At 68.4% G+C, this 113,427-nt stretch carries 99 protein-coding genes and 1 tRNA gene (2 of these 100 running past the window's edge); 41 read left to right on the top strand and 59 right to left on the bottom strand.

The genetic code is table 11. The annotated features are described in order from the left end of the window. Both AC1RLW_RS02180 and AC1RLW_RS02175 read right to left on the bottom strand, forming a co-directional pair. Window positions 1–589, bottom strand: the 5' portion of a protein-coding gene (locus AC1RLW_RS02180) for a patatin-like phospholipase family protein (protein ID WP_493192091.1). The gene continues 638 nt to the left of window position 1, outside the view; 589 of the gene's 1,227 nt are visible here — the first part of the coding sequence; its start codon is at window positions 587–589; its stop codon lies beyond the left edge, outside the window. A gap of 73 nt (window positions 590–662) precedes the next feature. Beyond that, window positions 663–1,112 (bottom strand): CHRD domain-containing protein, encoded by a 450-nt coding sequence (locus AC1RLW_RS02175; protein ID WP_070060984.1) that lies wholly within the window; start codon window positions 1,110–1,112, stop codon window positions 663–665. Between the two features lie 105 nt (window positions 1,113–1,217). Here AC1RLW_RS02175 and AC1RLW_RS02170 point away from each other — a divergent pair, with 105 nt between their 5' ends. Next, window positions 1,218–1,772, top strand: coding sequence for a DUF924 family protein (locus tag AC1RLW_RS02170; protein ID WP_493192090.1), 555 nt, complete (start codon window positions 1,218–1,220; stop codon window positions 1,770–1,772). Here the strand turns inward: AC1RLW_RS02170 and AC1RLW_RS02165 are convergent. Continuing rightward, complete coding sequence (locus AC1RLW_RS02165; protein ID WP_159276544.1) at window positions 1,769–2,698, bottom strand: YihY/virulence factor BrkB family protein; 930 nt, start codon at window positions 2,696–2,698, stop codon at window positions 1,769–1,771. The two genes, AC1RLW_RS02170 and AC1RLW_RS02165, sit on opposite strands and share 4 nt — an antisense overlap. Window positions 2,699–2,744: 46 nt before the next feature. Between AC1RLW_RS02165 and AC1RLW_RS02160 the strand changes: the two genes are divergently transcribed. Genes AC1RLW_RS02160 through AC1RLW_RS02150 form a run of 3 tightly spaced genes read left to right on the top strand, consistent with a single transcriptional unit; the run spans window position 2,745 to window position 4,942 of the window. Then, on the top strand, window positions 2,745–3,335 hold the full coding sequence (locus tag AC1RLW_RS02160; RefSeq protein WP_062481071.1) for a chromate transporter: 591 nt from the start codon (window positions 2,745–2,747) through the stop codon (window positions 3,333–3,335). Continuing rightward, window positions 3,332–3,931: a chromate transporter gene (locus AC1RLW_RS02155; RefSeq protein ID WP_062481069.1), complete on the top strand. Its 600-nt coding sequence runs from the start codon at window positions 3,332–3,334 to the stop codon at window positions 3,929–3,931. Before AC1RLW_RS02160 ends, AC1RLW_RS02155 begins: the two co-directional genes overlap by 4 nt. 45 nt (window positions 3,932–3,976) lie before the next feature. Next, window positions 3,977–4,942, top strand: a complete 966-nt coding sequence (locus AC1RLW_RS02150) for an aldo/keto reductase (RefSeq protein WP_493192089.1) — start codon at window positions 3,977–3,979, stop codon at window positions 4,940–4,942. 7 nt (window positions 4,943–4,949) lie between these two features. On the opposite strand, the gene AC1RLW_RS02145 is transcribed toward AC1RLW_RS02150, so the two are convergent. Further along, the gene (locus tag AC1RLW_RS02145) at window positions 4,950–5,471 is read right to left on the bottom strand and encodes a GNAT family N-acetyltransferase (protein ID WP_062481065.1); all 522 of its coding nucleotides are present in this window, start codon (window positions 5,469–5,471) and stop codon (window positions 4,950–4,952) included. A 42-nt stretch (window positions 5,472–5,513) separates the two neighbouring features. On the opposite strand from AC1RLW_RS02145, the gene AC1RLW_RS02140 reads away from it, so the two are divergent. The 3 genes from AC1RLW_RS02140 to AC1RLW_RS02130 all read left to right on the top strand — a co-directional run bounded on the left by AC1RLW_RS02140 (window position 5,514) and on the right by AC1RLW_RS02130 (window position 7,725). Further along, complete coding sequence (locus tag AC1RLW_RS02140) at window positions 5,514–6,113, top strand: helix-turn-helix domain-containing protein (RefSeq protein WP_492696910.1); 600 nt, start codon at window positions 5,514–5,516, stop codon at window positions 6,111–6,113. 120 nt (window positions 6,114–6,233) lie between these two features. Continuing rightward, on the top strand, window positions 6,234–6,404 hold the full coding sequence (locus AC1RLW_RS02135) for a hypothetical protein (RefSeq protein WP_167395039.1): 171 nt from the start codon (window positions 6,234–6,236) through the stop codon (window positions 6,402–6,404). 115 nt (window positions 6,405–6,519) lie between these two features. Then, a complete protein-coding gene (locus AC1RLW_RS02130) occupies window positions 6,520–7,725 on the top strand; it encodes an NAD(P)/FAD-dependent oxidoreductase (RefSeq protein ID WP_493192088.1) in 1,206 nt (401 codons plus the stop codon). 15 nt (window positions 7,726–7,740) lie between these two features. Here the strand turns inward: AC1RLW_RS02130 and rlmB are convergent, their stop codons facing one another. From rlmB to AC1RLW_RS02110, 4 genes are all read right to left on the bottom strand, one after another. Beyond that, a complete protein-coding gene (gene rlmB, locus AC1RLW_RS02125; protein ID WP_493192087.1) occupies window positions 7,741–8,487 on the bottom strand; it encodes a 23S rRNA (guanosine(2251)-2'-O)-methyltransferase RlmB in 747 nt (248 codons plus the stop codon). Window positions 8,488–8,520: 33 nt separating this feature from the next. Continuing rightward, window positions 8,521–9,510: a hypothetical protein gene (locus tag AC1RLW_RS02120; RefSeq protein WP_493192086.1), complete on the bottom strand. Its 990-nt coding sequence runs from the start codon at window positions 9,508–9,510 to the stop codon at window positions 8,521–8,523. Between the two features lie 4 nt (window positions 9,511–9,514). Further along, window positions 9,515–10,036, bottom strand: coding sequence for a ribosomal protein L7/L12 (locus AC1RLW_RS02115; protein WP_095947227.1), 522 nt, complete (start codon window positions 10,034–10,036; stop codon window positions 9,515–9,517). A 62-nt stretch (window positions 10,037–10,098) separates the two neighbouring features. Next, a complete protein-coding gene (locus AC1RLW_RS02110; protein WP_390343429.1) occupies window positions 10,099–10,821 on the bottom strand; it encodes an ABC transporter ATP-binding protein in 723 nt (240 codons plus the stop codon). 36 nt (window positions 10,822–10,857) lie between these two features. On the opposite strand from AC1RLW_RS02110, the gene AC1RLW_RS02105 reads away from it, so the two are divergent. Beyond that, on the top strand, window positions 10,858–11,493 hold the full coding sequence (locus AC1RLW_RS02105; protein WP_172438263.1) for an arylesterase: 636 nt from the start codon (window positions 10,858–10,860) through the stop codon (window positions 11,491–11,493). Window positions 11,494–11,586: 93 nt separating this feature from the next. On the opposite strand, the gene AC1RLW_RS02100 is transcribed toward AC1RLW_RS02105, so the two are convergent. From AC1RLW_RS02100 to AC1RLW_RS02090, 3 genes are all read right to left on the bottom strand, one after another. Next, window positions 11,587–11,790, bottom strand: a complete 204-nt coding sequence (locus AC1RLW_RS02100) for a hypothetical protein (protein WP_062480739.1) — start codon at window positions 11,788–11,790, stop codon at window positions 11,587–11,589. 70 nt (window positions 11,791–11,860) lie between these two features. After that, window positions 11,861–12,826, bottom strand: coding sequence for a hypothetical protein (locus AC1RLW_RS02095; protein WP_493192085.1), 966 nt, complete (start codon window positions 12,824–12,826; stop codon window positions 11,861–11,863). Window positions 12,827–12,832: 6 nt separating this feature from the next. Continuing rightward, window positions 12,833–14,026, bottom strand: a complete 1,194-nt coding sequence (locus AC1RLW_RS02090) for a PLP-dependent transferase (protein ID WP_070060997.1) — start codon at window positions 14,024–14,026, stop codon at window positions 12,833–12,835. Window positions 14,027–14,160: 134 nt separating this feature from the next. Here AC1RLW_RS02090 and AC1RLW_RS02085 point away from each other — a divergent pair, with 134 nt between their 5' ends. The 3 genes from AC1RLW_RS02085 (at window position 14,161) to AC1RLW_RS02075 (ending at window position 16,423) form a co-directional block, all read left to right on the top strand. Next, entirely contained in the window at window positions 14,161–14,916 is a 756-nt protein-coding gene (locus tag AC1RLW_RS02085; RefSeq protein ID WP_062480745.1) for a M48 family metallopeptidase, read from the top strand. 79 nt (window positions 14,917–14,995) lie between these two features. After that, window positions 14,996–15,877 carry a helix-turn-helix domain-containing protein gene (locus AC1RLW_RS02080; protein ID WP_493192084.1) on the top strand — a complete coding sequence of 294 codons (882 nt, stop codon included), beginning with the start codon at window positions 14,996–14,998 and terminating at the stop codon, window positions 15,875–15,877. A gap of 75 nt (window positions 15,878–15,952) precedes the next feature. After that, window positions 15,953–16,423, top strand: a complete 471-nt coding sequence (locus AC1RLW_RS02075) for a VOC family protein (RefSeq protein WP_062480749.1) — start codon at window positions 15,953–15,955, stop codon at window positions 16,421–16,423. A gap of 31 nt (window positions 16,424–16,454) precedes the next feature. Here AC1RLW_RS02075 and AC1RLW_RS02070 read toward each other — a convergent pair whose 3' ends face one another. The 20 genes from AC1RLW_RS02070 to AC1RLW_RS01975 form a co-directional block, all read right to left on the bottom strand. Further along, window positions 16,455–16,979, bottom strand: coding sequence for a phosphoribosyltransferase (locus AC1RLW_RS02070; protein ID WP_062480750.1), 525 nt, complete (start codon window positions 16,977–16,979; stop codon window positions 16,455–16,457). Between the two features lie 18 nt (window positions 16,980–16,997). Further along, window positions 16,998–18,329, bottom strand: a complete 1,332-nt coding sequence (locus tag AC1RLW_RS02065) for an adenylosuccinate synthase (protein ID WP_062480752.1) — start codon at window positions 18,327–18,329, stop codon at window positions 16,998–17,000. Between the two features lie 22 nt (window positions 18,330–18,351). Further along, window positions 18,352–19,512 carry an ATP phosphoribosyltransferase regulatory subunit gene (locus AC1RLW_RS02060; protein ID WP_493192083.1) on the bottom strand — a complete coding sequence of 387 codons (1,161 nt, stop codon included), beginning with the start codon at window positions 19,510–19,512 and terminating at the stop codon, window positions 18,352–18,354. A 44-nt stretch (window positions 19,513–19,556) separates the two neighbouring features. After that, on the bottom strand, window positions 19,557–19,745 hold the full coding sequence (locus AC1RLW_RS02055) for a DUF2065 domain-containing protein (protein ID WP_062480756.1): 189 nt from the start codon (window positions 19,743–19,745) through the stop codon (window positions 19,557–19,559). Window positions 19,746–19,786: 41 nt separating this feature from the next. After that, window positions 19,787–20,674 (bottom strand): protease modulator HflC, encoded by an 888-nt coding sequence (gene hflC, locus AC1RLW_RS02050; protein ID WP_062480758.1) that lies wholly within the window; start codon window positions 20,672–20,674, stop codon window positions 19,787–19,789. 17 nt (window positions 20,675–20,691) lie between these two features. Next, window positions 20,692–22,068 carry an FtsH protease activity modulator HflK gene (gene hflK, locus AC1RLW_RS02045; RefSeq protein WP_070061003.1) on the bottom strand — a complete coding sequence of 459 codons (1,377 nt, stop codon included), beginning with the start codon at window positions 22,066–22,068 and terminating at the stop codon, window positions 20,692–20,694. Between the two features lie 74 nt (window positions 22,069–22,142). Continuing rightward, a complete protein-coding gene (hflX, locus tag AC1RLW_RS02040) occupies window positions 22,143–23,312 on the bottom strand; it encodes a GTPase HflX (RefSeq protein WP_095947220.1) in 1,170 nt (389 codons plus the stop codon). 53 nt (window positions 23,313–23,365) lie between these two features. Continuing rightward, a complete protein-coding gene (gene hfq / locus AC1RLW_RS02035) occupies window positions 23,366–23,611 on the bottom strand; it encodes an RNA chaperone Hfq (protein ID WP_056582504.1) in 246 nt (81 codons plus the stop codon). Window positions 23,612–23,775: 164 nt separating this feature from the next. After that, window positions 23,776–25,119: a ribosome biogenesis GTPase Der gene (gene der / locus AC1RLW_RS02030; RefSeq protein WP_062480763.1), complete on the bottom strand. Its 1,344-nt coding sequence runs from the start codon at window positions 25,117–25,119 to the stop codon at window positions 23,776–23,778. A gap of 66 nt (window positions 25,120–25,185) precedes the next feature. Continuing rightward, on the bottom strand, window positions 25,186–26,328 hold the full coding sequence (gene bamB / locus AC1RLW_RS02025) for an outer membrane protein assembly factor BamB (protein ID WP_062480765.1): 1,143 nt from the start codon (window positions 26,326–26,328) through the stop codon (window positions 25,186–25,188). Window positions 26,329–26,340: 12 nt separating this feature from the next. Then, window positions 26,341–27,033 (bottom strand): YfgM family protein, encoded by a 693-nt coding sequence (locus AC1RLW_RS02020; protein WP_062480767.1) that lies wholly within the window; start codon window positions 27,031–27,033, stop codon window positions 26,341–26,343. Between the two features lie 6 nt (window positions 27,034–27,039). After that, window positions 27,040–28,350: a histidine--tRNA ligase gene (gene hisS / locus AC1RLW_RS02015; protein WP_159271538.1), complete on the bottom strand. Its 1,311-nt coding sequence runs from the start codon at window positions 28,348–28,350 to the stop codon at window positions 27,040–27,042. 15 nt (window positions 28,351–28,365) lie between these two features. Then, the gene (gene ispG, locus AC1RLW_RS02010; protein WP_070061008.1) at window positions 28,366–29,646 is read right to left on the bottom strand and encodes a flavodoxin-dependent (E)-4-hydroxy-3-methylbut-2-enyl-diphosphate synthase; all 1,281 of its coding nucleotides are present in this window, start codon (window positions 29,644–29,646) and stop codon (window positions 28,366–28,368) included. Continuing rightward, window positions 29,643–30,569 (bottom strand): RodZ domain-containing protein, encoded by a 927-nt coding sequence (locus tag AC1RLW_RS02005; protein ID WP_493192082.1) that lies wholly within the window; start codon window positions 30,567–30,569, stop codon window positions 29,643–29,645. Before AC1RLW_RS02005 ends, ispG begins: the two co-directional genes overlap by 4 nt. Next, window positions 30,562–31,413, bottom strand: a complete 852-nt coding sequence (gene pilW / locus AC1RLW_RS02000) for a type IV pilus biogenesis/stability protein PilW (protein ID WP_095745652.1) — start codon at window positions 31,411–31,413, stop codon at window positions 30,562–30,564. Before pilW ends, AC1RLW_RS02005 begins: the two co-directional genes overlap by 8 nt. A gap of 4 nt (window positions 31,414–31,417) precedes the next feature. After that, window positions 31,418–32,587 carry a dual-specificity RNA methyltransferase RlmN gene (gene rlmN / locus AC1RLW_RS01995; protein ID WP_492727346.1) on the bottom strand — a complete coding sequence of 390 codons (1,170 nt, stop codon included), beginning with the start codon at window positions 32,585–32,587 and terminating at the stop codon, window positions 31,418–31,420. A 21-nt stretch (window positions 32,588–32,608) separates the two neighbouring features. Continuing rightward, the gene (ndk, locus tag AC1RLW_RS01990; protein WP_013542117.1) at window positions 32,609–33,034 is read right to left on the bottom strand and encodes a nucleoside-diphosphate kinase; all 426 of its coding nucleotides are present in this window, start codon (window positions 33,032–33,034) and stop codon (window positions 32,609–32,611) included. Between the two features lie 152 nt (window positions 33,035–33,186). After that, window positions 33,187–35,037, bottom strand: a complete 1,851-nt coding sequence (locus AC1RLW_RS01985) for a pseudouridine synthase (protein ID WP_493192081.1) — start codon at window positions 35,035–35,037, stop codon at window positions 33,187–33,189. Further along, window positions 35,034–35,969, bottom strand: a complete 936-nt coding sequence (gene scpB, locus AC1RLW_RS01980; protein ID WP_493192080.1) for an SMC-Scp complex subunit ScpB — start codon at window positions 35,967–35,969, stop codon at window positions 35,034–35,036. The genes AC1RLW_RS01985 and scpB overlap by 4 nt, the downstream gene beginning before the upstream one ends. A 128-nt stretch (window positions 35,970–36,097) precedes the next feature. Beyond that, the gene (locus tag AC1RLW_RS01975) at window positions 36,098–37,123 is read right to left on the bottom strand and encodes an RluA family pseudouridine synthase (protein WP_493192079.1); all 1,026 of its coding nucleotides are present in this window, start codon (window positions 37,121–37,123) and stop codon (window positions 36,098–36,100) included. A 14-nt stretch (window positions 37,124–37,137) separates the two neighbouring features. On the opposite strand from AC1RLW_RS01975, the gene AC1RLW_RS01970 reads away from it, so the two are divergent. Beyond that, window positions 37,138–37,947: an outer membrane protein assembly factor BamD gene (locus AC1RLW_RS01970; RefSeq protein ID WP_070061014.1), complete on the top strand. Its 810-nt coding sequence runs from the start codon at window positions 37,138–37,140 to the stop codon at window positions 37,945–37,947. Between the two features lie 23 nt (window positions 37,948–37,970). Here AC1RLW_RS01970 and yoaA read toward each other — a convergent pair whose 3' ends face one another. Together yoaA and AC1RLW_RS01960 are read right to left on the bottom strand one after the other, a co-directional pair. Beyond that, window positions 37,971–40,052 (bottom strand): DNA repair helicase YoaA, encoded by a 2,082-nt coding sequence (gene yoaA / locus AC1RLW_RS01965; protein ID WP_493192078.1) that lies wholly within the window; start codon window positions 40,050–40,052, stop codon window positions 37,971–37,973. After that, a complete protein-coding gene (locus tag AC1RLW_RS01960; RefSeq protein ID WP_062481953.1) occupies window positions 40,049–40,255 on the bottom strand; it encodes an HP1242/YdcH family protein in 207 nt (68 codons plus the stop codon). Before AC1RLW_RS01960 ends, yoaA begins: the two co-directional genes overlap by 4 nt. A gap of 107 nt (window positions 40,256–40,362) precedes the next feature. Here AC1RLW_RS01960 and AC1RLW_RS01955 point away from each other — a divergent pair, with 107 nt between their 5' ends. Then, entirely contained in the window at window positions 40,363–41,133 is a 771-nt protein-coding gene (locus tag AC1RLW_RS01955; RefSeq protein WP_062481950.1) for a PP2C family protein-serine/threonine phosphatase, read from the top strand. Between the two features lie 15 nt (window positions 41,134–41,148). On the opposite strand, the gene AC1RLW_RS01950 is transcribed toward AC1RLW_RS01955, so the two are convergent. The 8 genes from AC1RLW_RS01950 to AC1RLW_RS01915 form a co-directional block, all read right to left on the bottom strand. Further along, the gene (locus AC1RLW_RS01950; RefSeq protein ID WP_095947211.1) at window positions 41,149–41,799 is read right to left on the bottom strand and encodes a hypothetical protein; all 651 of its coding nucleotides are present in this window, start codon (window positions 41,797–41,799) and stop codon (window positions 41,149–41,151) included. After that, window positions 41,796–42,893: a cell division protein ZapE gene (zapE, locus tag AC1RLW_RS01945; protein WP_062480826.1), complete on the bottom strand. Its 1,098-nt coding sequence runs from the start codon at window positions 42,891–42,893 to the stop codon at window positions 41,796–41,798. The genes AC1RLW_RS01950 and zapE overlap by 4 nt, the downstream gene beginning before the upstream one ends. Window positions 42,894–42,975: 82 nt before the next feature. Next, window positions 42,976–44,406, bottom strand: a complete 1,431-nt coding sequence (lpdA, locus tag AC1RLW_RS01940) for a dihydrolipoyl dehydrogenase (protein ID WP_493192077.1) — start codon at window positions 44,404–44,406, stop codon at window positions 42,976–42,978. A 19-nt stretch (window positions 44,407–44,425) separates the two neighbouring features. Next, window positions 44,426–45,682: a 2-oxoglutarate dehydrogenase complex dihydrolipoyllysine-residue succinyltransferase gene (gene odhB, locus AC1RLW_RS01935; RefSeq protein ID WP_070061019.1), complete on the bottom strand. Its 1,257-nt coding sequence runs from the start codon at window positions 45,680–45,682 to the stop codon at window positions 44,426–44,428. A 54-nt stretch (window positions 45,683–45,736) separates the two neighbouring features. After that, entirely contained in the window at window positions 45,737–48,613 is a 2,877-nt protein-coding gene (locus AC1RLW_RS01930) for a 2-oxoglutarate dehydrogenase E1 component (RefSeq protein ID WP_062480820.1), read from the bottom strand. A 195-nt stretch (window positions 48,614–48,808) separates the two neighbouring features. Next, window positions 48,809–50,722: a propionate--CoA ligase gene (locus AC1RLW_RS01925; RefSeq protein WP_493192076.1), complete on the bottom strand. Its 1,914-nt coding sequence runs from the start codon at window positions 50,720–50,722 to the stop codon at window positions 48,809–48,811. A 158-nt stretch (window positions 50,723–50,880) separates the two neighbouring features. Continuing rightward, the gene (locus tag AC1RLW_RS01920) at window positions 50,881–51,486 is read right to left on the bottom strand and encodes an isochorismatase family protein (protein ID WP_062480816.1); all 606 of its coding nucleotides are present in this window, start codon (window positions 51,484–51,486) and stop codon (window positions 50,881–50,883) included. A gap of 12 nt (window positions 51,487–51,498) precedes the next feature. Next, window positions 51,499–52,185, bottom strand: coding sequence for a TetR/AcrR family transcriptional regulator (locus AC1RLW_RS01915; RefSeq protein WP_493192075.1), 687 nt, complete (start codon window positions 52,183–52,185; stop codon window positions 51,499–51,501). Between the two features lie 127 nt (window positions 52,186–52,312). On the opposite strand from AC1RLW_RS01915, the gene AC1RLW_RS01910 reads away from it, so the two are divergent. Together AC1RLW_RS01910 and AC1RLW_RS01905 are read left to right on the top strand one after the other, a co-directional pair. After that, window positions 52,313–53,938, top strand: a complete 1,626-nt coding sequence (locus AC1RLW_RS01910; RefSeq protein ID WP_493192074.1) for a 4-hydroxyphenylacetate 3-hydroxylase family protein — start codon at window positions 52,313–52,315, stop codon at window positions 53,936–53,938. A 10-nt stretch (window positions 53,939–53,948) separates the two neighbouring features. Next, a complete protein-coding gene (locus AC1RLW_RS01905) occupies window positions 53,949–54,749 on the top strand; it encodes an alpha/beta hydrolase (protein ID WP_493192073.1) in 801 nt (266 codons plus the stop codon). A gap of 8 nt (window positions 54,750–54,757) precedes the next feature. Here the strand turns inward: AC1RLW_RS01905 and AC1RLW_RS01900 are convergent, their stop codons facing one another. Further along, a complete protein-coding gene (locus AC1RLW_RS01900; protein ID WP_493193047.1) occupies window positions 54,758–55,810 on the bottom strand; it encodes a PQQ-dependent sugar dehydrogenase in 1,053 nt (350 codons plus the stop codon). Between the two features lie 322 nt (window positions 55,811–56,132). Here AC1RLW_RS01900 and AC1RLW_RS01895 point away from each other — a divergent pair, with 322 nt between their 5' ends. Then, entirely contained in the window at window positions 56,133–56,708 is a 576-nt protein-coding gene (locus tag AC1RLW_RS01895; protein WP_062480809.1) for a C40 family peptidase, read from the top strand. 97 nt (window positions 56,709–56,805) lie between these two features. Here the strand turns inward: AC1RLW_RS01895 and lpdA (AC1RLW_RS01890) are convergent, their stop codons facing one another. Genes lpdA (AC1RLW_RS01890) through aceE form a run of 4 tightly spaced genes read right to left on the bottom strand, consistent with a single transcriptional unit; the run spans window position 56,806 to window position 63,659 of the window. Then, complete coding sequence (gene lpdA / locus AC1RLW_RS01890; RefSeq protein ID WP_307635574.1) at window positions 56,806–58,635, bottom strand: dihydrolipoyl dehydrogenase; 1,830 nt, start codon at window positions 58,633–58,635, stop codon at window positions 56,806–56,808. Continuing rightward, the gene (locus tag AC1RLW_RS01885) at window positions 58,632–59,225 is read right to left on the bottom strand and encodes an Ntn hydrolase family protein (protein WP_095745669.1); all 594 of its coding nucleotides are present in this window, start codon (window positions 59,223–59,225) and stop codon (window positions 58,632–58,634) included. The genes lpdA (AC1RLW_RS01890) and AC1RLW_RS01885 overlap by 4 nt, the downstream gene beginning before the upstream one ends. Further along, window positions 59,222–60,880, bottom strand: a complete 1,659-nt coding sequence (gene aceF, locus AC1RLW_RS01880; protein WP_493192072.1) for a dihydrolipoyllysine-residue acetyltransferase — start codon at window positions 60,878–60,880, stop codon at window positions 59,222–59,224. The genes AC1RLW_RS01885 and aceF overlap by 4 nt, the downstream gene beginning before the upstream one ends. A gap of 49 nt (window positions 60,881–60,929) precedes the next feature. Next, window positions 60,930–63,659, bottom strand: coding sequence for a pyruvate dehydrogenase (acetyl-transferring), homodimeric type (aceE, locus tag AC1RLW_RS01875; RefSeq protein ID WP_062479935.1), 2,730 nt, complete (start codon window positions 63,657–63,659; stop codon window positions 60,930–60,932). A gap of 183 nt (window positions 63,660–63,842) precedes the next feature. Here aceE and AC1RLW_RS01870 point away from each other — a divergent pair, with 183 nt between their 5' ends. From AC1RLW_RS01870 to AC1RLW_RS01850, 5 genes are all read left to right on the top strand, one after another. Continuing rightward, on the top strand, window positions 63,843–66,383 hold the full coding sequence (locus tag AC1RLW_RS01870; RefSeq protein WP_062479933.1) for a PAS domain-containing sensor histidine kinase: 2,541 nt from the start codon (window positions 63,843–63,845) through the stop codon (window positions 66,381–66,383). Further along, window positions 66,380–67,015, top strand: coding sequence for a response regulator transcription factor (locus AC1RLW_RS01865; protein WP_056580071.1), 636 nt, complete (start codon window positions 66,380–66,382; stop codon window positions 67,013–67,015). Before AC1RLW_RS01870 ends, AC1RLW_RS01865 begins: the two co-directional genes overlap by 4 nt. Window positions 67,016–67,095: 80 nt before the next feature. Beyond that, the gene (folD, locus tag AC1RLW_RS01860) at window positions 67,096–67,947 is read left to right on the top strand and encodes a bifunctional methylenetetrahydrofolate dehydrogenase/methenyltetrahydrofolate cyclohydrolase FolD (RefSeq protein ID WP_493192071.1); all 852 of its coding nucleotides are present in this window, start codon (window positions 67,096–67,098) and stop codon (window positions 67,945–67,947) included. A 128-nt stretch (window positions 67,948–68,075) separates the two neighbouring features. Continuing rightward, a complete protein-coding gene (locus tag AC1RLW_RS01855; protein ID WP_493192070.1) occupies window positions 68,076–70,124 on the top strand; it encodes a M3 family metallopeptidase in 2,049 nt (682 codons plus the stop codon). 59 nt (window positions 70,125–70,183) lie between these two features. Continuing rightward, entirely contained in the window at window positions 70,184–70,813 is a 630-nt protein-coding gene (locus tag AC1RLW_RS01850) for a glutaredoxin family protein (protein WP_493192069.1), read from the top strand. A 40-nt stretch (window positions 70,814–70,853) separates the two neighbouring features. On the opposite strand, the gene rpiA is transcribed toward AC1RLW_RS01850, so the two are convergent. Then, the gene (gene rpiA, locus AC1RLW_RS01845) at window positions 70,854–71,558 is read right to left on the bottom strand and encodes a ribose-5-phosphate isomerase RpiA (RefSeq protein WP_095745673.1); all 705 of its coding nucleotides are present in this window, start codon (window positions 71,556–71,558) and stop codon (window positions 70,854–70,856) included. Window positions 71,559–71,598: 40 nt separating this feature from the next. Between rpiA and AC1RLW_RS01840 the strand changes: the two genes are divergently transcribed. Continuing rightward, window positions 71,599–72,678 (top strand): quinone-dependent dihydroorotate dehydrogenase, encoded by a 1,080-nt coding sequence (locus tag AC1RLW_RS01840; RefSeq protein WP_139704919.1) that lies wholly within the window; start codon window positions 71,599–71,601, stop codon window positions 72,676–72,678. 28 nt (window positions 72,679–72,706) lie between these two features. Here AC1RLW_RS01840 and AC1RLW_RS01835 read toward each other — a convergent pair whose 3' ends face one another. From AC1RLW_RS01835 to AC1RLW_RS01820, 4 genes are all read right to left on the bottom strand, one after another. Beyond that, window positions 72,707–73,408 carry a phage holin family protein gene (locus AC1RLW_RS01835; RefSeq protein ID WP_493192068.1) on the bottom strand — a complete coding sequence of 234 codons (702 nt, stop codon included), beginning with the start codon at window positions 73,406–73,408 and terminating at the stop codon, window positions 72,707–72,709. Between the two features lie 84 nt (window positions 73,409–73,492). Further along, a complete protein-coding gene (locus AC1RLW_RS01830; RefSeq protein ID WP_056580064.1) occupies window positions 73,493–73,789 on the bottom strand; it encodes a glycine zipper domain-containing protein in 297 nt (98 codons plus the stop codon). A gap of 133 nt (window positions 73,790–73,922) precedes the next feature. Continuing rightward, entirely contained in the window at window positions 73,923–75,026 is a 1,104-nt protein-coding gene (locus AC1RLW_RS01825; RefSeq protein WP_493192067.1) for an NAD(P)/FAD-dependent oxidoreductase, read from the bottom strand. Between the two features lie 35 nt (window positions 75,027–75,061). Then, a complete protein-coding gene (locus tag AC1RLW_RS01820; RefSeq protein WP_062479916.1) occupies window positions 75,062–75,184 on the bottom strand; it encodes a hypothetical protein in 123 nt (40 codons plus the stop codon). A 1,247-nt stretch (window positions 75,185–76,431) separates the two neighbouring features. Between AC1RLW_RS01820 and AC1RLW_RS01815 the strand changes: the two genes are divergently transcribed. Genes AC1RLW_RS01815 through gmd form a run of 19 tightly spaced genes read left to right on the top strand, consistent with a single transcriptional unit; the run spans window position 76,432 to window position 107,803 of the window. Next, complete coding sequence (locus AC1RLW_RS01815; RefSeq protein ID WP_493192066.1) at window positions 76,432–83,646, top strand: amino acid adenylation domain-containing protein; 7,215 nt, start codon at window positions 76,432–76,434, stop codon at window positions 83,644–83,646. Continuing rightward, complete coding sequence (locus AC1RLW_RS01810; RefSeq protein ID WP_493192065.1) at window positions 83,643–88,640, top strand: amino acid adenylation domain-containing protein; 4,998 nt, start codon at window positions 83,643–83,645, stop codon at window positions 88,638–88,640. The genes AC1RLW_RS01815 and AC1RLW_RS01810 overlap by 4 nt, the downstream gene beginning before the upstream one ends. A gap of 2 nt (window positions 88,641–88,642) precedes the next feature. Then, a complete protein-coding gene (locus tag AC1RLW_RS01805) occupies window positions 88,643–89,416 on the top strand; it encodes a 4'-phosphopantetheinyl transferase family protein (RefSeq protein ID WP_493192064.1) in 774 nt (257 codons plus the stop codon). Continuing rightward, window positions 89,413–90,234, top strand: coding sequence for a serine aminopeptidase domain-containing protein (locus tag AC1RLW_RS01800; protein WP_062473265.1), 822 nt, complete (start codon window positions 89,413–89,415; stop codon window positions 90,232–90,234). Before AC1RLW_RS01805 ends, AC1RLW_RS01800 begins: the two co-directional genes overlap by 4 nt. Next, window positions 90,227–91,150: an alpha/beta hydrolase family protein gene (locus AC1RLW_RS01795; protein WP_062473263.1), complete on the top strand. Its 924-nt coding sequence runs from the start codon at window positions 90,227–90,229 to the stop codon at window positions 91,148–91,150. Before AC1RLW_RS01800 ends, AC1RLW_RS01795 begins: the two co-directional genes overlap by 8 nt. 28 nt (window positions 91,151–91,178) lie before the next feature. Further along, a complete protein-coding gene (locus AC1RLW_RS01790; protein ID WP_062473261.1) occupies window positions 91,179–92,357 on the top strand; it encodes a polysaccharide biosynthesis/export family protein in 1,179 nt (392 codons plus the stop codon). Window positions 92,358–92,400: 43 nt separating this feature from the next. Then, window positions 92,401–94,680, top strand: coding sequence for a polysaccharide biosynthesis tyrosine autokinase (locus tag AC1RLW_RS01785; protein WP_493192063.1), 2,280 nt, complete (start codon window positions 92,401–92,403; stop codon window positions 94,678–94,680). Then, window positions 94,677–95,360 (top strand): sugar transferase, encoded by a 684-nt coding sequence (locus AC1RLW_RS01780; RefSeq protein ID WP_493192062.1) that lies wholly within the window; start codon window positions 94,677–94,679, stop codon window positions 95,358–95,360. The genes AC1RLW_RS01785 and AC1RLW_RS01780 overlap by 4 nt, the downstream gene beginning before the upstream one ends. 37 nt (window positions 95,361–95,397) lie before the next feature. Then, entirely contained in the window at window positions 95,398–96,375 is a 978-nt protein-coding gene (locus tag AC1RLW_RS01775; RefSeq protein WP_493192061.1) for a GDP-L-fucose synthase family protein, read from the top strand. Window positions 96,376–96,394: 19 nt separating this feature from the next. Further along, complete coding sequence (locus AC1RLW_RS01770; RefSeq protein WP_493192060.1) at window positions 96,395–97,708, top strand: hypothetical protein; 1,314 nt, start codon at window positions 96,395–96,397, stop codon at window positions 97,706–97,708. Window positions 97,709–97,732: 24 nt separating this feature from the next. Further along, a complete protein-coding gene (locus tag AC1RLW_RS01765) occupies window positions 97,733–98,824 on the top strand; it encodes a glycosyltransferase (RefSeq protein WP_493192059.1) in 1,092 nt (363 codons plus the stop codon). Beyond that, on the top strand, window positions 98,821–99,774 hold the full coding sequence (locus tag AC1RLW_RS01760) for a hypothetical protein (RefSeq protein WP_493192058.1): 954 nt from the start codon (window positions 98,821–98,823) through the stop codon (window positions 99,772–99,774). The genes AC1RLW_RS01765 and AC1RLW_RS01760 overlap by 4 nt, the downstream gene beginning before the upstream one ends. Before the next feature lie 25 nt (window positions 99,775–99,799). After that, window positions 99,800–100,756 carry a hypothetical protein gene (locus AC1RLW_RS01755; RefSeq protein ID WP_493192057.1) on the top strand — a complete coding sequence of 319 codons (957 nt, stop codon included), beginning with the start codon at window positions 99,800–99,802 and terminating at the stop codon, window positions 100,754–100,756. Next, window positions 100,753–102,021 (top strand): polysaccharide biosynthesis protein, encoded by a 1,269-nt coding sequence (locus tag AC1RLW_RS01750; RefSeq protein WP_493192056.1) that lies wholly within the window; start codon window positions 100,753–100,755, stop codon window positions 102,019–102,021. Before AC1RLW_RS01755 ends, AC1RLW_RS01750 begins: the two co-directional genes overlap by 4 nt. After that, window positions 102,018–103,289, top strand: coding sequence for a glycosyltransferase WbuB (locus AC1RLW_RS01745; protein WP_493192055.1), 1,272 nt, complete (start codon window positions 102,018–102,020; stop codon window positions 103,287–103,289). Before AC1RLW_RS01750 ends, AC1RLW_RS01745 begins: the two co-directional genes overlap by 4 nt. Next, complete coding sequence (gene galE, locus AC1RLW_RS01740; protein ID WP_139704945.1) at window positions 103,286–104,395, top strand: UDP-glucose 4-epimerase GalE; 1,110 nt, start codon at window positions 103,286–103,288, stop codon at window positions 104,393–104,395. The genes AC1RLW_RS01745 and galE overlap by 4 nt, the downstream gene beginning before the upstream one ends. A 40-nt stretch (window positions 104,396–104,435) precedes the next feature. Then, entirely contained in the window at window positions 104,436–105,182 is a 747-nt protein-coding gene (locus AC1RLW_RS01735; RefSeq protein ID WP_070061303.1) for a LuxR C-terminal-related transcriptional regulator, read from the top strand. A gap of 60 nt (window positions 105,183–105,242) precedes the next feature. Next, entirely contained in the window at window positions 105,243–106,730 is a 1,488-nt protein-coding gene (locus AC1RLW_RS01730) for a mannose-1-phosphate guanylyltransferase/mannose-6-phosphate isomerase (protein WP_139704947.1), read from the top strand. 35 nt (window positions 106,731–106,765) lie between these two features. After that, complete coding sequence (gmd, locus tag AC1RLW_RS01725; RefSeq protein WP_493192054.1) at window positions 106,766–107,803, top strand: GDP-mannose 4,6-dehydratase; 1,038 nt, start codon at window positions 106,766–106,768, stop codon at window positions 107,801–107,803. A 120-nt stretch (window positions 107,804–107,923) separates the two neighbouring features. On the opposite strand, the gene AC1RLW_RS01720 is transcribed toward gmd, so the two are convergent. From AC1RLW_RS01720 to AC1RLW_RS01685, 8 genes are all read right to left on the bottom strand, one after another. Next, window positions 107,924–107,998, bottom strand: a tRNA-Val gene (locus AC1RLW_RS01720). Window positions 107,999–108,073: 75 nt separating this feature from the next. Further along, entirely contained in the window at window positions 108,074–108,781 is a 708-nt protein-coding gene (dnaQ, locus tag AC1RLW_RS01715; RefSeq protein ID WP_070061050.1) for a DNA polymerase III subunit epsilon, read from the bottom strand. Continuing rightward, complete coding sequence (fdx, locus tag AC1RLW_RS01710) at window positions 108,781–109,119, bottom strand: ISC system 2Fe-2S type ferredoxin (protein WP_062473234.1); 339 nt, start codon at window positions 109,117–109,119, stop codon at window positions 108,781–108,783. Before fdx ends, dnaQ begins: the two co-directional genes overlap by 1 nt. Before the next feature lie 13 nt (window positions 109,120–109,132). Continuing rightward, window positions 109,133–110,995 (bottom strand): Fe-S protein assembly chaperone HscA, encoded by a 1,863-nt coding sequence (hscA, locus tag AC1RLW_RS01705; RefSeq protein WP_493192053.1) that lies wholly within the window; start codon window positions 110,993–110,995, stop codon window positions 109,133–109,135. 6 nt (window positions 110,996–111,001) lie between these two features. After that, on the bottom strand, window positions 111,002–111,520 hold the full coding sequence (gene hscB, locus AC1RLW_RS01700) for a Fe-S protein assembly co-chaperone HscB (protein WP_493192052.1): 519 nt from the start codon (window positions 111,518–111,520) through the stop codon (window positions 111,002–111,004). A 63-nt stretch (window positions 111,521–111,583) separates the two neighbouring features. Further along, window positions 111,584–111,907 (bottom strand): iron-sulfur cluster assembly protein IscA, encoded by a 324-nt coding sequence (gene iscA / locus AC1RLW_RS01695; RefSeq protein ID WP_007828190.1) that lies wholly within the window; start codon window positions 111,905–111,907, stop codon window positions 111,584–111,586. A 1-nt stretch (window position 111,908) separates the two neighbouring features. Continuing rightward, the gene (iscU, locus tag AC1RLW_RS01690; RefSeq protein ID WP_070061054.1) at window positions 111,909–112,331 is read right to left on the bottom strand and encodes a Fe-S cluster assembly scaffold IscU; all 423 of its coding nucleotides are present in this window, start codon (window positions 112,329–112,331) and stop codon (window positions 111,909–111,911) included. 50 nt (window positions 112,332–112,381) lie between these two features. After that, window positions 112,382–113,427, bottom strand: partial view of an IscS subfamily cysteine desulfurase gene (locus tag AC1RLW_RS01685; RefSeq protein ID WP_062473230.1) — the 3' portion only. It continues 175 nt past the right edge of the window; 1,046 of the gene's 1,221 nt are visible here — the last part of the coding sequence; the start codon falls outside the window, past its right edge; its stop codon occupies window positions 112,382–112,384.

Raw genomic sequence — 113,427 nt, 5'->3', positions numbered from 1 at the left:
CGAAGTACACCGAGTTGCCGGTGCGCACATTGACGGCGCCCACGCTGAAGCGCGCCTCGCAGGCGTTGATGCGGTCGAAGTCGATGAGCCGCTCCAGCGTGGCCTTCAACGGCGAGGTGTCGTAGTAGCTCAAGAGCGGCGCGGCACCGCCCAGCAGCAGGGCCGGCGAATAGCGCGGCTCGAAGAAACCGGGGATGCCGACCAGCGAGGCCATGGTGGCGCTCCACTGGTTCTGCGTGGCGCGGTCGCCGAGCCACGACGGCAGGCGCTGCGCCGGACCCGAAGACACCAGGTGCCAGAACTCGCGCAGCCGGTCGACCCGCTGCGCGGGCGCGTTGCCGGCGATGAGCGCGGCGTTGATGGCGCCGATCGACACGCCCGCGATCCAGTGCGGCTGCAGGTCGGTCTCGCTGAGCGCGGCGTACACGCCCGCCTGGTAGGCGCCGAGCGCACCGCCGCCCTGCAGCACGAGCGCCTTGCGGGCGGCGCGCATGCCTTCGCGGCGGGCGATGAAGGGATGGGGTGGTGCGTGCGAAGAAGAGGAAACAGCGGTGGCGGCGCGAGGCTTTTTCTTGGGTGTCGTCGTCATGCGGTCATTGGACACCAGCCCCGCGACAGCCACCTGACCAGGGGCCTTTTCGCGGCTTCGGCCCGGACGAATCTCACATCTTCGGCAGCATCTGCCCGCGGATCTCGCCGCCCGGGTTGGCGGCTGTGTGGATGTTGGCGTACCACTTGCCGGCCACGAGGTCGGCCGCCTGCGCCGGCGTGAGCGTGGCCTGGCCCTCGATCGGGCTGGCCGGACTCGCGAAGGGCAGCACCACGCCGGCATTCGCGCCCGCGGCGGCGGGCCCGTGGAAGTGGGCCGCCGTGGCCGGGCCGCTCAGGCCTTCGTAGGTGATCTTGTACTTGAGCACGTTGGTGTCACGGTTGAGCCAGGCCTCGGCCATGCCGCTGCCGCGCGTCATGTTGGGCGGCACCTGGCTGGCCGCGTTCATCGCGCCGCTGAAGCTCGCGACGTTCGACTTCGACATCATTCCGCAGCCGGCCAGTGCGACGGCGGCCAGGCCCGCGACGAGGGTGCTGCGCCAGAGTGTGCGAGTGTTGTTCATGGTCGGGGTCTCCTGTGGATGAAAGCATTCAGCATAGGCAGACGCCGCCTGCGGCCTTGTCGGCCAGCGCCCCTTCTTCGCACGCCTGTGCAAGAGAATGCAACGATGATTTCCGACGACACCCTTCCCTCCGCATACGACGTGGTCGCCTTCTGGCGCGATGCCGGCCCCGAGCGCTGGTTCGCGAAAAGCGATGCCTTCGATGCCGCATGCATCGACCAGTTGGCCGCCGCCCACCAGGCCGCGGCCAGTGGCCGGCTCGACCACTGGGCCGACACCGCCGAAGGCGCGCTGGCGCTGCTGGTGCTGCTCGACCAGTTCCCGCGCAACGCCTGGCGCCAGAACCCGCACATGCTCGCCACCGACGGCCTCGCGCTGGCCGTGGCGCGCCGCGCCGTCGAGGCCGGCTTCGACCGGCAGGCCGAGGCGCTGATGCAGCGCTTTTTCTACCTGCCCTTCATGCACTCGGAAGTACTGGCCGAGCAGGAGCGTTCGGTCGAACTCAACGCCACGCAGGACGCCAGCACGCAGCACTTTGCCGTGCTGCACCGCGACATCGTGGCGCGCTTCGGGCGCTTTCCGCACCGCAACCGGATGCTCGGGCGCACCACCACGCCGGAAGAGCAGGCGTTTCTCGACGAAGGCGGCTTCGCCGGCTAGGCCGTGTCGACGTGCGCGGGCAGCGGCACGTCGCGTGTCGGTGAGGCGTGACCTGCCGGCTCAGCCAGGGTGTCTTTCATCGAGCCGTAGGTGCGCGCATAGACCCAGGTGAACTCGGCGCCCAGCAGAAAGATCTGCGCCGAGTAGTACACCCACACCAGCACCACCACCAGCGAGCCGGCCGCGCCGTAGCCCGAGGCCACGCTGCTCTTGCCGATGTACAGGCCGATGAGGTGCTTGCCCACCGTGAACAGCAGCGCCGTCACCGCCGCGCCCACCCACACGTCGCGCCACTGCACCTTGGCGCGCGGCATGATCTTGTAGATCATCGCGAAGATCACCGTGACCATCGCGAAGCTGAAGACGAAGTTCACCACCTGCGCCAGCGTGGCCCAGGCACCGAACATCGGCGACCACCACTTGCCCAGCGCGGCCAGCGCCGCGCTCGCCACCAGCGACACCATGAGCAGGAAGCCGATGCCCATGATCATGCTGAACGACAGCAGCCGCACGCGCAGCATGTTGAAGACGCCCTTGTTGCGGGTGCGCGCGGGAGCACGCCAGATGCGGTCGAGCGCGTCCTGCAGCTCGCCGAAGACGGTGGTCGCGCCCACGATCAGCAGCGCGATACCGACCACCGTGGCCACGATGCCCTCGGTCGGCTTGTTGACCGCCTGCAGCATGCCCTGCACCGCCGCCGCGCCCTGCTCGCCCATCAGGCCCGAGAGCTGCGCAAAGATTTCGCCGCGCGCGGCCTCCTGCCCGAAGACCAGGCCCGCCACCGCGATCACGATCAGCAGCAGCGGCGCGATCGAGAACACCGTGTAGTAGGCCAGCGCCGCGCCCATGCTCGGGGCGTAGTCGTTGGACCAGGAAGCGAAGGCGCGCCGGCAGAGATCGAAGAGTGCGCGAAGTCGAATGAGCATGGCGTCGGGTCCCGGTGAAGCAGTGCGCCTACGATAATCGTTCCACATGCATCCGTCCGCCCCTGCCGCGGCATCGCCGCCCGACCACCCGCAGCCCGCGTCGCCACGCGACCTTTTCGTTTCATTCACCTGGCTCGCGCTGCAGGGCTTCGGCGGCGTCCTCGCCATCGTCCAGCGCGAGATGGTCGAGAAGAAGAAATGGCTCACGCCCGACCAGTTCCTCGAGGACTGGGCCGTGGCGCAGGTGATGCCGGGGCCGAACGTGATCAACCTCGCGCTGATGATCGGCGACCGCTACTTCGGCCTGCGCGGCGCCGTGGCCGCGGTGGCGGGCATGCTCACCGTGCCGCTGTTCGTGATCCTCGCGCTGGCCGTGCTCTATGCGCACTACGCTGCCAACCCGCAGGTGGCCGCCGCATTGCGCGGCATGGGCGCGGTGTCGGGCGGGCTCATTGCCGCCACGGGCATCAAGCTGATCCCGCAACTGCGCAAGCACCCGCTGGGCTTTGCGACCTGCCTGGCGTTCGTGGCGCTGGTGTTCGCGGCCATCGCGCTGCTGAAGATTCCGCTGGGGTGGGTGCTGCTCGCTGTGGGCGGCGTGGCCTGCGTGTGGACCTGGAAGAAGATCGCGCCATGAACATCGTCATGCAATGGCACGACTGGCTGGCCCTCTTCGGCCAGTACCTGCTGCTGTCGCTGCTGTCGATCAGCGGCGCGATCACCACGGTGCCCGACATGCACCGCTACCTCGTGGCGCAGCACGGCTGGCTCACCGAGGCGCAGTTCACCTCCTCGGTCGCCATCGCCCAGGCCGCGCCCGGGCCCAACGTGTTGTTCGTCGCGCTGATGGGCTGGAACGTCGGGCTCAACGCGGGCGGCGGCATCGGCGCCGGGCCCATGGCCTGGCTGCTCGGCTTCTTCGGCCTGATGGTCACCATGGTCGGCATCATGCTGCCGAGCACCACCCTCACCTACGTCGCCACGCGCTGGGGCCACCGCAACCGCACGCGCCGCGAAGTGCGCGCCTTCAAGCAGGGCATGGCGCCGGTGGTGGTCGGGCTGCTCATCGCCACCGGCTGGGTGCTGGCCGGCGGCAACCAGTCGACCGGCGTGCCGGCCTGGCACCTGTGGCTGCTCAGCGGCGTGGCCGCGCTGGTGGTCTGGCGCACGCGCATCCACCTGCTGTGGCTGCTGGGCTGCGGCGCGGCGCTGGGCGCGGTAGGCTTCGTTTGAGCCTTTTTCCTTTCTGCATACTTTTTCTTTCAGGAGCCCTCTGCCATGTCGCAACTTCGTCCGCTCGGCCGTTCCAGCCTTCGGGTGTCTCCCCTCGCCTTCGGTGGCAACGTGTTCGGCTGGACCGTCGACGAGGCGGCCTCGTTCAAGCTGCTCGACGCCTGGCTCGACGCCGGCTTCAACTTCGTCGACACCGCTGACGTCTACTCGGCCTGGGTGCCGGGCCATGTGGGCGGCGAGTCGGAAACGATCATCGGCAAGTGGCTCAAGCACAGCGGCAAGCGCAACCGCGTGGTGCTGGCCACCAAGGTCGGCAAGCCGATGGGCGAAGGCAAGGTGGGCCTGTCGCCCAAGTACATCCGCGAGGCCGTCGAGGCGTCGCTCAAGCGCCTGCAGACCGACTACATCGACCTGTACCAGTCGCACGACGACGATGCCAACACGCCGCTCGAAGACACGCTGGGCACCTTCGACGCGCTCATCAAGGAGGGCAAGGTGCGCGCCATCGGCGCCTCGAACTACACGGCGCCGCGGCTGGCCGAGGCGCTCGACGTGTCGGAGCGCCTGGGCATCGCGCGCTACGAGAGCCTGCAGCCGCTGTACAACCTGTACGACCGCGCAGTGTTCGAGGACGCCCTGGAGCCGCTGTGCCTCAAGCGCGAAGTGGGCGTGATCAACTTCTACGCGCTGGCGGCGGGTTTTCTCACCGGCAAGTACCGCACCGAGGCCGATGCGGCCAAGAGCGCGCGCGGCGCCAACACCACGAAGAAGTACCTCAACCCGCGCGGCCTGCGCATCCTCGATGCGCTGGACAAGGTGGTCCAGCAGTACAACGCCAAGCCCGGCCAGGTCGCCATCGCCTGGCAGATCGCACGGCCCGGCGTGACGGCGCCGATCGCCAGCGCCACCTCGCTGGCGCAGCTCGAAGAGCTGGTGGTGGCCACGCAGCTCAAGCTGGACGCGGGCACCATCGACATGCTCGACCGGGCCAGCGCCGAGACGCCGGCCTGAGCCCCCGCTAGCCGTCGACCGGGTTCAGCGGCGTCGCCAGGATGCGCTGGTAGAACGCCACGTCGAGCCAGCGCCCGAACTTGAAGCCGGCCTGCCGCACGGTGCCTGAATGCGTGAAGCCCAGGCGCTCGTGCAGCGCGATGCTGCCGGCGTTCGACGCGTCGATGGCGCCGACCATCACATGCACCTCGCGCGCGATCGCCTCGGCCACGATCGCCTCCATCAGCGTGCGACCCAGGCCCTCGCCGCGGTGCGCGGCGTCGACGTACACCGAGTGCTCGACCGTGTACTTGTAGGCCGGAAAGGCGCGGAACGTGCCGTAGCTTGCGAAGCCCAGCAGCTTGCCGTTGTCGTCCACCGCACCGATCACGGGAAAGCCGCCGGCGCGCTTGGCGGCGAACCACGTCACCATGTTCTCGGGCGTGCGCGGCTTGTAGTCGTACAGCGCGGTGGAGTTGACGATGGCCTCGTTCAGGATCGCCAGGATGGCGCCTGAATGGGCTTCTTCGGTGCAGGCGATGAGACGCATGGTGTTTCTCTGTCGTTCAATATAAGAGAATAATAATCTCATATGGGAAACACTTCACCTTCCACCTCCTCGCCGGCGCCGGCCGATGGCCACATCGACGCGCTCATCGCCACGCGGCTGCTGGCGCTGCGGCAAGCGCAGGGGCTCAGCCTCGCGGACCTGGCCGGGTTGTCGGGCGTGAGCAAGGCGATGATCTCCAAGGTCGAGCGCGCGCAGAGCAGCCCCACCGCCGTGCTGCTGGGCAAGCTGGCCGCCGGCCTCGGGGTCTCGCTGGCGCAGCTTCTCACCGAGGACAAGGCGCAGCCGCAACGGCTGCGCAAACGGGCTGCGCAGGAGGTCTGGCGCGACCCCGAGGCAGGCTACCTGCGCCGCCAGGTCGCCGAGCGCGGCGCGGGCAGCGGCGTGGAGCTGGTCGAGGTCGAACTGCCGCGCGCCGCGCAGGTCGGCTATCCGCGATGGAGCGGCACGCCGTACCGGCAGAGCCTGTGGATGCTCGAGGGCGCACTGCAGGTCGACTACGGCGACGAGCGCTTCGAGCTCACCCCGGGCGACTGCCTCGACTTCGGCGTCGACCGGCCGCTGGTCTTCAAGGCGCTGGGGGCCACCGCCTGCCGCTACCTGCTGGTCGCCGTTCCCGATTGATTGAACGATTGCCTGACCGATGCGGTAGGCAAGCTCCCACACGCAGAGACGACTCAGGCCGGTCCGGGCCACGGGGTGCGTCGGGATACTGCAAGGCATCTCAGCTACCGGAGCCGCACGATGTCCTTTGCGCTTTACATGATCGGCTTTCTGATCTTCCTGGCCGGGGTCGCCTGGGGCGCCTCGGTGGCCGGCGTGCCCACGCTCTACATCGGCATCGGCGCGCTGATCCTGCTGGGCATCGGCGTCTTCAGCGCCGTGGCCCGCACGCGCAGCAAAGACCCGTCCTGAACGAGCCTGATCGCTTCACAGATCAGTTCACACAGGCTTCACGCCCGGCGCACATGGCGTCGCTAACTTCGCAGGCGCACCACACCCCGTGGTGCACTTTGCAAGTCAGCCTCCCATGCACGCCTCTTCTTCCTGTCTCTTTTCTCCCCACGCACCGTCCTCGTCGGCCGCGCCCTGCCCCGCGCCGGCCTTCGTGACCGACCCGGGAACGGCCTGCACCCAGGTCGACCTGCTCGTCATCGGCGCGAGCTTTGCCGGGCTGGCCTGCGCCCGCGCCGCCGCCAAGGCCGGCCTGCGCGTGATGGTGCTCGAGAAGAAGGCCGCCGCCGGCGCCAAGCTGCACACCACCGGGATCATCGTCAAGGACGCGGTCGACAGCGTGCCGTGGCTGGCCGAAGTGCCGCCCGCGCTGGTGCGCCGCATCGAAGGCGTGCGGCTGTACGCGCCCGACATGCACCACGTCGACCTGCACGCGCCCGGCTACTGGTTCTGGGCCACCGACGCGCCCGCGCTGCTCGACTGGATGGTGGAGTCCACCCGCGCCTGCGGCGTCGAGGTGCGCCTGGGCACGCTGTTCGAGCAGGCGCTGTGGGCGAATGGCCGCTGGGAGGTGCCGGTGGCGCAGGGCCCGTGCATCCGCGCGACCTACCTCGTGGGCGCCGACGGCCCGCATTCGCGCGTGGCAAAGGCGCTGGGCCTGTCGCGCAACACACGCTTTCTCTACGGCGTGGAGCACGAGTACCAGGGCGCGCGCATGGCGCCCGACTTGCTGCATTGCTTCATCGACCGCCGGCTCGCGCCGGGCTACATCGGCTGGGCGCTCGATGGCGTGGGCGTGAGCCAGATCGGCCTGGCGCGCCGCATGGGCCGCCACGACACGGGCGCGCTGCGGCTCGATCCGCTCTTGCGCAAGATCGCCTCCGTGGTGTCGCCCGGCGACGCGCCGCCGGTCGCCGTGCGCGCCGGGATGATCCCCTGCGGCGGCGTGTTGCCGGTGGTGGCCCGCGAACGGGCGCTGCTGGTGGGCGATGCGGCGGGCATGGTGTCGCCCGTGACGGCCGGCGGCATCCACACGGCGCTGCAGCACGGCGAGCGCGCCGGCGAGGCCGTGGCGCGCTTCGTGCGCGGCGAGGCGGACGACCCCGCGACGTGGTTCGTGCGCGGCTACCCGCGCTTTCTGATGAAGCGCACGCTGCGCTGGGCCTTCGACCACTTCCAGAGCGACTGGATGTTCAACCGCCTGCTCGGCACGGCGCCGATGCGGCGTGCGGCGGAGCTGGTGTACTTCCACCGCAAGGGCAGCGGGCCCATGGCCCGCTAGCCCGCTAGCCTGAGGTCAACCGCCGCGCTGGCGCATGGCCTCGTAGAGGCACACGCCGCTGGCCACCGACACGTTCAGGCTCTCGACCGCGCCGGCCATGGGGATGCTCACCAGCTCGTCGCAGGTCTTGCGCGTGAGCTGGCGCATGCCCTCGCCCTCGGCGCCCAGCACCAGCGCCAGCGGACGCTTGAAGTCGCTCTGGTAGATCGTGCCCGGCGCGTCGTCGCTGGTGCCCACGCACCAGATGCTGCGCTCCTTGAGCTCGTTGAGCGCGCGTGCGAGGTTGGTCACCATGAAGTACGGCACGGTCTCGGCCGCGCCGCTCGCCACCTTGGCGACGGTGGCGTTGATGCCGGCCGCATGGTCCTTGGGCGCGATCACCGCATGGGCGCCGGCGCCGTCGGCCACGCGCAGGCAGGCGCCGAGGTTGTGCGGGTCGGTCACGCCGTCGAGCACCAGCAGCAGCGGCACGGTGCCGGCCTCCTCGAGGCCTTCGAGCAGCTCGTCGAGCGAGCGGACCTGGGCCACGGGCTCGACCCGCGCGACCACGCCCTGGTGGCCGTGGCTGCCGCTGAGCTTGGACAGCCGCAGGCCGTCGGCCTCGACCAGCCGCACGCCGGCTTCTTGCGCACGCGCAATGAACTGTTTCATGCGCGCATCGCGCCGGCTGGCATCGAACATCACTTCGAGCACCGATTTCGGCGCGGTCTTGATGCGCACGCCCACGGCATGGAAGCCGAAGATCACTTTAGGGGAAGACATCCCCTGATTATCGAGGGCGCGGCGCCCTCGCCCTCAGGCCAGCGGCAAACCGCTGTTCGCGCGGGTGCGTTCGTCGTGCAGTTCCTGCACCACCAGGGCGTTCATGTGCACCTTCAGCGTGTTGCCCACGCTGCCCAGGTACTGGCAGGCGGCATACCCTTCGGCGGCCTTTTCGTAACGTGCCACCCAGGCGTCGCGCGCGGGCAGCCGGTCGGGCGACACGGGCCAGACGCCCGGGCGCGGCCGCAGGTGTTCGGCGATGCCCACGCGCCAGGGCTTGGCGCTCAGGCGGGCGCGAAAGCAGTTCTGGTTGCGGCACATCCGCGCGTAGACCTTGTCGGCGCCCAGCGTCTGGAACACGTCGGTCACGGCGGCGTCGGACGGCGCGAAGACATCGTGCATGGCCAGCACGCGCAGCCCGGCCGGCGTGCGGTACAGCCGCAGGTGCCAGTCGGGATGCTGGTGAATGAAGCGCTCGACACGCGCCCGTGCGCCCTCCAGCGGATCGCTCTTGTCCTCGGTGAGGCGCAGCCCCTCGTAGCGGGCGCGCCAGAAGCCGAAGGCTGCCACCAGCATGAAGGCAGCCACGCCCGCCATCGCCGAACGCGTGCCGTAACCCGCAACCAGCGCCCCAATGAACGCCATGCCGATCACCGTCAATCCGCGCGTACTGTCGCGCAAATCCTGGACCTCGAAGTCGACATCGACGAACAGCACGTCGGGCGTGTTGAGGCAGCGCGCGCCGTAGCCGTTGCGGGTGACGACGCTGTCGCCCTGGCGTTCGACGATCTCCTCGCGGATCGGCACGCCATTGGCGCCGTTGTAGGCCAGCTTGCGTTCGCGGCGCTCCAGCTTTTCGCCGTCGACCACGATGCGGTCATAGGCCTCGCGCGTGCGCTGGTCGGCATGGGCCTGCGCGGCCAGCGGGCTGTCGTCGGACCAGCCGAAACGGCGCACCGTGACCTGCCGGCCGGCCACCCGCTCCTGGATGCGGCCTTCGGCCCAGAACTGGGGAACGATCACGGCCTCAGGCGCCCTTGAAATACGACCACGCCGCGGCCGCAATCAGCAGCACGACGATCACCGGCAGCCACTTGAAGCCGCCGCCCGTCACGCGGCCCGGCTCGGCCATCGGGTTCACCGCCGGGCTCGACGGCAGGTGGCCGAAGTCGCCGGCGGCCGGGTTCTGGTGCGCCTCGACCAGCTGCTTGGCCTCGGCCAGGCCCAGGCCGGTGGCCTCGCGCGTGAGGCGCACGGCCTCGACCTTCTGGCCCCGCGCCAGGGCCGCGAGCGCGGCGGCCGGCACCGCGGCGGGGCCGTTGCCTTGCATGCCGCTGCCCGTCTCGGCCCCAGCCTCGCCCCGGCCCCAGTCGCCTTCCTGCCAGTCCGCAGGCGCGCCTGCGGCGACCGCGCCGCTGTTGGCATAGCGCTCGACGGCCTCCTTGGACGACTTGAGGTCCATGCCAGTGCGGTCGCGCACGATCTTGATGGCCTCGATCAGGTTGCCGCGCTCGAGGGCGGCGATGGCCTCGGGGGGAAGCTGGGTCATGAACTCTCCTCTGTGTTCGGGGAGCGCCGCGGAAGCCGGGCGCTGTCTGTCTTCTTGCGGGCTCAGGCCGCCTGCGCGACCGTCGATACGGGTGTTGTCTCGTTGAGCGCCACACGCCCGGCCTCGATGGTGATGCGCCGCTCGCACTGCGAGGCGATGCTGCGGTCGTGCGTGACCAGCACCAGCGTGGTTCCCAGCTCGCGGTTCAGGTCGAACATGAGCTTCATGACCTGCTCGCCGGTGGCGAAGTCGAGGCTGCCGGTGGGTTCGTCGGCCAGCAGCAGGGCCGGCTGGACCACGAAGGCGCGGGCCAGCGCCACGCGCTGCTGCTCACCGCCCGACAGCACCTTGGGGTAGTGGCCCAGGCGCTGGCCCAGCCCGACGCGGCCCAGCATCTCGGTGGCGGCCTTGCGCGCGTCCTTGCGGTTGGCCAGCTCGAGCGGCAGCATGACGTTCTCGAGCGCGCTCAGGTTGCCCAGCAGCTGGAAGCTCTGGAACACGAAGCCCACGCGCTGGGCGCGCAGCGCGGCGCGCTCGTCCTCGTCGATGGCGAAGATGTCGTCGCCCGCCAGCTTCACAGTGCCGCGCGTGGGCGTGTCCAGCCCGGCAATGATCGACAGCAAGGTGCTCTTGCCGGAGCCCGAGGCGCCGACGATGGCGGCGGTTTCCCGCGCGCCCAGGGTGAAATGGATGTCCTGCAGAATGTCCAGCGTGCCGGCCGAGTCGGTGACGGACTTGAAGACATGCTCGACGGCGACAATGGCATCAGACGGGGGTTGGGACATGAAAGGCTTTTCGTTTTGAATCGACGTGACTTTATCTTGACCACCGCCGCGCTCGGCAGCGCGGGGGCATGGACGGCTGCGGCGGCCCAGGCACAGACGGCATCGGCCGGCAAGCCGGTGATCCTGGTGCTCGGTGATTCGCTGAGCGCAGAGTACGGCCTCAAGCGCGGCGAAGGCTGGGTACCCTTGCTGGAAAAAAGGCTTGCGCAGCAGAAGATCGCGGCCTCGGTGGTCAATGCCAGCATCAGCGGCGACACCAGCTCCGGCGGTCGCGCCCGCTTCCCGGCCCTGCTCGCGCAGCACAAGCCCAGCCACGTGGTGCTGGAGCTGGGCGCCAATGACGCCCTGCGCGGCCTGCCGCTGTCCAACACCGAAGACAACCTGCTGCAGATCACCAAGGCCGCGCAGGCCGCGGGCGCGCGGGTTCTGATCGTCGGCATCCAGGTGCCGCCGAACTACGGCGGCGACTACACGCGACGCTTCGAGGCCGTGTTCGCGAAGGTGGCGGGCGCGACGAAGTCGGCGCTGGTGCCGTTCCTGCTCAAGGGCGTGGCCGATGCGCCCGACGCCATGACGCTGTTCCAGTCCGACCGCATCCACCCGACCGCCGCGGCGCAGCCGCAGATCCTGGACAACGTCTGGCCGGAGCTGCGCAAGCTGCTGCCCAAGTAGCCTCGCCTCCTTGCGCGCGCCCCAAAGAAAAAGCCGCCGCAGGCCTGCGCCTGCAGCGGCTTTTCTGTTTTCAGGGGTGCCAGGAACGAGGGGTCATCCGTTCTTGGTCGGCAACTCGGGCGCCGTGGGGGGATCGCGTTCGAGCGATGCCACGTCGGTCTCCGGGTCTCCAGGGGCCAGCCCGTCGCTGCTCGGATTGAGCTTGCGGTTCGCCTTCTCCCGGAGCTTTTCTTCCTTCTTTTTCTTCTTGGCCAGCTCTTTCTGGCGCTTCTCGTAGCCGTAATTGGGTGTTGCCACTGCTTCTCCTTCAGGCGAGGCAGTCAGGGTGACTGCGCTTCAGCCTACTGTAAGCGATAACGGTGCAGTCTCAAGACGCGGCGCCGGCGGCCGTTTCGAACTCGAACACACCTTGCAAACCCGGGTAACGCTGGCGCATGAACCAGCCCATGGCCCCCGCGCCGGCCACCAGGGCCAGGACCGTCGCGGCCACCATCCATCCCAAATGTTCGCCCATCGGCCAGAGAACGATCACGGCCAGCACCGGCAACAGCCCGGCGAGCGATGACAGCCACATCCAGCGCCTCGGGGCGGGCATGGGCGCCCAGGTCTGCGGGTCGATGCCGGCGTCGATGAACACCTCGGCGTCGAAGCGCAGGCGCGGCCTCGGCTGGGTGGCCAGGTGCAGCAGCAACGCACGCAGCAGCACGGCCCGGTTGCGAAAGCGAAGGACACGGCCGGTGTCGACGGTCAGCGCCAGGGGCAGCCGGATCTCCCTGGGTTCGCCACCCCGTGCCACCTGCTGGAACACCAGCCGCTTGACGATGGCTTCGCTCGATACGAACTCGGTCTTCACGTCAGGGAAACCCGCGCGCGCACGGCACACCTCGTGCCAACGCACCACCTGCGGCGATGCCGGATCGCCCCAGCACATGCCGTTCGCGTCGATCCGCAGCATCCCCTCGCCCACGCGCGGAAACTGGCGCAGCAAATACCAGATGCCGCTGCCCAGCACCCCGAAGAGGAGCAGTCCGAGCAGCAGGAGGATCGCTTCGTTGCCGCGCGCGTTGGACCAGTCCTCCTCGAGCATCACAGCGGCGACGAGCCCTGCCGCGATCAACGCGAAAAACGCCACGAAGCCGCCGATGAAGAGCCGCGTGCCGCGCAGGTCGGGCACGCCTTCCAGCGGGCCGGACTGCGCGAGCGCCTCCAGCACCTGTGCGGGCACGTCCAGCACCCGCAACGCGACGGCCCGTGACGCGGGCGACACCGCATCGCGCGCAGCCGGCGGCCCGACACGCTGGCTCTTGCGGTGTTTCCTGCCCACGGCGCGCAACAGCGCCTACATCTGCAGCAGCGCCTGCTGCAGGTCGGCACGCAGGTCGTCCACGTCCTCCAGGCCGACCGAGAAACGCACCAGCGTGCCCTTGTAGGGCCAGCGGGCCACGCTGGCGTCGCGCATCAGGCCGATGTCGTAGGGCACGACGAGGCTGATCGGGCCGCCCCACGAATAGCCGAGGCGGAAGAGCTTCAGGCTGTCGCAGAAGCGATCGACCTGCTCGGTGCTGAAGCGCTCGTCGAACACCACCGAGAACAGGCCCGCGGCCAGGTCGGTGGCGCCGCACAGCGCGCGCCAGTTGGCGTGGCCCGGCGAATCCTCGAGCGCGGGGTGCAGCACCTGCGCGATCTCTTCGCAGCCGTTGAGCCAGCCGGCCAGCTCGCGCGCCGCGCGGTCGTGCGCGGCGTAGCGCAGCGCCATGCTCGGCAGCGAGCGCAGCAGGGTTTCGACGTCGCCCACGCCGATGCCGAAGCCGGTGCGCATGTGGGTGAGCTTGAGCGCGCGGTGCAGGCGCTCGTCGCGCGTGACGACGCTGCCCATCAGCACGTCGCCGCCGCCGCTGGGGTACTTGGTGAGCGCGTGCACCGACACGTCGACGCCCTGCCCCGTGCCGTTGAAATCGAAGGGCGCGAAGGCCAGGCCCGCGCCCCAGGTGTTGTCGAGCGCGGTCATCACGCCGCGTTCGCGGCAGACCTCGGCCAGCGCCGGCAGGTTGGGGAACTCCATCGTCACCGAGCCGGCCGCTTCGAGCCACACCAGCCGCGTGCGGTGCGAGAGCTTGGCCTCCAGGTCGGACGGATTCATCGCGTCGTACAGGCGGTGCGTGATGCCGAAGTTGGCGAGCTCGCCGGTGGCCAGCGCCTTGGTGGGGCCGTAGGCGTTGTCGGGAATCAGCACCTCGTCGCCGGTCTTCAGGAACGCGAACGAGACCAGCGAGATCGCGGCCAGCCCGCTGGGCACCAGCAGGCATTCGGTGCCGCCTTCGAGCGTGGCCAGGCGTTCTTCGAGCGTGAAGGTGGTGGGCGTGCCGTGCAGGCCGTAGGTGTAGCCGGCCTTGGTCTTCCAGTCGCGCGCGCGCATGGCGGCGACGTCGGCGAAGAACACGGTCGAGGCCTTGAACACGCCGGGCTGCGGCGCAGCGAAGGTGGCCGGCGGCGTGTAGGGATGGTGGATCAGGGTCGTGGAAGGCTTGCTCATGTGCCGATGCTAGCGCCCCGCGAGGAACCCTCGACGGCCGTGACATTCTCCGTTCGATGTCGACGGCCTTGGCCGGATCGCACGCGCATTGCGGATAGAGTTGCCCCTCCGAAAATAAAGGGAGGATTTTCTCGATGCGTCATCTGCTCATCACCATCACGGCCGCTGCGGCCCTGTCCGCCTGCGGCGGCATGAAGAACCTGGATTCGAACGCGCTCGCGGGCGCCGGCGGCAGCGCCTTCAAGGCCATGTCGCTCACCGACGGCGACGTGCAGGCCCTGGCCAACCAGTCCTGCGCCGAGCTCGACAAGAGCTCCAAGGTCGCGGGCCCCGCCGATGCCTACAGCAAGCGCCTGGAGCGCGTGCGCCAGGGCCTGCCCACCACCATCGGTGGCCAGCCTGCCAGCTACAAGGTCTACCTCACGAAGGACGTGAACGCCTGGGCCATGGGCAACGGCTGCATCCGCGTCTACAGCGGCCTCATGGACCTCATGAACGACGACGAGCTGCGCGGCATCATCGGCCACGAGATCGGCCACGTCGCCCTGGGCCACAGCAAGAAGGCCATGCAGACCGCCTACGCCGTGTCGGCCGCACGCGGCCTGGCCGGCGCCACCGGCAATGCGGCGATCACGCAGCTGTCGTCCTCGCAGATCGGCGACTTCGCCGAGAAGCTGGTCAACGCGCAGTTCTCGCAGTCGCAGGAAACCGATTCGGACAACTACGCCTTCGACCTGCTGACCACGCAGAAGCTCAAGCGCGAAGGCCTCGTCACCGCGTTCCAGAAGCTGGCCAAGCTCGACGGCGGCAAGAGCTCGATGCTCAGCTCGCACCCCGCTTCCGGCGACCGCGCGGCCAACATCCAGAAGCGCCTCGCAACGAGCAAGTAAGCAGCCTGGGCCGGGGCGGCTGCTCGGCGCACAATGCGCCGATGCTCACCCGCCCGCCCTTGCCGGGGCCCGTCGCGCCATGCAGCTGACGCGGCCCCCGTCCCCTCATTTGCGGCCCTTCCTGCGGCTGCTGTGGGCCTCGGCGCCCGAGGGCACACCCGAATCACGCACCGGCGCCCGCGAGCACGTGCTGCCCACGGGCGGCATGCACCTGGTGTTCCGGCTTTCGGGGCCGCCGCTGCGACTCTTCGACGACACACGCGACCTGCGCGGCCACACGGTCGGCCATGCCATCGTCGGCGGTGCGCGCGCCGCTTTCTACCTGCGCGATGTGTCGGTGGCCACACGCTCGGTCGGTGCGCAATTGCACCCCGGTGCGGCCCGGCTGCTGCTCGGCGTACCTGAAGACGCCCTGGGCGGGCGCCACACGTCGCTCGACGCGCTGTGGGGCGAGCGGCAGACCGCCGACGCGCTCGAACAGCTGCATGCATCGTCCGACGACCCGGCCCGGCAACTGGACGTGTTCGAGGCCCTGCTGACCCGGCGCCTGGCCGCTGCCACCCTGCCCCGCACCAGCCCGCGCGGCCTGCACCCGGCCGTGGCCGCCTCGCTCGGGCAGATGACGCGCGACACGCCCGCGTCGATCGCCGCGCTGGTGGCGCGCAGCGGCTACAGCCACCGGCGCTTCATCGCGCTGTTCCGCGCGGCGATCGGGCTCGCGCCCAAGGAATACGCCCGCGTGATGCGCTTCGATCGCGTGCTGGCACTGGCCGCCGACGATCCCGCGCGCGCCTGGGCCGACATCGCGCTCACCGCGGGTTACAGCGACCAGGCGCACCTGAGCCGCGAGTTCTCGGCGCTGGCCGGCCTGTCGCCGAAGGCCTGGCGACAGACAGGCGCGACGTCGCCGCGTCATGTGCCGGCTGTCGGCACGGCAGGTCAAATTCCTTCAAGACGCTAGCGCCGGGGCTGCGCAGAATCGGCGCCACGGTCCCCGTTTCAACACGCTATTTCAGAAAGAAAGGCAGGTCCCGCCATGGCCATCCACGAGCTGTTTCCGTACCTCTGCGTCGACAACGCCGCCGCCGCCGTCGACTTCTATTGCCACGTGTTCGAGGTGAAGGAAATCTTTCGACTGACTGAGCCCAGTGGCCGCATCGGGCACGTCGAGCTGGACTTTCACAACGGCGCGATCCTGATGATCTCGGACGAGTTCGCCGAATTCAACATCCGCTCGCCCAAGGCGCTCGGCGGCAGCGCGGTCTCGCTGCACCTGCATGTGGACGATGCCGACGCGCTGGTCGCGCGCGCGGTCGCCGCGGGGGCCACGCTGGACATGGCACCGCAGGATCAGTTCTATGGGGAGCGTTCCGGCGTGTTCCGCGACCCCTTTGGTCACCGGTGGAACGTGGGGCACAGCATCGAGAAGCTGACGCCGGAGGAAATGCAGCGGCGCTACACCGCGATGTTCGACACCCCCGGCGGCGGCAGCTGCAGCAGCAGCTGAGCGTGCCGGCCGGTGGTGCCAGGGCCGGTCGTCAGACCGACCACTTCTCGATCAGCTTCTCGGCGCCGAGCGAGTCGTAGCCCTCGAAGGGCTGGTGGATCCACGGGTTGGTGGCCAGGAACTCGACCGAGTAGTCGGGCGTGAAGGTCGACAGCGCCTTGGTCCAGATGACCGCGCTGCGCAGCTCGGTGATCGGCTGGTAGTTGTTGCGCAGCATGTCCATCACGGCGTGCAGCGTGTGGCCCGAATCGGCCAGGTCGTCCACCAGCAGCACCTTGCCGGCGATCTCGCCCTTGGGGGTCGTGATGTAGCGGGCGATGTCGAGATGGCCCTGGATCGTGCCGGCATCGGCACGGTAGGAGCTGGTCGACATGATCGCCAGCGGCTTGTCGAAGATGCGCGAGAGCACATCGCCCGGGCGCATGCCGCCGCGCGCCAGGCACAGGATGGTGTCGAACTCCCAGCCCGACTGGTGCACCTTGATCGCGAGCTTCTCGATCAGGTTGTGGTACTCGTCGTAGCTGACGTAGAGATGTTTGCCGTCTTCGGTCAACATGGTCTGGTTCGTTCCTGTTCAGTCTGCGAGATAAGGGTGGCGCATCATGATCGTGTGATCGCGATCAGGGCTCGTGGACACCATGTGGATCGGCACGCCGGTGACCTGCTCGATGCGCTGCAGGTACAGCCGCGCGTTGACCGGCAGCTTGTCGTACTGCGTGACGCCCACGGTGCTTTCGGTCCAGCCTTCGAGCGTTTCGTAGATCGGCGTGCAGCGCTCGATCTCGTCCGCGCCCATCGGCAGGATGTCGGTGGTTTCGCCGTCGAGTTCGTAGCCGGTGCACAGCTCGAGCTTCTCGAGGCCGTCGAGCACGTCCAGCTTGGTGATGCACAGGCCCGACAGGCCGTTGACCTGCGCCGAGCGCTTGAGCAGCGCGGCGTCGAACCAGCCGCAACGGCGGCTGCGGCCGGTGGTCACGCCCTTTTCGGCGCCCACGGTGCTCATGTGGTAGCCGGGGGTGCCTGGCGTGGCCCAGTCGAGTTCGGTGGGGAACGGACCGCCGCCCACGCGGGTGCAGTAGGCCTTGGTGATGCCCAGCACGTAGTGCAGCATGCCCGGGCCCACGCCCGAACCGGCGGCGGCATTGCCGGCCACGCAGTTGCTCGAGGTGACGTACGGGTAGGTGCCGTGGTCGACGTCGAGCAGCGTGCCCTGCGCGCCTTCGAACAGCAGGTTGGCACCAGCCTTGTGGGCGTCGTTCAACTCGCGCGACACGTCGGCCATCATGGGCTTGAGCAGCGCGGCGTGGCGCATGGCCTCGTCGAACACGGTGTCGTAGTCGATGGCGGGCGCACCCAGCACCTGGGTCAGCACGTGGTTGTGCAGCTCGAGCAGCACGCGCAGCTTGGCCGCGAAGCGCTCGGGGTGCTTCAGGTCCTGCACGCGCAGCGCACGGCGGGCGATCTTGTCTTCGTAGGCCGGACCGATGCCGCGGCCGGTGGTGCCGATCTTCTCGATGCCGCCCTTTTCGCGGTAGGCCTCGCGCGCGATGTCCAGCGCGGCGTGGAACGGCAGGATCAGCGGGCAGGCCTCGCTGATGCGCAGGCGCGAACGCACTTCGACGCCGGCTTTCTCCAGGCCTTCGATTTCCTCGAAGAGCTTGGCGGCCGACAGCACCACGCCGTTGCCGATGTAGCACTTGACGCCCGGCCGCATGATGCCGCTCGGGATCAGGTGCAGCGCGGTCTTCACGCCGTTGATGACCAGCGTGTGGCCCGCGTTGTGGCCGCCCTGGAAACGGACCACGCCCTGGGCGCTTTCCGTCAGCCAGTCAACCAGCTTGCCCTTGCCTTCGTCGCCCCACTGGGTCCCGACGACGACCACGTTTCTTCCGGTGGTTACGCTCATGCTCGTTCCATTGCTTAAAAATTCAGATCGCTCGGATACTCCATTGGCCGGCCTGCTCGACGAGCTCGCGGTCGCAATGGAATTCATCGATTTCGCTGCCATGTCCGGGCAGCACGCAGACAACCGTTTCGCCGGCCTTGCGCAGTTGGGCGATGGCCTCGCGCAGGCCGGCCGCGTCGCTCCAGGGCGCACGGATGGCGGCGCGCAGCGGACGCGCCGGCAGCACGCCGACGAGTTCGCGCACATCGAGGCTGAAGCCGACGGCCGGACGGTTGCGGCCGAACACGGCGCCCACCTCGTCGTAGCGGCCGCCGCGCACCAGCGAGTCGGCCGCGCCCGGCACGTAGATGCCGAAGCGCATGCCGCTGTAGTAGGCGTAGCCGCGCAGGTCGGCCAGGTCGAAGCTGATCTGGCGCCCTGCCGTGCCGTTCAGGCCGGCGGCGAGTTGCTTCAGGTCGGCCAGCGCCGCGGCCACGGTGGGCGTGCCCTTCAGGGCCTTGGCGGCCTCGTCGAGCACGGCCACATCGCCGTACAGGCCCACGAGGGCGCGCAAGCCGTCGCGTGACGCAGCGGGGAAATCCTTGGTGAGCGCCTGCAGCTCGCTCGCGTCCTTGGCGGCCAGCGCGGCGTGCACGCGGGCGATCGCGGCGGCATCGACCGGCACGCCGGCGAACAGCGCGCGCACGATGCGGGCGTCGGCCAGGTCGACGATCACGCCGTCGCGCAAGCCGGCGGCGTCGAGGCAGTCGAGTGCCAGCAGCAAGGTTTCGGTGTCGGCTTCGAGGCCGGCGTGGCCGTAGATCTCGGCGCCGAACTGCAGCGGCTCGCGGGTGGCGTGCGGGCGGTCGGGCCGGGTATGGACCACCGGGCCGCAGTAGCACAAACGCGCCACGCCGTCGCGGTTCAGCAGGTGGGCATCGATGCGCGCCACCTGGGGGGTGGTGTCGGCACGCAGGCCCATGCTGCGACCGGAGAGCTGGTCGACGAGCTTGAAGGTTTGGAGGTCGAGCGCCTCGCCGGTGCCCGAAAGCAGCGACTCCAGGTGCTCGAGCAGCGGCGGCATCACCAGCTCGTAGCCATAGCCACGGGCGGTATCGAGCAGCTGGCGTCGAAGTTCTTCGATGTGGCGCGCCTCGGAGGGCAGCACATCGGCAATGTGATCCGGGAGGACCCAGGCGGACATGGGGATCGGGGGCGTGGTTAAACCGGGATTCTACCGGGCCCGAGCTACCCCAGAACCCAGAGCAGTACCAAACCCAGCAGGATGCTGCAAAGACCGAAGAAACGCAGCTGGCCGTCGCGCAGCTGCAGCAGTTGGCTGAAGCCGCGCCGCCACCCGCCCGGCGAGACGAAAGGCAGGATGCCTTCGATCACCAGGACCAGCGCCAACGCGCTCCAGAAGGTGTCGGCGCTCACGGCTCCAGGCAGGACAGCGGAAACGGACAGCCTGTTGTTACTTACTTGCGCGCCGAGCCGGAGCTCTGCATGGCGCGGAAGAAGTCCGAGGACGGGTCGAGCACCATCACGTCGCTCTTCTTATTGAAGCTCTGCTTGTAGGCCTCGAGGCTGCGATAGAACTGGGCGAACTGCGGATCGCGGCCGAAGGCCTCGCTGTAGGTCGCTGCAGCCTGGGCATCGCCCTCGCCCTTGATCTTCTGGGCGTCGCGGTAGGCGTTGGCCACGATCACTTCGCGCTGGCGGTCGGCGTCGGCGCGGATCTTCTCGCCTTCGGCCGTGCCGGTGGAGCGCAGCTCGTTGGCCACGCGCTTGCGCTCGGCTTCCATGCGGCGGTAGACCGATTCGGTGATGGCTTCCACGTAGTCGACGCGGGTGATGCGCACGTCGACCACGTCGACGCCCCAGGGCTTGGCGCCCTTCACCACGGCCAGCACTTCTCGCTGCACGTCGGCCATCAGGGCCTCGCGGCGCACCGAGATCAGGTCGCGCACGGTGCGCTTGTTGATGTTTTCCTGGAAGGCGTTGCGCACCACGCGGTTCAGCTGCATGGCGCCCGCGTTCTCGTCGAGGCCGACGTTGCGGATGTAGGCCTGCGGGTCGGAGATGCGCCAGCGCACGTACCAGTCGATCACCACGCGCTGCTTTTCAGCGGTGAGCATCGGTTCGGTGTCGAGGCTGGAGAGCGTCAGCAGGCGCTTGTCGATGTACGACACGTTCTGGAACGGCGGCGGCAGCTTGAAGTTCAGGCCGGGCTCGGTGATGACCTGCTTGATCTGGCCGAGGGCATAGACCACGCCGAACTGGCGCTGGTCGACCACGAAGAGGGTCGAGCTCAGCAGCACGAGCAGGACGAGGACCGAGGTGGCGATGAAACCGATTCTGTTCATGTTGTTCCGGGCCTTTCTCAGCGCACGTCGCGGTCACGCGAGCGGCCGTCACGGGCGCGCACGTCGGTGGTGGCGGGCGCCACCGGGATCACCGACGACTGGGTCGGTGCGGTGCCGGCCACGCTGGGGCTGGCGGCGTCCACGGGCGTGGCTGTGTTGCCGCCGCCTTGCTGCATCAGCTTGTCGAGCGGCAGGTACAGCAGGTTGGAGCCCTGCTTGCTGTCGACCAGCACCTTGGTCGTGCTGGCGTAGATCTGCTGCATGGCGTCGGTGTACATGCGGTCGCGCGTCACCTGTGGTGCCTTCTGGTATTCGGTCAGCACCGAGCTGAAGCGACCGGCGTCACCCTGGGCCTGCGCCACGATGCGGGCCTTGTAGGCCTCGGACTCTTCCTTCAGGCGCGACGAGGTACCGGTGGCCAGTGGCACGACGTTGTTGGCATAGGCCTCGGCGTCGTTCTTGGCGCGTTCGCGTTCCTGGCCGGCCTTGAGCACGTCGTCGAAGGCGGCCTGCACCTGCTCGGGCGGACGCACGCCGCCCTGCTGCAGGTTGATGCCGACGACTTCGACACCGACCTTGTAGCGGTCGAGGATGGTCTGCATCAGCGCGCGCACGCGGGGCGCGATCTGGTCGCGCTCTTCGGCGAGCGCCGCGTCCATCTTCATCTTGCCGACCACTTCGCGCACGGAGCTTTCGGCCACCTGCACGATGGTTTCAGCGGGCGACTTGCTCTCGTAGAGCCAGGCACGCGCATCGCTCAGGCGGTACTGCACGGCGAACTTGATTTCGACGATGTTCTCGTCTTCGGTCAGCATGGCCGATTCGCGCAAGCCGGTGGAACGCACGATGGCGTCGCGGCCCACGTCGGTGGAACGGATCTGCGTGGTCACCACCACTTCGTGGCGTTGAATGGGGTACGGCAGGCGCCAGTTGAAGCCGGCGTTCACCGTCGACTTGTAGCGACCGAATTGCGTGACCACGGCCTGCTGGCCTTCGTTCACGATGAAGAAGCCGGTGCCGAGCCAGATCAGGACCGCCACGGCGGCCACGAGGCCGATGCCGAAGCCGGCGTTCTTCATGTCGGGCTTGTAGCCGTTGCCGCCACCGCCGCCGGTGCCGTTGGGGCGATTGCCGCCACCCTTGCCACCGCCGAAGAAACCGCCGAGCTTGCGATTGAGGTCACGCCAGAGTTCGTCGAGGTCGGGCGGACCCTGGTTCGGGCCCTGGCCGCGCGGGCGATTGCCGTTGCCGTTGTTGTTCTGGTTGCCGCTCGAAGGCGGCGGGATCGGGGCGCCGGGGGGATCGGCATCGGGCGGCCGGTTGCCGGCCGGGCGGTCGCCGTTGGAGGACGGCTCGTCGCCGCGACCCCATCGGCCATCGTTCAGGTTGAACATGCCCAGAAACCCTCTCCGCGCTGGCTTTGCATTCATTCGCTTCGTTCTCGTGTCAGTGGCGGGATTGTGCCCAATCAAGGGGCCGCATCGTGCAATTCAGCGTCCGCCTCAGGGGTCATCGTATCGGCGACGGAACCCGACTGCCGGGCCAGCTCGGCCCGCAGCAACGGCAGGCCTTCACCGGTCCTGGCGCTGAGGAAGATGCGGGGAACCTGCACGCCGTCGATTTCCATCTCGTCCTGCAGATGCAGCGGATGTTGCGCACTTTCAAGGGCATCGAGCTTGTTGAACACCAGCAGCTGCGGCACGTCGCCTGCGCCGATGTCCTGCAGCACCGACTGGACCTCGGCCATCTGCTCGGGATAGTGCGGGTTGGAGGCATCGATCACGTGCAGCAGCAGGTCGGCATCGACCGCCTCCTGCAAGGTGGCCTTGAACGCATCGACCAGGCCGTGCGGCAGGTCGCGGATGAAGCCCACCGTGTCGGAGATCGACACCTGCCGGCGCGCATCGCCCAGGTAGAGGTTGCGCGTGGTGGTGTCGAGCGTGGCGAACAGCTGGTCGGCCGCATAGGCGCGCGCCTTGACCATCGCATTGAAGATCGACGACTTGCCCGCATTGGTGTAGCCGACGAGCGAGATGTTGAAGGTCTCGCGGCGCTCGCGCTGCCGGCGCTGCGTGCTGCGCTGCTTCTGCACCTTGGCCAGGCGTTCGCGCGTGCGCTTGATCGACTCGTTGATCATGCGGCGGTCGAGTTCGATCTGCTTCTCGCCGGGGCCACCGCGCACACCCGCACCGCCGGTCTGGCGCTCCAAGTGGGACCAGCGGCGGACCAGGCGCGTGCTCAGGTACTGCAGCCGAGCCAGTTCGACCTGCAGCTTGCCTTCGTGCGAACGGGCGCGCTGGGCGAAGATCTCGAGGATGAGGAAGGTGCGGTCGTAGACCGCGACATCGAGCTGGCGTTCGAGGTTGCGCTGCTGCGCAGGACTCAAGGACTGGTCGAAGATGACCTCGCTCGCCCGGTGCATGGCGGCGAGCTCCTTGATCTCTTCGGCCTTGCCGCTGCCGACGAACAGCGCCGCGTCGGGCGCCTTGCGCTTGCAGGCCAGGCGGGCAACGGGCGTCAGGCCCGCGGTTTGTGCGAGCAGGCCGAGTTCTTCGAGCTCGCTGTCGAAATGGGGCAGCCCGAAATCGACACCGACGAGAACGGCGGCGCCTTCCTGGCGGGGGATCGAATCAGACAAGCGGAATCAGATATGGAAAAAGCGCGGCGGGGTTGCCGCCGCGCTCCGCGCGATCAGGCGGCGGCGTCGTCGTTCTCGTTGGCCGAGAAGTTGACGGCACGACCCGGCACGATGGTGGAAATGGCGTGCTTGTAGACCATTTGCGTCACTGTATTGCGAAGCAACACGACGTATTGATCGAAAGACTCGATCTGGCCTTGCAGCTTGATGCCGTTCACCAAATAAATGGAAACCGGCACATGCTCGCGACGCAAGGTGTTCAGAAACGGGTCTTGCAGAAGTTGCCCTTTATTGCTCACGATATTCTCCGTGTTCAAGAGTAGTTGTTGGAGAGATGACCTTAACACAGGGTTTCTGCGCCGCAGCAATCGGGGTCAAAAGCCTTGAGAAAATAACGGTTCTCAAAAGACGGAACTTCCGCTCCTGCTGCGGCTCAACGGCTGCCATCGGCAGCCAAGCGCCCTCAGTTGTCCTTGTCCACGAACGGATTCTGCGAGCTTTTGAACTGGATCCGCAAGGGCGTGCCCACGAGGTCGAATTCCTTGCGGAAACGCCCTTCCAGGAAACGCTTGTAGGCGTCGGTCACATGCTCCAGCGAATTGCCGTGAATGATGATCACGGGCGGATTCATGCCGCCCTGGTGCGCATACCGCAGCTTGGGCCGGAACATGCCGCCGCGCTGGGGCGCCTGGAATTGCACCGCCTCCAGCAGCAGGCGCGTCAGCACCGGCGTCGACATCTTGCGCGTGGCCGACTTGTGGGCCTGCGCAATGGCCTGCCACACCGGGCCCAGGCCCTGGCGCTTGATGGCCGAGATGAAATGCAATGACGCGAACTTCAGGAACGGCAGGCGGGTTTCGATCTGCCGCTGGATCTGCTCGCGCTGGTAGCTGTCGACCGCGTCCCATTTGTTGATGGCAATCACCACGGCACGTCCGCTTTCGAGGATGTAGCCGGCGATGTGCGCATCCTGGTCGGTCACGCCCTGCGTGGCGTCGAGCAGCAGCAGCACGACGTTGGCCGATTCGATGGCCTGCAGCGTCTTGACCACCGAGAACTTCTCGATCGCCTCGAACACCCGGCCCTTGCGGCGCAGGCCGGCGGTGTCGATCAGCTCGAAGCGCTGGCCGTTGCGCTCGAACGGCACCGAGATGGCGTCGCGCGTCGTGCCGGGCATGTCGAAGGCCACCAGGCGCTCTTCACCCAGCCAGGTGTTGATCAGCGTCGACTTGCCGACGTTGGGCCGGCCGGCCACGGCCAGCTTGATCGGCTTGTTGACGTCGTCTTCGTCTTCCTCGTCGTCCGGGTCGGCCAGGTTCAGCGGCGCAAGCGCCAGCTCGACCAGGTCGCGCATGCCCTGCCCGTGCGCCGCGGACACGCCGTGCACGTCGCCGAAACCCAGCTCGTAGAAGTCGACCAGCTTGGTGCCGTCGTGCATGCCTTCGGCCTTGTTGGCCGCCAGCACGCAGGGCTTGCCCAGCCGGCGCAGCTCGTTGGCGATGTCGTGGTCTTGCGCCGAGAGGCCTTCGCGGGCATCGACCACGAAGATCACGACGTCGGCCTCGGCCACGGCCTGCCGCGTCTGCTTGGCCATTTCCTTGTAGATGCCGCTGCCGGCATCGGGCTCGAAGCCGCCGGTGTCGATCACGATGAACTCGTGCTTGCCCAGGCGGCCGTTGCCGTAGTGGCGGTCGCGCGTGAGGCCGGCGAAGTCGGCGACGATGGCGTCGCGCGTCTGGGTCAGGCGGTTGAAGAGCGTCGACTTGCCGACGTTGGGACGGCCGACCAGGGCCACGACCGGCTTCATGGCCGGCCTTTCGATGGCGCGGTTTTCATGGTCGGGCCTTGGAAGTAAGAGAAAGACAAAAAATGATTATTCAGGACGGTAGCCGAACACGCCACCCTTGGCGGTCACGACAACCACCGTGTTGCCGGCCAGCACCGGCGTCACGGTGATGGCCGAGCCATCGGGCGTCACGCGGTTCAGCAGCGCACCGTCTTCACGCGACACGAAGTGCAGCGTGCCGGTGCTCTCGCCGATGATCAGCGAGCGGCCCACGGCCAGCGGCGCGGTCAGTTCGCGGTTCTTCAGGCGGCTCATCTGCCAGGCGCGCTCGCCGTCGGCGCGACGCCAGGCGGTGACGCTGCCATCCGATTCGGTGCCATAGAGAAAGCGCTCGTCGCCGCTCACGCCGTCGGCGCCCGAGGCCGGCTTGCTCCAGAGCAGCTGGCCGCGCAGGGTGTCGACACAGCCGACGCTGGCGTAGTAGGCGCGTGCGCAGACCGTGTCGCCGTAGCGGCTCACGCTGCCGGTCAGGTCGACCAGGCGTTCCACGTCGTTCGTGCCGCGCGGCGCGGCGATGGGCGCTTCCCAGCGCGAGCTGCCGTTGCCGGGATTCATGCCGACGAGTCGGCCGCCCAGACCGGCGACCAGCGTGTCGCCGACCGCGATCAGCACGCCCGACTTGCGCAGCACGAGATTTTCGCCCGGGCGCTGCTGCTGCCACAGGCGACGGCCGCTCTGGCCGTCCCAGGCGCTGACGCTGCGGTCGGCGGTCTGCACGAAGACGCGGCGGCCGGCCACCAGCGGTGCGGTGAAGGCCTGGGCCGACAGGCGCTGCTTCCACAGCACCTTGCCGTTCTCGATGGCGACCACTTCGTTGTTGGTGGTGACCACGGCCGTCAGCGAACCGTCGCTGCCGACGCCGGCCGCCAGCGGCGCACCGGCGCTGGCGCGCCAGGTCTCGCGACCGGCGCGGGCATCGATGGCGACGACCGTGCCGTCGCTGCCGGCCACGGTCACGATGTCACCGCTGACATCGGCGGTGAGCGGGAATTCGACGCCCGGAATCCGCACGTTCCAGGCCTGGCGCACGCCCATCAGGGACGGGTTGGCCGGCAGCTCGGCGGGCTTGGGCTTGCCGGAGCCCGAGCAGGCGGCCAGCAGCGCTACCAGAACAAGAGCAGAACCCGCGCGCAGGGCGGTCGATTCAGGCATGAAACGCTTGAAATTCATGAGGGTGTGCGATCAGGAGTTCTTGGGGACGGCGGGCGTCACGGTGACGGTCGGCGCCAGGGTCTTCGGGTCGACACCGACCGCGTTGAGCTTGATCTCGACCAGCCGGCGGTAGTCCGAGCCGGCGCCCAGGCCGGTCCAGGCCTTGCGGTACTCGGCCTGCGCCTCGTCGCGCTTGCCTTGCGCCATGTAGATGTCGCCCTTGCGGTCGGCCACCAGCGGTTCGAATTCGGTCGGCACCTTGCCGTCGAGTTGCTTGAGCGCGTCGTCGTAAGACTTGGCATCGAGCAGTTCGGCTGCGAGACGCAGCTTGGCGATGGCCTGGTAGCCCGGGTCGACGGCGTTCTGCGCAACCCAGCCCAGCGCCGCGCGCGAGCCGTCGGCATTGCCCTTGTCGAACAGCGTCTTGGCGACCAGCAGACCGGCTTGCTGCGCGTAGGCGGTGCCTGCGAAGCGGTCCTTCATGTCGGTCATCACGCGCTGGATGCGCTCGACGTCGCCCGACTGCGTGCTGCGCTCGACCTCGTCATAAAGGGCCGCGGCCTGGGCAGCCTTGGTGCGCTGGTAGTACTGCCAGCCGTTCCAGGCCACGAAGGCGCCGGCGACGAGCAGCACGGCCCAGGTGATCAGGGTGCCGTAGGTGTTCCAGAAATGCTTGAGCTGGTCGAGCTGTTCCTGTTCTTCGAGGTCGAGATGGGTGGCCATGCGCTGTCAGAGGTTGGGAGCCGGCGATTGTAGGGTGGCGGCCCAGGTGGTCACTTCAGCAAGTGAACGGGCGGACTGCGCGACGCTGGCGTCGCGCAAGGCCTTGAGAGTCACTTCACCGCGCGCAAGTTCATCGGCGCCGAAGATCAGCGCGTAGGTGGCACCACTGGCGTCCGCCTTGCGCATCTGCGCCTTGAAGCTCGCAAGGCCCTCGGCGGTGCTGGCGTGCATCTGCACGCGCACGCCGGTTTCGCGCAGCTGCTGCAAGGCGCGCAGCACGACGGGCATCGAAGCGGCGTCGGGCACGATGGCATAGACATCGGGCACCGGTGCCGGCACTTCGGCGCCCTGCTCCTTCAGCAGGTCGAGCACGCGCTCGACGCCGATGGCCCAGCCCACGGCGGGCGCCGGCTTGCCGCCGATCTGCGCGATGAGGTCGTCGTAGCGGCCGCCGGCGCACACCGTGCCCTGCGCGCCGAGGCGGTCGGTCACGAACTCGAACACCGTGAGGTTGTAGTAGTCGAGCCCGCGCACGAGGCGCGGGTTGATCGTGAAGGCGATGTCGTTGGCTTTGAGGATGGCCTGCAGCCCCTCGAAGTGCGCCAGCGATTCGGCACCGAGGAAGTCGATCAGCTTCGGCGCCGACTCGACCACCTCTTTCATCGCCGGATTCTTCGTGTCGAGGATGCGCAGCGGGTTGCTGTGCAGGCGGCGCTTGCCGTCCTCGTCGAGCTTGTCGGCGTGCTGTTCGAAGTGGGCGATGAGCTGGGCGCGGTGCAGCGCGCGCTCGGCCGGCTGGCCCAGGCTGTTGAGTTCCAGGCGCACATCGGTCAGGCCGATGGCCTTCCACAACGCGGTGGCCAGCAGGATCAGTTCGGCGTCGACATCGGGGCCGGCAAAGCCGAGCGCCTCGGCGCCGATCTGGTGGAACTGGCGGAAGCGCCCACGCTGCGGCTTTTCGCGGCGGAACATCGGGCCCGTGTACCAGAGGCGCTTGGGACCTTCGTAGAGCATGTTGTGCTCGATCACGGCGCGCACGAGGCCGGCCGTGTTCTCCGGACGCATCGCCAGGTGCTCCGACTGCCCATGCTTGTCCGAACGGTCTTCGAAGGCGTACATCTCCTTCTCGACGATGTCCGTCACCTCGCCGATGCCGCGCACGAACAGCGCCGTGTGCTCCAGGATCGGGGTGCGGACGTTGCGGTACGCATAGCGCCCCATCAGCTCGCGCACGGTGGCTTCGAGCCACTCCCAGCGCGCCGATTCGGGCGGCAATATGTCGTTCATGCCTTTGACGGCATTCAGTTTTTCAGCCATGAGTCTGCGGAGGTGTCAGGCCAGGACAGCGTGTTCGCTGCCGAAGCGCTTTTCGATGTAGGTTTCGACGAGCTGGTGGAACTCGTTGGCGATATTGTCGCCGCGCAGCGTGAGGGCCTTTTCGCCGTCGATGAAGACCGGCGCGGCCGGTGCTTCGCCCGTGCCGGGCAGGCTGATGCCGATGTCGGCGTGCTTGCTCTCGCCAGGGCCGTTGACGATGCAGCCCATGACGGCCACCTTCAGCGTCTCGACACCAGGGTACTTCTTGCGCCAGACCGGCATCTGCAGGCGCAGGTAGTCGTCGATCTGCTTGGCGAGTTCCTGGAAGGTGGTGCTCGTGGTGCGGCCGCAGCCCGGGCAGGCCGTGACACTCGGCACGAACACGCGCAGGCCCAGGGCCTGGAGGATTTCGTTGGCGATCAGCACTTCCTGCGTACGCGACTCGCCCGGCTGCGGCGTGAGCGACACGCGGATCGTGTCGCCGATGCCCTCTTGCAGAAGGATCGACAGCGCCGTGGCCGAGGCCACCGTGCCCTTGGTGCCCATGCCGGCTTCGGTCAGGCCCAGGTGCAGCGGGTTGTCGCAGCGCTTTGCGAGTTCGCGGTAGACCGAGATCAGGTCCTGCACGCCGCTCACCTTGCACGACAGGATGACCTGGTTGCCGGCCATGCCCATCGACTCGGCGAGCTTCGCGGATTCGATGGCCGAGGTGATCAGCGCCTCGTACATCACCTGCTTGGCGTCCCAGGGCTCGGCGCGCTGGCTGTTGGTGTCCATCAGGCTGGCGAGCAGTTCCTGGTCGAGGCTGCCCCAGTTCACGCCGATGCGCACCGGCTTGTTCCAGCGCATGGCCGCGTCGATCATCTGGCCGAACTGCTTGTCCTTCTTGTCGCCCTTGCCCACGTTGCCGGGGTTGATGCGGTACTTGCTCAGCGCCTCGGCACAGGCCGGATAGTCGGTGAGCAGGCGGTGGCCGTTGTAGTGAAAGTCGCCGATCAGCGGCACGTCGATGCCCATGCGATCGAGCTGCTCGCGGATGTAGGGCACCTGAGCGGCGGCTTCGGGTGTGTTGACGGTGATGCGGACCATCTCGGAGCCCGCAATGGCGAGTTCCTTGACCTGGATCGCGGTGCCGATGGCATCGACCGTGTCGGTGTTGGTCATCGACTGCACGCGCGTGGGCGCGTCGCCCCCCACCGTGACGATGCGCGGGCCCCAGACCACGCTGGCCTGGCGCGAGCGGCGCGCCTTGGGCGCCGCCGATTCGATAGGTTGGGGAGTGCAGTCGGTTGTCACGATTTCACCTCGAAACGCGCCACGCCGCCGCCGCGGGTGACAGGCTTCAGATCGTAGGGCTTTCCGTTCACCTGCACATCGACGGCCGATGCACGCCCCACCACCACGGACAGCGGCAGCGTGCCGGACAGCCCGACGGTCTCGCCGACCTGCAGGCTGCGGCGCAGCAACTGCTTGCCGCCAGCCTCGGTGACGGTGATCCAGCATTCCTCGCGCGCCACGAAGACGAGCTGCTGGCTGCTGGCTGTGCTGGCGCTGGCGACGGCCGCGAGGGGCGCGGAGGCCGGGGCGGCGGGCGCGGCAGCCGCCACGCCGGCGGCCGGTGCGGCGCCCACCGGGCCGGTCGGCGCCACGGCCTGCGTTGGCACGGGCTCCGAGACATCGGCCGGGTCGGCCGGCGGCATCGTCTCGGCCTCGTTCTTGGCGGTCAGCCGTGCTACGGAGGCGCCGATCTGGTCGAACGCCGATTGCGGCATCCAGAACAGCACGCCGGCGCCGATCAAGAGCAGCACCACGACCGTCAGCAGCGCGCGCGACGGCAGGCCGCCGGAGCGTCCACCGTTCCAGCGCGGCGTGTCGGACACGACGCGGGCATTCAGCGTGCGGTTGGTTTCGGCCAGCGGTGCGCGTTGTGCGCCCGGCAGCTTGGCAAGCACAGGCGCCGGATCGATGCGCAGTGCGCGGCACACGCTGCTGGCCAGGGCCCGGGCGAACACCGGATCGGGCAGCGAGGCGATGTCGTCGGCCTCGAGCGCGATCAGCTTTTGCGGCGGCACCTTGAGCGCCGCGGCCACCATCTCGATGTGCAGGCCATGCGCTTCGCGCGCCTCGCGCAGCATGTCGCCGGCCGTCTTGTGCGCGACGTCGCCTTCTGCCAGCGGCAGCGCCGCGGACGTCCCGAACTCCGAAACCCGTTCAGTCATTGAAATTCCCGCGCTCGTACGCCATTGCCTCCCGCGATTGAGGGAAACGTCGTTGCAATTGACCGCCCAGCTGCGCGACAGCCTCGCGGTTGTTGAGCTTCCGTTCGATCTTGATGCCGAGCCAGAGCGTCTCGGCATTGGCCGAGGGGCTGTTGTTGACACGGCGGACGTAGAACTGCGCGCGCGACCATTCTTCGCGCTGCGCCAGCACCGAGGCCAGGTTGAAGCCGACCACCGGATTGCCGGCATCGAGCTCGTAGGCCTGCAAGAGGCTGCGCTCGGCTTGCGGCCGCTGGCCGGCCTTGAGCTCGCAGACCCCCTGGGTCATGAGCGTCTTGGCGCGATCGGCATAGCTGGGCACGGCCAGTGCCGCGGCGAACTGCTGCGCGGCGTCGCCGTAGCGGTTCTGCTGGCACAGCAGCCAGCCGTAGTTGTGGCGCGTGTTGGCGTCGCGCGGATTGATCGCGACCGCGCGGCGGAAGCTGTCTTCGGCCTGGCCGGCGTCGTCCAGCCGCATGTAGACCAGGCCCCGCAGGTTGTAGGCGTCGGCGTAGTTCGGGTCGATGGCCAGCACCTGCTTGAGCTCTTCGAGGGCGACCGAGGGCTGGCCGTGCTCGAAGTAGCCGGCCGCCAGCTCCATCCGCAGGCGGGCACGGCGACGGTTGTTTTCGTCGACGTCGGTCACGGCAGTGGTACCGCTGTCGGCCCCACTGCCGACAAGCCCGGTGGTGGTGGTTCGCGTGTTGACGCAGCCCGCGAGAAGAAGCGCCACGGCGACGCTCGCGATTCCTGCGCTCAGCACTCGCTGCACGCTCGCGGTCGTCGTCGGAAAGGCCATGCTCATTGCGTCAATGCTCCTGGGGAACGGTGGTCTTGGGGGTCTTGGCGCGGGGCGGGTGCAAAACGACGGGACGCTCGGCCACCGCCGCACGGCGCTGGGCCATGCGCTCGGCCGCACGGGTGCGGTCTTTCACGTCGCCGGCGAGTTGTCCGCAGGCGGCGTCGATGTCGTCACCGCGCGTCTTGCGCACGGTGGTCACGAGGCCCGCTTCGCTCAGCGTGCGGGCAAAGGCCAGCACGCGCGGTTGCGGCGAGCGCAGCAGGCCCGACGCCGGAAAGGGGTTGAACGGAATCAGGTTGAACTTGCACGAGACGTCGTGCTTGCGCACGAGCTCGATCAGCTGGCGCGCATGCTCGGGCTGGTCGTTCACGCCGTCCAGCATGCAGTATTCGAAGGTGATGAAGTCGCGCGGCGCATGCACGAGGTAGCGCTTGCAGGCCTCGAGCAGTTCGGCGATCGGGTACTTGCGATTGAGCGGCACGAGGTCGTCGCGCAGCGCATCGTTGGGCGCATGCAGCGAGACGGCCATGGCCACGGCGCAATCGGTGCCCAGGCGGTCGATCATCGGCACCACGCCGGAGGTCGACACGGTGACACGGCGGCGCGACAGCCCGTAGGCGTTGTCGTCGAGCATGGTGCGCAAGGCGGGCACCAGCGCAGAGTAGTTCTGCAGCGGCTCGCCCATGCCCATCATCACCACGTTGGAGATGACGCGCTCGCTGCGATTCAGGTGCTTGCGCAGGAAGTGCTCGGCAAACCAGAGCTGGGCGACGATTTCGCCCGTGGTGAGGTTGCGGCTGAAGCCCTGATGCCCGGTCGAGCAAAAGCGGCAGCCCACGGCGCAACCGGCCTGCGACGACACGCACAGCGTGCCGCGATCGTCTTCGGGGATGAACACGGCCTCGACCGCATCGCCGCCGCCGACGTCGAACAGCCACTTGATCGTGCCGTCCTTGGATTCATGCTGCGTGAGGACCGACAGGGCCTCCACGCGCGCGGTGGTCGCGAGTTTCTCGCGCAGCGACTTCGCCAGATCGGTCATCTGGGTGAAGTCGCTGGCGCCACGCTGGTGGATCCAGCGGAACAGCTGCGTGGCGCGGAATTTTTTCTCGCCGAGTTTTTCGCAGAACGCAGCCAGCCCGTCGAGATCGAATTCGAGCAGATTGGCTGTGGTCATGAATTCAGGCGAGCAACGGCTTCAGCGTGCGTAGACGTTGAGGCCGGCGAAGAAGAACGACACTTCGTTGGCAGCCGTTTCGGGCGCGTCCGAGCCGTGAACGGCGTTGGCGTCGATGCTGTCGGCGAAGTCGGCGCGGATGGTGCCGGCTGCTGCCTTCTTGGGGTCCGTGGCGCCCATCAGGTCACGGTTCTTGGCGATGGCGTTCTCGCCTTCGAGCACTTGCACGAACACGGGGCCCGAGATCATGAACTCGACGAGGTCCTTGAAGAAGGGACGCTCCTTGTGCACCGAGTAGAACTGCTCGGCTTCGTTGCGCGACAGGTGAACCAGCTTGGCGGCGACGATCTTGAGGCCAGCAGCCTCGAAGCGGGAAACGATCTTGCCGATGACGTTCTTGGCGACGGCGTCGGGCTTGATGATGGAAAGGGTACGTTCGATAGCCATTGAAATGCTTCCTGAGCTTTGATTTTGAAGTGTTTTGTCACAACTGCAACGAGTTTGTTTCGTGGCACGTCGACAAAGCCTCTGATTTTAACCGGCGCGACCTGCGGGATTGGTGAAAACCCCGCGAAAGGCCGCGCTCCGACGGCTGGCTTTCAGCGTCCGCGGCGGCGTCCGCCGCCACCACCGCCAAAGCCACCGCCGCCGCCTTGCGAGCCGCCACCACCGCCGCGGCGTCCCGGACCGCCGCGTTGTTCCTTGCGCTGGCGCGAGAAGCTGTCGGCACCGATGTAGCCGAGCGAGGTCTTCATCGGATCGGGCTGGTTCGCACCGCCGCCACCGCCAGCACCCGCCGACCGGTTGCCACCGCCGCCCTGCCCTTGCCCCTGGCCGCCCTGACGGTTGCCGGGACCGGCGTTGCCGCGACGCCCTTGCTGCGGCGGGCCGCCATTGCCACCACCCCGGTTGGGACCACCGCGTCCGCCGCGCTCGCCACGCGGCGGACGACCGTCGCCCAGCGGACTCGGGATCGGTGCTTCGCCGCGCGCTTCACGCGGCTGACCGCCACCCATGCCGCCGTTGCGGTTGTTGTTGTTGTTGCCGCGGCGCTTCTTGTTCCGGCCGTTGCGACCGCCACCCTCCGGCCCGCCGGGACCGCGCTGCGACGGACCCGCCGGGCGCGCCTGCGCACCGCCCGAGGCCTGGAACAGCGCCTGGATGTCGCGCTCGTCGAGCTCCATCCAGGCACCGCGCTTGAGACCGCGCGGCAGCACCATCGCGCCGTAGCGGATGCGGATGAGTCGGCTGACCGCATGGCCCACCGACTCGAACAGGCGGCGCACCTCGCGGTTGCGGCCCTCGGAAATGGTCACGCGGTACCAGCAGTTGGAGCCTTCGCCGCCACCGTCTTCGATGGTGCCGAACTGCGCCATGCCGTCGTCCAGGCGCACGCCCTCGAGCAGCTTCTTCTTTTCTTCGCTGGTGAGCGCGCCCAGCACGCGCACCGCGTACTCGCGCTCCAGGCCGAAGCGCGGGTGCATGAGCTGGTTGGCCAGGTCGCCGGAGCTGCTGAACAGCAGCAGGCCTTCGGTGTTCAGGTCGAGCCGGCCGACCGACTGCCACTTGCCCTGCTGCAGACGTGGCAGCTTGCGGAACACCGTCGGGCGGTTCTGCGGGTCGTCGTGCGTGACGACCTCGCCCACGGGCTTGTGGTACGCGATCACGCGCGGCGGCGGCGGTGCGATGCGGTAGCGGATCGGCTTGCCGTTGATCTTGACCTGGTCGCCGTACTGGATGCGCTGGCCGATGTGGGCCGGCTCGTTGTTGACGGAGATGCGGCCCTGCAAGATGAGTTGCTCCATCTCCAGGCGCGAACCCAGGCCGGCCTGCGCCAGCACCTTGTGCAGCTTGGGCGAATCGGCTTCGGGCAGCAGCACGCGCTTGAGCGGCGGCACCTCGGGGCTTTCTTCGTCGGCGTCGAACTGGCCGGAAATGACGTCGGCAAAACGGATCGGCTCGGTCGGCGGCGCGTTGCGCTGCTCGCGCTCGGCGGCACGGCGGGCGCGGTCGAGGTCGTCTTCCTCTTCGTCGGGCTCGTCTTCCTCGTCGTCTTCGTCATCCCCGCGGTCGTCGTCCTGGTCCTCATCGGACATCTGGGGACGCCGTGCTTCGACCGGCGCCGGCTCGTCTGCCTCGGCTGCCACCACTTCCACAGCCACGGGCGCCACATCGGGCTGGACCGTCGCGGGAGCTTCCGCAGCAGGAGCGACTTCCGCCGCGCTCACCAATTGCTCATCGACAACCGGCGCCTCGACCACCTTCTTCTTGCGGGGTGCACGCGGCTTCTTCGGCGCTTCCCCGGCTTCGCCCCCTGCCAGCTCTGCGGGCGCAGCGACGGATTCGACAGCAACTTCCGTCACCTTCTTGGGCGTGGCGGCCCGCTTCCGCTTCTTGACTTCGGGTTCGACCGGCAGCATCGCTGCGTCGTCGGTGTCGGATGAGCTCATGGGGTTTTTCCGGGAGAAACAGCGTGGGGGTCGTGGGGGTCGGTCTCGTCCGCTGCGGGGGACGGGACCTCAGATTCGGGTTCTTCGGGCGCGGCGGCCACTTCGGGTTCGGCGGGCGGCTCGCCGGTTTCTGGCTCGGGCACAGGCAGCGCCTCATCGACGGGCTCGGCGGCCTCGGCGATCGCCACCACCTCTTCGGCAAACTCCACCGCATCGGTCGAGACGACTTCCGCCAGCTCAGCCGACTCAGGCGGCGCATCGACCATGGCGAGTTCGGGCTGCACACCTTCCTCTCCATCCACCAGCGCTGCGGGCTCTGCAGATTCCGCAACGGCCTCTTCCGCCGCATCGCCGTCGATCGGCAGCCCCGGCTGGTCGCCCGCGGCCTGCTGCAGTGCGTCAACCAGCGCCGCCTGCTGCGCGGGCGTTTCCACCAGCGGCAGTTGGTCCAGCGAGGCCAGGCCCAGGTCGTCGAGGAACTGGCGGGTGGTCGCGTAGAGCGCGGGCCGGCCGACCGTTTCGCGGTGGCCGATCACCTCGACCCAGCCTCGGTCTTCGAGCTGCTTCAGGATCAGGGAGTTGATCGTGACGCCGCGGATGTCTTCCATGTCGCCGCGCGTGGCCGGCTGCCGGTAGGCAATGATGGCCAGCGTCTCGAGCGCGGCGCGCGTGTAGCGCGGCGGCTTCTCGGGATGCAGGCGATCGAGGGCATCGCGCATCTCGGGCCGGCTCTGGAAACGCCAGCCGCTGCCGACGCTCACCAGCTCCAGGCCGCGTTGCGCCCAGTCTTCCTGCAGTTCGAGCAACAGCACCTTGATCGTGTCCACGCCCAGCTCGTCGTCGAACAGCACGCGCATGTCGCGCACCGGCAGCGGCTGGCTCGAACAGATCAAGGCGGTTTCGAGAATGCGCTTGGCATCCGCCGTATTCATGGTTCGCGTTATCCGGAAAAAGGCGCCTGGCGACGCTTGTTCAGATGGATGGAAGGGGTAGGCGTTGCCGGCACGCGGCGAGTGCAACGCAAGGCCGGCATCGGGTGGCCGGCGCGGCCCTCGGGCCGTCAGGCGCGATTGTAATCCAGCCCCCAGGTCTGCAAAGCCTGGGCCAGATCGGGCGGCGGCGGCGAACGGAACTCCATCGCCTGCTGCGTGACAGGATGCACGAACGCCAGCCGGAACGCATGCAGCGCCTGCCGCGCCAGGCCTGCCGCCGGCGCGCCGCCGTACAGCGCGTCGCCGACCAGCGGATGACCGATCGACGCCATGTGCACGCGGATCTGGTGGGTGCGGCCGGTTTCGAGCGTGCAGCGCACCGCGCAGCCGTCGGTGTGGCTGTCGAGCCGCTCGATCAGCGTGCGCGCGGCCTTGCCCGCGTGGCGCTCCAGGTCGACCACGGCCATGCGCAGCCGGTTGCGCGGATCGCGACCGATCGGCGCATCGACCTGCCGCGCCGCCGCACCTTCCCAGGCCTTGTGCCCCATCGCCAGGTATTGGCGCTTCACGTCGCGCGCGGCGATCAGCGCCACCATGGCATCCATCGCAGCCCGCGTGCGCGCCACCACCATCAGGCCGCTGGTGTCGCGGTCGAGGCGGTGCACGATGCCCGCGCGCGGCAGCAGCACGGCCTTCGGGTCGAGCGCCAGCAGCCCGTTCAGCAGCGTGCCGCTCCAGTGGCCCGGCGCCGGGTGCACCACCAGGCCGGCCGGCTTGTCGATGATCCGCAGGTGCTCATCCTCGTGGACCGTGACCAGCGCCATCGCCTCGGGCCGGAAGGCCTGGCTCTGGGGCGTCGGCCGCAGCTCGATGCGCCCCGACTGGCCCGCACGCACCGTGGCAGAGACCTTGGTGAGCGTGCGCCCTTGCAGCTCGACGGCGCCGGCCTCGATGAGTTGCTGAAGGTAACTGCGCGAGAACTCCGGCACCAGCGCCGCCAGCGCGCGGTCGAGCCGCTGCCCGTGCTGCGCCTGGTCGATGGCGAAGGGCCGCAGCTCGCTGGGCTCCGCGAGATCGGCGCCCTCTTCAGGTTCAGGCCCTTCCGGGGGATCGGTCAGGGGGTCGGTCGATATAATTGAGGGCAACTGTTTCACGAAAGCCGTATGTGATGTTTCGCGCCAAATTATCGGTCCCTGCCTGGATCGCGCTCAGCGCGGCGGCCCTTCTCGTCGCCGGTTGCGGTTCCACCACCAAGGAAGACAAGACCGCGAACTGGAGCCCCAACCGCATCTACTCGGAAGCCAAGGACGAAGTCGGCTCCGGCGCCTACGACAAGGCAGTGCCGCTGTACGAGAAGCTCGAAGGCCGTGCCGCCGGCACGCCGCTGGCCCAGCAGGCCCAGCTCGAAAAGGCCTACGCCCAGCACAAGGCCGGCGAAAAGGCCAACGCCATCGCCACGCTCGATCGCTTCATGAAGCTGCACCCGGCCAGCCCGGCGTTCGACTACGCGCTCTACCTGAAGGGCGTGATCAACTTCAACGACGACCTGGGCATGTTCGCGTTCCTGACGCGCCAGGACCTGTCCGAGCGCGACCAGAAGGCCGCCAAGGAATCGTTCGAATCCTTCCGCGACCTCGTGACGCGCTTTCCCGAGTCGCGCTACGCGCCCGACGCGCGCCAGCGCATGAACTACATCGTGAACTCGCTCGCGCAGTACGAAGTTCACGTGGCCCGCTATTACTACTCGCGTGGCGCCTACCTGGCGGCCATCAACCGGGCGCAGATCGCCCTGTCCGACTACCGCGAAGTGCCGGCGCTCGAAGAAGCCCTGTACATCATGGTGAAGTCGTACGACGCGCTCGGCATGAAGGACCTGCGTGACGATGCACAACGCGTGCTCACCACCAACTACCCGCAGAGCACCTACCTGGCGAACGGCTTCAAGGGCAGCACCGACCCCTGGTGGAAGCTCTGGTAATCCAGCGCCCCACCCGGTAGATATCAGTCCGATTTCCTGAGCGCGTCGATCGCGCTCTCGAAATCCGCTTCGGTTTCCAGCCGGCGCATCGGCGGCAACGCCGCCAGCAGCCGCCGGCCATAGCCCATCGCCACGAGGCGCGTGTCGCAGATCGCGAGCACGCCGCTGTCGGTTTCACGGCGAATGAGGCGCCCTGCCCCTTGTTTCAATGCCACGGCCGCCTCGGGCAGCGAATAGTCGCTGAACGAGCTGCGCCCCTGCGCTTCGAGCCGCTGCGAGCGGGCCTCCACCAGCGGATCGTTGGGCGGCGGAAACGGCAGCTTGTCGATCACCACGAACTGCAGCGCGTCGCCCGGCGCATCGAAGCCTTCCCAGAACGAGGCCGACGCGACCAGCACGCAGCCCGCGCGCCCGTTGCTGGCGCCTTCGCGAAAGCGGTCCATGAGCACGCGCTTGGGCAGCTCGCCCTGCACCAGCACCTCGGGCCGCGCCTCCGTCTGGAGCAGTTCGAACTGCTGGCGCATCGCGTCGCCGATCGTACGCAGCGCGCGCAGCGTGGTGGTGAGCACCAATGTGCGCCCGCCGAGTTCGGCAGCGCCGTGCGCGGCCAGCTTGGCCACCTGCTGGCTGTGCGTGGGATCGTTGGGCTTCGGAAAGGCCCGCGGCACATAGATTGCTGCCTGCGAGGCGTAGTCGAAGGGGCTTTGCACGCGCAGCACTTCGGCGTCGCGCAGGCCGCAGGGTTCGGTGAACCAGCGCAGCGTCGGGTCGTCGCCCAGCGTGGCGGAGGTGAAGACCCAGGCGCGGCGGCTGTCTTCCTGCGGTGGCGGCGGGACGGCGCCGTGCTCCGGGTCTTCCTCGTCGTCGCCGTAGGGCAGGTCGGACTCCACAGGCTCGTCGGCCAGCTTGAGCACCCGCTTGCGCATCGCATCGGCGATGTCGAGCGGCGACTCGATCAGGCGCAGCTGCGTGCCCACGTCGACCCAGCGCACGGAGTCGAGTTCGCACGGCTGCGCGAAACGCGCCGTGCGCTTGGCGAGCTGGCGCGCGCGCTCGTGCAGGCGCACGAAGTCGGGCGAGATCTCGCTCACCGTGTCCAGCCCGTCGGCGGCCAGCACGAAGGCGTCCTGCAGGTCGTCGAGTGCGCCCTGCCAGGCTTCGGCATTCACGCCCTCGGGGGCGGGACCGATCCAGCGCAGCTTGGCGCCCGGCCATTGCTTGCCGACCACCAGCCGCAGCTCGCGCGCCGCGCGTTCGACCGCCGCCACCAGCTGCTGCCAGTCGACCAGCCCGCGCGCATGCTGCAGGCCCGCGCCGAGCATGTCGCGCGCGAAGTCGAGCGCCTGCCCGCTGCCGAGCTGTGCGCCCAGGAACTGCACGCCGGTTTCGTTGAGCTGGTGCGCCTCGTCGAACACGACGACGCTCACGGTCGGCAGCAGCTCGGCCATGCCGGTCTCGCGCACCGCGAGGTCGGCAAAGAACAGGTGATGGTTGATGACCACGATGTCGGCCGCCAGCGCCTCGCGCCGCGCCAGGTTGACGTGGCAGGCCTTGAACTGCGGGCATTGCGCGCCCAGGCAGTTCTCGCGCGTGGAAGTGATCAGCGGAATCAGCGGCGAGCGCTCGTCGAGCCCCGGAAGTTCGGCGAGATCGCCGGTGCGCGTGGCTTTCGACCACTGCTCGATCTTCGCCAGCGTGCGCAGGCTGCCGCGCTCGGGCAGCGAGGCGTCGTGGCGCGCCATGTCGAGCCTGTGCAGGCACAGGTAGCTGCCCCGCCCTTTCAGCAGCGCCGTGCGTATCGGCAGTGCGAAGGCCTCGACGAGGCGCGGCAGGTCGCGGCCGAACAGCTGGTCCTGCAGGGTCTTGGTGGCGGTCGAGAGCAGCACGCGCTCGCCGCTCAGCAGCGCCGGCACGAGATACGAGAAGGTCTTGCCCACGCCGGTGCCGGCCTCGACCACGAGCATGCCGCCGTCGGAGATGGTGCGGGCCACGGCCATCGCCATCTCGGTCTGGCCGCCGCGTTCGCGGAACTGCTCGGCGGCCTGCGACAGCACCCCGTCCTGCGCGAACGCATCGCGCACCTGGTTTTCGAGCGGCGACGTCACGCCGGTTCTTTCGGGTCCAGCGCGTTCTCGAGCTGGGCGATCTGGTCGCGCAGGGCGAGGCGGCGCTTTTTCAGGCGGCGCATCAGCAGTTCGTCCTGCGGCGTGCCGTCTTCCGAGAGCCGGTCGATGGTGGCGTCGAGGTCGGCATGCGCAATGCGCAGCTCGATCAGCTGACGGGAAAGGGAATGAAGATTGGAGTCCAACGGTGGGGGTGCGCGTGCCGCATGGGGCCGCGCGTGTTCATTCGATAATACGTCCTGACACGAACCCCAGAGAAGACAGAAAGCGCGCCTCTGGCGCCCCAGCGCTCATGACCCAAGGCTTTCGACTCGCCGCCGCCACCGGCCTCCACAAGGGGGATCGCCCCTACCAGCAGGACCAGGTGCTGTTGATGAGCCACCCCCGCACGCCGGGCTGCGTGCTCGGCGTCATCGCCGACGGCATGGGCGGGCGCAGCGGCGGGCGCAAGGCGTCCGACCAGGTGCTGATGACCGCGCGCCAGCTCTTCACCCGCTACAGCCCCGAGCGCGACGACCCCGCCGTCGTGCTGCGCCAGCTGCTCGAAGACGCCCACACGGTGATCAAGCTCACGGCGCTGTCGAGCGAGCAGGAGCCGCACAGCACGCTGGCCGCCTTCCTGATGAACCCCAAGGGCGACTGCGCCTGGATCCATGCGGGCGACTCCCGCATCTACCACTTCAACGACGGTGCGCTGATCAAGCGCACGCGCGACCATTCGTACGTACAGGCCCTGGTCGATCGCGGCCAGATCAGCGAGGCCGAGGCCAACATCCATCCGCAGGGCAACATCCTGCTGGGCTGCCTGGGCATGACGACCACGCCGCCGCCGGTCGATCCGCACCACATCGCCAAGCTGCAGCCGGGCGACCTGCTGATGGCCTGCAGCGACGGCCTGTGGCACTACTTCTCTCCCGAGGAACTGGCCAGCGTGCTGTACGCGCAGCCGCCGCGCGACGCGGTGGAAATCCTGGTGGGAGAAGCACGGCGCCGTGCGCGCGGCACGGGCGACAACATCTCGATCGCGGTGCTCAAGCTCGACCGGCTGCCCGCGGCGGCCTGAGCGCCCTCTCCTCTTTCAGGGCGCCGGTGCCGGTGGCAACGGCGCGCCGCGCGGCTTGGTGCGCTCGGCGTTCTGGCGTTCGCGGTTGGCACGGTGTTCGGCGGCCCGCTTCTGCTTGTCCTCGAAGCGCGTGGTCGCGGCCGGCGCTTCGGCGCGGCGCTGGGCCGCCTTGGCCTGCTCGTCGGCGTGGGCCTTCTGCTTGTTCTCGAACTGGCGCTGGCGCTCGGCCGCGTCGGCCGCGGTCGCGGCCCGGCTCGCGGCGTGGTCGGCGGCGCGCTGCTCGCGCGCCTTCTGGTCTTCCTGCGACTTCTCGCGCTGTTCGCGCGAATCCTGCGGGCGCTGGGTGGCGGCCTTCTGGTCGAGCTTCTGCAGCTCGGCCGCGCCGCTGCGCTGGCGCTGGATGTCGTTGATCGCGGTTTCCTGCCGCTTGATGTGGTCGGTTTCCTTGCGACGGCGGCTGCGGCTTTCGCGCAGGCAGTCTTCGACCGCGAACTTCTTGTAGCAGGCCGCGCGCTCCTTCGCGTAGCGCGACTCGATGACCTCGCGCTCGGCCGCCAGGCGGCTGCGTTCGGCTTCGAGGTCGGCGTTGCCCGCCGCCGCATTGGACTGGGCCCACAGCGGCAGGCTGGCCAAGGCCAGGAACAGGGCAAGAGCGGTTTTTTTCATGTGAGTCGGGTGTCGACGATGCGGCGTTCCAGGGCGAGGAATTCGCTCGACTGCATTTCGGTGAGCCGGGACACCGTGCGCGGAAACTCGTGCGCCAGCGGTCCCTCTGTGTACAACGCCTCGGGCGGAACCTCGGCCGACATGATGAGCTTGCAGCGCCGGTCGTACAAGACGTCGACCAGCCAGGTGAAACGGCGTGCTTCCGAGGCCATGCGCACCGGCATGTGCGGCACGTCGGACAGCAGCACGGTGTGGAACTGGCTCGCGATCTCGAGATAGTCGTTCTGCGAGCGCGGACCGCCGCACAGCGTCTTGAAGTCGAACCACACCACGCCGCCGGCCTTGCGCAGCGCGCGGATCTCACGCTGCTCGATGTGCAGGATCGGGTTTTCGTCGGCCGTCTCGGCCAGCTTGTCGAAGGCGTGGCGCATTTCCTTCTCGGCCGCCGCGTCGTTCGGCGTGAGGTACATGCGCAGCTGCTCCAGCGTGCGGCGCCGGTAGTCGGTGCCGTTGTCCACGCTCAGCACCTCGAGCTTCTGGTTGAGCAGTGCAATGGCGGGCAGGATGCGGTCGCGGTGCAGGCCGCCGGGGTACAGGTCGTCGGGCTTGAAGTTCGAGGTGGTGACAAAGCCCACGCCGTTGTCGAACAGCGCCACGAGCAGCCGATGCAGGATCATCGCGTCGGTGATGTCCGCGACGTGGAACTCGTCGAAGCAGATCAGCTTGTAGCGCTTGGAGATGCGCAGCCCCAGCTCGTCGAGCGGGTTCACGGTGCCCTGCAGGTCGCGCAGCTCGCGGTGCACTTCGCGCATGAACTCGTGGAAGTGCAGGCGTGTCTTGCGTCGCAGCGGCACGGCGTTGAAGAACAGGTCCATCAGGAAGCTCTTGCCGCGCCCCACGCCGCCGTACATGTAGACGCCGCGCGGCAGCTCGGGCCGGTTGATGAGCTTCTTCAGCGCATTGGAGCGCCGGGCCTTGTACTCGCCCCACTCGGTGGCGCAGCGGTCGAGCGCCTCGACGGCCGCCAGTTGTGCGGGATCGCTCTTGAACCCGCGTGCCGCGAGTTCCGCTTCGTAAGCCTGTTTGACGCTCAAGGGATCGGATCGCTTCAAAAATGGAGAGCCCCGACCGCCCCGCGAGGGTCGATCGGGGCCGGGTTCGCTCAAGAACCGGAGATCAGAAGTTGAGCGTGCGCTTGTCCACGGCCAGGGCCGCTTCCTTGGTGGCTTCCGACAGCGACGGGTGCGCATGGCAGATGCGCGCGATGTCTTCGGCACTGGCCTTGAACTCCATCGCCACGACGGCTTCGGAGATCAGCTCGCTGGCCTGCGGACCCACGATGTGCACGCCCAGGATCTCGTCCGTGGCGGCGTCGGCCAGGAACTTGACCATGCCGGTCGTGTCGCCCAGCGCACGTGCGCGGCCGTTCGCCAGGAACGGGAAGGTGCCGGCCTTGTAGGCGCGGCCCGCGGCCTTGAGCTGCTGCTCGGTCTGGCCGACCCATGCGATCTCGGGGCTGGTGTAGATCACCCACGGCACGGTGTTGAAGTTCACGTGGCCATGCTGGCCCGCGATGCGCTCCGCCACCGCCACGCCTTCTTCCTCGGCCTTGTGCGCCAGCATCGGGCCGCGCACCACGTCGCCGATGGCCCACACGTTGGGCAGGCTGGTCTTGCAGTCGTCGTCCACGGCGATGGCGCCGCGCTCGTCCAGCTTCAGGCCCACGGCTTCGGCGTTCAGGCCGATGGTGTTGGGCACGCGGCCGATCGAGACGATCAGCTTGTCGACTTCCAGCGTCTGGGCTTCGCCCTTGGCGTTGGTCCAGGCGACGCTCACGCCCCTCTTGGACGACTTGATCTCGCCGACCTTGACGCCGAGTTCGATCTTGAGCTTCTGCTTGTCGAAGGCCTTCTTGGCTTCCTTGGCGATCTGCTCGTCCACAGCGCCCAGGAAGGTCGGCAGTGCTTCGAGCACCGTGACCTCGGCACCGAGGCGGCGCCACACCGAGCCCATTTCGAGGCCGATGACGCCCGAGCCGATCAGGCCCAGCTTCTTGGGCACCGCACCGATGCGCAGCGCGCCGTCGTTCGAGAGGATGTTTTCCTCGTCGAACGGCGTGCCCGGCAGCGCGCGGGCGTTGGAGCCCGTGGCGACGATGATGTGCTTGCCGCTGATCGATTCTTCAGCGGCGCCTGCCACCTTGATCTCGTAGCCGGCTTCGTCCGCCTTCACGAACGAACCGCGGCCGTGGAAGAAGCTGATCTTGTTCTTCTTGAACAGGTACAGGATGCCGTCGTTGTTCTGCTTCACGACCTGGTCCTTGCGGGCCAGCATCTTGTCGATGTCCAGGCCGAGGCCTTCGACCTTGATGCCGTGGTCCGCGAAGTGGTGGCCGGCCTGCTCGAAGTGCTCCGACGATTGCAGCAGCGCCTTCGAGGGGATGCAGCCGACGTTGGTGCAGGTGCCGCCCGGTGCAGGACCGCCCTTGCCGTTCTTCCACTCGTCGATGCAGGCCACGTTGAAGCCGAGCTGCGCAGCGCGGATCGCCGCGATGTAGCCGCCAGGACCGCCGCCGATGACGACGACGTCGAATTGCTTGTTTGCCATCTGGTTCTTGCTCCCCGGATCAGATGTCGAACAGCAGGCGCGACGGATCTTCCAGCGCTTCCTTCATGGCGACCAGGCCCAGCACGGCTTCGCGGCCGTCGATGATGCGGTGGTCGTAGCTCATGGCGAGGTAGTTCATCGGGCGAACGACGATCTGGCCGTTTTCGACCACGGCGCGGTCCTTGGTGGCGTGCACGCCCAGGATGGCCGACTGGGGCGGGTTGATGATCGGGGTCGAGAGCATCGAGCCGAAGGTGCCGCCGTTGGAGATGGAGAACGTGCCGCCGGTCATTTCTTCGATGCCCAGCTTGCCGTCTTGGGCCTTCTTGCCGTACTCGGCGATCTTCTTTTCGATGTCGGCGAAGCTCATCTGGTCGGCATTGCGCAGGATGGGCACCACCAGGCCGCGCGGCGAACCGACGGCGATGCCGATGTCGAAGTAGCCGTGGTACAGGATGTCGTTGCCGTCGACCGAGGCGTTGAGCACCGGGTACTTCTTCAGCGCGTGCACGGCCGCCTTCACGAAGAAGCTCATGAAGCCGAGCTTCACGCCGTGTTCCTTGGTGAACGCGTCCTGGAACTTCTTGCGCAGGTCCATGACCGGGGCCATGTTCACTTCGTTGAAGGTGGTCAGGATGGCGTTGGTCGATTGCGACTGGATCAGGCGCTCGGCGATGCGGGCGCGCAGGCGGCTCATCGGCACGCGCTGTTCCGGACGCTCGCCCAGGTCGGGTGCGGCGGGCGCGGCGACCTGTTGCAGCGCGGGCTTGGCAGCCGGTGCGGCGATGGTGGCGGCAGGCTTGGCGCCGGCAGCCACGGCGCCGAGCACGTCGCCCTTGGTCACGCGGCCGTCCTTGCCCGTGCCGGCCACGTCGCTGGTCTTCAGGTTGTTGTCGGCCAGCAGCTTGGCGGCGGCGGGCATGGCCACGTCGGCCTTCGAACCACCGGTGGCGGCGGCTGCCGCTGCGGGAGCAGCAGCGGCCGGCGCGGCGGCGGGGGCTGCTGCAGCAGCGGGTGCCGCGGCGGCGGCCTTGCCGTCGGTGTCGATCTTGGCGATCAGCTGCTCGGCCACCACGGTGGCGCCGTCGGGCTGAACGATCTCGACCAGCACGCCGGCCGAGGGGGCCGGCACTTCGAGCACGACCTTGTCGGTTTCGATCTCGATCAGGATTTCATCGACGGCGACGGCTTCGCCGGCTTTCTTCTTCCACGTGAGCATGGTGGCCTCGGCCACGGATTCGGAAAGCTGGGGGACTTTGACTTCTACGATAGACATTTGGAGTGAGCTCCGTTTTGTTCTTGAGGGTGTTCGTGTGAAAAGGGACGGTTCTTACTTGGTCAGCACGAAGCCCTTGAGCTTGCCAAATGCGCCATCGACCAGCGCCTTCTGCTGTTCCTGGTGCAGGTGCGAGTAGCCGACGGCCGGCGATGCCGAGGCGGCACGGCCGGAGTAGCCGAGCTTCTGGCCTTCCTGCATGTTTTCGTGGATGTAGTGCTGCACGAAGAACCAGGCGCCCTGGTTCTGCGGCTCGTCCTGGCACCAGACGATGTCCACGAGGTTGGGGTACTTCTTGACCTCGGCGGCGAACGCCTTGTGCGGGAACGGATAGAGCTGCTCGACGCGGATGATCGCCACGTCGTCGCTGCCCTGCTCTTCGCGCTTCTTGGCCAGGTCGTAGTAGACCTTGCCCGAGCAGGCGATCAGGCGCTTGACCTTCTCGGCCTTCAGGCCCTTGCTGTCGGGAATGACCGTCTGGAAGCTGCCCTTGGTGAACTCGGACAGCGGCGAGGTCGCGTCCTTGTTGCGCAGCAGCGACTTGGGCGTGAGGATGATCAGCGGCTTGCGCAGGTTGCGCACCATCTGGCGGCGCAGGATGTGGAAGATCTGGCTGGCCGTCGTGGGCTGCACCACCTGCATGTTGGTGTCGGCGCTCAGCTGCATGAAGCGCTCCAGGCGGGCCGAGCTGTGCTCAGGGCCCTGGCCTTCGTAGCCGTGCGGCAGCATCATCGTGATGCCGTTGACGCGGCCCCACTTGACTTCGCCCGAGGCGATGAACTGGTCGATCACCACTTGCGCGCCGTTCACGAAGTCGCCGAACTGGGCTTCCCAGATGACGAGCGTGTTGGGGTCGTTCGAGGCGTAGCCGTATTCGAAGGCCAGCACGGCTTCTTCGGACAGGATCGAATCGATGACGACGAACGGGGCCTGGTTCTCGGCCACGTTCTGCAGCGGCGTGTAGGTGCCGGTGTCGAACTTCTCGCGGTTCTGGTCGTGCAGCACCGCGTGGCGGTGCGTGAACGTGCCGCGGCCCGAGTCTTCACCCGACAGGCGCACCGGGTAGCCGCTGGCCACCAGCGAGGCGAAGGCCATGTGCTCGCCCATGCCCCAGTCGACGTTGACGTCGCCACGGCCCATGGCTGCGCGGTCGTCCAGCACCTTCTTCACGAGCGGGTGCACGGTGAAGTTCTCGGGTGCCTTGGTGATGCGTTCGGCCAGGCGCTTCCACTCGGCGGAGGGAATGGCGGTGTCGCCGGCGTCGGTCCACTTCTTGTTGAGGTACGGGCTCCAGTCGACGGCGTACTTGCTCTTGAAGTTGGTGAGCACGGGGTCGACGGTGTTCTTGCCTTCGTCGAAGGCGGCGCGCTGCGCCTTGACCATGTCGTCGCCGAGCGTGTCGCCCAGGCCTTGCGCGGCCAGCTTGTCGGCGTACAGCTTGCGCGTGCCGGGGTGGGCCGCGATCTTCTTGTACATCAGCGGCTGGGTGAGCGAAGGCGTGTCCTGCTCGTTGTGGCCCAGCTTGCGGAAGCAGATGATGTCGACGACCACGTCCTTCTGGAATTCCATGCGGAAATCAAGAGCGAACTGGGTGGCGAGCACCACGGCTTCGGGGTCGTCGCCGTTCACGTGCAGCACCGGCGCTTCGATCATCTTGACGATGTCCGAGCAGTACAGCGTCGAGCGGCTGTCGCGCGGGTCGCTGGTGGTGAAGCCGATCTGGTTGTTGATGACGATGTGCACCGTGCCGCCGGTGGAGTAGCCACGGGTTTCGGCCAGTGCCAGCGTTTCCATCACGACGCCCTGGCCTGCGAAGGCGGCGTCGCCGTGCACGATCACGGGCAGCACCTGCTTGCCCAGCGGGTCGCCGCGGCGGTCCATGCGGGCGCGCACCGAGCCTTCGACCACGGGGTTCACGATTTCCAGGTGCGAGGGGTTGAACGCCAGGCTCAGGTGGACCGGGCCGCCGGGGGTGGTCACGTCCGAGCTGAAGCCCTGGTGGTACTTGACGTCGCCGGAGGGCAGGTCTTCGGGGGCGGTGTGGTCGAACTCGGCGAACAGGTCGGCGGGCATCTTGCCCAGCGAGTTCACCAGCACGTTCAGGCGGCCGCGGTGGGCCATGCCGATCACGATTTCCTGCACGCCCTTGACGCCAGCCTGGTTGATCAGCTCGTCCATCGCGACGATGAAGCTTTCGCCGCCTTCGAGCGAGAAGCGCTTCTGGCCGACGTACTTGGTGTGCAGGAAACGCTCGAGGCCTTCGGCGGCCGTCAGGCGGTTGAGCACGTGCTTCTTCTGCTCGGCGCTGAGCTTGGGGTTGGTGCGGGCGCTTTCGAGCTTCTGCTGCCACCAGCGCTTGTGGTTCTGGTCGGTGGTGTACATGTACTCGGCACCCATCGTGCCGCAGTACGTTTCACGCAGGGCATTGAGCAGGTCGCGCAGCGACATGGTCTCTTTGCCGAAGAAGGTGTTGCTGGTGTTGAACACCGTCTCGAGGTCAGCGTCGGCAAAACCGTAGAACGAGGGCTCGAGTTCCGGAATGGCGGGACGCTCGGCGCGCTTGAGCGGGTCGAGGTCGGCCCAGCGGGCGCCGACGTTGCGGTAGGCGGCAATCAGCTGCTGGACGGCCGTGCGCTTGCGGCCGAGTTCGGAGTCGGCGCCGCTGGCCTGCACGACACGGGTCGTGCCCTGCTTGGCCAGTTCGGCAAAGGCGTTGATGACCGGCAGGTGGGGGACGTCGCGGGCGCTGGTGCCGTCGGCGGCGGGAACGTTCTGCAGGGCGTCGAAATACGTGCGCCAGTTGTCGGGAACGCTGCCGGGGTTGGCGAGGTAGTTTTCGTACATCTCCTCGACATAGGGCGCATTGCCGCCGAAGAGGTAGGTGTTGCCTTGATAGGCGGTGTACGCCGTGGGCGTAGAGGAATCGCTCATGATCCGCTGACCTTCGCTTCCCTGGAGGAAGCACGAGTTGGTTAAGAAACCTTCCGCGACACGGCTGGACCGATTGGCGGATGCGACTGTGGCTGGGGAAGGGCCTGAGTACCTTGGCATTGTGCCACGTCAACCATATGACGACAGAACGCGGCTGCGCAAGGCCCGCAACCCTACCCCGATTCGCGCCTGCGGTCAGGTGGCGGACAGTAACTGTTTGATCTGCTGGAGGGTGGCCGGATCGTCGATGGTGGTCAGGTCGCCCGGGTCGCGCTGCTCGCAGACGGCCTGGATCGCCCGGCGCAGCAGCTTGCCGCTGCGGGTCTTGGGCAGGCCGCTCACGAAGCGCACGCGCGCAGGCCGCGCCAGGGCGCCGAGCTGGTCGGCCACGACCTTCATGATTTCGCCCTCGAGCTTGAGCGCCGCGTCGGCATCGGTCACGGCCAGGCCGTCCTTCGGCACGACGAAGGCCATCGCCACCTGCCCCTTGAGCGTGTCGGCCACGCCGACCACCGCCACCTCGGCCACGTTGGCGTGGCCCGAGATGCTCTCCTCGATCTCGCGCGTGCCCAGCCGGTGGCCGGCGACGTTGATCACGTCGTCGGTGCGGCCCAGGATGTAGAAGTAGCCGTCGGCGTCGCGGATGCCCCAGTCGAAGGTCGAATAGACCATCTTGCCCGGCACGCTCTTCCAATAGGTGTTGACGAAGCGCGCGTCGTCCTTCCACACGGTCTGCATGAAACCGGGCGGCGTCGGGCCCTCGACCACGACCACGCCCTTCTTGTTCGCGCCGGTGAGCTCCTCGCCGGTCGACTCGTGCAGGATCTTGATGCGGTAGCCGTACATCGGCACGCCGGGGCTGCCGAACTTGCTGGGCTTGGCTTCCACGCCGTTGGCGATGGTGATCATCGGCCAGCCCGATTCGGTCTGCCAGTAGTTGTCGATGATCGGCACGCCCAGGCCGTCGCTTATCCAGCGCGCGGTCGGTTCGTCCAGCGGCTCGCCGGCCAGGAACAGCGCGCGCAGGGTCGACAGGTCGTATTTCTTGAGCAGCGCCGGGTCTTGTTTCTTGAGCACGCGCACGGCGGTGGGCGCGCTGAACATCACGGTCACCTTGTATTTCTCGACCAGGCGCCACCAGATGCCGCCGTCGGGCTGCTGGTCGAGGCCCTGCGTGGGCAGGCCCTCGTACATGATGGTCGCCATGCCCGCGATCAGCGGGCCATAGACGATGTAGCTGTGGCCCACGACCCAGCCGATGTCGCTGGTCGAGAAGTAGGTTTCGCCGGGGCGGCCGTCGAAGATGTGCTTCATGCTCGCGGCCAGCGCCACGGCGTAGCCGCCCACATCGCGCTGCACGCCCTTGGGCTTGCCGGTGGTGCCGCTCGTGTAGATGGTGTAGCTGATGTCGGTCGAGGCCAGCCAGGTGCAGGGCACCTGCGCATCCAGGTGCTTTTGCCTCAACTCGCCCGCCAGATGGTCGCGGCCGGCCACCAGCGTCATCGGCGCCAGGCCGCGGTCGGTCAGCAGCACGGCCTCGGGCTTGTGCTTCGACAGGCGGATGGCTTCGTCGAGCAGCGGCTTGTACGCGATGACCTTGCCGCCGCGCGAACCGGCGTCGGCGCTCACGACCACCTTGGGCTCGGCGTCCTCGATGCGCGTGGCCAGCGAGCCGCTGGCGAAACCGCCGAACACCACGCAATGGATGGCGCCGATGCGCGCGCAGGCCAGCATCGCGAAGGCGGCCTCGGGAATCATCGGCATGTAGATGAGCACGCGGTCGCCCTTGCCCACGCCCAGTTCGACGAGGCTGGCGGCGGTGCGCTGCACCTCGGCATGCAGCTCGGCGAAGCTGTAGCTTTTCTCGGTGCCGGTCTCGGTCGACACGAAGATCAGCGCCGGCTGGTCGCCCCGATCGGCAAGGTGCCGGTCGACGGCGTTGTGGCACAGGTTGGTGGTGCCGCCGACGAACCAGCGCGCGAACGGCGGCTGGCTGGCGTCGAGGATCTGCTGCGCGGGCGTGTGCCAGTCGATCAGCTTCGCCTGCTCGGCCCAGAAGGCCTCGGGCGCGTCGACGGACTGGCGGTAGAACTCTTCATAGCGGCTCATCGGGATCTGTCTCCTGTTTTATGGATGCCGTTCCGGACTCGCGCCGAAACTGAATTCATAATTATGGGGACCGATCTTGCGGGAAGCTGACAGCCGCGGCAATCCGGGCGGCACCCTTGCCGGGCCGCCCTTCAACAGCAATTCAGTGAATCAGCGGACTAGCGGATCAGTGCCTGCAGGTCGCGGAACGCCGGATGCTCGGCGGTGCGCAGCCACTCGAAGCCGACCATCTCGGTGGTCACGAGTTCCGCGCCCGCGCCAGCCAGGCGGTCGAAGGCCGCGTCGCGGTTGCGCTCGGTGCGCGAGCTGCAGGCGTCGGTGACGACCCACACGTCGAACTCGTCCTCGAGCAGGTCGAGCGCGGTCTGCAGCAGGCAGACATGGGCTTCGCAGCCGGCGATGACGATGGTGTTGCGCTCTTCGGCCGCGGCCGGGGGCTTCTGCAGGTGCTTGGGCAGGCTGCGGGCATTGCCCTGCGGTGCCGCCTTGGCGGGCGGACGCAGCCATTCGCCGAGCCCCTCTTCCACGCCGCTGAAATGCATCTTGGCCAGCGTCTTGCGGCAGAAGGCGCGGATCTCGGGCAGGTTCTCGCCCAGCTTGGACGGGTTCTGCTCGGTGCCCCAGACCGGCACGTCGACCCATTGCGCCATCTGGCCCAGGCGCGCCGCATTGCGCGCTGCCGCCTCGCCTTCGAAGATCGCCGGCATCAGCCGCGCCTGGTAATCGACCAGGACGAGTTGGGATTGCGTGGCGTCGAGCAGCATGGACTTCTTCTTTCAGGTATCGGTTGAACTGGGCTGAACCGTACCACCGAAAAGCGCGGGTTTTGCACCGTCTTCCGCCGTTGCGGCAGGGGTCGATCGCTGCACCAGCTGCGCGAGGTAGGTCTTGAACAGCGCATCGGCCGACTGCCTGAACATGCGGATGCGCCCCGTGTGCTGCATCAGCAGCAGGCCGACGCCGTGCGCGAACAGCGCCGTGTTCTCCTGCTGCGCGAGGTCGGCATCGAGGCCCAGGGCCATCAGCGCCTCCTCGCAGGGGCGCAGGGCGTCGTAGAGGCGGTCGTTCAGTTCGTGGTCGAGCGCGTGCGTGAGCCCTCGGGGCCGCATGCCGTGCACCAGATAGAAGCCGAGGTCGAGGTCGCGCGGGTTCGCCGCGTAGAAGTCGAACCAGGCTTGAGCCTTGGCGGCCAGGGTCTGGTCGGGCCGGCGCTCGGACACCGCCACCTCGGCCACCGCAGCCTGCAGGCGCAGCAGCGACTCGTCGAGCAAGGCCGCGTAGATCGCCTCCTTGCTCTCGAAGTACGAATAGATGGCGCCCGGCGTGTAGCCGGCTTTCTTCGCGATTTCACGGATGCTCGCGCCCTCGATGCCCGCCTCGGCGAACACCGCTCGGGCGGCGTCGAGCACCAGGGCGCGGCGGGCGTCGGTGAGGGTCTGGCGGCGTTGGAGCTTGGCGTGCATGGGCGGGACTATAGCCCTCGATCTGGTCGACGATCATTTTTTCGAACGTTGATCTAAAAATTGAACAGTGTTTAAGTCTTCACGCCAACGGCCCCAAAACCCCCACGAGCCCCTGGAGACAACACGCATGAACGCCCCGCCTTCCGACGCCCTCCTCATGTCCGGCGCCGACTACCGTGAATCGCTGCGCCGCTACACGCCCACCGTGTTCGTCGACGGCCGCCGCGTCGCCAGCGTGGCCGACGAGCCCGCCTTCCAGCCCGGCATCAACGCCATCGCCCTCACCTACGACCACGCGCTGAAGTCCGAGTACGCCCCACTCATGACCGCCGCGCAGCACACCAGCGGCAAGCGCGTGAACCGGCTCTCGCACATCAACACGAGTTCGGGCGACCTGCTCAACAAGCTCGAGGCCGTGCGGCTGGTCTGCCAGGAAACCGGCTGCGCCCAGCGCTACCTGACGCACGACGCGCTCAACGCCATCGCGCAGGTGTCGGCGCGCATCGACGACGCGCGCGGCAGCACCGAGCACACGGCCCGCTTCCGCGAGTACCTTCACCGCATCCAGGACCAGGACCTGACCCTGGGCGTCGCCATGACCGACGCCAAGGGCGACCGCAGCCGCCGTCCGCATGAGCAGGCGAACGTCGACAGCTACCTGCACGTGGTCGAGCGCAACGCGCGCGGCATCGTCATCTCGGGCACCAAGGCCATCGTGACCGGCGCGCCCTATGTGCACGAGTTGCTGGTCATGCCCTGCCGCAACATGGGCAAGGAAGACGCCGACTTCGCGGTCTGCTGCGCCGTGCCGCTCGATGCACCCGGCCTCACCATCGTCGCGCGGCCCGCCGGGCGCCCCGGCGAGAAGCTGGAGCACGGCGACGCCCTGTTCAGCCGCAAGTACGGCCAGAGCACCGGCGTGTGCATGTTCGACCGCGTGTTCGTGCCGTGGGAACGCGTGTTCTACGCCGGCGAATGGGAGCACTCGGGCCACCTGACCTACAGCTACGCCACGCACCACCGCCACAGCTGCATCGCGGCCCGCGCCGGCTTCGGCGACCTGTTGATCGGCGCCGGCGCGCTGATGTGCGAGGCCAACGGCTTCGACCCCGGCAAGGAAAGCCACCTGCGCGAGCAGATGGTCGAACTCATCACCATCACCGAGAGCTTCTTTGCCTGCGGCGTGGCGGCCAGTGTCTACGGCAAGGCTGACGACCATTGCGAGGTCTTCATGCCCGACCCGGTGTTCAGCAACATCGGCAAGCTGCTGCTGGCCACGAAGATCTACGACATGCACCGCATCGCGCACTACGTGAGCGGCGGCCTCATCGTCACCCTGCCCGGCCCGGACGAGGACCACAACCCCGAGACCGCGGCGCGGCTGTCCGACGTGCTGCGCGCCAACCCCGCCATTCCCTACGAACAGCGCATCGAGACGGCCCGCTTCATCGAAGACCTCACGGCCGGCTACCAGGGCGGCTGGTACAGCGTGATCAGCCTGCACGGCGGCGGCTCGCCGGCGGCGATGAAGCAGGAGATCTGGCGCAACTACCCGGTGGGATCGAAGGTCGAGCTGGTCGAGCGGCTGCTCGAGCGCGGCATCGCAGCCGACGGCACGCCGACCGCCGCGCCGCACGACCCGCAACGCGCCATCACGAAGAACCGCCAGCCCGGCAAGTGCTGCGACACCGGCTGCACCGTGCCGGGGCAACCCGTGATGGTCGACCTGCCGGTTCCGGTGTCGCGCACCTAGACTCCGGCGGATGCAGACCCTGTCGCTCCTGCGCCGCCGCCTCGCCCTGCTCTTCGGCGCCGCCTCGTTGCTGCTGCTCGCCGGCTGCGGCGGGTTGCGTGCCGCCGAGGCCCCGCTGGCCACCACACTGGAAAAGAGCAGTTGCACCCGCAGCGCCGACACGCTGATCGTGCTGCTGCCCGGCGCCTACTCGGCGCCCGAGGAGTTCGTGCGCGAAGGCTTCATCGACGCACTGAACGAGAACCGGCTCGCGGTCGACACCCTGCGCGTCGACGCCCACATGGGCTATTACCGGAACAAGACCATCCTCGACCGGCTGGCGCAGGACGTGATCGCACCGGCGCGCCGCCAGGGCTACAAGGCGATCTGGGTCGCGGGCATCTCGGTCGGCGGTTTCGGTGGACTGCTGTATGCCCAGACGCACCCCGGCGACCTCGCCGGCCTGGTCGTGCTGGCGCCGTACCTAGGCGAACGCGTGCTGAGCCAGGACATCGCCAATGCCGGCGGCGTGGCGCGCTGGCGCGGCCCGCTCGACGCGCCACCGGGCAGCGACCCGCGCACGCCCAGCGACACGCAGCTGTGGCAATGGCTGCGCGGCTACGTCGGCCACACCCGCACCTTCGGCGACCGGCCGCCGCTGTACCTGGGCTACGCACTCGACGACCGCTTCGCCTTCAGCCACCGGCTGCTGGCCGGGGCGCTGCCGGCGGAACGCGTGGTCACGACCGAAGGCGGGCACGACTGGCCCGAGTGGCGGCGGCTCTGGCGCCGCCTGCTGCCGACGCTGCCGCTGCCGGGCTGCCCGGGCTGAGGCGCCCTTCAGTTCGGCCGCAGGCGCAGCAGCTTGCCGTCGGACTCGTCGGTGAGCACGTAGAGCAGGCCATCCGGCCCCTGCTTCACGTCGCGGATGCGGGCCCGGCCATCGGCCAGCAGCTTGTGCTCGGCAACCACCTTGTCGTCCTTCAGCTCGATGCGGTCGAGATAACCGAACTTCAGCGAGCCCACGAACAGGTTGCCCTTCCAGCCGGCGCCATAGCGGTCACTGGTGAGGAAGGCCATGCCCGAGGGCGCGATCGACGGCACCCAGTAGTGCAGCGGCTGTTCCATGCCGTCCTTGCGGGTGATGCCCTCGCCGATCTTGCCGCCGCCGTAGTTCTCGCCATAAGTGATCACCGGCCAGCCGTGGTTGACGCCGGCGCGCGGGATGTTGATCTCGTCGCCGCCCTGCGGGCCGTGCTCCGTCATCCAGAAGCGACCATCGGGCGCGAGCGTCGCGCCCTGACTGTTGCGATGGCCGTAGCTCCAGATCTCGGGCAGCGCCCCCGGCTTGCCGACGAAAGGGTTGTCCTTCGGCACGCTGCCGTCCTTGCCGATGCGCACCACCTTGCCGTGGTGGTTGTCGAGCGTCTGCGCATCGTCCTTGCGGCTGAATCGGTCGCCGAGCGCGAGGAACAGGTTGCCGTCACGGGCCTCGACGATGCGGCAGCCGAAGTGCGCGCGGCTCGCGACCTTGGGCTTCTGGCTGAAGATGACTTTCAATACTTCCAGCTTCGTGCCGTCGGTCGACAGGCGGGCGCGTGCGAGCGCGGTGCTGTTGGCCGATCCGCCGGCCGCCTCGGGTTCCGAATAGCAGAAGTACAGGGTGCGGTTCTGCGCGAAGCCGCTGTCAGCCAGCACGTCGAGCAGCCCGCCCTGCCCGCCCGCCGCGACGGGCGGCAGACCCTGGATCGGCGCGCCCAGCTTGCCGTCGGCCGCCACCAGGCGCAGGCGCCCCGGCTTCTCGGTGACCACGAAACGCCCGTCCGGCAGGAAGGCGACGCCCCAGGGGTTCTCAAGACCGGAAGCGACGGTTTCGGCACGCACTTGCGCCATGGCCGCGCCAGCCAGGCCGCAACCCGCGAGCACCACGAGGCTTCCCAGGGAGCGACGAAAGGAGAAATTTCGCAAGTTCATGAAGATTTCCTGAATTTGAGGCCATCTTGACAACAAATGAAACGCACATATCGACTTTTAAGACCGCGAAGTCATATTGACCAAGGCGTTTACATTCGAATCCTTATGCCGCATAAACGTTCACCGTTACATTTTTTCTTCGGCCGGATCGAAAAAGTTCATGTGAATCAATGGTTTACGCAAGCATTCAACAATTCAGATTAAATTGACATAACTGCGCGTCATCAATATCCTACGCGCCATGCGTTTTTTCGTCCTACCCGTATCCCTCCTGTTCGCCGTGGCCGTCCACGCCGCCCCCCCTCAACAGGATCGATCGGATGAGATGGACCGAATCCTTGCCGAACGCGGCCTGGTCGGCCAGTTCCATCAGGTTCGCCAGACCGTCGCAGAGCGCACGTCCGACCTCGTCGTGACCGCCATCGGTTTCCTCGGCGTTCCTTACCGCCGTGGCGGCAACACCGCCGAATCCGGTTTCGACTGCAGCGGCTTCGTCCGCGCCATGTACAACCAGACGGTGGGCCACGTGCTCCCGCGCCGCGCCGAAGAACAGGCCGCCGCCACCGAGAAGATCGACCGCAGCCAGCTCAAGCCCGGCGACCTCGTGTTCTTCAACACCATGCGCCGCACCTTCAGCCACGTCGGCATCTACGTCGGCGAAGGCAAGTTCATCCATTCCCCCCGCTCCGGTGCCCAGGTCCGTGTCGAAGACATGAACGGCAGCTACTGGCAGCGCCGCTTCGACGGCGCCCGCCGCGTGCTCAGCGGCCAGGGCGACGAGGTCAAAGCAGCAGCCATGGGCACCGCCAGCGACTGATTCGATTTCGCCGAATCCCGGACGAAAAAAATCCCGCCGCGGCGGGATTTTTTGTGGGCGCTCGATCGGCGCCATAGGGCGCCGTAGCGCCTATCGATCAGGCCGCCTTCTTCGCCGGCGGCAGGTCGGTACACGTACCGTGCGCCACTTCCGCCGCCATGCCGATGCTTTCGCCCAGTGTCGGGTGCGGATGGATGGTCTTGCCGATGTCGATCTCGTCTGCGCCCATCTCGATGGCCAGCGCGATCTCGCCGATCATGTCGCCGGCATGCGTGCCGACGATGCCGCCACCCAGGATGCGGTGCGTCTCGGCGTCGAACAGCAGCTTGGTGAAGCCTTCGTCGCGACCGTTGGCGATGGCGCGGCCCGATGCGGTCCACGGGAAGTGGCCCTTCTTGACCTTGATGCCTTCGGCCTTGGCCTGGTCTTCGGTGAGGCCGACCCATGCCACTTCGGGGTCGGTGTAGGCCACGCTGGGAATCACGCGGGCGTTGAAGGCGGCGCTGGACAGCTCCTTGTCGCCCTTCTGCTCGCCGGCGATCACTTCAGCCGCCACATGCGCCTCGTGCACCGCCTTGTGCGCCAGCATGGGCTGGCCCACGATGTCGCCGATGGCGAAGATGTGCGGCACATTGGTGCGCATCTGGATGTCGACCGGAATGAAGCCGCGGTCGCTCACCGTGATGCCGGCCTTCTCGGCGCCGATCTTCTTGCCGTTCGGGCTGCGGCCCACGGCCTGCAGCACGAGGTCGTACACCTGCGGTTCCTTCGGTGCGTTCTCGCCCTCGAAAGTGACCTTGATGCCTTCCTTCGTGGCTTCGGCGCCGACCGTCTTGGTCTTGAGCATGATGTTGTCGAAGCGCGGCGCGTTCATCTTCTGCCAGACCTTCACGAGGTCGCGGTCGGCGCCCTGCATCAGGCCGTCGAGCATCTCGACCACATCGAGGCGCGCGCCCAGCGTCGAATACACCGTGCCCATTTCGAGGCCGATGATGCCGCCGCCCAGCACCAGCATGCGCTTGGGGTCGGTGCCCATCTCGAGCGCGCCGGTCGAGTCGACCACGCGCGGGTCCTTCGGCATGAAGGGCAGGCTCACCGACTGCGAACCGGCCGCGATGATCGCGTTGCGGAACTTGACGGTCTGCTTTTTCCCGGTGGTGTCCCAGCTCGTGCCGGAGGTCTCTTCGACTTCCAGGTGGTACGGGTCGATGAAGTTGCCGACGCCGCGCAGCACCGTCACCTTGCGCATCTTGGCCATGGCCGTGAGGCCGCCGGTGAGCTTGCCCACCACCTTGTTCTTGTGGCCGAGCAGCTTGGCGCGGTCGACCGTGGGCGCGGCGAAGCTCACGCCCAGGTCGGCGAAGTGCTTCACCTCGTCCATGACGGAAGCCACGTGCAGCAGCGCCTTGGAGGGAATGCAGCCGACGTTCAGGCACACGCCGCCGAGCGTGGCGTAGCGTTCGATCAGCACGACCTTCAGGCCGAGGTCGGCCGCGCGGAAGGCGGCCGAGTAGCCGCCGGGGCCGGCACCCAGCACGACCACGTCGCACTCGACATCGACCTTGCCGCCGTAGCTGGACACCACCACGGACGCTGCCGCGGCGGGGGCTGATGCAGCCGCCTTGGGCGCAGGCGCAGCAGCGGCCGCAGGTGCGGGTGCCGCAGCAGCCGGCGCGGGCGCGGCGGCCCCGTCGACTTCGAGCGTCAGCACGACCGAGCCTTCCTTGACCTTGTCGCCCACCTTCACGGCCAGCGACTTCACCACGCCGGCCGCCGACGAGGGAATTTCCATCGAGGCCTTGTCCGATTCGACCGTGATGAGCGACTGCTCGGCCTTGACCGTGTCGCCGACGTTGACCAGCACCTCGATCACCGCGACTTCGTCGAAGTCGCCGATGTCCGGCACCTTGATGTGTTGTTCGCTCATTTGGACACTTTCAGTTTGAGTGTGAGAACGTCGGCCGGCAGGGCCGAATTGCGATCGAATTCGCAGGCGGCGGCGATGCCCGCCTCCGCCACGTCGCGCGCGTTGCGCGACTTGTTGTCATAGGCCGCGTGCATGGCGCCGAGCGCGAAGCTGCGTCCCGAGCCGATGGCCCAGTACTGCTTGAACTCGAACACCTCGCGGTAGCTGTAGATGCCGTAGATGCCGCTCGGGTTGGCCAGCAGCATGGTGAACTGGCTCGACTCGTAGGGCTCGTGCTCGTCTTCCTTGGTCTGCATGAAGAACGAGTCCTTCAGCACCGGATGCAGCTGCGTGAAGGTGTGGAACACCTCGTGCTTGCTGCCGAACTGCAGCGCCTCGCGCGGCTGGGCCGCCAGCGCATGCTGGAGCACCAGCTGGTGCGCGGCGGCGCCCGCCACCGCGAACAGGCTCTGGCCCGCGGCATCCTCGACGGTGAAGATCTTCTGGTTCGCTTCGGCGTTGTGCGACATGCGCGTGTCGCCGAAGGTCACCAGCGAATCGGCCGCCATCGTGACCTGGCCACCCTTTCGGACGGCCACAACCGTGGTCATAGCAGGATGCGACGGTAGTCCGCGAGCACCTGGCCCAGGTAGGCGTTGAAACGCGCAGCCAGGGCGCCGTCGATCACGCGGTGGTCGTACGACAGCGACAGCGGCAGCGTGAGACGCGGCACGAACTGCTTGCCGTCCCACACCGGCTTCATCTGACCCTTGGAGAGGCCGAGGATGGCCACTTCGGGGGCGTTGATGATAGGCGTGAAGTGCGTACCGCCGATGCCGCCGAGCGAGCTGATCGAGAAGCAGCCGCCCTGCATGTCGGCCGAGCCGAGCTTGCCGTCGCGTGCCTTCTTGGCGAGTTCGCCCATCTCGGCGCTGATCTGCAGGATGCCCTTCTTGTCGGCGTCTTTCAGCACCGGCACCACGAGCCCGTTGGGCGTGTCGGCCGCGAAGCCGATGTTGTAGTACTGCTTGTAGACGAGCTGGTCGCCGTCCAGGCTGGTGTTGAAGTCGGGGAATTTCTTCAGCGCCGCGACCACCGCCTTGATCACGAAGGCGAGCATCGTGACCTTGATGCCCGACTTCTCGTTCTCCTTGTTGGTGGAGACGCGGAAGGCCTCGAGCTCGGTGATGTCGGCTTCGTCGTTGTTGGTGACGTGCGGGATCATCACCCAGTTGCGGTGCAGGTTCGCGCCGCTGAGCTTCTTGATGCGCGACAGGTCCTTGCGCTCGACAGTGCCGAACTTCGTGAAGTCGACCTTGGGCCACGGAATGAGGCCCAGCGCCGCGCCGTCACCACCACCTGCCGGCGCCTTGGCCGCCGAGGCCTTGGTGCTGGCCTGGCCGCTCATCACGGCCTTGGTGAAGTTCTGGACGTCTTCCTGCGTGATGCGGCCCTTGAGGCCGGAACCCTTGACCTCTTCGAGCGGCACGCCGAGTTCGCGTGCGAACTTGCGCACCGAGGGCGAGGCGTGCGGCAGGCTGCCGGTGGGAGCCGACGTCGGCTGGTGGGCCGGAGCGGCGGCTGCCGGTGCGGCGGCGGCCGGTGCAGGAGCGCTGGCGGTTGCGGCGGCGGGCGCGGCAGCCGCCGCCTGTGCCGGCGCGGGCGCCGATGCGGGTGCAGCAGCGCCTGCGGCGCCTTCGAGCACCGCGATCAGGTCGCCGATGTTGACGGTGTCGCCGACCTTGACCTTGAGTTCCTTCAGCACGCCGGCGGCCGACGACGGGATTTCCATCGAGGCCTTGTCCGACTCCACCGTGATGAGCGACTGCTCGGCGGCGATGGTGTCACCCACCTTCACCAGCAGCTCGATGACCGCGACGTCCTTGAAGTCGCCGATGTCCGGCACCTTGATGTCGACCGGGCCCGAGGCCGCCGGTGCTGCTGCGGCGGGCGCAGGCGCTGCAACCGCCGCAGCGGGTGCCGCGGCAGCAGGCGCAGCGGCCGGCGCCGGGGCGGCGGCAGCCGCGCCCTCGGCCTCGACCACCAACACCACCGAGCCTTCCTTGACCTTGTCGCCCACGGCGATCTTGATTTCCTTGACCACACCGGCCGCGGACGACGGGATTTCCATCGACGCCTTGTCCGATTCGACCGTGATGAGCGACTGCTCGGCCTTGACCGTGTCGCCCACCTTCACGAGCACCTCGATCACCGCGACTTCATCGAAGTCGCCGATGTCGGGCACTTTCACTTCCACTGCTGCCATATCGTTGTCTCCCGCCGTCAGGCGCCGTTCGTTCGTTGGTTGTTGATGTTCAAGCGTAGAGCGGGTTGACCTTGTCGACATTGATGCCGTACTTCTTGATCGCTTCCACCACCTTGGCCACCGGCACGGTGCCATCTTCGCTCAGCGCCTTGAGCGCGGCCACGACGATGTAGTGACGATTGATCTCAAAGTGTTCGCGCAGCTTGGCGCGGAAGTCGCTGCGACCGAAACCGTCGGTGCCCAGCACCTTGTAGTTGCGGCCCTTCGGCACGAAAGGACGGATCTGCTCGGCGTAGGCCTTCATGTAGTCGGTCGACGCGATCACCGGGCCGGTCGAGGCACCGAGCTGCTCGGCCACGAAGGGCACGCGCGGCGTCTGGTCGGGGTGCAGCAGGTTCCAGCGGTCGGCGTCCTGGCCGTCGCGGGTCAGCTCGTTGAAGCTCGGGCAGCTCCACACCGAAGCCGACACGCCCCATTCCTTCTCGAGCAGTTCTTGCGCGGCGAAGCTCTCGCGCAGGATGGTGCCGCTGCCCAGCAGTTGCACGGTCGGCGCTTCCTTGGCGCCCTTGGCGGCCTTGACCACCGGGCCCTGCTTGGACAGGTACATGCCCTTGATGATCTGCTCTTCGGTGCCGGGCTGCAGGCCGGGCATCGCGTAGTTCTCGTTGAGCAGCGTCAGGTAGTAGTAGACGTTGTCCTGCTTCTCGACCATGCGCTTCAAGCCGTGGTGCAGGATCACGCCGACTTCGTGCGCGAAGGTCGGGTCGTAGCTCACGCAGTTCGGGATGGTGTTGGCCAGGATGTGGCTGTGACCGTCTTCGTGCTGCAGGCCTTCGCCGTTCAGCGTGGTGCGTCCCGAGGTGCCGCCCAGCAGGAAGCCGCGGGCCTGCATGTCGCCGGCCGCCCAGGCCAGGTCGCCGATGCGCTGGAAACCGAACATCGAGTAGTACACGTAGAACGGCACCATGATGCGGTTGTTCGTGCTGTACGAGGTGGCCGCCGCGATCCAGCTGGACATGCCGCCGGCTTCGTTGATGCCCTCTTGCAGGATCTGGCCGGCCTTGTCTTCCTTGTAGTACATGACCTGGTCCTTGTCGACCGGGGTGTACTGCTGACCGTGCGGGTTATAGATGCCGATCTGGCGGAACAAACCTTCCATGCCGAAAGTGCGGGCCTCGTCCACCAGGATGGGCACGACGCGCGGGCCCAGGGCCTTGTCGCGCAGCAGCTGCGTGAGGAAGCGCACGTAGGCTTGCGTGGTCGAGATCTCGCGGCCTTCGGCCGTGGGTTCCATCACCGCCTTGAAGGTGTCGAGCGAGGGCACCGTGAAGCTCTCGTCGGCCTTGACGCGGCGGTGCGGCAGGTAACCGCCCAGGGCCTTGCGGCGCTCGTGCAGGTAGCGCATTTCCGGCGTGTCGTCGGCCGGCTTGTAGAACGGCAGCTCGGCGATCTGGCTGTCGGGAATCGGGATGTTGAAGCGGTCGCGGAAGGCCTTGATGTCCTCGTCGCCGAGCTTCTTGGTCTGGTGGACCGTGTTCTTGCCTTCGCCGATCTTGCCCATGCCGAAGCCCTTGACGGTCTTGACGAGCAGCACCGAGGGCTGGCCCTTGTGGTTCTGGGCGGCGTGGAAGGCGGCGTACACCTTCTGCGAGTCGTGGCCGCCGCGCTGCAGGTTCCAGACCTCGTCGTCGGTCAGGTGCTCGACCATCTTCAGCGTGCGCGGGTCGCGGCCGAAGAAGTTCTTTCGCACGTAGGCGCCGTCGTTGGCCTTGAACGACTGGTAGTCGCCGTCGTTGCACTCCATCATGATCTTGCGCAGCGCGCCGTCATGGTCCTTCTCGAGCAGGGCGTCCCAGCCCTTGCCCCAGATCAGCTTGATGACGTTCCAGTTGGCGCCGCGGAACTCGCCTTCGAGCTCCTGGATGATCTTGCCGTTGCCGCGCACCGGGCCGTCCAGGCGCTGCAGGTTGCAGTTGATGACGAAGATCAGGTTGTCGAGGTTCTCGCGCGCGGCCAGGCCGATGGCGCCGAGCGATTCGACTTCGTCCATTTCACCGTCGCCGCAGAACACCCAGACCTTGCGGTTCTCTGTGTTGGCGATGCCGCGGGCGTGCAGGTACTTCAGGAAGCGCGCCTGGTAGATCGCCATCAGCGGGCCCAGGCCCATCGACACCGTGGGGAACTGCCAGAACTCGGGCATCAGCTTCGGGTGCGGGTAGCTCGACAGGCCCTTGCCGTCCACTTCCTGGCGGAAGTTGAGCAGCTGGTCTTCGGAGAGGCGGCCTTCGAGGTAGGCGCGGGCGTAGATGCCGGGCGACACGTGGCCCTGGATGTACAGCAGGTCTCCGCCGTGGTTTTCGCTCTCGGCGTGCCAGAAGTGGTTGAAACCGGCGCCGAACATGCTGGCCAGCGAGGCGAAGGAGCCGATGTGGCCGCCCAGGTCACCGCCTTCGGGCGGGTGGATGCGGTTGGCCTTGACCACCATGGCCATGGCGTTCCAGCGCATGTAGGCGCGCAGGCGCTGTTCGATCTCGAGGTTGCCGGGGCTGCGGGCTTCCACGCCCGGCTCGATGGTGTTCACGTAGCCGGTGTTGGCCGAGAACGGCATGTCGACGCTGTTCTGGCGCGCATGTTCGAGCAGTTGTTCGAGCAGGAAGTGCGCCCGCTCGGGCCCTTCGCTCTGGATGACGGAAGACAGTGCATCCATCCATTCACGCGTCTCCTGGGCGTCCGCATCGTTTGCGGCCGAGCCGAACAGGTTCTCGGGATTTGCCGACATGCTTGTCTCTCCTTTTAGGGCTGTGGCTGTAATTTAGTGCGCTGGGCACCGAGCGCGCCGGAGTTTCGCATAGAAGTTTCCCTATTTCAAATAGTGCTTGTTGATTTCTTATTATGAAATATCAAGGAAGCACGTCCCCGGCAGGGCCTCTTGCCCGCGAGGGCCATCACCTAAACTCCGCCCATGCCCCTTTCCTCCCCGCTTGCGGTCGCCCGCAGTGCCGTCAAAGCCTCGCCGCTGTCCTGGTGGCGCACGTGGTGGCGCAAGCAGACACCGGTGCTGCAGGACGCCGTCGCGATGCTCGCGCCGATGGCGGCCGTGCTGCTGTTTCTCGCGGCCATCGTGTCGGCGTTCTGGTACCTGCGTTCTGAAGAAGTCGAGCGCGAGCAGGAGTCGGTGCGGCGCGATGTCGAGTACGCGCAACAGCGCATGCGCCTGCGCCTGCTGGAGCGGCAGGAACAGCTGATGCGCATCGCGCGCGATGCCTCCAACCGCGAGATCGATCCGGTCGAGTTCACGAGCCGCGCCGAGTCGTTGGTGAGCCAGTTCCCCGAGCTGCAGACCATCAGCTGGATCGATGACCGCCGTCGCTTCAAGGCCGGCTATGCCGCGCCCAGCGTGCATCCGGCGCAACAGCACCTGATCGGCGACGTGCTGCGCCCCGGCGACATCGAAAGCAATTACGCCTTGGCGCGCGAGCTGCGCCAGCCGGTGTACTCGCAGCCCGTGGCCGGCGGTGAACCGGCCGCGATGCTGCAGCTGCACATCCCGCTGTTCGACCAGGGCCTGTTCGCCGGCGTCGTGCTCGGCGAGTTCTCGATCGACGGCCTGCTGCGCTACGGCATGCCCTCCGAAGTGCAGGCGCGCTACGCCGTCTCGCTGCTCGACGCCAAGGGCAACGTCATCGCCGGCAACACCACGCCGCTGAAGAACAGCGGCACCCGCCTGCTGCCCTGGACCGAAGCCACCAACGAATACGAAGTGCCGGTGTCGCCCGTGGGCAATGCGCTGATGCTGCGCGCGCAGGCCTACCGCACCTCGCAGGGCGTGGTGGGCAACGGCCTCTTCTGGCTCGTATGCGCCCTCAGCGTGATGACCAGCTGGATGCTGATCGGCACCTGGCGCCACACGCGCCGCCGCCTGCAGGCGCAGCAGCGGCTGGTGGCCGAAACCAACTTCCGCCGCGCGATGGAGAACTCCATGCTCACCGGCATGCGCGTGCTCGATTTGCAAGGCCGCATCACCTACGTGAACGCCGCGTTCTGCGCCATGACGGGCTGGAGCGAAGACGAACTCGTCGGCCAGACGCCGCCCTTCCCCTATTGGCTCGAATCCGACCGCGAGGTGATGAACGAGCGCCTCGAAGAAGAGCTGCACGGCCGCGCCCTGCCCGGCGGCTTCCAGGTGCGCGTGAAGCGCAAGAACGGCAGCGTGTTCAACGCGCGCCTGTATGTGTCGCCGCTGATCGACGCGCGCGGCCACCAGACCGGCTGGATGACGTCGATGACCGACATCACCGAACCGACGCGCATCCGCGAGCAGCTGTCCGCCTCGTACGAACGCTTCACCACCGTGCTCGAAGCGCTCGACGCCGCCGTGTCGGTGGCGCCCATCGGCAGCGAGGAGCTGCTGTTCGCCAACAAGCTGTACCGCCTGTGGTTCGGCTCCGACACCGTGGGCCACCTGGGCATGGTGGCGCAAGCCGGCGTGCCGCCGTCGAACGCGCACGACGAAGGCCTGGACGACGTCGACCCCTACGCCGGCCTGCCCATCGACACCCTCACCGCCGCCCAGACAGCGAACAACGAGATCTTCGTGCCGCACCTGGGCAAGTGGCTCGAGGTGCGCTCGCGCTACCTGACCTGGGTCGACGGGCGCCTGGCGCAACTGGTGATCGCCACCGACATCACGCCGCGCCGCGACGCCGAAGAGCAAGCCGCCGCGCAGGCCGACAAGGCCCAGGCCGCGAGCCGCCTGATCACCATGGGCGAAATGGCATCGAGCGTGGCGCACGAGCTCAACCAGCCGCTCACCGCCATCGCCAACTACTGCAACGGGATGATGTCGCGCATCAAGGGCCAGACGATCGACAACGACGCCCTGCTCGCCGCACTCGAGAAAACCTCGAAGCAGGCGCAGCGCGCGGGCCAGATCATCCAGCGCATCCGCTCCTTCGTGAAGCGCAGCGAACCCAACCGCACGCCGGCCGACGTCGCCACCATGGTGAGCGAGGCGGTCGAACTCGCGGGCATCGAGCTGCGCCGGCGCAACGTGCGCCTGAACCACTACGTGGCCGCGCGGCTGCCGGTGGTGCGCGTCGACCCGATCCTCATCGAACAGGTGATGGTCAACCTGCTGAAGAACGCGGCCGAATCCATCGACATCGCCGACCGCCCGCTGGCGCGCCGCAGCGTCGAATTGCGCGTGCTGCCCAAGGTGATCGAGGGGCACAATGCCATCGAGTTCTCGGTGCAGGACACGGGCAAGGGTCTCTCGCCCGAGGTCATGGACCGGCTCTACGAGGCCTTCTTCTCCACCAAGCCCGAAGGCATGGGCATCGGGCTCAACCTGTGCCGCACCATCGTCGAGTCGCACCGCGGCCGGATGCAGGCGGAGAACATCTACAATGGCCCGGATGTGATCGGATGCCGTTTTTCCTTCTGGATTCCGGTGTTGGACGCTATCAGTTCCGTAGCAAGCGACGAGGCAAAGGTACCTGCATGAGTTTGATTCCGAAGAAGGGCACGGTCTATGTCGTCGATGACGACGAAGCCGTACGCGATTCGCTGCAATGGCTGCTCGAAGGCAAGGACTACAGAGTCCGCTGTTTCGAGTCCGCCGAATCCTTTCTCTCCCGATACGACCCGCGCGAAGTCGCCTGTCTGATCGTCGATATCCGCATGGCCGGCATGACCGGCCTCGAATTGCAGGATCGACTGATCGAACGGCGCTCTCCGTTGCCGATCGTGGTCATCACCGGCCACGGCGACGTGCCGATGGCGGTCGACAGCATGAAGAAGGGCGCCATGGATTTCATCCAGAAGCCCTTCAACGACGAAGAGCTGGTGTCGCTGGTCGAGCGCATGCTTGAGCACGCACGTGGCGCCTTCACACAGCACCAGCAGTCGGCCAGCCGCGACGCACTGCTGTCCAAGCTCACGGGCCGCGAGGCGCAGGTTCTCGAGCGCATCGTCGCCGGCCGCCTGAACAAGCAGATCGCCGACGACCTGGGCATCAGCATCAAGACGGTGGAGGCGCACCGCGCCAACATCATGGAAAAGCTCAACGCCAACACCGTGGCCGATCTGCTCAAGATCGCGCTCGGGCAAGCGGCCCCAGCCGCCAAGGCCTCCTGAGCTGCAGCTATCCCTGCGATAGCCACGCACCTTCCCCACGCCTGCGCAAGCGGGCGTTTTTACTTGGAAAATCAAAACCGATGACCGCCCAACTGATCGACGGCAACGCCCTCGCCAAAACCATCCGCGCCGAGGTGTCCGGCCGCACCGCTGCGCTGAAGGCCCGCGGCGTGAACCCGGCCCTGTCCATCATCCTGGTGGGCAGCGATCCGGCGAGCCAGGTCTACACCAAGCACAAGGTCAACGACAGCACCGAGACCGGCCTCTCGGCCACGCTCGAGACCTACCCCGCCGACCTGAGCGAGGCCGACCTGCTGGCGCGCATCCGCGCCCTCAACGACGATCCGAAGGTGCACGGCATCCTCGTTCAATTGCCGTTGCCCAAGCACATGGACAGCCAGAAGGTCATCGAGACCATCTCGCCCGCCAAGGACGTCGACGGCTTCCACGTGGCCAGCGCCGGCGCGCTGATGACCGGCGCCCCGGGCTTCTGGCCCTGCACGCCGCACGGCTGCATGAAGATGCTCGAATCGATCGGCTACGACCTGCGCGGCAAGCACGCCGTGGTCATCGGCCGCAGCAACATCGTCGGCAAGCCCATGGCCATGATGCTGCTGGCCAAGAGCGCCACCGTGACCGTCTGCCACAGCGCCACGAAAGACCTGGGAGCCCTCACGCGCCAGGCCGACGTGGTCGTCGCCGCCGTGGGCAAGCTCGACCTGCTGACCGCCGACATGGTGAAGCCCGGCGCCGTCGTCATCGACGTGGGCATGAACCGCAAGGCCGACGGCAAGCTGGCCGGCGACGTCGATTTCGACGGCGTGAAGGAAGTGGCCGGCTGGATCACCCCCGTGCCCGGCGGCGTCGGCCCCATGACGCGCGCGATGCTGCTCGTCAACACCCTTGAAGCGGCCGAACGCGCCGCAAGATAAGAACCATCCCGTTGTTGGCTCACTGCGTGTAGCCGCCTCCCCTCAAGGGGCACCACCGGCGGCCCGGCAAAGCCGGTTCCGCGGTGGTTCCCGAAATGGCTTCGCTACGCTCGCCCAGGATCTTTCACATGACCAATCCGCTCCTCGACTTCACCGACCTCCCCCTGTTCGACCGCATCAAGCCCGAACACGTGTCGCCCGCGGTCGACGCGCTGCTGGCCGATGCCGAGGCCGCGCTGCAGACGGTGACGGCGCCCGAATTCCCGGCCGACTGGATCGCGATCTCGAAGGTGCTCGACGTGGCCTCCGAACGTTTCAGCCGCGCCTGGGGCGCCGTGGGCCATCTCAACGCCGTGGCCGACACGCCCGAGCTGCGCGCCGCCTACAACGAGGCCATGCCGCGCGTCACCGCCTTCTGGACCCGCCTGGGCTCCGACGAGCGCCTGTACGCCAAGTACAAGGCCATCGACCCGGCCACGCTCAACCCCGAGCAGCGCCAGGCGCACAAGAACGCCGTGCGCAACTTCGTGCTCGGCGGCGCCGAGCTGCAGGGCGAGGCCAAGCAGCGCTTTGCCGACATCCAGGAACGCCAGGCCGAGCTGAGCCAGAAGTTCAGCGAGAACGCCCTCGACGCCACCGACGCCTTCGCGCACTACGCGCAGCTCGGTGAACTCGACGGCGTGCCCGAAGACGTGGTGAGCGCCGCGCGCGCGGCCGCCGAGGCCGAAGGCAAGAAGGGCTACAAGCTCACGCTCAAGATGCCGTGCTACCTGCCGGTGATGCAGTTCGCCAAGAGCAGCGCGCTGCGCGAAACCCTGTACCGCGCCTACGTCACGCGCGCCAGCGAACTCGGCGACCCGAAGTTCGACAACACCGCGCTCATCACCGAGATCCTCGCGCTGCGCGAGGAAGAATCGAAGCTGCTGGGCTACAAGAATTTCGGCGAACTCTCGGTCGTGCCCAAGATGGCCGAATCGCCCGAGCAGGTCGTCAAGTTCCTGCGCGACCTCGCCGCCAAGGCCAAGCCCTACGGCGAGCGCGACCTGGCCGACCTGCGCGCCTTCGCCACCGAGCAGCTGAACCTCGTCGACCCGCAGGCCTGGGACTGGACCTACGTCGGCGAAAAGCTCAAGGAAGCGCGCTATGCCTTCAGCGAACAGGAGGTGAAGCAGTACTTCCCGGCGCCGAAGGTGATGGCCGGCCTGTTCAAGATCGTCGAGACGCTGTTCGAGGTGTCGATCCGCCGCGACAGCGCGCCCACCTGGCACCCGAGCGTCGAGTTCTATCGCATCGAGCGCGCCGGCCAGAAGGTCGGCCAGTTCTACCTCGACCCCTCCGCCCGCGCCGCCAAGCGCGGCGGCGCCTGGATGGACGACGTGCGCGCCCGCTGGCTGCGCCCCGACGACGGCGTGCTCCAGACGCCGATCGCGCAGCTGGTGTGCAACTTCGCCAGCGGCGTCGACGGCAAGCCGCCGCTGCTCACGCACGACGACGTGACCACCCTCTTCCACGAGTTCGGCCACGGCCTGCACCACATGCTCACGCAGGTGAACGAGCGCGACGTGTCGGGCATCAGCGGCGTCGAGTGGGACGCGGTCGAACTGCCGAGCCAGTTCATGGAGAACTTCTGCTGGGAGTGGGACGTGCTCGCCCACATGACGGCCCACGTCGACACCGGCGAGCCGCTGCCGCGCGCCCTCTTCGACAAGATGACCGCCGCCAAGAACTTCCAGAGCGGGCTGCAGACGCTGCGCCAGATCGAGTTCTCGCTGTTCGACATGCTGCTGCACACCGAGCACCAGGCCGCCGCCGCCCAGCCGGGCGCGGTGATGGCGCTGCTCGGCCAGGTGCGCGCCGAAGTGGCCGTGATGCCCTCGCCGCCCTTCAGCCGCACCCCGAACACCTTCAGCCACATCTTCTCGGGCGGCTACGCAGCCGGCTACTACAGCTACAAGTGGGCCGAGGTGCTGAGCGCCGACGCCTACGCGGCCTTCGAGGAAACCGTGGGCGCCGACGGCGAGCCCAACATCGAGACCGGCCGCCGATACCGTCAGGCCATCCTGGAGGCCGGCGGCAGCCGCAGCGCCATGGATTCGTTCAAGGCCTTCCGGGGCCGCGAGCCGCAGCTTGATGCGCTGCTGCGACATCAGGGCATGGCCCAGGCCCAGCCCGCTTGATACGGCGCTGAAGCTTGCGATACTCGGGAGATATGTATCCGACTTTTTACAAACTCCCGATGCGCGGCCTGATCGGCCTGGTCCTCGTGTTGTCGACCGCCAGCGTGCTGGCGCAGGCGGTCTACCGCCAGGTCGACAAGAACGGCAAGGTCACGTTCTCGGACCAGCCCCCCGTCGTCACCAACGCGCCGACGGGCAGGCCGCAACCGGCCAGCGCCAACGCGCCGGCCAACAGCGGGCTTCCCTACGAACTGCGCCAGGTGGCACAGCGCTATCCCGTCACGCTGTACAGCGGCGAAGGCTGCGGCCCCTGCAACGAGGCGCGCACGCTGCTCACCACGCGCGGCATTCCCTTCGAGGAACGCACCATCAAGAGCAACGAGGACGTCGACGCCCTGCAGCGCCTGAGCGGACAGAACGCGCTGCCGCTGCTGACCGTCGGGTCGCAGCAGCTCAAGGGCTTCTCGGATGTGGAATGGTCGCGCTACCTCGATGCGGCCGGCTATCCCAAGAGCAACAGCCTGCCCCCGGGCTACCGCCCGCCCGCCGCGCGCCCGCTCGTCGCGCAGCAGGCACCGGCAGCGGCAGCGCCCCGTGCGACCGACACGCCCCTGCAGCCGCCGAACCCCGCGCCGGCACCACCCTCGAACGCACCGGGCCCGAACAACCCGGCCGGCATCAAGTTCTAGAGGCGGACGGGGCCTCGCCCCCGCCCCGCGTCGCCGCCGTTCAGCCGGCGAACTGCAACGTCTTCACGCCCGACGCCGTGCCCAGCAGGCACACGTCGGCCTTCTGGTGGGCGAAGACCCCCACCGTCACCACGCCGGGCCACTGGCTCACTTCGGATTCGAAGGCGCGCGGGTCGGTGATCCGCAGGCCGGTCACGTCGACGATGTGCTGGCCGTTGTCGGTCACCAGCGGCAGGCCGTCTTTCTCGCGCACCTGGGCGATGCCGCCCAGGCCGGCGAACTGGCGCATCACGCGGCGCACGGCCATCGGGATCACTTCCACCGGCAGCGGAAACGCACCGAGCGTCTCGACCAGCTTGGAGGCGTCGGCGATGCAGACGAAGCGCTTGGACTGCGCCGCGACGATCTTCTCGCGCGTGAGCGCCGCGCCGCCACCCTTCACCATGAAGCCCCGGTGGTCGATCTCGTCGGCGCCGTCGATGTAGACGGCCAGTTCTTCCACCTCGTTGCTGTCGAACACCGGGATGCCCAGTGCGCGCAGGCGCTCGGTGGACGCGACCGAACTGGAGACGGCGCCCTTGATCTCGTCCTTGATCGTGGCCAGCGCGTCGATGAACTTGTTGACCGTGGAGCCGGTGCCCACGCCGACGATCTCGCCCTTGACCACGTAGGCCAGCGCGGCAAGGCCGACCTGGGCCTTGAGTTCATCCTGGGAAAGAGGGGTTGGGGAGGCGGGTGCGGTCATCGCGGAGAATCCTTGGCTCATTGAAGTCGAGAATTATCCGATGCCCCTGCTGTTGCCCTCTTCGCTCTATGGCCTGGCCCGCCCTTTTCTGTTCGGTTTCGACCCCGAGCACGCCCATGAAATCACCCTCGACGGCCTGGCCCGCACCCAGAACACGCCCTTGGCCTGCGCCTACGCGGCGACGCGCGTCGAAGACCCGATCCAGCTGGCTGGCCTGAATTTCCCCAACCGCGTCGGCCTGGCCGCCGGGCTGGACAAGAACGCCCGCTGCATCGACGCCTTCGCGGCCATGGGCTTCGGTTTCGTCGAAGTCGGCACGGTCACGCCCAAGGGCCAGCCCGGCAACCCGAAGCCGCGCATGTTCCGCCTGCCGCAGCGCGACGCGCTGATCAATCGGCTGGGTTTCAACAACGAAGGGCTCGACGCCTTCCTGGCCAACGTGCAGAAGGCGCGCTTTCGCAAGCAGGCCGGCGGCGGCAAGTCGCCCATGCTGCTGGGCCTGAACATCGGCAAGAACGCGGCCACGCCGATCGAGCGCGCGGTGGACGACTACCTGGCCTGCCTGGACGGCGTCTATCCGCACGCGGACTACGTGACGATCAACATCTCCAGCCCCAACACGGCCAACCTGCGCTCGCTGCAGAGCGACGAAGCGCTCGATGCGCTGCTGGGCGCCGTGGCCGAACGGCGCGAAGCGCTGGCCACGCGCCACGGCAAGCGCGCGCCGCTGTTCGTGAAGATCGCCCCCGACCTCGACGATGCGCAGGTCGCGGTGATTGCCGCCACATTGCAACGCCACGGCATGGACGGCGTGATCGCCACCAACACTACGCTCGCACGCGACGCAGTGGCCGGCCTGCCCCATGCCCAGGAAGCCGGTGGCCTCTCGGGCGCGCCGGTGCGCGAAGCCAGCAACCGCGTGATCGCGCAACTGCGCGCGGCGCTGGGCAAGGACTTTCCGATCATCGGGGTGGGCGGCATCCTGAGTGCAGCGGATGCCAAGGCCAAGATCGCCGCGGGCGCGGACGTGGTGCAGATCTACACCGGCCTGATCTATCGCGGCCCCGGGCTGGTCCGCGAAACGGCCCAGGCGCTGCAACGGGATCGTCGCAAGGCCTGAGCCGGTTCTTCTCTTTGCTGCCGGTGGCTCAGCGCATGCGCCAGAGCACCGGTGCAATGACCGTGGCCCAGCGCAGCAGCCGCTTCGGACGGATCACCGCCACAGCAGCGGCAGCGACCACCCCGGCGGCCACCGGGTGTTCGCGCGCAATGCGCAACGCGGTTGCCGCGGCCGATTCATTGACGGGCTCGCCCGAGGCGGACTGCGTTTCGCGGCCGCCCTGCAGGGTGGCGATGCGTTCACGCTGGCGCTCCATGCGGGCCAGCAGTTCTTCACGCGTGGCGGGGCGCGGCGGACGCGGCGCTTCGTCGTCCAGCTCCGGGTCCTTGCCGAGGTTGAAGCGGTCCTGGACCCAGGCCCAGTCGCGCTCGAACTCCTGAAAGGTCGGAACGAAGCTGTTGGAGGCATTGCTCAGGCTGCGCATCAGGCCGATGACGGCCGCCAGCCACAGCACCACCCAGACACCGGCCACCACCCAGGCGGCGGTGACGCGGTACGGCGTGTCCCAGTAATGCACGACCACCGCCATCGAGAGCAGTGCCACCGCGACGGTGGTCAGCCCCAGCACGGCGACGACCAGGACGAGGGTCAGCTTCAGGCGCTGCTTCTCGTCCTCCCAGGCCATGCGCAGCAACTGCACCCGGTCCTCGGCCGCCAGCGCACCTTCGGCGGCGGCGATGCGCAACCGGCGGATGCGGGCATCGAGCCCGAACAGGGACAGCAGTCTCATGCGCCGCCTCCGCCCTCGCCGGCCACAGTGTGGCGACGGCGAACGAAGGGACGGCGGTGTGCGCTCAGGCCGGTGCAGTGACGCTCAGCGGCGGCCAAGCAACAGGCCCACCAGCACGCCGACGGCCAGTGCGGCGCCGGCAACCTGCCAAGGTTCGTCGTGGGCGTAGGTGTTGGTGGCGGTGGCCGCCTGGCGCGCCTTCTTGGCGGCCAGCTTGCTCTTTTCGGAAGCCAGCTCGCGCGCGATGGCGAGCTTGGTGTCGATGCGTTGGCGCAGCGCCTTGATGTGGGGAACCGAATCCAGGTCCTTGCTGGCCAGCACGCCGCGCACGTCGCTTGCGATGTCTTCGGCTGCTGCTTCAAGATTGTTGGATGCACTCATTGGAATCTTTCCTCCGTGATGACACCGGCACCGCGCCGGCGGCTTCACGCCAGCATATGGCGTGCTGTCATGTTACAGGCTCGAAAGCCCCTCATGCGCGACAGATGTGCTCAGTTGTGCCCGAGTGCATGCATCAGGCGTCGGCGAGCAGGTCCGCGACATGCCGTCCGATGGCCAGGCAACTGGTGAGGCCCGGCGACTCGATGCCGAAGAGATGGACCAGCCCCGGCACCCCATGCGACGCCGGCCCCGCAATCACGAAATCGGCCGCGGGCGCATCCGGCCCCGAGATCTTCGGGCGCATGCCCGCATAGCCCGGGATCAACGCACCGTCGGGCAAGGCCGGCCAGTACCTGCGCACCTCGTCGTAGAAGCGCTCGCCGCGCGTCGGATCGACCACGAGATCGTCGGCCGCCTCGACCCACTGCACGTCGGGCCCGAACTTGGCCTGCCCGCCGAGGTCCAGCGTCAGGTGCACGCCGAGCCCGCCCGGCTCCGGCACGGGATAGATGAGCCGGCCGAACGGCGCGCGGCCCGCGAGCGTGAAGTAGCTGCCCTTGGCGAAGTACTCGCGCGGCACCATCGACGCCGGCATGCCTTCGAAGCGGCGCGCCAACGCCGGCGCGCCCAGCCCCGCGGCATTGACCACGGTGCGGCAACGCAGGGCCGTGCCGTCGGCGGCGATCAGCACGACGGCCCCATCCACGCATTCGGCGCGTTCGATGGGCGACTTGAGCGCCAGCATGCCGCCTGCGTTCTCGAGGTCGCCGAGCAGGCCCAGCATCAGCGCGTGGCTGTCGACGATGCCCGTGCTCGGTGAATGCAGCGCCGCCACGCAATGCAGCTGCGGCTCCATCGCGTTGGCTTGCTGCGCGGTGAGCAGCACCAGGTCATCCACGCCGTTGGCCGCGGCCTTGGCGCGGATCGCGTCGAGCTGGCCCACCTGTTCGGCCGAGGTCGCCACGATGAGCTTGCCGCAGCGGCTGTGCGGCACGCCGCGCGCCTGCGCGTAGCTGTAGAGCGCGTCGCGTCCTTCGACGCACAGCGTCGCCTTCAGCGAACCCTGCGGGTAATAGATGCCCGCGTGGATCACCTCGCTGTTGCGCGAACTCGTTCCCGTGCCGATGGCCCCTTCGGACTCCAGCACCAGCACCTCCCGGCCCGCGAGCGCCAATGCGCGCGCCACGGCCAGACCCACCACGCCGGCACCGATGACGGCGCAATCGATTTCATCCATCGCGCGAGCTTAGCGCGGCGCGACGGGCGTTCGGCCTACCTCGCGCTCGGCGGCGGCTCGGGGTCGGTGGGCTCGTCGGGCGCGTGCTCCGGCCCTTCGTCGGGCTCGACCGGCAGGTCGGGCGTGATCGGAGACGGAAGATCGGGTTGGGTGGCCATGGCTGCACTCCTTCGTTCCATCTCTTCGTTCTAGCGCGTCCTCACGCGCCTGCAAGCGGCCCGTGGCGGAAGGCGTCGTCGGTGCGCACCGACAACAGGCCTTCGCCCAGGCACTCCAGCAACAGGGCCACGCACGCTGCTGCGTCCTCGCCCCTCCCACACCACACGGGGAGGATCACCGTTCGCGATGCATGGCAGGGCCAGTCTAGGCATCGCCGCGCCTTCACACATGAGCGAAGCGCCCTTTGGTGAGGGCGCCATGCGCCCTGCCCGGCGTGCATGCGAGCGTGACAAAGCGCCTGCCTGGGACCGGGTACCTGGCGCGGCCCCCACGATCCGCCGGTCGCGTCGAGAAAAACGCCGTCCGTCCGGCCTGAAAAACCCGTGCCCGCAAAGCATTCGCGCCGCGGTCCGACGGTGAATTGCGGACGAAATGACGGGCCCGCTGCGTCGATGCCCCGACCCGGCTCAGGCCTTCCCGCCGGCGCGACGGAAATCAACCGGGATCAATGCCGGTACCCATGGCGCGACCGCCTTTCCGAAATTTGCCGGCGATTGTCGCAATGCATCCCCGCGCTCCGTGCGCTGACAGAGGGGAAAGTACCTAGACCCCCATTGCTCTCTATTTCATTAAAACAATGGACATCATTTGAATTTCAATGATCGCCAAGAACCACGAAATAATTGCAGCCAGGCACCAAGAATCAGATGATAAGTAACATTTTTCATTAGATCTTTTAGGCCTTTTGAGGATTTCCAAATTCACCCTCTAATTAACCAAAAGACGAAAAAACCATTCCACAGAAGAAAAATATCTACCCCATTCTGAGTGCTCAACTCTCGAATGCCGATTCCTTCCAACTGTCTCAATTCGCGAAAAGTTTCTTGTCAACCGTCAAAACTTGTCTGATTTTAGAAACCTTCATCGAATCGATACCAAAACTCAGACTCTCAGGTCTGCAGACATAGCGAAGAAGAATGGCCATTTTTTCGAATCGACGTTCCATCGTGGCTTCCTACAGGGGTGACAAAACGCCCACCACAAATGGCCTTGGTACCTCAAATGTCATGGCTTAGGTAGTTCGATTCGGAAATATTTATATCCAAATGTAAACATGGAGAAAAGAGCCAAACAGAAGGCTCACCAAGTTCATAGGATCGCGACAAACCAAGAACCAAATCCAATTGAAATCAATTCGATTCCTTCAATTGAATTTTCCATTCACAGTCTGCAGCCGGGTAATTGCATGGAAACCCACATTGCTTCGTCGCCGGAGGCCGCCGTGGCCTCGCTGGCCGCGCTGGGCGATCTGTTCGTGTCGCCGCCCGCGCGCGCGGCGGCAGGCGAACGGCTTGGCGTCTCGCTGGTCCTCGAAGCCGGGTTCGCGCAGCGCTGGCAAGCGTCGCTGGGCACCACGGGGTACCTGCCCGACACGCTCTTCGTGGGTGCCTGGTTGCTGCTGCAATCGCGCTGGCTGGGCACGGCCCTGCCGGGGTCTCACGGCATGCCGACGTCGCTGCCCGGCACCGCCAGCGCGTGGCTGACCCAGCTCGACCTTGACCGACGGACCACGCCGCACACCGCCGACACCCAGCCGCCCCTGCGGCTCGAAGCCCGGACAGAACTCCCCGCCCGCCTGCATCTGGACGTCGACGCGAGCCTGATGGACGCGCCCTGCGCCAGCCGCCTGCTCGCAGCCATCGCCGACACCGCCGCCGATCTGCTGGTGCATCCCGGTGCGGCGCTCCACAACATCCGCGCCCTGCCCGACGCCGACCGCCGCGACCAACTCGCCGCATGGGCCACGCCGCCCGCCGCGCCCGACCTGTCGCTCACCGTGCCCGCCGTGTTCCGCCGCCGGGCCGCGGCCACGCCCGACGCGGTGGCGCTGGTAGAAGGCGACGAAACGATGACCTACGCCGAGCTCGACGCGCGCAGCGACCGGCTCGCACAGCGCCTGCAGCGCGCGGGCGTGCAGGCAGGCGACCCCGTCGGGATGGTGTTCGAGCGCTCGATGGCCGCCATCGTCGCGATGCTCGGCATCCTCAAGGCGGGCGCGGCCTACGTGCCGGTACCCACCGACTTCCCGCCCGAACGCGTCGCCACGATGTTCGACCAGGCCGGCGTGACCCGGGTCGTGACCACCGAGGCGCTGGCCTCTCTCGTGCCAGCCCCCCGCACCGCCGTGCGCATCGACGCACCCGAAGACGGCGTGGACCCCACGCCGTGGACGCCGCCGGCCTTCGACGGCGAATCGCTGGCGTACCTCATGTACACCTCGGGCTCGACCGGCGTACCCAAGGGCATCGAGATCAGCCATCGCGCCATCCTGCGGCTCGTTGTCGATGTCGACTACATCGAACTCGCACCCGGGCGCGCGATGCTGCACGCGGCACCGCTCGCCTTCGACGCCTCGACGCTCGAGGTCTGGGGGCCCTTGCTCAACGGCGGGCGCTGCGTGATCCACGGCGAACGGGTACCCACCGGCGCGGGCCTCGCACGCACCATCGCCCGCCACGAGGTCCACACCGCCTGGCTCACGGCCTCGCTCTTCAACGCCGTGGTCGACGGCGATCCGCAGCACCTCGCGGGCCTGGCGCACCTGTTCACCGGCGGCGAGGCGCTGTCGGTACCCCATGTGCGGCGCGCGCTCGACGCACTCCCCGGGCTCACGCTCAGCAACGGCTACGGGCCGACCGAGTGCACGACCTTCGCGACCACCCACCGCATCGAGCGCGCCGCGATCGCAGCGGGCCCGCGCTCGGTACCGCTCGGGCGCCCGATCAAGGACACCGTGCTGCGCGTGCTGAGCCCGACGCTCGAGCTGCTGCCCAGCGGACTCGTGGGCGAGCTGTGCATCGGCGGACACGGCCTGGCGCGCGGCTACCTGGGGCAACCCGAACTCACGGCCGCGCGCTTCGTGCCCGACCCCTTCGGCGCGCCGGGCGAGCGGCTCTACCGCACCGGCGACCTCGCCCGCTGGCTGCCCGACGGCACCCTCGAGTTCATCGGCCGCATCGACGGCCAGGTCAAGATCCACGGCCACCGCATCGAGACCGGCGAGGTCGAGGCGGCGATCCTCGCGCACCCCGCGGTGCAGTCCTGCGCGGTGGTCGCGCGGCCCGGTCGCGACGGCCAGCTGCGCCTGGTCGCCTACCTGGTCGCCCGCACGCAGAAGCTGGCGTGGGACACGCTGCGCGCGCACCTGGCGGCCCGCCTGCCCGCGGTGATGCTTCCGTCGGCGCAGGTGTGGCTCTCGCAGCTCCCCGTCACGCCCAACGGCAAGCTCGACCGCAACGCCCTGCCCGAACCAACCGCCGAGCGCCCCGAACTCGCGCAGCCCTTCGAGGCCGCGCGCGACGCGCTCGAACAGCAGGTCTGCGACGCCTTCGCACGCGCCCTGGGCATCGACAAGGCCGGGCGCCACGACAACTTCTTCGACCTGGGCGGCAGCTCGCTGCTGGTGCTGCAGGTGCTGGCGGACCTGCAGCGCGAAGGCGCGCCGCCGCTGTCGACCAACCTCTTCTTTCGCCACCCGACGCCGGGCGCCATCGCGGCGCAGCTGCAGTCCGCTGGCGAGGCGCCACAGGCGCCACACCCCGTGCCCGTGCGCGAGGACGCCGCCCGCGTCCCCGAGCCCATCGCTCTCATCGCCACCGCCGGTCGCTTCCCCGGCGCGGGCGATGTGGAGCAGTTCTGGGACAACCTCGTCGCCGGGCGCGACACCATCAGCTTCTTCGATGACGCCAGCCTGGACGCCGGCGTCGGCGAGTCGCTGCGCCGCGATCCGGCCTACGTGCGGGCGCGCGGCGTGATCGACGGCATCGAAGGCTTCGATGCCGCCTTCTTCGGCATCGGCCCGAAGGAAGCCGCGCTCATGGACCCGCAGCACCGCGTGTTCCTCGAGATCTGCTGGGAATGCCTGGAGCGCGCGGGCTACGTGCCCGACGAAGCGCCGGGCCCGGTGGGCGTGTACGCGGGCACGTACAACGCGACCTACTTCCAGCGCCACGTCGCCTCGCGGCCCGACCTCGTGGAGGCCGTCGGCGAGTTCCAGGTGATGCTGGCCAACGAGAAGGACTACATCACCACCCGCGTGGCCAACCGGCTCAACCTGCGCGGGCCGGCGGTGAGCGTCAACACCGCGTGCTCGACCTCGCTGGTCGCGGTGGCCCAGGCCTTCCACGCGCTGCGCACGGGCCAGTGCTACATGGCGCTGGCGGGCGGCGCCTCGGTCACCTGCCCGCCGCGCAGCGGCTACCTCTACAACGAGGGCTCGATGCTCTCGCCCGACGGCCACACGCGCAGCTTCGACGCGCAGGCCAAGGGCACCGTGTTCAGCGACGGCGCCGCCGTGGTGCTGCTCAAGCGGCTGTCCGACGCGCAGGCCGACGGCGACACCGTCTATGCCGTGCTGCGCAGCGCCTGCGTCAACAACGACGGCGGCGCCAAGGCCAGCTTCACCGCGCCCAGCGTGGACGGTCAGGCGGCAGTGATCCGCGCCGCGCTGGCCGCGGCGGACGTGGACGCGCGCAGCATTTCCTACGTGGAAGCGCACGGCACCGCCACGCCGATGGGCGACCCGGTCGAGGTCGAGGCGCTGGCCGTCGCGTACGCCGAGCACACCGACGCGCGGGGCTACTGCACGCTGGGCTCGCTCAAGAGCAACGTGGGCCACATGGTCACGGCCGCGGGCGCCGCCGGCCTCATCAAGACGGCGCTGTCGCTGCACCACGAACTGATTCCGCCCACCGCGCACTTCACGGCGCCGAACCCGGCGATCGACTTCGCGCGCACGCCGTTCCACGTGAGCAACCAGCTGCAGCCGTGGCCGCGAGCCGACCTGCCGCGCCGCGCGGGCGTCAGCTCGTTCGGTGTCGGGGGCACCAACGCGCACGTCGTGCTCGAGGAAGCGCCGGCGCGTCAGGCACGCACCACGCAGCCGGGCGTCCATGTGCTGGCGCTGTCGGCACGCTCGGAGGCCGCGCTGGCGGTCGCGACACAGCGGCTCGCGACGCACCTGGAGGAACAGCCCGGGCTTTGCCTGGCCGACGCGGCGTTCACCCTGTGCGTCGGCCGCAAGGCCCATGCCTTCCGCCGCGCCGTGGTGGCCGGCGATGCGGCGCAGGCCATCGAGGCCTTGCGCTCGGAGAACACGGCGTGGCGCGTGAGCGACCGGATCGCCGAGCGCGCGCCGCAGCCCGTGCTGATGTTCCCGGGCCAGGGCGCGCAGTACCCGGGCATGGGCCGCGCGCTGCATGCGGGCGATCCGGTGTTCGCGGCCGCGTTCGACAACTGCCTGCGCGCCTTCGAGGGCGCACTGGACTTCGACCTGCGCGAGCGCCTGTTCGCAGACGACCCGCAGGCGCTCGCGCCGACGGCCGTCACGCAGCCCGCGCTCTTCACGCTCGAGTACGCGCTCGCACGGCGGCTGCTGTCGCTGGGCCTGCGCCCGCACGCGCTGATCGGGCACAGCGTCGGGGAATTCGTCGCGGCCGTGATCGCCGGCGTGATGCGACTGGAAGACGCGGCCCGGCTCATTGCCCGCCGCGGCGCGCTCATGCAGGCGCAGCCCGCGGGGACGATGCTGTCGGTGCGCCTGGGCGCGGACGCACTGGCCTCGCGGCTCGCGTCCTCGCCCCTGGTCTCGCTCGCCGCGGAGAACGCACCCGGCGCCTGCGTGGCCGCCGGCCCCACCGAGGCCATCGCCGAACTCCAGGCCGCGCTCGAAGCCGAGGGCGTCGCCTGCCGGCTGCTGCAGACCTCGCACGCGTTTCACTCCGCCATGATGGACGCCGCGGTGGCGCCCTTCGAGGCGCTCGTGAGCCAGGTGGCGCTGCACGCGCCGCAGATCCCCCTCTACTCCACGTTCACCGGCCGCCTGCTCGAAGACGCACAGGCCACGAGCCCGGCCTACTGGGCGCAGCACCTGCGCGGCACCGTGCGCTTCTCGCCCGCCCTGCAAAGCGCGGCGGACGACGCCACCCATCCGGTGTTCGTGGAGGTCGGTCCCCGCAACACGCTGGCCGCGCTGGTGCGCCAGCACCGCCTGCCAGGCCTGGCCCCGGCATCGAAGGCCGGCGCGGTGGCGGTGTCGCTGCTGCACGGCGAGCCGGCCGACGAGACCCGCACCCTGCGCCTGGCCGCCGCGCGCCTGTGGACCTGCGGCGCCGAGGTCGACCTTGCCCTGCTCGCACCGCGCGCCGGCGCCCGGCGCGTGTGCCTGCCCACCTACCCGTTCGAACGCAAGCGCCTGTGGGTCGACATCGCGCTCACCGCGCCGGTGTCACCGGCCCTTGCGCCTGCCCTGCCTGTTTCATTGGAGCCGATCGTGACCGCTGCAGCGCCCTCGCCTGACCTTCCTCCGCCTTCTTCCCCGCCGCCCGAGGCGTCGCGCGCGGCGTCGGTCGACAGCCGATTGCGGGCCCTGTTCGAAGACATCTCGGGCATCGACATGGCCCAGGCCGAGGGCCAGGCCTCGTTCGGCGAGATCGGGATGGACTCGCTCACGCTGACCCAGGCGGCCACGCAGATCAAGAAACGCTTCAAGGTCGAGCTGAGCTTCCGTCAGCTGATGGAGAACTACCGCAGCTTCGACGCACTGGCCGCGTACCTGCTGCAGAGCCTGCCGCCCGAGGCCGAGCCTGTGGCCGTGCCCCCCACGCCTGCCATGCCCGCCATGCCTGCGGCCTCCGCCGTGCAGGTGTCGATGCCAATGCCACCGCCAGGGCTTGCGCAGCCCACCGGCCTGCTGAACCAGGTGATCGCGCAGCAGATGGAGCTGATGCGCCAGCAGCTCGCGCTCCTGTCCGGCGCGGCCGCGCCAGTGGCGGTGGCAGCGATGCCCGTGGCGGCCGAGGCCGCACCCACCGCGCAGCCACAGCCGCCCGCCGAAGCGCCGCTTCGCTACGACGTCAACAAGGCCTTCGGCGCCATCGCCCGCATCCACACCCAACGCACCGCCGAACCCAGCGCGCGGCAGAAGGCACGGCTGGCGACCTTCGTGCGGCGCTATGTCGAGCGCACGCCAAAGAGCAAGCGCTTCACCGAGGACAACCGCGCCCACATGGCCGATCCGCGCGTGGTCAACGGCTTCCGTCCGCTGACCAAGGAGATCACCTACCAGATCGTGATCGAGCGTTCCAAGGGCTCCCGGCTCTGGGACCTCGACGGCAACGAGTACGTCGACGCGCTCAACGGCTTCGGGCTGAACCTGTTCGGCTGGCAACCCGATTTCGTGCAGGACGCCGTGCGGGCCCAGCTCGATGCGGGCTACGAGATCGGGCCGCAGCATCCGCTCGCGGCCGACGTGACCCGCCTCATCTGCGAACTCACGGGCAGCGAGCGCGCCGGCCTGTGCAACACCGGCTCCGAGGCCGTGATGGCGGCGCTGCGCATCGCGCGCACCGTCACCGGCCGCAGCACGGTGGTGGCCTTCACGGGCTCCTACCACGGCACCTTCGACGAAGTGCTGGTGCGCGCCGGCAAGGGCGGCAAGGGCCTGTCGGCCGCTCCCGGCGTGATGAGCGGCATGTTCGGCGACATCCGCGTGCTCGACTACGGCACGCCCGAGGCGCTGGCCTTCATCCGCGACAACGCCGCGGACCTGGCGGCCGTGCTGGTCGAGCCAGTGCAAAGCCGCCGCCCCGACTTCCAGCCGCGCGAGTTCCTGCACGACGTGCGCGACGTCACCGCGAAGAACGGCTGCTGCCTCATCTTCGACGAGGTCATCACCGGCTTTCGCAGCGCGCTGGGCGGCGCGCAGGAACTGTTCGGCGTGCGCGCCGACCTGGCCACCTACGGCAAGGTGATCGGCGGCGGCTTTCCGGTCGGCGTGATCGCCGGCAAGCGCGAGTTCATGGACGCGCTCGACGGCGGCGCCTGGCAGTACGGCGACGACTCGATCCCGGGCGTGGGCGTGACCTACTTCGCCGGCACCTTCGTGCGCCATCCGCTGGCGCTCGCCGCGGCCAAGGCCTCGCTCACGCACCTGAAGGAGGCCGGGCCCGCGCTGCAGGCCGGGCTCACCGCGAGCACGACCGCCATGGCCACGGAGCTCTCGGGCTGGTGCCAGGAGGTCGGCGCGCCGATCGAGATCCGCCATTTCGCGTCGCTGTGGCGCGTGAGCTGGCTCGAAGACCAGCCGCTGCAGGACCTGCTGTTCGCCATGATGCGCAGCCGCGGCGTGCACATCCTGGACAACTTCCCGTGCTTCCTCACGAGCGCGCACAGCGCCGAGGACATCGCCTTCCTGCAGCGCGCCTTCAAGGAATCGGTCGCCGAGATGCAGGAATCCGGCTTCCTTCCGCGCCGCGCTCCCGCCCCCACCCGCTTCGACGCGCGCAAGCCCGTCGAGGACGGCAGCGTGCTGGCCCGCGACAGCGACGGCCAGCCGTACTGGTACGTACCCGAAGACGCCGCCTTGCACGAGCGCCTCATCAACGGAAAGGCCGCAGCATGAACGCCGCACTCAAGCCCACCGCGAGCGGTGGCCTCGTCGAATGCATCATCGCGACCACCGAGTCGCAGCGCGAAATCTGGCTCGGCGCCACGCTGAGCCCCGAGGCCTCGATGGCCTACAACGAGTCGGTCGTGCTGCGCCTGCGCGGCGCGCTGGACGGCGACGCCTTGGCGCGCGCCACCGACCGGCTGCTCGAACGCCACCAGGCGCTGCGCGCCACCATCTCGCCGGACGGCACCTTCATGCTGGTCAGCCCCCCGGCCGGGAACCACCTGGTCCGCCAGGACCTGGGTGGGCTGGCGCCCGAAGCCCTCGCGCAGGCGCTGCACGCGGCCCATGACGAGGCGGTCTGCACGCCGTTCTCGCTCGAGCACGGGCCGCTGTTCCGGGCGGTGCTGTACCGCCTGGGCGATGACGAGCACGAGCTCGTGATGTCGGCGCACCACGTGGTCTGCGACGGCTGGTCGTGGGCGGTCATCACCGAGCAGCTGGGCCACCTCTATGCCGAGGAAACCGGCATCGGGCTGAAGCTCAAGGCCGCACCGCTCTTCGCGGACTTCGCCGCCGAGGAAGCCGTCGCGGCCGCGAGCCCCGACATGCAGGCGCACATCGACTACTGGCTGGAGCGCTTTGCCGGCAACACGCAGCCCGTGCTCGACCTGCCGCTGGACCGCCCCCGCCCGGCCGCGCGCACCTTCAATTCGCGCCGCGCCGAACGCCTGCTCGACCGGCGCGTGGTCGGCGCCGTGCGCATCGCGAGCACCAAGGCCGGCGTCAGCCTGTTCACGGGCCTGCTCAGCGGTTTCGTCGCGACGCTGCACCGCCTCACGGGCCAGGAAGACATCGTGGTCGGCATCCCGACCTCGGGGCAGCTCGCGCACGACGTGCCCGGCCTGGTCGGCCATTGCGTGAACCTGCTGCCGCTGCGCATCGCCGCGCACCCCGCCATGCGCTTCGACGCGCTGATGGACGAATGCAGCACCGCCGTGCTCGATGCCTTCGATCACCAGGCCCTGACCTACGGCGCGCTGCTGGGCCAGCTGTCGCTCGAGCGCGACCCGAGCCGGCTGCCGCTGGTGAGCGTGACCTTCAATGTCGACCCCGACGTGGCGAGCAGCGCGCAGGCCTTCACCACGCTCGACGTGGTGCAGGACACCATCGCCCGGCGCTACGAGAACTTCGAACTCTTCGTGAACCTGCGCCCGCACGCCGGCAGCCTGCAGGTCGAGGCGCAATACAACACCGACCTGTTCGACGACGTGAGCGTGCAGCGCTGGCTCGACATGTTCGAGTGCGTGCTGCAGTCGGCCGCGCACAAGCCCGACGACACCATCGGCGGGCTCGACGTGCTGTCGGCCGGCGCCGCACGTGCGCTGCTGGCGCTGCAGCCCGCGCGCGTGCCGCTGCGCGGCGCGCCGCTGGCGCACGCCGGCTTCGTGGCGCGCGTGCCGCAGCAGCCGCACCGCCCGGCAGTGCGCGACGGCGCGCGCAGCTGCAGCTACGGCGAACTCGAGGCGCTGTCCAACCGCCTGGCGCGTGCGCTGCGCGCGCGCGGCGTGGGCCGCGGCCAGCGCGTGGGGCTGTGCCTCGAACGCAGCCTGGAGATGGTCGTCGCCATGCTGGGCATCCTCAAGGCGGGGGCGTCCTACGTGCCGATGGACACCTCATTTCCGCAGGCGCGGCTGGACCATTACGCCAGCGACGCCACCCTCAGCCTGATGCTGACCTCGTCCGACATCGCGGTGGCGCCGCGCGACTGGCGCGCCGACGCCGACCAGCGCGTCTTCGAGATCGATCGCGACACCGCCTGGCGCCAGCTGTCGGGCGAAGCGCTGCCGCCGAGCAGCGACGACCCCGGCTCCGAAGACGCCGCGTATGTGATCTACACCTCCGGCTCGACCGGCCTGCCCAAGGGCGTCATCGCGCACCACCGGGGCGTGGCGCACCTGCTGCAGTGGATGCAGCGCGAATCGGGCATCGGCCCGTCCGACCGCATCGCCGCCGTCACCACGCTGTCGTTCGACATGGCCGTGCCCGACCTGCTGCTGCCGCTGGCGGCAGGCGCCGAACTCGTGATGGTGCAGCGCGAGGTCGCCATGGACGGCAACCGCCTGTCGCAGGCGCTCGACGACGAACAGATCACGCTGCTGCAGGCCACGCCCGGCATGTGGCAGCTGCTGCTCGATGCCCAGTGGGCCGGCGGCACGCCCGGTTTCCGCGGCTGGACCGGCGGCGAGGCGCTGCGCCCGAGCATGGCGCTGGCGCTGTGCGAGCGCATGGAAGGCCTGTGGAACGGCTACGGCCCGACCGAGACGACGGTGTACTCCACGGCCTGGCATGTGCGTCCCGAAGAGATCGCCTCGCGCGGCATCTCGATCGGCAGGCCCGTCGACAACACCGAGATCTGGATCCTCGACGCCGACCTGCAGCCCTGCCCGATCGGCGTGCCTGGCGAAATCTGCATCGCGGGCGAAGGCGTCTCGCTGGGCTACCTCGACCGCCCCGCACTGACCGCCGAGCGCTTTGTCACGGTGCGCATCTTCGGCGCCACGAAGAAGGTCTACCGCTCCGGTGACCGCGGCCGCTGGCGCAACGACGGGCTGCTCGACCACCTCGGCCGGCTCGACTTCCAGGTCAAGGTGCGCGGCTACCGCATCGAGCCCGGCGAGATCGAGGTGCGCTGCTGCGAAGTGGCCGGCGTCTCGCGCAGCGTGGTCGTGGCCCGCGAGGACAACCCCGGCGACGTGCGCCTGGTGGCCTACCTGGCGCTGCTGCCCGGCGGCGGTTTCGACCTCGATGCGCTGATGGTGCACCTGCGCAAGCACCTGCCGGCCTTCATGCTGCCGCAGCACGTGGTGACGCTCGACGCCCTGCCCACGCTGGCCAACGGCAAGGTCGACCGCGTCTCGCTGCCGCCGCCGCAGGCGGTGGCGCGCAACGAAGTGCGGCGCGGCGCCGGTCCGCGCAACGCGCACGAGCGCAAGGTGCTCGCGGTCATGGAGAAGGTGCTGAGCCTGCCGGGCCTGGACATGCACGACAACTTCTTCACCATGGGCGGCCACTCGCTGCTGGCCGCGCGGCTCACCACGCTGCTGAGCCGCGAGTTCCAGGTCACGCTGCCGCTGCGCGCGCTGTTCGAGGCGCCCACGGCCGAGAAGCTGACCGCGGTCATCGAGGCCCTGCAGGGCGCGGGCGTCGGCCTGCAGGCGCCGATTGCCTGCCACCCGGATCGCCGCAGCGCGCCGCTCACGCCCTCGCAGGAACGCATCCGCTTCATGGAGCAGCTGTACACGGGCCGGTCGGTCTACAACGCGCCCTCGGCGCAGCGGCTCACCGGCAAGCTCGACGCCGCGCGCTTCGAAGGCGCGCTGCGCGAGATGATCCGCCGCCAGCCGTCGCTGCGCACGCGCATCGGCTTCGACGAGGACACGGGCCGCCCGATCCAGTCGATCGCGGAGTCGGTGGAGTTCGCCCTGCCGCTGGTCGACCTGCGCGGCCTGCCCGCTGACCAGCGCGAGGCCGAGCTGGTCGAGCAGATGCAGGAGCTGGCCGACCGGCCGCTCGACATCCACAGCGCACCGATGATGCGCGCGACCCTGTTCCAGCTCGACGACAACGAGCACGTCTTCCTGTTCGTGCCGCATCACCTGATCTGGGACGGCTGGTCCTTCGACCTGATGCAGCGCGAACTGGGCGCGTTCTACGACGCCGCCGAACGCGGCCGTCCGCACAACCTGCCCGCGCTCGCCACCACCCACGGCGACTATGCCGAGTGGCTCGAGAAATGGCTGACCGAGCCTGCCTGCGAGGAGCAGCTCGCGTTCTGGCGCGGCCGGCTCGCCAGCGCCAGGGCCGTGCGCCCGCCCCGCACCGACATGCCGCGCCGCGCGGGCAAGAGCGGCCAGGGCGGCGCGCACTGGATCCACATCGACCTGCAGAGCACGCAGCGGCTGCGCGAGGTGGCGCGCGACATGGACGTGACGCTCAGCATGCTGACCTTCGGCATCTACGCGCTGACCATGGCCCAGGCGACCGGCAACGACGCCATCGTCATCGCGAACCCGGTGCGTGGGCGCCAGCAGGCCGAGACGGAAGACGTCATGGGCTTCTTCAACAACGTGCTGCCGGTCTCGCTCGCGGTCGACATGGCGCTGCCGCTGCCCGACTTCATGCGCTACGTGAAGCAGGAGCTGCTGTCGATGATGAACCACCAGCAGGTGCCGTTCGAGCGCCTGATGGCCGAGCCCGGCTATGCGGGGCAGATCAAGGCCTCGGGGCCCTACCAGGCGATGTTCTCGTTCCAGGACGCCCGCGAACGCGCGCGCACCGTCGGCAGCCTGCAGACCCGCCAGGTGCACGTGATGCAGCACGGCGCCACCGACGACGTCGGCGTGTGGCTGATGGACAAGCCGCACGGCCTGGAAGGCGCGCTGCTCTACAACGCCGACGTCTACCTGCGCGAGACCGGCGCCCAGTTGCGCGAACGCTACCTCGAGGTGCTGGGCCGCGTCGCCGACCACCCGGGGGCCACGCTCGCCGAGATCGCCAGCACCGAAGGCTCGGCCAGCGCGCGCTATCTGCGCAAGCTGGCGGCCGACGAGGCGGAGAAGAGTGCGCCGGCCGATCCCCTCAACGGCGACGCGCGCGAGGCGAAGCGCGGACTGCTCAGCCCCGAGCACGCCCAGCTGGCCCAGATCTGGGCCGACGTGATCGGCATCGACGTCGACGAGATCCGCGCCAGCGACAACTTCTTCGACCTCGGCGGCGACTCGCTGCTGGTGCTGCGCGCCGTGCAGCAGGCGGCGCAGACGTTGGGGCACCGCGTGGAGCCGCGCCGCTACCTGTTCGAGAACCTCGGGCAGATCGCGTCCTCGGCGCACGGCACGCCGCACGGCGTGCCTTCGGACCTCGCCGACCTGGCCGCCGGCACGGCCGCGCATGCACAGCGCGGCGGGCTGCTCGGCGCACTCGGCAGCTGGCTGCGCAAGGGGTGACCATGACCGGCGCCGCCAACGCACTGTCCATCGACGCACCGGTCTGCCGGTACGTCGAGCTGGACAGCTTCACCGACACCCTGCCCGCCCAGGTCCTGTCGGAAGAGGAGCGCGCGCGTGCGCAGAATCTGCGCTTTCCCGTGGACCGCCAGCGCTTCCTGGCGGCCCATGTCGCGCTGCGCCAGGCGCTGTGCGCGTACACGGGCCTGGCCCCTGACGCACTGACGCTGGCCACCGGCGCCTTCGGCAAGCCGTCGCTGGCGGGGCATCCGCGCACCCAGTTCTCGCTGAGCCACAGCCAGGGCCTGGCATTGATCGCCATCGGCGGGCGCGGCCCGCTGGGCGCCGACGTCGAGCTGCTGCGCCCGATGCCGGACGCGGCCGACCTGGCGGCGGCGCATTTCACGCGGCGCGAACAGGAGGCGCTGGCCGCCTTGCCCGCCGACGAACGCGACCGCGCCTTCCTGACCTGCTGGACCCGCAAGGAAGCCTGCCTGAAGGCCATCGGCGTGGGCCTGCTGGTGTCGCCGCAGAGTTTCGACGTGGGCCTGGCACCGGACAGCCGCAGCGTCGAGCTGCCGGTGGCCGGCCGCATCCTGGTGCTGGCGCTGGGGCCCGCGCCCGCGCGTGCGGACAGCGTGGGTTCGCTCGCCGAATGGCGCCATACCGAAGCCCGCGCGCGACCCTCGCAGGCCGACCCCGAAGGCCGCCGCATGCGCCCCCTGAATCCGCGCAAGGGGATGAGCGAAGCGCGATGCGCAGGGGGTGTTGCATGACCCTCTTCACGCCCCTCATGTTCGGGCCGGCCTCGCGCCAGGTCTTCGGCGCGTTCCACGCCGCCGACGACCACCGGGGCGAGCCCACCGCGGTGCTGCTGTGCCCGCCTTTCGGGCAGGAGGGCCTGCGCACCCACCGCTTCTTCAAGGTGCTGGCCGAACGCCTCGCGCGCGCCGGCATCGCCACGCTGCGCTTCGACTTCTACGGCTCCGGCGACTCGCCGGGCGACGAGAGCGAGGGCGAGCTCGACGGCTGGCGCCGCGACCTGTGCGCGGCGCACGAGGAGCTGCGGCGGCACGCACCGCATGCCGCCATCGTGTGGATCGGCGCGCGGCTGGGTGCCACCCTGGCCGTGCTGGCCGCGCGCAACGGGCGCTGCGACCCGGCGCGGCTGGTGCTCTGGGAGCCGGTGATCGACGGGCCGGGCTACGCGCGCCTGCTGCGCGAACGCCACGTCGAGGCGATCGACACGACCTTCTGCATTCCCGACCTGTCCTGGCGCCGCAACCTCGCGCGGGAACCGGACGCGCTGCCCGAGGAGGCGCTGGGCGTGCGTCTCTCGCCGGCGCTGCAGGCGCAGCTGCGCGCCCTCACGCCGCAGTCGCTGCCGCTCACGGCCCTGCACGACACCCTGGTGCTGGCCCCGCCCGACGACACGTCCACCGCGCAATGGGCGGCCGAGCAGCAGTCGCGCCACATGCCGGTGCGCCTGGCCTACCTGAGCCACCCGCTGGACTGGACGTCCGACCCCTTTCCCCACAGCGCGATGGTGCCGGCCGATGCGCTCAACCGCCTGCAGGGAGCCATCCATGAATGACATGACGCAGACCCCGGTGTGCTTCGGCCCCGGCAACGCACTGATGGGCATGCTCACCCTCCCCGCGCAGCGCGTGCCGGCGCCCGTCGCCTGCCTGATGTTCAACATGGGCGCGAACCACCGCGTCGGGCCGCGCCGCATCAATGTGAAGCTGGCGCACCTGCTGGCCGCGCGCGGCGTGGGCAGCCTGCGCTTCGACCTGGGCGGCATCGGCGACAGCGAGGCGCTGGACACCGGGCCCGACCTGCAGACGCGCGCGGTGCACAGCCTGCAGGCCGCCATGGACCTCGTGCAACGCATGCAGGGCATCGGCCAGTTCGCGACCGTGGCCATGTGCTCGGGCGTGGAGCACGCCATGTCGGCCGCCGCGGTGGACGCGCGCATGGTGGCGCTCTCGCTGTTCGACGGCTTTGCCTTCCCCCAGCGGCGCACGCGCTGGGAGCTCACGGTGCGCCGCGCGCTCGCGGCGCCGCTGCACCCGTCGTTCCCCGGCAAGGCGCGGCGCTGGGTGCTGCGCCATCTGCCGGGCAGCACGGTGGGCAAGCCGCTGCCGGGCTACTTCGTGGACCGGCGGCCGCCCAACGTCAACGCGATCTGGTTCGAAGCCACGATGAAGCGGCTGGTCGAACGCGAGGTGGCTGTGCAGCTGCTGTATTCGGGGTCGCTGCATGTCTGCGACCGCGACCGCGACCAGCTCGGCGCCCTGCGCCGCGAACCGTTCATGCAGGGCCTGCAGTACGAGTTCATGCGGGACGTGGACCACACCGTCTGCACGGTGAAGGGCCAGCAGCTCTTCCTGCAGTCCGTCGGCGACTGGGTCGTCGAGCACTGTCTGGCCACCGGCAGCCCGCAGCGGCAGGACCGCCCGGCGACAGGCACCCCGCGCGCGATCCCGGCCACGCTCGCCGCGCCCTGAAACAACAACCGAAGCCAAGGAGATTGCCATGACATCCGCAACCCCAGCGAACCCGCGCGGCGAGCGCCTCCTCGCCACCGAGGGCGCCCGCGCCCTTCCCGGTGGCCGCTTCCGGTCGCGTGCCATGGCGCTGCTGCTGTCGCTCGGCTTGTGCGGCTGCGCACCCGGCTTCGGCACGCCGGGCCCGCTGCAGTCGGCCGACGGCACGGCCGGCGGCCGGATCGCGGCCATCACGCCGGAGCTGGTCCGCGCGCAACTCGCCGGCAACACGGGCATCCCGCCCGACGTGAAGGCGCTGTTCGGCCGGCCCGCGCCCTACACCATCGGGCCGGGGGACGTGGTGGGCATCACCGTCTACAACAACCCCGAGCTGCAGCCCAACCTGGGCGCGGTGATCGCGCAGCAGAGCGACCCGACCGGCGTCACCGTGGCGCCGGGCTTCATCGTCGATGCCGCGGGCGAGATCAGCTTTCCCTACATCGGCCGCACCCGGCTGCAGGGCCTGACGGAAAGCGGTGCGTCCGAGCTGATCGCCAAGCGCATCGGCAGCATCATCAAGGCACCGCTGGTGAGCGTGCGCATCCAGTCGTTCCGCAGCCAGCGCGCCTATGTCGAGGGCGAGGTCCGCACGCCGGGGCTGCAGATCTTCACGGACATCCCGATGACGCTGTCCGAGGCGCTCAACCGCGCGGGCAGCATCACCGCCGGGGGCGACCGTTCGCATGTGACGCTCACGCGCGGCGACCGCACGGTGGTCATCGACCTGATGCAGCTCAAGCGCTTCGGCGCCGACGCCAACAACATCCCGCTGCGCAACGGCGACATCGTGTACGTCGGCAGCCGGGACGACAGCCGCATCTACGTGATGGGCGAGATCCTGCGGCCCTCGGCGCTGCTGATGCGCAACGGCCGCATGAGCCTGAACGAGGCCCTCGGCGATGCGGGCGGGCCCGACCTGCTCACGGCCGACCCCGGGCAGATCTACGTGATCCGCAACTCGCCGCAGACGCCCGACACGCCGCAGATCTTCAGCCTGAACGCGAAGAACCCGGCCGCACTCGCGCTGGCCGACCGCTTCGAGCTGCGGCCGCGCGACGTGGTCTACGTCGACCGCGTGCCGCTGGTCTCGTGGAACCGGGTCGCCAACCTGATCCTTCCCGCCGCCCAGGTGATCAACCTCGCGCGCGACACCGCCCGCAGCAGGTAGGCCGCGCAGCCCCGGCCCGAACACGACAAAGAAGGTGAAGCCCATGAATGCGCGTTGGTACCCCCCGCTTCCCGCACCGTACAGCCCGGAACCCGAGCGCCCGCACTCGCGGTTCAAGGAATACGTCGACCTGATGCTGGACAACCGATGGCTGATCGCCTCGGTCACCGCCGCGGTGTTGGTGCTGGGCGCGGGCTACGCGCTCTTCGGGCCGCGCGTGTACGAAGCGAACGTGCTGATCCAGCTCGAGGATGCCGAACGCTCGCCCGGCGGCGCGGGCGATGCCGCGGTCAACGGCGTGGGCGTGAAGACGCCGACCTCGGGCGAGGCCGAGATCCTGAAGTCGCGCATGGTGCTCGGCCAGGCGATCGAGAACACCAAGCTGTTCATCAAGGCACGCCCGCACTACATCCCGGTCGTGGGCGCGTTCATGGCGCGGCATTCCAAGACGCTGTCCAGGCCGGGCTTCCTCGGCATGCGCGGCTACGTGTCGGGCACCGAGCGGATCGCGGTCGCGCAGATGGACGTGCCGCCGGCCCTCGAGGGCAAAAAATTCCTGCTGACCACTGGCAAGGACGGCACCTACACCCTGACGCACCCCGACCTCGACACCCCGCTGCACGGCCGGGTCGGCGAGCCGCAGGACAGCTCGGTGCCGGGCGGAACGGTCCACCTGCTCGTGGCCTCGATCGACGCCCGGCCCGGCGCCGCCTTCGAGCTGACGCGGCATTCCACGCAGCTCACCATGCTCGAGCTGCAGCGCGAGCTGCGCGTGATCGAGAAAGGCAAGCAGTCCAGCGTGATCGACGTGAGCTGGCAGACCGACGATCGCGAGCACCTGGCGAACCTGCTCAACGAAGTGGCGCGCCTGTACATGCGCCAGAACATCGACCAGAAGACCGCGCAGGCCGAGCGCACGCTGAACTTCCTGGGCACCGAGCTGCCCAAGTTCAAGCAGCAGCTGGAACAGTCCGAAGAGGCCTACAACCAGTACCGCAACCAGAACGGAACCATCAGCCTGGACGACGAGGCGCGCAACGCGCTGTCGCAGAACGTCGACCTGCAGGCCAAGCTGCTCGACGCGCGCCAGAAGCGCCTGGACCTGGCGAGCCGCTTCACCAGCCAGCACCCGATGCTGATCACGCTCGACGCGCAGATCGCCTCGTTGCGCAAGGAACTGGGCGGCGTGGACAACCGCATCCGCCGCATGCCGATGCTGCAGCAGAACTCGCTGCGCATGCAGCGCGACATCAAGGTCAACACCGAGCTCTATTCGTCGCTCTTGAACAGCTCGCTGCAGATGCGCCTGGCCCGCGAAGGCCGCATCGGCAACGTGCGCGTGCTCGACCAGGCGCTGTCGCCCGAGAAGCCGGTGCGGCCCAAGGCGGTGATCGTGATGGCGCTGGCGCTGGTCGTGGGGCTGTTCCTGGGCGCGGTCACGTCGGTGCTTCGCAAGGTGCTCAAGAACACGGTCGCCACCCCCGACGAGATCGAGATGCGCACCGGCCTGAACGTCTACAGCACGATCGCACTCAGCACGCGGCAGGGCACGCTCGACCGCGCCATCCGCCAGGGCAAGCCCGGCGTGAAGCTGCTGGCGGCCTCGCACCCGGACGACCCGGCGCTCGAAGGCGTGCGCAGGCTGCGCACCGCGCTGGGCTTCCTGATGGCGGGCGCGCAGAACAACCGCATCCTGCTGACCAGCGCCACGCCGGGCGCGGGCAAGACCTTCCTGTCGGCGAATTTCTCGGCCGTGCTGGCGGCCTCCGGCAGGCGCGTGCTGCTGATCGACGCCGACATGCGCCGCGGCAAGCTGGCGAGCCAGTTCGGGCTCAAGGCGACCACCGGCCTGTCGGAGCTGATCGCCGGCACCGCCACGCTCGCGCAAGCGGTGCATGCGCAGGTGCTGCCGCACCTGGACGTGATCACCACCGGCAAGCTGCCGCTCGATCCGGCCACGATGATGGGTTCCACTGCGTTCACGCGGTTGCTGGAGACCCTCTCGGCGCTCTACGACGCCGTGGTCATCGATGCGCCGCCGATCCTGCTGGCGACCGAGACCGTGGCGATGTCACCGGACGTGGGCACCCTGATGCTCGTGGCCCGCGCCGGCGACAGCGAACTGGGCGACCTGGTGGAGAGTGCCAAGCGGCTGGCGCATGTGGGCGCGGCGTTCCACGGCGTGGTGCTCAACGCGCAGGACGCGCGGCAACGCCACAACGCCTACGGCTACGACTACGGGCCCTACGGCCTGCCGCCGAACATCTATCCGCCCGCGCTGGGGCACACCCCCCGCGCCGAACCGGAGCGCGCGACATCATGAGCACGCACCTTTCACGCACGCCGCACCGCAGCACCGCCGCACGCCCCGTGCCGGTGGGCGGCTCGCGGCTCCTGCAGGCCGCCAAGCGCGCCATGGACATCCTCCTGGCGGGCGCCTTCTTCCTGTTCCTGGGCTGGGCCTACGCGCTGATCGCCCTCGGCGTGCTGCTGACCTCGGGCGGCCCGGCCATCTACGTGCAGCCGCGCTACGGCCGCGACGGCCGGATCTTCCGCTTCTACAAGTTCCGCACCATGGCGCCCGACGCCGATGCCGTGCTGGCCCGGCACCTGCGCGAGAACGACGCGGCGCGGCGCGAATGGGAGAAGTTCCAGAAGCTCGAGCACGACCCGCGGATCACCCGCTTCGGCGCCTTCCTGCGCCGCTACAGCATCGACGAGTTCCCGCAGTTCTGGAACGTGCTCAAGGGCGACATGAGCATGGTCGGCCCGCGCCCCTGCATGTTTGCGCAGAAGGAACTCTACGGCCCGTACTGGGCGTACTACTGCGCCGTGCGCCCGGGCATCACGGGCCTGTGGCAGATCAGCGGACGCAACGAGGTGAGCTACCGCCGCCGCGCCGCCATGGACGCCGAGTACGTCGCCACGCTGTCGCTGCTGCGCGACGTGGTGATCCTGCTGAAGACCTTCCGCGTCGTGCTCGGAGCGCGCGGTTCGCGCTGAGACCCGCAGCCCCCTCTTCCTTCACTGAAAGAACGCCATGCGAATCTATGTTGCAGGTCATCGCGGAATGGTCGGCCAGACGCTCACGAGGCGCCTGGGCGAACTCGGCCACGAGGTCGTGACGCGCAGCCACGCCGAGCTCGACCTGCTCGACCAGGCGGCCGTCGCGCGCTTCTTCGCGACCGAGCGCATCGACCAGGTCTACGTGGCGGCGGCCAAGGTCGGCGGCATCCACGCCAACATGACCTACCCCGCGCAGTTCATCTACGAGAACCTGCTGATCGCGGCGAACCTCACGCACCAGGCCTTTCTCGCCGGCGTCAAGCGGCTGCTGTTCCTCGGCTCGAGCTGCATCTACCCGCGCCTGGCCGAACAGCCGATCCGCGAAGAGGCCCTGCTCACCGGCAAGCTCGAGCCCACCAACGAGCCCTACGCGATCGCCAAGATCGCGGGCATCAAGCTGTGCGAGAGCTACAACCGGCAGTACGGCGCCACGCACGGCGTCGACTTCCGCAGCGTGATGCCGAGCAACCTCTACGGGCCCGGCGACAACTACCACCTGGAGAACAGCCACGTGGTGCCCGCGCTGATCCAGCGCTTTCACCTGGCCAAGATCAGCCGCACGCCGAGCGTGCTGATCTGGGGCAGCGGCCGGGCACGGCGCGAGTTCCTGTACGTGGACGACATGGTCGAAGGCTGCCTGGACGTGATGAACCTGTCGCGCGCCGCCTACGACCAGCACACCGATCCGATGCGCGGCCACATCAACCTCGGCACGGGCGAGGACGTCTCGATCGCCGAACTGGTGGAGCACATCCGCGAGGTCGTGGGCTACGAGGGCAGCATCCACTACGACCTGGCCCAGCCCGACGGCGCACCGCGAAAGCTGCTGGACGTGTCGCGCGCGGCCAGCTTCGGGTGGCACGCCACCGTGCCGCTGGCCGAAGGGCTGCGCCGCACCTATGCGGACTACCAGACGGCGCGCCGGACCGCCACAGAGGCCGAGCACGCCTGAAGCAGAAACGGACCTCGCCATGAGAACCCTCGTCTTCTGGTCCGGCATCGTCTGCGCCGCGCTGTGCGGGCTGATCGATCCTGTCTGGGGCTACGGGGTGGTGTTCGTGCTGACGGTGGTGCAGCTGTCGATGCTGGGCACCGCCAGCGACAGCGTGTTCCTGCTGATCCACTACACGGCGGTTCTCATCTACTTCTCGCTGGCGCCGGCGATGCAGATCGCGACCGACACCGACTTCTGGGAGGTCGGCATCGTCGGGCAGGCCGCGCACACGCAGGGGCTGATGCTCGTGCTGCTGTACATGGCCGGCGTGGAGGCCGCACGGCTGGGCCTGCCCGAGCCGTCTACCGCGCCCCGGCTGGCGCGCCGCGCACTCGGCGCCGGCGTCGCCCACCCCTTCCTGCTGCTGGCCTGCCTGGAGGTGGCGTTCGCCATGCTCTTCCTGCGCCCCGACATGAACTTCACGGCGCGCGGCGTGATTTCCGAAGAGGAGGCCGCGCCGGTCCAGTACATCGTCTATTCCACGCTGCCCAAGCTCATGGTGCTGCTGTGCTGCGTGGCGCTCGCGATCCACGCCACACGCCAGCGCACGCTGTGGGCCTGGTGCGTCGCGGGCCTCGCGTTCGCACTGGCCGCCATCGCCGCCAACCCGGTCAACACGGCGCGCCAGGTCATCCTGATCGGGCTGCTGCCGCTGCTCATCCATGCCCTGGGGCGGCGCCACCGGTGGACGCTCGCCGCCGTGATCTTCGGCGCCATCGCGGGCCTGGGGCCGGTGCTGAACCTGATTTCGCGGGACGCCATGTGGGGCGCGGAGCTGGCGTCGTACCCCTTCAGCCAGGACTTCGACGCGATGTTCGTCGTCGCGGGCATCCTGGAGCGCGCGCCCTCGCCCGACCTCGGCTACGGGCGCTACCTGCTCTCGGCCTTCTCCTTCATCCTGCCGCGCGAACTGAAGATGTTCCCGGGCTACGACCCGCTCGGCTGGCCGGCCGTGCTGGGCAACTTCTCGCAGAGCAACCTGTCGCTGCCGCCCTTCACCACCGCCTACTTCGACTTCGGACTGGCGGGCCCGGCCCTGCTGGGCTTCGCGGTCTCGGCGCTCTTTCGCCTCGTCGACAAGGCTGTCGATCCGCAACGCACGCTGACGGCCGGCTACCTGTGCGCGCTGGTGCTGCTGGCGGCCTACGTGCCGTTCCTGCGCGGGCCGATCCTGGGCTGGGGACCGTTCGCCGTCTCGGGGCTGGTCGCGGCCGTCGTCGCCGGCAGCCTCGCTGCGTGGTTCCGCAGGCCGGCCCCCCGCCCGGCGCGCGCCAGCCTGCCGACCGCATGAGAACGCACGCACGCAGGAGCGACCATGGCCACCTACCTCTTCTACGACACGATCCGGCTCAACGCGTCGGCGGGTGGGGTGCTGAACGTGTCCGAGGTGCTGCTCGAGAGCATGCGCGACGCGCCGGGCCACGAGGTGCAGCCGATCAGCGAGCGCCATCCGTACCTGTACGCGGCCGCACGGCGGCTGAAGATCAGCCGCTTCATCCTCGACACGCTGCTCTACAACGTCCACCTGGTGCACGGATGGCTGCACGGGGAGCGCGTGTACTCGCTGTTCCCGAACTACTTCCTGCCTTTCTCGCTGCTGGCGCCCTTCGGCCGCCATCGGGATTCGATCGTGGTGGTGCACGACGTGCAGTACAAGTCGTACCCGCAGTACTTCAGCGCGCGCAAGCGCCTCTGGCTCGACTGGAACCTGCACCGCGTCGCACGCAGCGCCGCCGACGTGGTCTTCATCAGCCGCAGCAGCCAGGAAGATTTCGAGCGGCACTTCAGGCGCTGCGAGCACCCGGCAGTGATCTTCAATCCCGTGGATGCGGGTGCCGTCGCCGCTAGCGCCGACAGCACGGCAGCGCCTGACGGGCGCTACCTGATCGCGGCCTACCACTACTACCCGCACAAGAACTTCGAGGGCATCCTGAAGCTCTTCGTGCGCATGAAGCGCCAGGGCCTGGTCGACTACCTCGACATCACCGGCAACGGCGCCAAGGAGGTCGAACGCATGATCTCGGCCATGGCGCCCGCGTTCCGCGGCTGCGTGCGGCACCGGGGGCTGGTGTCGCGGGACGAGCTCCTGCGGCTGTATCGGGGCGCGACGGCCTTCATCTCGCTGTCCACCTTCGAGGGCTTCAACCTGTCGGCCGCCGAGGCGGCCACGCTGGGCGTGCCGCTGCTGCTCTCGGACCTTCCGGTGCACCGCGAGCTCTTCGCGGGCTACGCGTTCTTCATCGGCAATGAATTCGTCGGCCTCGGCGGCATCGAGCGCTACCTGGCCGCCCACCAGCGCACGCGCCCCGCATGGTCGCTCTCGCGGGCCTGCACGCCGGGCGCGGTGGCCGCGAGTTACCTCAGGCTGAAGCGCGGCGACGCGTCGCTGGCGAGGGCCACGCCATGACGAACCGCGCACGCTCCCTGCTTCGCACGCTCGCGGTGCTGGCGCTCGGGCTGGCCGGGTGGGCGCAGCCCGCCGTCGCAGCACTTCCCGAAACGCAGGGCGTACCCGGCTTCGGCGTGATGGTGCATTACCTGCCGGACAAGCAGTCCATCGCCGCCATCGGGCGCTTCGACGTCGACGCCTTCGCCGCGTCGCTCGCCGAGATGCGCGCCAGCCATCTCATCCTGACGCTCGGGCAGAACAACGGCCAGTTCATCGCGCCGAACGCCGCGCTCGAAGCGCTGTGCCCGCGCAGCGCCGCGCACCGTTCGCCGCGCGACCTGCCGATGGAGATCGGCCGCGCGCTGCGGCGCCACGGCATCGCGCTGATCCTCTACCTGCCCTTCCGCGCGCCGCAAGGGGATGCCTACCTGATGGAGTGCCTGGGCGATGTCTCCGAACAGCTGCCGCCGCCGCAGCGCTTCATCGCGGCCTGGTCGGCCGTGATCGACAGCTGGTCGCAGCACTACGGCCCACTCGCCACGGGCTGGTGGTTCGACGGTGTCTACAACACGACGGGCATGACGACGCGCGACTGGGACCGGTTCTGCGCGGCCGCGCGCAGCGGCGCACCCACCCGGTGGCTGGCCTTCAATGCCGGCGAGGGGGCGGCGCGCTTCAGTCTCAAGAGCGCGCCGTGCCAGAACCTCATGGCGGGCGAGTACCTGCAGCCCGCCGCACGCCTGGCCTCACCGCCCTCCGAACTCCGGCTGCATGTGCTGACGCCGCTGGGCGCCTCCTGGGCCCAACCGAGTGCGCCGCGCTTCTCTGCGACGCAGCTGCGCAGCTGGATCGGCGACGCGAACGCGCGGGGCGGAATGCTCACGCTCGACATGCCGCTGGACGCCGACTTCCACTTTCTCCCCGCCCACGTCGCGCTGGTACGCAGCGCCACCGCGGCGCGGCCCTGACCCGTACCAACCCGCTTGCCCGACCATGGACCACGCCCTCCCCTTCATCGTTGTGGAAGACCGCCAGAACACGGCCCTGCGCCTGTGCTGCGAATCCGCGGCCATGGCGCAGGAGCAGCTAGTCGTCCTGTCGGACACCGACGCCGGACCGGCATACGAACGCTTCTGCCAGGCCTATGTGCACCTGTCGAGCAACACGCCGGCGTTCGAGAAGATCTGCTTCCGGCGCTACTTCCTCCTGGCGAACCACCTGGCGGCGCACCCCGACTGCCGCGCCTTCGTGCTGATCGACAGCGACGTGCTGCTGTTTCGCGGCGTCGGCGCCCACATTGCGCGCCTGGTGGGCAGTGCCGATTTCTCGGGCTCCAGCATCCTGCCCACCGACGGCTGGAACCCCTGCCAGATCTCGCCGCACGTGAGCTACTGGACGGCGGCCGGCCTGCAGGACTTCGTCGCCTGCCTCCTGCGCATGTACAGCACGCCCTCGGGCCTGCACCAGCTGCGCGAGATCGCCGAGCGCTTCGCGACCCGCAGCGTGCGCGGGGGAGTGTCCGACATGACGCTGCTGTACCTGTGGGCGCAGGCCAGCGGCAACACGGTGCCGATCAACCGGGTGTTCGACGGCCAGGTGATCGACCACAACGTCAACGGCGGCACCAACCACTTCGTGCGCGAGTTCCGCGTGCGCGGCGGCGCCAAGCGCCTGGCCTTCGTCGACGGCCAGCCCTGCCTGCAGACGCCAGTGGGCGAGACGGTGCGCGTGCTCGCGCTGCACTTCCAGGGCGCCGCCAAGCTGGCGATGCAGCCCGCGCTGCATCGCCGCGTGTACACCGTTGCGATGCTCACCTGGGCACTGCAGATGGCGCGCCGGGCCAAGAACAACGCGCACCGGATCGCGTCGCGCGCGCGCCGCATGGCCGACACCCTGGGCTTTGCAGACGCGCCAACGCCGAAGCACCCCGCGGACGGGAGCACGCCATGAAGCACGCCGCCGGCACCTCGTTCGCCCTGCCCGGCGCCCGCCTGGCGCAGCGCCTGGGCCTGGGGGCGCTCGCGTCGCGGCTGTATGTGTACCTGTCGGGTTTCCTGGCGATCTTCCTGATCGCGGCGCAGGTGGCGCCCGCGCGCTTCGGCGAGTACTCCGTCTACCAGTCGGTGCTCGAAGTGGCGCTGGTCGTGGGCACGCTGGGCAGTTCGCTGCTGTTCTCGCGCAATGCCGCAAGCGTGCCGCCCCGGGTGACGCGCGGCGACCTGGTGCGCACGCTGGCGATCGGGCTGCCGCTGGCCGCACTGCTCGCGGCCGGCGTCGTGGGGGCGCAGCGCCTGCCGGTGGCCGGCGCGCCCTTCATGCTGATCGTGCTGTCGCTCGCGGTCTTCGCCTTCAACAGCCTGCGCCTGTCGTACAGCCGGGGCCTGGGCCATGCGGGCCTGCTCAACCTGGAGTCGGGCGTGCGCGCGACCGTGCTGGTGCTGGGCGTGGCGACGCTCGCTGCGCTCGGCCTGGAGATCGGCGTGGCGCACCTGCTCGCCATCAATCTGCTGGCCTTGGTGCTCGTGGGCGCGGCCATCTTCCTGCCGGCGAACGGCGCGGCGCCGCCGGCCGGGCCGCCCGTGCTGGCGCTCGCGTCGCAGGCCAGCGCCACGGTGTATGCGCTGCTGACCTTCCTGCTGCGCAAGTCGGACCTGCTGCTCGTGGCGCTCTTCATGCCGCTGGGCTACGTGGGCGCGTTCAAGCTGGCCTTCCTTCTCGCGGAGGCGCCTTCGCAGTTCGTGCAGGCCTTTCTCGTCACGAAGACGCCGGCGATGCTGGACGCCAACGCGGCCAACCTGACGATCGAGAAGCTGCGGCTGGCGCGGCATTCGTTCCTGCTCGGCTGCGTGCTCTTCGTGGGGCTGGCGGGGCTGATGGCGGTGGCCGCGCCGCTGCTGAAGCTCGGCCCCGAGGCGCGCGACATCTTCGTGTGCATCGCGCCGTACTTCCTGCTGAGGACCTACACGGTCCACCACGAAACGATGCTCTCGCTGAACGCCACGATGGGCTCGCTCGGGTGGTGGACGCTGCTGGAGTTCGCGCTGCGGCTGGCTTCGTATGGCGTCGTCATCTCGCTCTTTCCCGACAAGCCGCACTACGTCTTCTTCATCGCCTTCGTCACCGACTTCGTGCTGTACGAGCTGCGCATGCGCGCGCTGTTCGGCTTCTTTCCGATCGTGCGCCTGCTGCGCCCGGCCCTGGGGAGGTCGCCGTGAAGATCCTGCTGTACTCGATGAACTTCGCGCCCGAGCTGGCCGGCATCGGCAAGTACTCGGGCGAGATGGCCGACTGGCTCCAGGCCCGGGGCCACGACGTGCGCGTGATCGCGGCACCGCCCTTCTTCCCGCACTGGGCGGTGTTCGAGGGACATTCGGCCTGGGCCTACCGCAAGACCACCGGGCGCAACGGCCTCACGGTCTGGCGCGCGCCCACCTGGGTGCCTTCGCAGCCGCGTGCGCTGGCGCGCGTGGCGCACCTGTGCTCGTTCATGCTGTCGAGCCTGCCGCTGCTGCTGGCGCAGGCGCGCTGGAAGCCCGACCTTGTATTCGTCGTGGAGCCGCCTCTTTTCTGCGCGCCCGCGGTGCTGTGCTTCGCGAAGCTGCTCGGCATCAGGTCGTGGCTGCACATCCAGGACTTCGAAGTCGATGCGGCGTTCGGCCTGGGCCTCGTGCGCGGCGCTGGCGTGCGGCGTGTCGCGCTGTCGCTCGAGCGATGGCTGCTGGCGAGGTTCGACCGCGTGTCGACCATTTCGGCGGCCATGGTCGACAAGGCCAGGAGCAAGGGCATCGGCGAAGGCCGGCTGGTTCTCTTTCCGAACTGGGTGGACGTCTCGGCGATCCGTCCGGTCTCCGGTGCAACCGACGGCTACAGGGTCGAACTGGGCATTGCGCCCGATGCCGTGGTCGTGCTCTATGCGGGCAGCCTGGGCGCCAAGCAGGGCATCGGGCTGCTGGCCGACGCGGCGGGCCTGCTGGCCGACCAGCAGAACATTCACTTCGTCATCTGCGGCAACGGCCCGAGCCGCGACCCGCTGATGTCGGCCTGCGCCGGCCTGGACCGCGTGCACTTTCTCGACCTGCAGCCCGCCGAACGGCTCAACGAATTGCTGGGCATGGCCGACATCCACGTGCTGCCGCAGCGCGCCGATGCCGCCGACCTCGTGATGCCCTCGAAGCTGGCCGGCATGTTCGCGAGCGGCAAGGCCGTGATCGCCACGGCGCACCCCGGCACCGAACTCGCCCGCGTGGTCGCGGACCGTGGCTTCGTGGTGCCCCCGGGCGAAGCGGCCGTGCTGGCCGACGCGATCGCGCAGCTCGCGTGCTCGCCGGGCCTGCGCCAAGCGCTCGGTGCGGCGGGCCGCGCGTTCGCGCAGACGGAACTCGACCAGGACGCCATCCTGTCGCGCCTCGAACAAGAGCTGCTTCGCTGCGTGGCGGACCGAGGCACGGCCACGCCAACCCCACTGCGCGAGTCCCAACCATGACCCACTCAAAGATTCTGGTGACGGGTGGCGCCGGCTTCGTCGGAAGCCACGCCTGCGTGGCGTTGATCGCGGCCGGCTACCTGCCGGTGGTGCTGGACACGCTGGTCAACAGCGACCCGCGTTCGCTGGAGCGCGTGGCACGCATCTGCGGCGTGCAGCCGCAGCTGGTGCGCGGCGACGTGCGCGACGCAGCGGTGCTCGACCGCGTGTTCGCCGAGCACGGGGTCGACGCGGTGCTGCATCTCGCGGGGCTGAAGGCGGTCAGCCGCTCGGTGAGCGACCCGCTCGGCTACTACGACGTCAACGTGGCGGGCAGCCTCGCGCTGGCGCGGGCCATGGAGCGTGCCGGCGTGCGCACGCTGATCTTCTCGTCCTCGGCCACGGTCTACGGCGACATCCCGCGCTCGCCGATCCGGGAAAGCGCGTCGTACGCGGCCGTCAACCCCTACGGGCGCTCCAAGGTGATGGTGGAGCGGATGCTCGCGGACCTCGCCCGCTCCGATCCGCGCTGGGGCATCGCGTGCCTGCGTTTCTTCAACCCCATCGGCGCGCACGAGAGCGGCCTGCTGGGCGAACACCCGCAGGGACCGCCCGACAACCTGGTGCCGTATGTCTCGCAGGTCGCGGTGGGCGAGCGCGGGCACGTCGTCGTGCACGGCAACGACTACGAGACGCACGACGGCACCGGTGTGCGCGACTACGTGCACGTGATGGACGTGGCCGAAGGCCATGTGGCGGCCCTGCGGTACGCGACGCTGCATCGGGGCCTGCTCACGGTGAACCTGGGCACGGGGCACGGCGCCTCGGTGCTCGACGTGATCGCGGCCTTCGAACGCGCATGCGGGCACCGCATCGCGGTGCACATCGGTCCGCGCCGTCCCGGCGACGCCCCGGCCTACTGGGCGGACGTGCAGCACGCCCAGGACCGGCTCGGCTGGCGCGCGCAGCGCAGCCTGGACCAGATGTGCGCCGACAGCTGGCGCTGGCAGCTGGCGAACCCGCGCGGCTTCGACGAACCGGTGCCGGGCTTCCCGGTCCGCGCCGCCGACGGCGCCGCACCGACCGCCGTCCCTCACTCACTTCAACCGGGGCAAGAACATGGCTGAAAACACGCTCACACCCTCTGGCGACCCCACCCCCGCCGTGATGGCGCCGCGCCGCCCGGGCCCGTCCGCCCCCGTGTGCGCGCCCGCCGCGAGGCTGTGGCCGGACTTCATGACGGGCCAGGAAAAATCGCCGGTGCGCGTGCTGCTCATCGACGACGACGAGTACATGCGCCGGGTGATCGCCCAGGAGTTGCTGTCGGACCTGCGCATCCAGCTCGAAGGCCAGGCCGACAGCATCCGCGAGGGGCGCAAGCTGCTGGCCACGCATGCGTTCGACGTGCTGATGGTCGACCTGCGGCTCAGCGACGGCATGGGCTTCGAGCTGATCGCCGAGGCGCGCCGTCACCATGGCAACGGCGAGATCATCGTGATCTCCGCGCTCGAGGACGATGCCCACGTGCTGCGCGCCTTCGAGCTGGGCGCCACAGGCTATCTGCTGAAGAACGCCTGGCTGCAGAGCTTTGCCGACGCCGTGCTGCACGTGGTGAACGGCGGCGCCGTCATCACGCCGCGGCTCGCGCGGCGCCTGCTGCACCGCCTGAACCACCAGCCCCGCGAGCCACAGCCCGCCGACGACGCATCGCCGCCGCGCGACACGACGCTGACACCGCGCGAGAGCCAGGTCCTTCGCCACGTGGCGTCGGGCTACGTCTCGGCGGAGATCGGCGCCAAGCTCGGCATCACCGGCCAGACGGTCAACGTGCACATCAAGAGCATCTACAAGAAGCTGCATGTGCATTCGCGCGCCCAGGCGGTGAACCTCGCCGTTCACACGGGCCTGATCTGAGCGGCACGCCCTCGAAGCGATCCGGTTCATCACCCACTGCACACACAAAGGCTGGTCACCATGAACACCCCCACCATTCATCCCGTGGTCCTGTGCGGCGGCAGCGGCACGCGGTTGTGGCCGCTGTCGCGCAAGGCCTTTCCCAAGCAGTTCGCACCGATCGTGGGCAACAAGAGCCTGCTGCACCTCACGCTCGAACGGCTCGCCACGCTGAACCGGACGATCACCTGCGTCGCGTCGGAAGAGCATCGCTTCCTGGTGCGCGAGGCGATCGAGAACGCGCACGCGCAGGGCCGCCAGATCCTCGAGCCCGTGCCCCGCAACACGGCCGCCGCGATGGCCGCGGCAGCCCTGCTGGCCGAGCCCGACGACCTGCTGCTCTTTGCGCCCGCGGACCACCACATTCCCGACGTGGCGCTGTTCGAAGCCACGATGCGCAGCGGCGTCGAAGCAGCCCTGGCGGGCAAGATCGTCACCTTCGGCATCGCGCCCAGCTTTCCGAGCACGGCCTACGGGTACATCGAGGCGGCCGGGGCCACGGGCCATGGCCCCAGCCACGCGGTGGCGCGCTTCGTCGAGAAGCCGACGGCGGCGGTGGCGCAAACGCTGATCCTGCAGGGCAACTACTGCTGGAACGCGGGCATCTTCCTGGTCCAGGCGCGCACGCTGGTCGCGGCCCTGCGCACGCATGCGCCCGACATCCTCGCCACCTGCGAACGCGCGACCGCCGCGGTGTCGGTCGACGGCAGCTTCGTGCGGCTGGACCGCGAGGCCTTCGAAGGCTGCCGCAGCGACAGCATCGACTACGCGGTGCTCGAAAAGCACGCCGACGTCGCGGTGGTGCGCTTCGAGGGCGCCTGGAGCGACGTAGGCAGCTGGAACGCGGTGGCCCAGCTGCACCCGGCCGACGAGGCGGGCAACCGCGTGAGCGGCGCGGGCAGCGTGCTGAACTCGCGCAACACCTTCGTCCATGCGCCGCACCGGCCGGTGGTGGCGCTGGGCACCGAGGACCTGATCATCGTGGACACGCCGGACGCCGTGCTGGTCGCGGGCGCGGACTGCGCCGAACAGGTGGCCGAGGTGGTGCGCATGCTGGCGCGCGAGGGCACGGTCGAGGCCACCGAGCATCGCCGCGTGGTGCGGCCCTGGGGCGCCTACGACAGCATCGACACCGGCGAGCGCTTCCAGGTGAAGCACCTGACCGTCAAGCCCGGCGGCAAGCTGTCGCTGCAGATGCACCACCACCGCGCCGAGCACTGGATCGTCGTCAAGGGCACGGCCAAGGCCACGCGCGGCGGCGAAGTGCTGCTGGTGCGGGAGAACGAGTCGATCTACCTGCCCTCGGGCACCATCCATCGGCTGGAGAACCCCGGCAAGACGATGCTGGAAGTGATCGAGGTGCAGACCGGCAGCTACCTCGGCGAAGACGACATCGTGCGCTTCGATGACACCTACGGCCGCTGCCCCGCGGCCGAGAAGCGCGAAGCGCTCGCGCTGCAAGCGGCCCTGCAGCCCACGGCCGAACGCGGCGTCGATGCGCCGGCCTGACCCGTCCCTTCCCTTCCTCTCACCTCATTGAAGCCATGAAAAAACGTGCTGTCGTCACTGGCATTACCGGACAGGACGGGGCGTACCTGGCCGAGCTGCTGCTGGGCAAGGGCTACACCGTCTACGGAACCTTCCGCCGAACCAGTTCGGTGAACTTCTGGCGCATCGAGTCGCTCGGCATCCAGGACCATCCGGAGCTTCATCTCGTGGAGTACGACCTGACGGACCTGGGCAGTTCGATCACGCTCATTCGCGATGCGCAGCCCGACGAGGTCTACAACCTGGCGGCGCAGAGCTACGTGGGCGCGAGCTTCAACCAGCCCGAAGCCACCACGAACATCAACGGGCTGGGCACCCTTCACCTGCTCGACGCGATCCGCCTGACGGACCGCGGGATCCGGTACTACCAGGCCTCGACGTCGGAGATGTTCGGCAATGTGCAGGCCATTCCGCAGAAGGAAGACACGCCCTTCTATCCCCGCAGCCCGTACGGCGTCTCCAAGCTCTTCGCCCACTGGATGACGATGAACTACCGCGAGAGCTACGGGCTCTTCGCTTGCTGCGGCATCCTCTTCAACCACGAGAGCCCGTTGCGCGGCCGCGAATTCGTGACGCGCAAGGTCACCGACGCGGCGGCCAAGATCAGGCTCGGCAAGCTCGATGTGCTCACGCTGGGCAACATGGACGCCAAGCGCGACTGGGGCTATGCGAAGGAATACGTCGATGGCATGTGGCGCATGCTGCAGGCCGACAAGCCGGACAACTACGTGCTCGCCACCAACCGCACGGAAACCGTGCGGGATTTCGTCGACATGGCGTTCAGGGCCGCGGGCTACGAACTCCGGTTCGAAGGGTCGGCGCAGGAAGAGGTCGCCATCGACCGCGAGAGCGGCAAGGTCCTCGTGAGGGTCGACCCGAAGTTCTATCGCCCGGCGGAGGTGGAACTGCTCATCGGCGATGCGTCGCATGCCAGGAAGACGCTGGGCTGGGAGCCCCGGACGACGCTGGAGGAGCTGTGCGCGATGATGGTGGAGGCCGACCTGCGGCGCAACCGCGAAGGCCGCTCCTTCTGAGCGCGGCAGACCCGTCCTGAATGGCATCGGGATTTGCGCGGGACCAACAAAAACGGCACCCGAAGGTGCCGCCTGAAACGAAAACGGCACCTGATGGTGCCGTCTGTCGTAGGTCTGAAATGGTGGGCGGTGGAGGCTTCGAACCTCCGACCCCAGCAGTGTGAATGCTGTGCTCTACCCCTGAGCTAACCGCCCTGAGACACTGCTTTTGAGTTCAGTGTCTTGAACACGTATCGCGTTGTGCGAAGCCTCAGATTATGCCATAGCTTTTCAGCCGTTTTGGCGAAATAAAGTTTTTCCGCCGCTGGATTTGTCGAGTTGCGACAACACGGCCTCGTGCGCGCTGAGTTCGTGCTCGGCCGCCGCGATCACCGGCAGCTCGAACTGGCTCAGGTCGATGGCCACGACCGTCGTGCCCTGCGCGGGCTCGTTCGAGGCCACGTCGATCAGCAGGGCGTCCTGCCCGCGCGTGAGGTTGATGTAGACGTCGGCGAGCAGCTGCGCGTCGAGCTTGGCGCCGTGGAAGGTGCGGTTCGAGCGGTCGACACCGAAGCGGTCGCACAGCGCGTCGAGCGAATTGCGCTTGCCCGGGTAGACCAGCTTGGCCATGGCCAGCGTGTCGGTCACTTCGCTCACGAAGGTCTTGAGCGGCGGCAGGCCGGCGCGCTCGAATTCCTTGTTGAGGAAGCCGACGTCGAAGGCCGCGTTGTGGATGATCAGCTCGGCGTCGCGCAGGTACTCGATGATGTCCTTGCCCAGCGTGGCGAACTTCGGCTTGTCGCGCAGGAAGTCGGTGGTCAGGCCGTGGACCTTGAGCGCGTCCTCGTGGCTCTCGCGCTCCGGGTTGAAGTAGATGTGCAAGTCGTTGCCGGTGAGCTTGCGCGCGAACAGCTCCACGCAGCCCAGCTCGATGATGCGGTCGCCGTTTTCGGCAGAGAGCCCCGTGGTTTCCGTATCGAGAACGATCTGGCGCGACATCAGTGGTTTTCCTTGGCGTGGTTGATCGAGTACTTCGGAATCTCGATCGTCACATTCTCCTGCGCCAGGATCGACTGGCAGCTCAGGCGCGATTGCGGCTCCAGGCCCCAGGCGCGGTCGAGCAAATCTTCTTCGCCCTCTTCCGCTTCGTTCAGCGAGTCGAAGCCCGCGCGCACGATCACGTGGCAGGTGGTGCAGGCGCAGCTCATCTCGCAGGCATGCTCGATGTTGATGTCGTTGTCGAGCAGGGCCTCGCAGATCGAGGTGCCGGCGGGCGCGGTGATCTCGGCGCCTTGCGGGCAGTACTCGGGATGCGGGTAGATCTTGATCGTGGGCATGAAATGGTTCTGTCTACAGGGATTCGACCTTGCGGCCCGCGAGCGCGCGTGCAATGCCCGCGTTCATGCGCTGGGCGGCGAAGGCTTCGGTGTCGTTGGCCAGCGCCTTCGTGGCGGCTTCGATCGCGGCAGCTTCGTTGCTGCTCTTGGCAACTTCACGCAGCCGCGCCATCGAGGCGTCGATGGCAGCGCGTTCTTCGGCGCTCAGAAGGTCGCCGTCGGCATCGAGCGCGCTCTGCGTGGCCAGCAGCATGCGGTCGGCATCGACGCGCGATTCCACCAGCGCACGGGCCTGCATGTCCTGCTGGGCGGTGGAGAAGCTTTCCTGCAACATGGTCGCGATCTGGTCGTCCGACAGGCCGTACGACGGCTTGACCGCCACGCTGGCCTCGACGCCGCTGCCCTGCTCCTTGGCGCTCACGCTCAGCAGGCCGTCGGCGTCGACGGTGAAGGTCACGCGGATGCGCGCCGCGCCGGCCGCCATCGGCGGGATGCCGCGCAGCGTGAAGCGCGCGAGGCTGCGGCAGTCGGACACGAGGTCGCGCTCGCCCTGCACCACGTGCAACGCCAACGCGGTCTGGCCGTCCTGGTAGGTGGTGAAGTCCTGCGCCATCGCGGTCGGGATGGTCTGGTTGCGCGGCACGATGCGCTCGACCAGGCCGCCCATGGTCTCGATGCCGAGCGACAGCGGGATCACGTCGAGCAGCAGCAACTCGCCCGCACCGTTGTTGCCGGCCAGCTGGTTGGCCTGGATCGCGGCGCCGAGCGCCACGACCTCGTCGGGGTTCAGGTTGATCAGCGGCTCGCGGCCGAAATAGGCGGCCACCGCGCTGCGGATCTGCGGCATGCGCGTGGAGCCGCCGACGAGCACGATGCCCTGCAACGCTTCGGGCTTGAGCTTCGCGTCGCGCAACGCCTTGCGCACGGCCGCGAGGGTGCGGTCGGTGAGCGCCTGCGTGGCGGCGAAGAACTGCGCGCGCGTCAGCGTGAACTCGGCCTTGCCGCCCGCCAGCGCGGCGCTGAAGAGGGTCGACTCGGCATCGGTCAGTGCTTCCTTGGCGGCACGCGCGGCCACGAGCATCGCGGCACGGTCGTTGTCGCTGCCGGCCTGGCGGCCGGTCTGCGCGAGCACGAAATCGGCGATGGCATGGTCGTAGTCGTCGCCGCCCAAGGCCGAGTCGCCACCCGTGGCGATCACTTCGAACACGCCCTGCGTGAGCCGCAGGATCGAGATGTCGAAGGTGCCGCCGCCCAGGTCGTAGACCGCGTAGACGCCTTCGCTGGCATTGTCCAGGCCGTAGGCAATGGCGGCGGCCGTCGGCTCGCTGATGAGGCGCAGCACGTTCAGGCCCGCGAGCTGCGCAGCGTCCTTGGTCGCCTGGCGCTGGCCTTCGTCGAAGTAGGCCGGCACGGTGATGACGGCGCCGTAGAGCTCGTCGTCGAAGGTGTCTTCGGCACGGTAGCGCAGCGTGGCCAGGATCTCGGCGCTGATCTCGACGGGCGACTTCTCGCCGGCCGAGGTCTGCACCTTGACCATGCCGCCGTCGTCACCGCCGATGCGGTACGACATGGCGTCGCGGTTCGCGATGTCGGACAAGCCGCGGCCCATGAGCCGCTTGACCGAGGTGATGGTGTTGGCGGGGTCCTGCGCGCGCGCGGCCACGGCGTCGAAGCCGATCTGGCGGCGGTCGCCGTCCAGGTAGCGCACGGCCGAGGGCAGCAGCACGCGGCCCTGGTCGTCGGGCAGGCACTCGGCCACGCCATTGCGCACCGAGGCCACCAGCGAATGCGTGGTGCCCAGGTCGATGCCCACGGCGATGCGGCGCTGGTGCGGGTCGGGCGCCTGGCCGGGTTCGGAAATCTGAAGAAGAGCCATAAGGGCTTATTGTCCCAACTGATCGAGTTTTGTTTCGACGTCCTGGCTGAAGCGCTCAATGAACATGAGGGCTCTCACCTGCTGCACGGCGCCGGGGTAGTCGCCCTTCTCGTCGATCAGCCAGTCGAGTGACGAGAGTGCGCGGGCGCGCGTGGTTTCGACGTCCTCCTGCAGCACCTCGACGGCGGCGATGTCGCGGGCGTCGTCGAGCGCTTCGCGCCATTCCATCTGCTGCATCAGAAAGGCACCCGGCATCGCCGTGTTGTTCTCCGCATTCAGCGGTGCGCCGTTGAGTTCGCAGATGTAGCTCGCGCGGCGGATCGGGTCTTTCAACCGCTGGTAGGCCTCGTTGATGCGCACCGACCACTGCATGGCCACGCGCTGCGCGGCGGCACCCTGCGCGGCAAAGCGGTCCGGGTGCACCTCACGCTGCAGCTCCTTCCAGCGCGCGTCGAGCACGGCGCGGTCCTGCGCGAAGGTCGCCGGGACGGCGAACAGTTGGAAGTCAGTGTCGTTCAGATTCATGGCAAGAAAAAACCGCCAGCACATGACATGGTGGCGGCTGTGGTCGCGGTCAGCGACGACGCATCAGATGCGAAAACTTTCGCCGCAGCCGCAGCGGTCGCGTTCGTTCGGGTTGATGAACTTGAAGCCCTCGTTCAGGCCTTCGCGCACGAAGTCGAGCTGCGTGCCATCGATGTAGGCCAGGCTCTTCGGATCGACCAGCACCTTCACGCCGTGGTCTTCGAACACCACGTCTTCAGGCGTGAACTCGTCGACGTACTCGAGCTTGTAGGCCAGGCCCGAGCAGCCGGTGGTCTTCACGCCCAGCCGCACGCCCACGCCCTTGCCCCGTTTGCCGAGGTAGCGGGTGACGTGGCGCGCAGCGGCTTCGGTCAGCGTGACGGCCATCTCAGTGAACAGCAGCTTCGGCGGTCGACTCGGTGGTCTTGGCGCCGTGCTTCGCCTTGTAGTCGCTCACGGCCGCCTTGATGGCGTCTTCCGCGAGGATCGAGCAGTGGATCTTGACCGGCGGCAGTGCCAGTTCTTCGGCAATTTGCGCGTTCTTGAGGGCTGCCGCTTCGTCGAGCGTCTTGCCCTTGACCCATTCGGTCACGAGCGACGACGAGGCGATGGCCGAGCCGCAGCCGTAGGTCTTGAAGCGTGCGTCTTCGATCACGCCGGTTTCGGGGTTGACCTTGATCTGCAGCTTCATCACGTCGCCGCAAGCCGGTGCGCCGACCATGCCGGTGCCTACCGAGTCGTCGCCCTTTTCGAAGGAACCGACGTTGCGGGGATTTTCGTAGTGGTCGATGACCTTGGAAGAATATGCCATGGTGTACCTCTCAAACTTTGTTCAATCGTGGAGCCTTGGGCTGGCCTGGGTCAGTGGGCCGACCACTGGATCGTGCTGATGTCGACGCCGTCCTGGAACATCTCCCACAGGGGGCTCAGCTCGCGCAGCTTGGCGACGTTGTGCTTGATGGTCGAGATGGCGTAGTCGATTTCTTCTTCGGTCGTGAAACGGCCGATGGTCATGCGCAGGCTGCTGTGGGCCAGCTCGTCGCTGCGGCCCAGGGCGCGCAGCACATAACTGGGCTCCAGGCTGGCCGAGGTGCAGGCCGAACCCGACGACACCGCCAGGCCCTTGATGCCCATGATCAACGACTCGCCTTCGACGTAGTTGAAGCTCATGTTCAGGTTGTGCGGAACGCGGCGCTCGAGGTCGCCGTTGATGAAGACCTGTTCGACATCCTTCAGGCCGTCGAGCAGGCGCTTCTGCAGGCGGGCCGCATGGGCGATGTCGTCCTTCATCTCGAGCTTGGCGATGCGGTAGGCCTCGCCCATGCCGACGATCTGGTGCGTGGGCAGCGTGCCCGAGCGCATGCCGCGCTCATGGCCACCGCCGTGCATCTGCGCTTCGAGGCGGATGCGCGGCTTGCGGCGCACGTACAGCGCGCCGATGCCCTTGGGGCCGTAGGTCTTGTGCGACGCCAAGCTCATCAGGTCGATGGGCAGCTTCGTGATGTCGATGTCGATCTTGCCGGTGGCCTGGGCCGAGTCGACGTGGAAGATCACGCCCTTTTCGCGGCAGGCATTGCCCAGCGCGACCACGTCCTGGATCACGCCGATTTCGTTGTTCACGAACAGCACGCTGGCCAGGATGGTGTCGGGGCGGATGGCCGCCTTGAACTTCTCGAGATCGACGAGGCCGTTTTCCTCGACGTCGAGGTAGGTCACTTCGAAGCCCTGGCGCTCGAGTTCGCGCATGGTGTCGAGCACGGCCTTGTGCTCGGTCTTCAGGGTGATCAGGTGCTTGCCCTTGCCCTTGTAGAAGTGGGCCGCGCCCTTGAGCGCCAGGTTGATCGACTCGGTGGCGCCCGACGACCAGACGATCTCACGCGGGTCGGCGTTGATCAGGTCGGCCACCT

It is taken from the genome of Variovorax sp. GW822-FHT04A09 (genome assembly GCF_058801005.1).
Note: the sequence above shows the minus strand (reverse complement) of the source record. Positions and strands in the feature narration are given on the sequence as shown.

Bases quoted from the DNA above. Each gene is read 5' to 3' on its own strand.
- AC1RLW_RS02175 (WP_070060984.1), bottom strand. From the start codon at position 1,112: ATGAACAACACTCGCACACTCTGGCGCAGCACCCTCGTCGCGGGCCTG.
- AC1RLW_RS02170 (WP_493192090.1), top strand. From the start codon at position 1,218: ATGATTTCCGACGACACCCTTCCCTCCGCATACGACGTGGTCGCCTTC.
- AC1RLW_RS02165 (WP_159276544.1), bottom strand. From the start codon at position 2,698: ATGCTCATTCGACTTCGCGCACTCTTCGATCTCTGCCGGCGCGCCTTC.
- AC1RLW_RS02160 (WP_062481071.1), top strand. From the start codon at position 2,745: ATGCATCCGTCCGCCCCTGCCGCGGCATCGCCGCCCGACCACCCGCAG.
- AC1RLW_RS02155 (WP_062481069.1), top strand. From the start codon at position 3,332: ATGAACATCGTCATGCAATGGCACGACTGGCTGGCCCTCTTCGGCCAG.
- AC1RLW_RS02150 (WP_493192089.1), top strand. From the start codon at position 3,977: ATGTCGCAACTTCGTCCGCTCGGCCGTTCCAGCCTTCGGGTGTCTCCC.
- AC1RLW_RS02145 (WP_062481065.1), bottom strand. From the start codon at position 5,471: ATGCGTCTCATCGCCTGCACCGAAGAAGCCCATTCAGGCGCCATCCTG.
- AC1RLW_RS02140 (WP_492696910.1), top strand. From the start codon at position 5,514: ATGGGAAACACTTCACCTTCCACCTCCTCGCCGGCGCCGGCCGATGGC.
- AC1RLW_RS02135 (WP_167395039.1), top strand. From the start codon at position 6,234: ATGTCCTTTGCGCTTTACATGATCGGCTTTCTGATCTTCCTGGCCGGG.
- AC1RLW_RS02130 (WP_493192088.1), top strand. From the start codon at position 6,520: ATGCACGCCTCTTCTTCCTGTCTCTTTTCTCCCCACGCACCGTCCTCG.
- rlmB (WP_493192087.1), bottom strand. From the start codon at position 8,487: ATGTCTTCCCCTAAAGTGATCTTCGGCTTCCATGCCGTGGGCGTGCGC.
- AC1RLW_RS02115 (WP_095947227.1), bottom strand. From the start codon at position 10,036: ATGACCCAGCTTCCCCCCGAGGCCATCGCCGCCCTCGAGCGCGGCAAC.
- AC1RLW_RS02110 (WP_390343429.1), bottom strand. From the start codon at position 10,821: ATGTCCCAACCCCCGTCTGATGCCATTGTCGCCGTCGAGCATGTCTTC.
- AC1RLW_RS02090 (WP_070060997.1), bottom strand. From the start codon at position 14,026: ATGAGCAAGCCTTCCACGACCCTGATCCACCATCCCTACACGCCGCCG.
- AC1RLW_RS02085 (WP_062480745.1), top strand. From the start codon at position 14,161: ATGCGTCATCTGCTCATCACCATCACGGCCGCTGCGGCCCTGTCCGCC.
- AC1RLW_RS02080 (WP_493192084.1), top strand. From the start codon at position 14,996: ATGCAGCTGACGCGGCCCCCGTCCCCTCATTTGCGGCCCTTCCTGCGG.
- AC1RLW_RS02075 (WP_062480749.1), top strand. From the start codon at position 15,953: ATGGCCATCCACGAGCTGTTTCCGTACCTCTGCGTCGACAACGCCGCC.
- AC1RLW_RS02070 (WP_062480750.1), bottom strand. From the start codon at position 16,979: ATGTTGACCGAAGACGGCAAACATCTCTACGTCAGCTACGACGAGTAC.
- AC1RLW_RS02065 (WP_062480752.1), bottom strand. From the start codon at position 18,329: ATGAGCGTAACCACCGGAAGAAACGTGGTCGTCGTCGGGACCCAGTGG.
- AC1RLW_RS02060 (WP_493192083.1), bottom strand. From the start codon at position 19,512: ATGTCCGCCTGGGTCCTCCCGGATCACATTGCCGATGTGCTGCCCTCC.
- hflC (WP_062480758.1), bottom strand. From the start codon at position 20,674: ATGAACAGAATCGGTTTCATCGCCACCTCGGTCCTCGTCCTGCTCGTG.
- hflK (WP_070061003.1), bottom strand. From the start codon at position 22,068: ATGTTCAACCTGAACGATGGCCGATGGGGTCGCGGCGACGAGCCGTCC.
- der (WP_062480763.1), bottom strand. From the start codon at position 25,119: ATGAAGCCGGTCGTGGCCCTGGTCGGCCGTCCCAACGTCGGCAAGTCG.
- bamB (WP_062480765.1), bottom strand. From the start codon at position 26,328: ATGAATTTCAAGCGTTTCATGCCTGAATCGACCGCCCTGCGCGCGGGT.
- AC1RLW_RS02020 (WP_062480767.1), bottom strand. From the start codon at position 27,033: ATGGCCACCCATCTCGACCTCGAAGAACAGGAACAGCTCGACCAGCTC.
- hisS (WP_159271538.1), bottom strand. From the start codon at position 28,350: ATGGCTGAAAAACTGAATGCCGTCAAAGGCATGAACGACATATTGCCG.
- AC1RLW_RS02005 (WP_493192082.1), bottom strand. From the start codon at position 30,569: ATGACTGAACGGGTTTCGGAGTTCGGGACGTCCGCGGCGCTGCCGCTG.
- pilW (WP_095745652.1), bottom strand. From the start codon at position 31,413: ATGAGCATGGCCTTTCCGACGACGACCGCGAGCGTGCAGCGAGTGCTG.
- rlmN (WP_492727346.1), bottom strand. From the start codon at position 32,587: ATGACCACAGCCAATCTGCTCGAATTCGATCTCGACGGGCTGGCTGCG.
- ndk (WP_013542117.1), bottom strand. From the start codon at position 33,034: ATGGCTATCGAACGTACCCTTTCCATCATCAAGCCCGACGCCGTCGCC.
- AC1RLW_RS01985 (WP_493192081.1), bottom strand. From the start codon at position 35,037: ATGAGCTCATCCGACACCGACGACGCAGCGATGCTGCCGGTCGAACCC.
- scpB (WP_493192080.1), bottom strand. From the start codon at position 35,969: ATGAATACGGCGGATGCCAAGCGCATTCTCGAAACCGCCTTGATCTGT.
- AC1RLW_RS01970 (WP_070061014.1), top strand. From the start codon at position 37,138: ATGTTTCGCGCCAAATTATCGGTCCCTGCCTGGATCGCGCTCAGCGCG.
- AC1RLW_RS01955 (WP_062481950.1), top strand. From the start codon at position 40,363: ATGACCCAAGGCTTTCGACTCGCCGCCGCCACCGGCCTCCACAAGGGG.
- AC1RLW_RS01950 (WP_095947211.1), bottom strand. From the start codon at position 41,799: ATGAAAAAAACCGCTCTTGCCCTGTTCCTGGCCTTGGCCAGCCTGCCG.
- lpdA (WP_493192077.1), bottom strand. From the start codon at position 44,406: ATGGCAAACAAGCAATTCGACGTCGTCGTCATCGGCGGCGGTCCTGGC.
- odhB (WP_070061019.1), bottom strand. From the start codon at position 45,682: ATGTCTATCGTAGAAGTCAAAGTCCCCCAGCTTTCCGAATCCGTGGCC.
- AC1RLW_RS01930 (WP_062480820.1), bottom strand. From the start codon at position 48,613: ATGAGCGATTCCTCTACGCCCACGGCGTACACCGCCTATCAAGGCAAC.
- AC1RLW_RS01925 (WP_493192076.1), bottom strand. From the start codon at position 50,722: ATGAGCCGCTATGAAGAGTTCTACCGCCAGTCCGTCGACGCGCCCGAG.
- AC1RLW_RS01920 (WP_062480816.1), bottom strand. From the start codon at position 51,486: ATGCTGCTCGACGCCACGCAATCCCAACTCGTCCTGGTCGATTACCAG.
- AC1RLW_RS01915 (WP_493192075.1), bottom strand. From the start codon at position 52,185: ATGCACGCCAAGCTCCAACGCCGCCAGACCCTCACCGACGCCCGCCGC.
- AC1RLW_RS01910 (WP_493192074.1), top strand. From the start codon at position 52,313: ATGAACGCCCCGCCTTCCGACGCCCTCCTCATGTCCGGCGCCGACTAC.
- AC1RLW_RS01905 (WP_493192073.1), top strand. From the start codon at position 53,949: ATGCAGACCCTGTCGCTCCTGCGCCGCCGCCTCGCCCTGCTCTTCGGC.
- AC1RLW_RS01900 (WP_493193047.1), bottom strand. From the start codon at position 55,810: ATGGCGCAAGTGCGTGCCGAAACCGTCGCTTCCGGTCTTGAGAACCCC.
- AC1RLW_RS01895 (WP_062480809.1), top strand. From the start codon at position 56,133: ATGCGTTTTTTCGTCCTACCCGTATCCCTCCTGTTCGCCGTGGCCGTC.
- lpdA (WP_307635574.1), bottom strand. From the start codon at position 58,635: ATGAGCGAACAACACATCAAGGTGCCGGACATCGGCGACTTCGACGAA.
- AC1RLW_RS01885 (WP_095745669.1), bottom strand. From the start codon at position 59,225: ATGACCACGGTTGTGGCCGTCCGAAAGGGTGGCCAGGTCACGATGGCG.
- aceF (WP_493192072.1), bottom strand. From the start codon at position 60,880: ATGGCAGCAGTGGAAGTGAAAGTGCCCGACATCGGCGACTTCGATGAA.
- aceE (WP_062479935.1), bottom strand. From the start codon at position 63,659: ATGTCGGCAAATCCCGAGAACCTGTTCGGCTCGGCCGCAAACGATGCG.
- AC1RLW_RS01870 (WP_062479933.1), top strand. From the start codon at position 63,843: ATGCCCCTTTCCTCCCCGCTTGCGGTCGCCCGCAGTGCCGTCAAAGCC.
- AC1RLW_RS01865 (WP_056580071.1), top strand. From the start codon at position 66,380: ATGAGTTTGATTCCGAAGAAGGGCACGGTCTATGTCGTCGATGACGAC.
- folD (WP_493192071.1), top strand. From the start codon at position 67,096: ATGACCGCCCAACTGATCGACGGCAACGCCCTCGCCAAAACCATCCGC.
- AC1RLW_RS01855 (WP_493192070.1), top strand. From the start codon at position 68,076: ATGACCAATCCGCTCCTCGACTTCACCGACCTCCCCCTGTTCGACCGC.
- AC1RLW_RS01850 (WP_493192069.1), top strand. From the start codon at position 70,184: ATGCGCGGCCTGATCGGCCTGGTCCTCGTGTTGTCGACCGCCAGCGTG.
- rpiA (WP_095745673.1), bottom strand. From the start codon at position 71,558: ATGACCGCACCCGCCTCCCCAACCCCTCTTTCCCAGGATGAACTCAAG.
- AC1RLW_RS01840 (WP_139704919.1), top strand. From the start codon at position 71,599: ATGCCCCTGCTGTTGCCCTCTTCGCTCTATGGCCTGGCCCGCCCTTTT.
- AC1RLW_RS01835 (WP_493192068.1), bottom strand. From the start codon at position 73,408: ATGAGACTGCTGTCCCTGTTCGGGCTCGATGCCCGCATCCGCCGGTTG.
- AC1RLW_RS01830 (WP_056580064.1), bottom strand. From the start codon at position 73,789: ATGAGTGCATCCAACAATCTTGAAGCAGCAGCCGAAGACATCGCAAGC.
- AC1RLW_RS01825 (WP_493192067.1), bottom strand. From the start codon at position 75,026: ATGGATGAAATCGATTGCGCCGTCATCGGTGCCGGCGTGGTGGGTCTG.
- AC1RLW_RS01820 (WP_062479916.1), bottom strand. From the start codon at position 75,184: ATGGCCACCCAACCCGATCTTCCGTCTCCGATCACGCCCGACCTGCCG.
- AC1RLW_RS01815 (WP_493192066.1), top strand. From the start codon at position 76,432: ATGGAAACCCACATTGCTTCGTCGCCGGAGGCCGCCGTGGCCTCGCTG.
- AC1RLW_RS01810 (WP_493192065.1), top strand. From the start codon at position 83,643: ATGAACGCCGCACTCAAGCCCACCGCGAGCGGTGGCCTCGTCGAATGC.
- AC1RLW_RS01805 (WP_493192064.1), top strand. From the start codon at position 88,643: ATGACCGGCGCCGCCAACGCACTGTCCATCGACGCACCGGTCTGCCGG.
- AC1RLW_RS01800 (WP_062473265.1), top strand. From the start codon at position 89,413: ATGACCCTCTTCACGCCCCTCATGTTCGGGCCGGCCTCGCGCCAGGTC.
- AC1RLW_RS01795 (WP_062473263.1), top strand. From the start codon at position 90,227: ATGAATGACATGACGCAGACCCCGGTGTGCTTCGGCCCCGGCAACGCA.
- AC1RLW_RS01790 (WP_062473261.1), top strand. From the start codon at position 91,179: ATGACATCCGCAACCCCAGCGAACCCGCGCGGCGAGCGCCTCCTCGCC.
- AC1RLW_RS01785 (WP_493192063.1), top strand. From the start codon at position 92,401: ATGAATGCGCGTTGGTACCCCCCGCTTCCCGCACCGTACAGCCCGGAA.
- AC1RLW_RS01780 (WP_493192062.1), top strand. From the start codon at position 94,677: ATGAGCACGCACCTTTCACGCACGCCGCACCGCAGCACCGCCGCACGC.
- AC1RLW_RS01775 (WP_493192061.1), top strand. From the start codon at position 95,398: ATGCGAATCTATGTTGCAGGTCATCGCGGAATGGTCGGCCAGACGCTC.
- AC1RLW_RS01770 (WP_493192060.1), top strand. From the start codon at position 96,395: ATGAGAACCCTCGTCTTCTGGTCCGGCATCGTCTGCGCCGCGCTGTGC.
- AC1RLW_RS01765 (WP_493192059.1), top strand. From the start codon at position 97,733: ATGGCCACCTACCTCTTCTACGACACGATCCGGCTCAACGCGTCGGCG.
- AC1RLW_RS01760 (WP_493192058.1), top strand. From the start codon at position 98,821: ATGACGAACCGCGCACGCTCCCTGCTTCGCACGCTCGCGGTGCTGGCG.
- AC1RLW_RS01755 (WP_493192057.1), top strand. From the start codon at position 99,800: ATGGACCACGCCCTCCCCTTCATCGTTGTGGAAGACCGCCAGAACACG.
- AC1RLW_RS01750 (WP_493192056.1), top strand. From the start codon at position 100,753: ATGAAGCACGCCGCCGGCACCTCGTTCGCCCTGCCCGGCGCCCGCCTG.
- galE (WP_139704945.1), top strand. From the start codon at position 103,286: ATGACCCACTCAAAGATTCTGGTGACGGGTGGCGCCGGCTTCGTCGGA.
- AC1RLW_RS01735 (WP_070061303.1), top strand. From the start codon at position 104,436: ATGGCGCCGCGCCGCCCGGGCCCGTCCGCCCCCGTGTGCGCGCCCGCC.
- AC1RLW_RS01730 (WP_139704947.1), top strand. From the start codon at position 105,243: ATGAACACCCCCACCATTCATCCCGTGGTCCTGTGCGGCGGCAGCGGC.
- gmd (WP_493192054.1), top strand. From the start codon at position 106,766: ATGAAAAAACGTGCTGTCGTCACTGGCATTACCGGACAGGACGGGGCG.
- dnaQ (WP_070061050.1), bottom strand. From the start codon at position 108,781: ATGTCGCGCCAGATCGTTCTCGATACGGAAACCACGGGGCTCTCTGCC.
- fdx (WP_062473234.1), bottom strand. From the start codon at position 109,119: ATGCCCACGATCAAGATCTACCCGCATCCCGAGTACTGCCCGCAAGGC.
- hscA (WP_493192053.1), bottom strand. From the start codon at position 110,995: ATGGCTCTTCTTCAGATTTCCGAACCCGGCCAGGCGCCCGACCCGCAC.
- hscB (WP_493192052.1), bottom strand. From the start codon at position 111,520: ATGAATCTGAACGACACTGACTTCCAACTGTTCGCCGTCCCGGCGACC.
- iscA (WP_007828190.1), bottom strand. From the start codon at position 111,907: ATGGCCGTCACGCTGACCGAAGCCGCTGCGCGCCACGTCACCCGCTAC.
- iscU (WP_070061054.1), bottom strand. From the start codon at position 112,331: ATGGCATATTCTTCCAAGGTCATCGACCACTACGAAAATCCCCGCAAC.